The 109,968-nt window shown below is 66.5% G+C and carries 106 protein-coding genes, 2 tRNA genes and 7 pseudogenes (1 of these 115 only partly in view); 62 read left to right on the top strand and 53 right to left on the bottom strand.

The features are described from left to right. The 3 genes in view from WDJ57_RS00580 to WDJ57_RS00570 are tightly spaced (at most 49 nt apart) and all read right to left on the bottom strand, a layout consistent with a single transcriptional unit that may run on beyond the window. A protein-coding gene (locus WDJ57_RS00580; protein ID WP_338902945.1) for a PP2C family protein-serine/threonine phosphatase crosses the window boundary here: on the bottom strand, positions 1–18 show its beginning. Its footprint begins 1,074 nt before the window's first position; the window shows 18 of its 1,092 coding nt (coding positions 1–18); its start codon is at positions 16–18; its stop codon lies off the left edge, out of view. Between the two features lies 1 nt (position 19). Continuing rightward, a complete protein-coding gene (locus WDJ57_RS00575) occupies positions 20–1,249 on the bottom strand; it encodes a serine/threonine protein kinase (RefSeq protein WP_338902944.1) in 1,230 nt (409 codons plus the stop codon). A 49-nt stretch (positions 1,250–1,298) separates the two neighbouring features. Then, entirely contained in the window at positions 1,299–2,507 is a 1,209-nt protein-coding gene (locus WDJ57_RS00570; protein ID WP_338902943.1) for a vWA domain-containing protein, read from the bottom strand. A gap of 240 nt (positions 2,508–2,747) precedes the next feature. Here WDJ57_RS00570 and WDJ57_RS00565 point away from each other — a divergent pair, with 240 nt between their 5' ends. From WDJ57_RS00565 to WDJ57_RS00550, 4 genes are read left to right on the top strand one after another with little or no spacing between them, the layout of a single operon-like run. Continuing rightward, positions 2,748–3,611, top strand: coding sequence for an ABC transporter permease (locus WDJ57_RS00565; RefSeq protein ID WP_338902942.1), 864 nt, complete (start codon positions 2,748–2,750; stop codon positions 3,609–3,611). Further along, positions 3,608–4,495, top strand: a complete 888-nt coding sequence (locus WDJ57_RS00560) for an ABC transporter ATP-binding protein (protein ID WP_338902941.1) — start codon at positions 3,608–3,610, stop codon at positions 4,493–4,495. The genes WDJ57_RS00565 and WDJ57_RS00560 overlap by 4 nt, the downstream gene beginning before the upstream one ends. Continuing rightward, positions 4,488–5,114: a hypothetical protein gene (locus WDJ57_RS00555; protein WP_338902940.1), complete on the top strand. Its 627-nt coding sequence runs from the start codon at positions 4,488–4,490 to the stop codon at positions 5,112–5,114. Before WDJ57_RS00560 ends, WDJ57_RS00555 begins: the two co-directional genes overlap by 8 nt. A gap of 4 nt (positions 5,115–5,118) precedes the next feature. Further along, a complete protein-coding gene (locus WDJ57_RS00550) occupies positions 5,119–5,406 on the top strand; it encodes a winged helix-turn-helix domain-containing protein (RefSeq protein ID WP_338902939.1) in 288 nt (95 codons plus the stop codon). A gap of 2 nt (positions 5,407–5,408) precedes the next feature. Here WDJ57_RS00550 and WDJ57_RS00545 read toward each other — a convergent pair whose 3' ends face one another. Together WDJ57_RS00545 and WDJ57_RS00540 are read right to left on the bottom strand one after the other, a co-directional pair. Then, positions 5,409–5,768 (bottom strand): hypothetical protein, encoded by a 360-nt coding sequence (locus WDJ57_RS00545; protein WP_338902938.1) that lies wholly within the window; start codon positions 5,766–5,768, stop codon positions 5,409–5,411. 327 nt (positions 5,769–6,095) lie between these two features. After that, on the bottom strand, positions 6,096–7,073 hold the full coding sequence (locus WDJ57_RS00540) for a phosphoadenosine phosphosulfate reductase family protein (protein ID WP_338902937.1): 978 nt from the start codon (positions 7,071–7,073) through the stop codon (positions 6,096–6,098). 198 nt (positions 7,074–7,271) lie between these two features. On the opposite strand from WDJ57_RS00540, the gene WDJ57_RS00535 reads away from it, so the two are divergent. Further along, on the top strand, positions 7,272–7,838 hold the full coding sequence (locus WDJ57_RS00535) for a hypothetical protein (RefSeq protein ID WP_338902935.1): 567 nt from the start codon (positions 7,272–7,274) through the stop codon (positions 7,836–7,838). Between the two features lie 155 nt (positions 7,839–7,993). Here WDJ57_RS00535 and WDJ57_RS00530 read toward each other — a convergent pair whose 3' ends face one another. After that, positions 7,994–8,599 carry a DUF7110 family protein gene (locus WDJ57_RS00530; protein WP_338902934.1) on the bottom strand — a complete coding sequence of 202 codons (606 nt, stop codon included), beginning with the start codon at positions 8,597–8,599 and terminating at the stop codon, positions 7,994–7,996. Positions 8,600–8,831: 232 nt separating this feature from the next. Between WDJ57_RS00530 and WDJ57_RS00525 the strand changes: the two genes are divergently transcribed. Further along, entirely contained in the window at positions 8,832–9,872 is a 1,041-nt protein-coding gene (locus WDJ57_RS00525; protein WP_338902932.1) for an NAD(P)/FAD-dependent oxidoreductase, read from the top strand. Here the strand turns inward: WDJ57_RS00525 and WDJ57_RS00520 are convergent, their stop codons facing one another. Further along, a complete protein-coding gene (locus tag WDJ57_RS00520; RefSeq protein WP_338902931.1) occupies positions 9,873–10,214 on the bottom strand; it encodes a 2Fe-2S iron-sulfur cluster-binding protein in 342 nt (113 codons plus the stop codon). 100 nt (positions 10,215–10,314) lie between these two features. On the opposite strand from WDJ57_RS00520, the gene WDJ57_RS00515 reads away from it, so the two are divergent. After that, positions 10,315–11,685, top strand: a complete 1,371-nt coding sequence (locus WDJ57_RS00515; protein ID WP_338902929.1) for a geranylgeranyl reductase family protein — start codon at positions 10,315–10,317, stop codon at positions 11,683–11,685. A gap of 229 nt (positions 11,686–11,914) precedes the next feature. Beyond that, complete coding sequence (locus WDJ57_RS00510; RefSeq protein ID WP_338902928.1) at positions 11,915–12,430, top strand: type IV pilin; 516 nt, start codon at positions 11,915–11,917, stop codon at positions 12,428–12,430. Here WDJ57_RS00510 and WDJ57_RS00505 read toward each other — a convergent pair whose 3' ends face one another. Both WDJ57_RS00505 and WDJ57_RS00500 read right to left on the bottom strand, forming a co-directional pair. Further along, entirely contained in the window at positions 12,431–13,708 is a 1,278-nt protein-coding gene (locus tag WDJ57_RS00505; RefSeq protein ID WP_338902927.1) for an amidohydrolase, read from the bottom strand. 31 nt (positions 13,709–13,739) lie between these two features. After that, positions 13,740–14,066 (bottom strand): uS10/mL48 family ribosomal protein, encoded by a 327-nt coding sequence (locus WDJ57_RS00500; protein WP_338902926.1) that lies wholly within the window; start codon positions 14,064–14,066, stop codon positions 13,740–13,742. Between the two features lie 103 nt (positions 14,067–14,169). Between WDJ57_RS00500 and WDJ57_RS00495 the strand changes: the two genes are divergently transcribed. The 3 genes from WDJ57_RS00495 (at position 14,170) to WDJ57_RS00485 (ending at position 15,744) form a co-directional block, all read left to right on the top strand. Beyond that, the gene (locus WDJ57_RS00495) at positions 14,170–14,604 is read left to right on the top strand and encodes a bis(5'-nucleosyl)-tetraphosphatase (RefSeq protein WP_338902925.1); all 435 of its coding nucleotides are present in this window, start codon (positions 14,170–14,172) and stop codon (positions 14,602–14,604) included. 128 nt (positions 14,605–14,732) lie between these two features. Then, on the top strand, positions 14,733–15,167 hold the full coding sequence (locus WDJ57_RS00490) for a DUF4870 domain-containing protein (RefSeq protein ID WP_338902924.1): 435 nt from the start codon (positions 14,733–14,735) through the stop codon (positions 15,165–15,167). Between the two features lie 85 nt (positions 15,168–15,252). Continuing rightward, entirely contained in the window at positions 15,253–15,744 is a 492-nt protein-coding gene (locus WDJ57_RS00485; protein ID WP_338902922.1) for a DUF7321 family protein, read from the top strand. Between the two features lies 1 nt (position 15,745). On the opposite strand, the gene nth is transcribed toward WDJ57_RS00485, so the two are convergent. The 4 genes from nth to WDJ57_RS00465 form a co-directional block, all read right to left on the bottom strand. After that, the gene (gene nth, locus WDJ57_RS00480; protein ID WP_338902920.1) at positions 15,746–16,429 is read right to left on the bottom strand and encodes an endonuclease III; all 684 of its coding nucleotides are present in this window, start codon (positions 16,427–16,429) and stop codon (positions 15,746–15,748) included. Positions 16,430–16,498: 69 nt separating this feature from the next. Continuing rightward, positions 16,499–17,266, bottom strand: a complete 768-nt coding sequence (locus tag WDJ57_RS00475; protein WP_338902919.1) for a TrmB family transcriptional regulator — start codon at positions 17,264–17,266, stop codon at positions 16,499–16,501. Then, positions 17,266–20,859 carry an MMPL family transporter gene (locus tag WDJ57_RS00470; protein ID WP_338902917.1) on the bottom strand — a complete coding sequence of 1,198 codons (3,594 nt, stop codon included), beginning with the start codon at positions 20,857–20,859 and terminating at the stop codon, positions 17,266–17,268. The genes WDJ57_RS00475 and WDJ57_RS00470 overlap by 1 nt, the downstream gene beginning before the upstream one ends. A 140-nt stretch (positions 20,860–20,999) precedes the next feature. After that, on the bottom strand, positions 21,000–22,142 hold the full coding sequence (locus WDJ57_RS00465) for an acyl-CoA dehydrogenase family protein (protein ID WP_338902916.1): 1,143 nt from the start codon (positions 22,140–22,142) through the stop codon (positions 21,000–21,002). Positions 22,143–22,227: 85 nt separating this feature from the next. Between WDJ57_RS00465 and WDJ57_RS00460 the strand changes: the two genes are divergently transcribed. Then, positions 22,228–23,025 (top strand): RIO1 family regulatory kinase/ATPase, encoded by a 798-nt coding sequence (locus WDJ57_RS00460; protein WP_338902915.1) that lies wholly within the window; start codon positions 22,228–22,230, stop codon positions 23,023–23,025. A gap of 9 nt (positions 23,026–23,034) precedes the next feature. Here the strand turns inward: WDJ57_RS00460 and WDJ57_RS00455 are convergent, their stop codons facing one another. The 4 genes from WDJ57_RS00455 to WDJ57_RS00440 all read right to left on the bottom strand — a co-directional run bounded on the left by WDJ57_RS00455 (position 23,035) and on the right by WDJ57_RS00440 (position 26,304). Continuing rightward, positions 23,035–23,514 (bottom strand): cupredoxin domain-containing protein, encoded by a 480-nt coding sequence (locus tag WDJ57_RS00455; protein WP_338902914.1) that lies wholly within the window; start codon positions 23,512–23,514, stop codon positions 23,035–23,037. A 55-nt stretch (positions 23,515–23,569) separates the two neighbouring features. Then, entirely contained in the window at positions 23,570–24,049 is a 480-nt protein-coding gene (locus tag WDJ57_RS00450) for an SRPBCC family protein (RefSeq protein ID WP_338902913.1), read from the bottom strand. A gap of 72 nt (positions 24,050–24,121) precedes the next feature. Next, complete coding sequence (locus tag WDJ57_RS00445; protein WP_338902912.1) at positions 24,122–25,378, bottom strand: Glu/Leu/Phe/Val family dehydrogenase; 1,257 nt, start codon at positions 25,376–25,378, stop codon at positions 24,122–24,124. Between the two features lie 83 nt (positions 25,379–25,461). Beyond that, a complete protein-coding gene (locus WDJ57_RS00440; RefSeq protein WP_338902910.1) occupies positions 25,462–26,304 on the bottom strand; it encodes an HpcH/HpaI aldolase/citrate lyase family protein in 843 nt (280 codons plus the stop codon). Between the two features lie 74 nt (positions 26,305–26,378). Between WDJ57_RS00440 and WDJ57_RS00435 the strand changes: the two genes are divergently transcribed. Both WDJ57_RS00435 and WDJ57_RS00430 read left to right on the top strand, forming a co-directional pair. Continuing rightward, complete coding sequence (locus tag WDJ57_RS00435) at positions 26,379–26,837, top strand: MaoC family dehydratase (protein WP_338902909.1); 459 nt, start codon at positions 26,379–26,381, stop codon at positions 26,835–26,837. A 74-nt stretch (positions 26,838–26,911) separates the two neighbouring features. Further along, a complete protein-coding gene (locus WDJ57_RS00430; protein ID WP_338902908.1) occupies positions 26,912–27,331 on the top strand; it encodes a DoxX family membrane protein in 420 nt (139 codons plus the stop codon). A 1-nt stretch (position 27,332) separates the two neighbouring features. Here WDJ57_RS00430 and WDJ57_RS00425 read toward each other — a convergent pair whose 3' ends face one another. Continuing rightward, a complete protein-coding gene (locus WDJ57_RS00425; RefSeq protein WP_338902907.1) occupies positions 27,333–27,719 on the bottom strand; it encodes a hypothetical protein in 387 nt (128 codons plus the stop codon). 258 nt (positions 27,720–27,977) lie between these two features. Further along, positions 27,978–29,714: an acyl-CoA carboxylase subunit beta gene (locus WDJ57_RS00420; RefSeq protein ID WP_338902906.1), complete on the bottom strand. Its 1,737-nt coding sequence runs from the start codon at positions 29,712–29,714 to the stop codon at positions 27,978–27,980. A gap of 96 nt (positions 29,715–29,810) precedes the next feature. Between WDJ57_RS00420 and WDJ57_RS00415 the strand changes: the two genes are divergently transcribed. Next, on the top strand, positions 29,811–32,210 hold the full coding sequence (locus tag WDJ57_RS00415) for a PKD domain-containing protein (protein ID WP_338902905.1): 2,400 nt from the start codon (positions 29,811–29,813) through the stop codon (positions 32,208–32,210). Positions 32,211–32,222: 12 nt separating this feature from the next. Here the strand turns inward: WDJ57_RS00415 and WDJ57_RS00410 are convergent, their stop codons facing one another. Both WDJ57_RS00410 and WDJ57_RS00405 read right to left on the bottom strand, forming a co-directional pair. Beyond that, a complete protein-coding gene (locus WDJ57_RS00410; RefSeq protein WP_338902904.1) occupies positions 32,223–33,071 on the bottom strand; it encodes a class 1 fructose-bisphosphatase in 849 nt (282 codons plus the stop codon). Between the two features lie 15 nt (positions 33,072–33,086). Then, complete coding sequence (locus WDJ57_RS00405; RefSeq protein ID WP_338902903.1) at positions 33,087–33,884, bottom strand: class I fructose-bisphosphate aldolase; 798 nt, start codon at positions 33,882–33,884, stop codon at positions 33,087–33,089. 129 nt (positions 33,885–34,013) lie between these two features. On the opposite strand from WDJ57_RS00405, the gene WDJ57_RS00400 reads away from it, so the two are divergent. Then, positions 34,014–34,874: a 3-hydroxyacyl-CoA dehydrogenase family protein gene (locus WDJ57_RS00400; protein WP_338902901.1), complete on the top strand. Its 861-nt coding sequence runs from the start codon at positions 34,014–34,016 to the stop codon at positions 34,872–34,874. A 19-nt stretch (positions 34,875–34,893) separates the two neighbouring features. Here the strand turns inward: WDJ57_RS00400 and WDJ57_RS00395 are convergent, their stop codons facing one another. After that, positions 34,894–35,343 (bottom strand): universal stress protein, encoded by a 450-nt coding sequence (locus WDJ57_RS00395; RefSeq protein WP_338902900.1) that lies wholly within the window; start codon positions 35,341–35,343, stop codon positions 34,894–34,896. Between the two features lie 220 nt (positions 35,344–35,563). On the opposite strand from WDJ57_RS00395, the gene WDJ57_RS00390 reads away from it, so the two are divergent. Beyond that, complete coding sequence (locus tag WDJ57_RS00390; protein ID WP_338902899.1) at positions 35,564–36,706, top strand: acyl-CoA dehydrogenase family protein; 1,143 nt, start codon at positions 35,564–35,566, stop codon at positions 36,704–36,706. On the opposite strand, the gene WDJ57_RS00385 is transcribed toward WDJ57_RS00390, so the two are convergent. Then, positions 36,695–36,988, bottom strand: a complete 294-nt coding sequence (locus WDJ57_RS00385) for a PadR family transcriptional regulator (protein ID WP_338902898.1) — start codon at positions 36,986–36,988, stop codon at positions 36,695–36,697. The two genes, WDJ57_RS00390 and WDJ57_RS00385, sit on opposite strands and share 12 nt — an antisense overlap. An 89-nt stretch (positions 36,989–37,077) precedes the next feature. Between WDJ57_RS00385 and WDJ57_RS00380 the strand changes: the two genes are divergently transcribed. Then, on the top strand, positions 37,078–37,371 hold the full coding sequence (locus WDJ57_RS00380; RefSeq protein WP_338902897.1) for a DUF7111 family protein: 294 nt from the start codon (positions 37,078–37,080) through the stop codon (positions 37,369–37,371). A 9-nt stretch (positions 37,372–37,380) separates the two neighbouring features. Here the strand turns inward: WDJ57_RS00380 and WDJ57_RS00375 are convergent, their stop codons facing one another. Beyond that, the gene (locus tag WDJ57_RS00375; RefSeq protein ID WP_338902896.1) at positions 37,381–37,512 is read right to left on the bottom strand and encodes a hypothetical protein; all 132 of its coding nucleotides are present in this window, start codon (positions 37,510–37,512) and stop codon (positions 37,381–37,383) included. Between the two features lie 67 nt (positions 37,513–37,579). Between WDJ57_RS00375 and WDJ57_RS00370 the strand changes: the two genes are divergently transcribed. Further along, positions 37,580–37,750 (top strand): DUF4177 domain-containing protein, encoded by a 171-nt coding sequence (locus WDJ57_RS00370; protein WP_338902895.1) that lies wholly within the window; start codon positions 37,580–37,582, stop codon positions 37,748–37,750. 93 nt (positions 37,751–37,843) lie between these two features. Here the strand turns inward: WDJ57_RS00370 and pan1 are convergent, their stop codons facing one another. Both pan1 and WDJ57_RS00360 read right to left on the bottom strand, forming a co-directional pair. Continuing rightward, positions 37,844–39,055: a proteasome-activating nucleotidase Pan1 gene (gene pan1, locus WDJ57_RS00365; protein ID WP_338902894.1), complete on the bottom strand. Its 1,212-nt coding sequence runs from the start codon at positions 39,053–39,055 to the stop codon at positions 37,844–37,846. 78 nt (positions 39,056–39,133) lie between these two features. Further along, positions 39,134–40,420 carry an aryl-sulfate sulfotransferase gene (locus tag WDJ57_RS00360; protein WP_338902892.1) on the bottom strand — a complete coding sequence of 429 codons (1,287 nt, stop codon included), beginning with the start codon at positions 40,418–40,420 and terminating at the stop codon, positions 39,134–39,136. A 163-nt stretch (positions 40,421–40,583) separates the two neighbouring features. Here WDJ57_RS00360 and WDJ57_RS00355 point away from each other — a divergent pair, with 163 nt between their 5' ends. The 3 genes from WDJ57_RS00355 (at position 40,584) to rad50 (ending at position 44,865) form a co-directional block, all read left to right on the top strand. Beyond that, positions 40,584–40,850 (top strand): MarR family transcriptional regulator, encoded by a 267-nt coding sequence (locus tag WDJ57_RS00355; RefSeq protein ID WP_338902891.1) that lies wholly within the window; start codon positions 40,584–40,586, stop codon positions 40,848–40,850. Positions 40,851–40,936: 86 nt separating this feature from the next. Further along, positions 40,937–42,187 carry a DNA double-strand break repair protein Mre11 gene (gene mre11 / locus WDJ57_RS00350; RefSeq protein ID WP_338902890.1) on the top strand — a complete coding sequence of 417 codons (1,251 nt, stop codon included), beginning with the start codon at positions 40,937–40,939 and terminating at the stop codon, positions 42,185–42,187. Continuing rightward, on the top strand, positions 42,184–44,865 hold the full coding sequence (gene rad50, locus WDJ57_RS00345; protein ID WP_338902889.1) for a DNA double-strand break repair ATPase Rad50: 2,682 nt from the start codon (positions 42,184–42,186) through the stop codon (positions 44,863–44,865). Before mre11 ends, rad50 begins: the two co-directional genes overlap by 4 nt. Here the strand turns inward: rad50 and WDJ57_RS00340 are convergent, their stop codons facing one another. Genes WDJ57_RS00340 through WDJ57_RS00330 form a run of 3 tightly spaced genes read right to left on the bottom strand, consistent with a single transcriptional unit; the run spans position 44,866 to position 45,911 of the window. Beyond that, positions 44,866–45,291, bottom strand: a complete 426-nt coding sequence (locus tag WDJ57_RS00340; RefSeq protein ID WP_338902870.1) for a DUF7346 family protein — start codon at positions 45,289–45,291, stop codon at positions 44,866–44,868. A 25-nt stretch (positions 45,292–45,316) separates the two neighbouring features. Further along, a complete protein-coding gene (locus WDJ57_RS00335) occupies positions 45,317–45,679 on the bottom strand; it encodes a DUF7322 domain-containing protein (protein ID WP_338902888.1) in 363 nt (120 codons plus the stop codon). 43 nt (positions 45,680–45,722) lie between these two features. Next, entirely contained in the window at positions 45,723–45,911 is a 189-nt protein-coding gene (locus WDJ57_RS00330; RefSeq protein ID WP_338902868.1) for a DUF7331 family protein, read from the bottom strand. 103 nt (positions 45,912–46,014) lie between these two features. Here WDJ57_RS00330 and WDJ57_RS00325 point away from each other — a divergent pair, with 103 nt between their 5' ends. The 5 genes and pseudogenes from WDJ57_RS00325 to sufD all read left to right on the top strand — a co-directional run bounded on the left by WDJ57_RS00325 (position 46,015) and on the right by sufD (position 55,072). Further along, the gene (locus WDJ57_RS00325; protein ID WP_338902885.1) at positions 46,015–50,250 is read left to right on the top strand and encodes a 3'-5' exonuclease; all 4,236 of its coding nucleotides are present in this window, start codon (positions 46,015–46,017) and stop codon (positions 50,248–50,250) included. A 116-nt stretch (positions 50,251–50,366) separates the two neighbouring features. Further along, positions 50,367–51,323: pseudogene (locus tag WDJ57_RS00320) on the top strand (DNA polymerase domain-containing protein); the annotation flags it as partial. A 134-nt stretch (positions 51,324–51,457) separates the two neighbouring features. Then, positions 51,458–52,372, top strand: a complete 915-nt coding sequence (locus tag WDJ57_RS00315; protein WP_338902866.1) for an ABC transporter ATP-binding protein — start codon at positions 51,458–51,460, stop codon at positions 52,370–52,372. A 24-nt stretch (positions 52,373–52,396) separates the two neighbouring features. Continuing rightward, positions 52,397–53,827, top strand: coding sequence for a Fe-S cluster assembly protein SufB (gene sufB / locus WDJ57_RS00310; protein WP_338902865.1), 1,431 nt, complete (start codon positions 52,397–52,399; stop codon positions 53,825–53,827). A 27-nt stretch (positions 53,828–53,854) separates the two neighbouring features. After that, a complete protein-coding gene (gene sufD, locus WDJ57_RS00305; RefSeq protein WP_338902884.1) occupies positions 53,855–55,072 on the top strand; it encodes a Fe-S cluster assembly protein SufD in 1,218 nt (405 codons plus the stop codon). An 18-nt stretch (positions 55,073–55,090) separates the two neighbouring features. Here the strand turns inward: sufD and WDJ57_RS00300 are convergent, their stop codons facing one another. Continuing rightward, complete coding sequence (locus WDJ57_RS00300; RefSeq protein WP_338902862.1) at positions 55,091–55,510, bottom strand: universal stress protein; 420 nt, start codon at positions 55,508–55,510, stop codon at positions 55,091–55,093. Positions 55,511–55,621: 111 nt separating this feature from the next. Here WDJ57_RS00300 and WDJ57_RS00295 point away from each other — a divergent pair, with 111 nt between their 5' ends. The 4 genes from WDJ57_RS00295 to WDJ57_RS00280 are packed head-to-tail and all read left to right on the top strand — an operon-like array spanning position 55,622 to position 57,314. After that, positions 55,622–56,098: a ferritin-like domain-containing protein gene (locus WDJ57_RS00295; protein WP_338902861.1), complete on the top strand. Its 477-nt coding sequence runs from the start codon at positions 55,622–55,624 to the stop codon at positions 56,096–56,098. 31 nt (positions 56,099–56,129) lie between these two features. Next, a complete protein-coding gene (locus tag WDJ57_RS00290; protein WP_338902860.1) occupies positions 56,130–56,561 on the top strand; it encodes a metal-dependent transcriptional regulator in 432 nt (143 codons plus the stop codon). Further along, positions 56,561–56,698: a hypothetical protein gene (locus tag WDJ57_RS00285; RefSeq protein WP_338902859.1), complete on the top strand. Its 138-nt coding sequence runs from the start codon at positions 56,561–56,563 to the stop codon at positions 56,696–56,698. Before WDJ57_RS00290 ends, WDJ57_RS00285 begins: the two co-directional genes overlap by 1 nt. Positions 56,699–56,747: 49 nt before the next feature. Next, the gene (locus WDJ57_RS00280) at positions 56,748–57,314 is read left to right on the top strand and encodes a peroxidase-related enzyme (protein ID WP_338902858.1); all 567 of its coding nucleotides are present in this window, start codon (positions 56,748–56,750) and stop codon (positions 57,312–57,314) included. Between the two features lie 74 nt (positions 57,315–57,388). Here WDJ57_RS00280 and cmk (WDJ57_RS00275) read toward each other — a convergent pair whose 3' ends face one another. Beyond that, complete coding sequence (gene cmk, locus WDJ57_RS00275; protein WP_380630230.1) at positions 57,389–58,006, bottom strand: (d)CMP kinase; 618 nt, start codon at positions 58,004–58,006, stop codon at positions 57,389–57,391. 133 nt (positions 58,007–58,139) lie between these two features. Between cmk (WDJ57_RS00275) and WDJ57_RS00270 the strand changes: the two genes are divergently transcribed. The 3 genes and pseudogenes from WDJ57_RS00270 to WDJ57_RS00260 all read left to right on the top strand — a co-directional run bounded on the left by WDJ57_RS00270 (position 58,140) and on the right by WDJ57_RS00260 (position 62,137). Then, positions 58,140–58,829 (top strand): metal-dependent transcriptional regulator, encoded by a 690-nt coding sequence (locus WDJ57_RS00270; protein WP_338902857.1) that lies wholly within the window; start codon positions 58,140–58,142, stop codon positions 58,827–58,829. Between the two features lie 45 nt (positions 58,830–58,874). Continuing rightward, positions 58,875–59,465 carry an AsnC family transcriptional regulator gene (locus tag WDJ57_RS00265; RefSeq protein WP_338902855.1) on the top strand — a complete coding sequence of 197 codons (591 nt, stop codon included), beginning with the start codon at positions 58,875–58,877 and terminating at the stop codon, positions 59,463–59,465. A gap of 96 nt (positions 59,466–59,561) precedes the next feature. Then, positions 59,562–62,137 (top strand): annotated as a pseudogene (locus tag WDJ57_RS00260) (heavy metal translocating P-type ATPase). Between the two features lie 3 nt (positions 62,138–62,140). Here WDJ57_RS00260 and WDJ57_RS00255 read toward each other — a convergent pair. Beyond that, positions 62,141–62,743: a hypothetical protein gene (locus WDJ57_RS00255; protein ID WP_338902852.1), complete on the bottom strand. Its 603-nt coding sequence runs from the start codon at positions 62,741–62,743 to the stop codon at positions 62,141–62,143. A 243-nt stretch (positions 62,744–62,986) separates the two neighbouring features. On the opposite strand from WDJ57_RS00255, the gene WDJ57_RS00250 reads away from it, so the two are divergent. Both WDJ57_RS00250 and WDJ57_RS00245 read left to right on the top strand, forming a co-directional pair. Further along, positions 62,987–64,162 (top strand): tubulin/FtsZ family protein, encoded by a 1,176-nt coding sequence (locus WDJ57_RS00250; protein ID WP_338902850.1) that lies wholly within the window; start codon positions 62,987–62,989, stop codon positions 64,160–64,162. Positions 64,163–64,338: 176 nt separating this feature from the next. Then, the gene (locus tag WDJ57_RS00245; RefSeq protein ID WP_338902849.1) at positions 64,339–64,761 is read left to right on the top strand and encodes a CBS domain-containing protein; all 423 of its coding nucleotides are present in this window, start codon (positions 64,339–64,341) and stop codon (positions 64,759–64,761) included. A gap of 223 nt (positions 64,762–64,984) precedes the next feature. Here WDJ57_RS00245 and WDJ57_RS00240 read toward each other — a convergent pair whose 3' ends face one another. Together WDJ57_RS00240 and WDJ57_RS00235 are read right to left on the bottom strand one after the other, a co-directional pair. Further along, entirely contained in the window at positions 64,985–65,725 is a 741-nt protein-coding gene (locus tag WDJ57_RS00240; protein WP_338902848.1) for a hypothetical protein, read from the bottom strand. Positions 65,726–66,021: 296 nt separating this feature from the next. Beyond that, positions 66,022–66,094, bottom strand: a tRNA-Arg gene (locus WDJ57_RS00235). 88 nt (positions 66,095–66,182) lie between these two features. Between WDJ57_RS00235 and hisC the strand changes: the two genes are divergently transcribed. Genes hisC through WDJ57_RS00215 form a run of 4 tightly spaced genes read left to right on the top strand, consistent with a single transcriptional unit; the run spans position 66,183 to position 68,941 of the window. Continuing rightward, complete coding sequence (hisC, locus tag WDJ57_RS00230; protein WP_338902847.1) at positions 66,183–67,253, top strand: histidinol-phosphate transaminase; 1,071 nt, start codon at positions 66,183–66,185, stop codon at positions 67,251–67,253. Beyond that, positions 67,253–67,759 (top strand): adenylate kinase family protein, encoded by a 507-nt coding sequence (locus WDJ57_RS00225; RefSeq protein ID WP_338902846.1) that lies wholly within the window; start codon positions 67,253–67,255, stop codon positions 67,757–67,759. The genes hisC and WDJ57_RS00225 overlap by 1 nt, the downstream gene beginning before the upstream one ends. Then, the gene (locus WDJ57_RS00220) at positions 67,756–68,364 is read left to right on the top strand and encodes a CDP-alcohol phosphatidyltransferase family protein (RefSeq protein WP_338902845.1); all 609 of its coding nucleotides are present in this window, start codon (positions 67,756–67,758) and stop codon (positions 68,362–68,364) included. Before WDJ57_RS00225 ends, WDJ57_RS00220 begins: the two co-directional genes overlap by 4 nt. Positions 68,365–68,410: 46 nt before the next feature. Further along, on the top strand, positions 68,411–68,941 hold the full coding sequence (locus WDJ57_RS00215) for a multiprotein bridging factor aMBF1 (RefSeq protein ID WP_338902844.1): 531 nt from the start codon (positions 68,411–68,413) through the stop codon (positions 68,939–68,941). Here the strand turns inward: WDJ57_RS00215 and WDJ57_RS00210 are convergent. Next, positions 68,938–69,489: a response regulator gene (locus tag WDJ57_RS00210; protein WP_338902843.1), complete on the bottom strand. Its 552-nt coding sequence runs from the start codon at positions 69,487–69,489 to the stop codon at positions 68,938–68,940. The two genes, WDJ57_RS00215 and WDJ57_RS00210, sit on opposite strands and share 4 nt — an antisense overlap. Positions 69,490–69,628: 139 nt before the next feature. Between WDJ57_RS00210 and tpiA the strand changes: the two genes are divergently transcribed. Continuing rightward, a complete protein-coding gene (tpiA, locus tag WDJ57_RS00205; RefSeq protein ID WP_338902842.1) occupies positions 69,629–70,273 on the top strand; it encodes a triose-phosphate isomerase in 645 nt (214 codons plus the stop codon). A gap of 21 nt (positions 70,274–70,294) precedes the next feature. Here the strand turns inward: tpiA and WDJ57_RS00200 are convergent, their stop codons facing one another. The 5 genes and pseudogenes from WDJ57_RS00200 to WDJ57_RS00180 all read right to left on the bottom strand — a co-directional run bounded on the left by WDJ57_RS00200 (position 70,295) and on the right by WDJ57_RS00180 (position 77,319). Further along, a complete protein-coding gene (locus tag WDJ57_RS00200; RefSeq protein ID WP_338902840.1) occupies positions 70,295–71,173 on the bottom strand; it encodes a mechanosensitive ion channel family protein in 879 nt (292 codons plus the stop codon). A gap of 77 nt (positions 71,174–71,250) precedes the next feature. Further along, positions 71,251–72,417, bottom strand: coding sequence for a glycosyltransferase family 87 protein (locus WDJ57_RS00195; RefSeq protein WP_338902882.1), 1,167 nt, complete (start codon positions 72,415–72,417; stop codon positions 71,251–71,253). 103 nt (positions 72,418–72,520) lie between these two features. Continuing rightward, positions 72,521–74,501 (bottom strand): annotated as a pseudogene (locus WDJ57_RS00190) (helicase HerA domain-containing protein). Between the two features lie 76 nt (positions 74,502–74,577). Then, entirely contained in the window at positions 74,578–76,842 is a 2,265-nt protein-coding gene (locus WDJ57_RS00185; protein ID WP_380630229.1) for an amino acid permease, read from the bottom strand. Beyond that, positions 76,839–77,319: pseudogene (locus tag WDJ57_RS00180) on the bottom strand (universal stress protein). Before WDJ57_RS00180 ends, WDJ57_RS00185 begins: the two are co-directional and overlap by 4 nt. 210 nt (positions 77,320–77,529) lie before the next feature. On the opposite strand from WDJ57_RS00180, the gene trkA reads away from it, so the two are divergent. The 4 genes and pseudogenes from trkA to hemG all read left to right on the top strand — a co-directional run bounded on the left by trkA (position 77,530) and on the right by hemG (position 82,865). Beyond that, positions 77,530–78,861: a Trk system potassium transporter TrkA gene (gene trkA, locus WDJ57_RS00175; protein ID WP_338902836.1), complete on the top strand. Its 1,332-nt coding sequence runs from the start codon at positions 77,530–77,532 to the stop codon at positions 78,859–78,861. A gap of 9 nt (positions 78,862–78,870) precedes the next feature. Next, positions 78,871–80,418, top strand: a complete 1,548-nt coding sequence (locus tag WDJ57_RS00170) for a TrkH family potassium uptake protein (protein WP_338902835.1) — start codon at positions 78,871–78,873, stop codon at positions 80,416–80,418. A 47-nt stretch (positions 80,419–80,465) separates the two neighbouring features. Continuing rightward, positions 80,466–81,556: pseudogene (hemH, locus tag WDJ57_RS21560) on the top strand (ferrochelatase). A gap of 1 nt (position 81,557) precedes the next feature. Then, positions 81,558–82,865: a protoporphyrinogen oxidase gene (gene hemG / locus WDJ57_RS00155; protein WP_338902832.1), complete on the top strand. Its 1,308-nt coding sequence runs from the start codon at positions 81,558–81,560 to the stop codon at positions 82,863–82,865. A gap of 76 nt (positions 82,866–82,941) precedes the next feature. On the opposite strand, the gene WDJ57_RS00150 is transcribed toward hemG, so the two are convergent. Then, positions 82,942–83,355, bottom strand: a complete 414-nt coding sequence (locus WDJ57_RS00150; RefSeq protein WP_338902831.1) for a hypothetical protein — start codon at positions 83,353–83,355, stop codon at positions 82,942–82,944. Next, positions 83,355–83,942, bottom strand: a complete 588-nt coding sequence (locus WDJ57_RS00145; RefSeq protein ID WP_338902829.1) for a DUF7344 domain-containing protein — start codon at positions 83,940–83,942, stop codon at positions 83,355–83,357. Before WDJ57_RS00145 ends, WDJ57_RS00150 begins: the two co-directional genes overlap by 1 nt. Positions 83,943–84,438: 496 nt before the next feature. Here WDJ57_RS00145 and WDJ57_RS00140 point away from each other — a divergent pair, with 496 nt between their 5' ends. The 3 genes from WDJ57_RS00140 to WDJ57_RS00130 all read left to right on the top strand — a co-directional run bounded on the left by WDJ57_RS00140 (position 84,439) and on the right by WDJ57_RS00130 (position 87,738). Continuing rightward, positions 84,439–85,092, top strand: coding sequence for a hypothetical protein (locus tag WDJ57_RS00140; RefSeq protein ID WP_338902828.1), 654 nt, complete (start codon positions 84,439–84,441; stop codon positions 85,090–85,092). A 107-nt stretch (positions 85,093–85,199) separates the two neighbouring features. Next, positions 85,200–86,357, top strand: a complete 1,158-nt coding sequence (locus WDJ57_RS00135; RefSeq protein ID WP_338902827.1) for a signal peptidase I — start codon at positions 85,200–85,202, stop codon at positions 86,355–86,357. Positions 86,358–86,505: 148 nt separating this feature from the next. Next, positions 86,506–87,738: a DUF5305 domain-containing protein gene (locus WDJ57_RS00130; protein ID WP_338902878.1), complete on the top strand. Its 1,233-nt coding sequence runs from the start codon at positions 86,506–86,508 to the stop codon at positions 87,736–87,738. Position 87,739: 1 nt separating this feature from the next. Here the strand turns inward: WDJ57_RS00130 and hemE are convergent, their stop codons facing one another. Together hemE and WDJ57_RS00120 are read right to left on the bottom strand one after the other, a co-directional pair. Beyond that, a complete protein-coding gene (hemE, locus tag WDJ57_RS00125; RefSeq protein WP_338902825.1) occupies positions 87,740–88,753 on the bottom strand; it encodes a uroporphyrinogen decarboxylase in 1,014 nt (337 codons plus the stop codon). 49 nt (positions 88,754–88,802) lie between these two features. Next, positions 88,803–89,048, bottom strand: a complete 246-nt coding sequence (locus WDJ57_RS00120; protein WP_338902824.1) for a hypothetical protein — start codon at positions 89,046–89,048, stop codon at positions 88,803–88,805. A 129-nt stretch (positions 89,049–89,177) separates the two neighbouring features. Between WDJ57_RS00120 and WDJ57_RS00115 the strand changes: the two genes are divergently transcribed. The 9 genes from WDJ57_RS00115 (at position 89,178) to WDJ57_RS00075 (ending at position 95,890) form a co-directional block, all read left to right on the top strand. Further along, positions 89,178–89,405: a hypothetical protein gene (locus WDJ57_RS00115; RefSeq protein ID WP_338902823.1), complete on the top strand. Its 228-nt coding sequence runs from the start codon at positions 89,178–89,180 to the stop codon at positions 89,403–89,405. Positions 89,406–89,473: 68 nt separating this feature from the next. Further along, complete coding sequence (locus tag WDJ57_RS00110; protein ID WP_338902822.1) at positions 89,474–90,121, top strand: adenylate kinase; 648 nt, start codon at positions 89,474–89,476, stop codon at positions 90,119–90,121. A gap of 36 nt (positions 90,122–90,157) precedes the next feature. Beyond that, positions 90,158–91,048, top strand: a complete 891-nt coding sequence (locus WDJ57_RS00105) for a DUF106 domain-containing protein (protein WP_338902821.1) — start codon at positions 90,158–90,160, stop codon at positions 91,046–91,048. Between the two features lie 47 nt (positions 91,049–91,095). Further along, positions 91,096–91,677 (top strand): (d)CMP kinase, encoded by a 582-nt coding sequence (cmk, locus tag WDJ57_RS00100; protein ID WP_338902877.1) that lies wholly within the window; start codon positions 91,096–91,098, stop codon positions 91,675–91,677. Next, positions 91,677–92,600, top strand: a complete 924-nt coding sequence (locus tag WDJ57_RS00095; RefSeq protein ID WP_338902876.1) for an RNA-guided pseudouridylation complex pseudouridine synthase subunit Cbf5 — start codon at positions 91,677–91,679, stop codon at positions 92,598–92,600. Before cmk (WDJ57_RS00100) ends, WDJ57_RS00095 begins: the two co-directional genes overlap by 1 nt. 60 nt (positions 92,601–92,660) lie before the next feature. After that, positions 92,661–93,980: a PQQ-binding-like beta-propeller repeat protein gene (locus WDJ57_RS00090; RefSeq protein WP_338902820.1), complete on the top strand. Its 1,320-nt coding sequence runs from the start codon at positions 92,661–92,663 to the stop codon at positions 93,978–93,980. A gap of 64 nt (positions 93,981–94,044) precedes the next feature. Next, a tRNA-Pro gene (locus tag WDJ57_RS00085) sits at positions 94,045–94,115 on the top strand. A gap of 926 nt (positions 94,116–95,041) precedes the next feature. Next, complete coding sequence (locus WDJ57_RS00080; RefSeq protein ID WP_338902819.1) at positions 95,042–95,218, top strand: hypothetical protein; 177 nt, start codon at positions 95,042–95,044, stop codon at positions 95,216–95,218. Between the two features lie 57 nt (positions 95,219–95,275). Beyond that, positions 95,276–95,890: a thermonuclease family protein gene (locus tag WDJ57_RS00075; protein WP_338902817.1), complete on the top strand. Its 615-nt coding sequence runs from the start codon at positions 95,276–95,278 to the stop codon at positions 95,888–95,890. A gap of 2 nt (positions 95,891–95,892) precedes the next feature. Here the strand turns inward: WDJ57_RS00075 and WDJ57_RS00070 are convergent, their stop codons facing one another. The 3 genes from WDJ57_RS00070 to WDJ57_RS00060 form a co-directional block, all read right to left on the bottom strand. After that, complete coding sequence (locus WDJ57_RS00070) at positions 95,893–96,462, bottom strand: DUF7524 family protein (RefSeq protein WP_338902815.1); 570 nt, start codon at positions 96,460–96,462, stop codon at positions 95,893–95,895. 32 nt (positions 96,463–96,494) lie between these two features. Continuing rightward, positions 96,495–96,689 carry a methytransferase partner Trm112 gene (locus WDJ57_RS00065; RefSeq protein WP_338902814.1) on the bottom strand — a complete coding sequence of 65 codons (195 nt, stop codon included), beginning with the start codon at positions 96,687–96,689 and terminating at the stop codon, positions 96,495–96,497. Positions 96,690–96,753: 64 nt separating this feature from the next. Beyond that, positions 96,754–98,130 carry an adenylosuccinate synthase gene (locus WDJ57_RS00060; RefSeq protein ID WP_338902875.1) on the bottom strand — a complete coding sequence of 459 codons (1,377 nt, stop codon included), beginning with the start codon at positions 98,128–98,130 and terminating at the stop codon, positions 96,754–96,756. Positions 98,131–98,406: 276 nt separating this feature from the next. Between WDJ57_RS00060 and WDJ57_RS00055 the strand changes: the two are divergent. After that, positions 98,407–98,709 (top strand): annotated as a pseudogene (locus tag WDJ57_RS00055) (hypothetical protein); the annotation flags it as partial. Here the strand turns inward: WDJ57_RS00055 and WDJ57_RS00050 are convergent. Then, complete coding sequence (locus WDJ57_RS00050; RefSeq protein WP_338902874.1) at positions 98,635–100,929, bottom strand: DUF7527 domain-containing protein; 2,295 nt, start codon at positions 100,927–100,929, stop codon at positions 98,635–98,637. The pseudogene WDJ57_RS00055 and the gene WDJ57_RS00050 sit on opposite strands and share 75 nt — an antisense overlap. 334 nt (positions 100,930–101,263) lie before the next feature. Between WDJ57_RS00050 and WDJ57_RS00045 the strand changes: the two genes are divergently transcribed. The 4 genes from WDJ57_RS00045 (at position 101,264) to WDJ57_RS00030 (ending at position 104,386) form a co-directional block, all read left to right on the top strand. After that, entirely contained in the window at positions 101,264–101,692 is a 429-nt protein-coding gene (locus WDJ57_RS00045) for a DUF7541 family protein (protein ID WP_338902811.1), read from the top strand. Positions 101,693–101,732: 40 nt separating this feature from the next. After that, complete coding sequence (locus WDJ57_RS00040; RefSeq protein WP_338902809.1) at positions 101,733–101,981, top strand: DUF6684 family protein; 249 nt, start codon at positions 101,733–101,735, stop codon at positions 101,979–101,981. A gap of 153 nt (positions 101,982–102,134) precedes the next feature. Further along, positions 102,135–103,955 (top strand): cytochrome c oxidase subunit I, encoded by a 1,821-nt coding sequence (locus tag WDJ57_RS00035; RefSeq protein WP_338902807.1) that lies wholly within the window; start codon positions 102,135–102,137, stop codon positions 103,953–103,955. A gap of 167 nt (positions 103,956–104,122) precedes the next feature. Beyond that, a complete protein-coding gene (locus WDJ57_RS00030) occupies positions 104,123–104,386 on the top strand; it encodes a DUF7520 family protein (protein WP_338902805.1) in 264 nt (87 codons plus the stop codon). A 33-nt stretch (positions 104,387–104,419) separates the two neighbouring features. Here WDJ57_RS00030 and WDJ57_RS00025 read toward each other — a convergent pair whose 3' ends face one another. The 5 genes and pseudogenes from WDJ57_RS00025 to WDJ57_RS00005 form a co-directional block, all read right to left on the bottom strand. After that, the gene (locus WDJ57_RS00025) at positions 104,420–106,030 is read right to left on the bottom strand and encodes a long-chain-fatty-acid--CoA ligase (protein WP_338902804.1); all 1,611 of its coding nucleotides are present in this window, start codon (positions 106,028–106,030) and stop codon (positions 104,420–104,422) included. 172 nt (positions 106,031–106,202) lie between these two features. After that, complete coding sequence (locus WDJ57_RS00020) at positions 106,203–106,997, bottom strand: CBS domain-containing protein (protein WP_338902802.1); 795 nt, start codon at positions 106,995–106,997, stop codon at positions 106,203–106,205. A gap of 40 nt (positions 106,998–107,037) precedes the next feature. Continuing rightward, complete coding sequence (locus WDJ57_RS00015; protein WP_338902801.1) at positions 107,038–108,549, bottom strand: DHH family phosphoesterase; 1,512 nt, start codon at positions 108,547–108,549, stop codon at positions 107,038–107,040. Positions 108,550–108,615: 66 nt separating this feature from the next. Further along, on the bottom strand, positions 108,616–109,044 hold the full coding sequence (gene lrpA1, locus WDJ57_RS00010) for an HTH-type transcriptional regulator LrpA1 (protein WP_338902800.1): 429 nt from the start codon (positions 109,042–109,044) through the stop codon (positions 108,616–108,618). 121 nt (positions 109,045–109,165) lie between these two features. Further along, a pseudogene (locus WDJ57_RS00005) lies at positions 109,166–109,967 on the bottom strand (thiamine pyrophosphate-dependent enzyme); the annotation flags it as partial. Position 109,968: the final 1 nt, after the last annotated feature.

Below are 109,968 nucleotides of genomic sequence, written 5' to 3'. Positions count from 1 at the left end.
GTTTGTGGCGTAACGCATCTCACTCCTCCTCGAACTGGAAGGTCTGCTTGTAACTCGGGTGGACCAGGGCGACGAGACTGCCGTCGGTCAGCGGGTACGTCTCCGGCGGCACGTTGCCGTGGCGGTCGGCCGGGTTCTCGCCCTGTTCGCGCAGTCGCTCCCGGCCGTCCGCGCTCAGCACCCACTCCCAGCCGTCGCCGCTCTGGACGTAGGTCCCGTTGGTGCTCCGGTCGCGCAGCATCCACTGGTCGCCCTCGATGTCGAACTGCACCTGCACGGTCGAGATGTACTCCCCCTCGTCCTCGATGGCGATGGAGGGGGTCGGTCCCTTCGCGTACCGCCGGCCGATGGTGTCGCCGGGGTAGACCGTGTACTCGGCGTTCCCCTGGAGATGGGTCAGTCTGGCCTTCGGCGGGGGGCTGGGGTCCCGCGCGGCCAGGACGTCCTTCATCACGGTGGCGTTGGGGTAGCGCTCCTCGTAGTTGGAACGGGTGGCCTTCTCGACGATGTCCGCGAGGTACGGTTCCGTGTCGATGCCGAAGTCGCGGGGGTTGATGCCGTCTTTCTTCGGAACCGTCCCGCGCAGCAGAAAGAGCAGTATCTTCCCGATGGAGTAGACGTCCGACCAGGGCCCCTGCCGAATGTCGCTGCTCCCCGCTTCCGCGACTTCGGGGGGTTTGTACGGGCCGAGAATCGTCGTGCCGGAGTCCTCGGCGTGGCCGTCGGCGTCGAAGCCGGTGGCGGTGTTGAAGTCGATGAGCACGGGCGTCGGGCGGCCGTCCCGCTCGGTCAGCATCACGTTGTCCGGCTTCAGGTCCCGGTAGACGATTTCCGCCTCGTGGAGAAAGCCCATCGCGTCGGAGAGGTCGATGCCGACCTGGCGGACCTCCTCGGTGTCCTCGCGTGGCCCCAGTTCCTCGATGGCCTCGTCCAGTTCGTACCCGTCGATGTACTCCACGACGAGGAAGTCGACGCCGTCGTGGGTCCCGCGGTCGACGAGGGTCATCACGTTCGGGTGCCCGCCGGCCGCCTCGATTCGCGACAGTGTCTCCCCCTCCTTGTGGAAGTACTCGTCGATGACGTCGGGGTCGTTGCTCGACCCCTCGTAGTTGGGAATCTTGACGGCGACGGTCTCCCCGGTCAGCGTGTCGCGCGCGACGAACGCCTTCGCGAACCCGCCCTCGCCGGCCTCCGCTTCGAGGTCGTACCGGCCAGCCAGGCGCGTGCCGACTGTCGGTATCTCGGTCATGCGTCCCCCTCTGGACACTGCTCACGGGGTCGCCGGGTCGCCTCGTCGGTCACTTCTGGATGCCTTCGTCGTCGTCGCTGACTATCTTCGTCGCGCGGTTGCGCTCGGCGCGGCCGCCCTCCTTGACGATTTCAGTCTGGCGCTGGACGTTCTGGACGATCTGGGTCTCCTCGCCGTGGATGCGGGTCATCTGCTCGACCTGCGTCTCCGCCGTCTCGACGTTGCCCTTCCCGAGTTCCGTCTGGATGACCGTCTGCTGGTGGTCCAGTTGCACGTCCTCGTTGTTCTCCGCGAGTTTCTCGTTGTCCTCGGTGTAGGTGACGCTGATGGTGTCTCGTGCGGTTCCGCCGCGGGCGGTCAGGGCCACGTCCACCAGGTCCACGTCCTGCTCCTCGTCGCGCTGGCCCGGGACGTGGACCTTCATCACGACGCGCTGGTGTTCGCGCTCGGTGAGGTCGGGGAGTTTGACGATGGCGGTGTTGTCCTCCCAGTCCAGGTCGACGTCCTGGGCCTGCGGGAGCGCCCGGTAGACGTCGGTGACCTCCACGCCGTCGGCGACGTCCAGTTCCAGTTGGGCGTCCGTGGCGACGACGGAGTTGGCCTGCTCGACGGCTTCGCCGAAGAAGTCCTCGATGTCGCCGGGGCCTTCCAGGTGAGTCCACTCGCCGCGGGCGGTCGTTCCGAGCGTCCGGATGGTGTCCTCGTTGTAGTCGTGGCCGATGCCCGCGGACTCGATGCGGATGCCGGCCTCGTCGATTTCGAGGGCGAGGTCGCGGAAGTCCGGCGGGTCGTTGTGCTTGTCCTTGCCGTCCGAGAGCAGGAGGATGCGGCGGACAGCGGTGCCCTCGTTGGCACCGTCGGTGAACTCCAGGGATTCGAGGGAGTTCTGGGCAGTCCGCAGGCCGTCGAACATGTTGGTGCCGCCGCCGGCGGTCAGTTCGTCGAGCGTCGCCATCGCGTCGTCCCGGTCGATGTCACCCCACCGCGTCGGGCGAATCACCAGTTCGGCCTCCGAGTCGAAGGCCACGATACTCACGTAGTCGTCGTCTTCGAGGAGGCCGAAGACCCAGGACGCGCCGTCGCGGGCGCGCTGTATCTTCTCGCCGCTCATCGAACCGCTGGTGTCGATACAGAGGGCAATGTGGCGCTGGACCTGTTCCTGCTTCTCCCCCGGCTCGACGTCTACCTCCGCCGTGATGGTGGTGCCGTCGACGGGCACGTTCGGCCGGTTGACGTCGGTCCGAATCTCCGCTGTCATACCATCCACCTGAACCCCCTCCCCCATGAATTTTGCCCGGTACTCACCGTTGTCCAGTAGTTTGTCACCACATGGCTGCAGTATAGAAACCAGTTTCCCCTGTGCCGAACTCGCCTTCTTTCTCCCGGCCACCCGATTGTGAAATACGAAACAGCCGCTTCAGATGCTGAGGCAATAGCTTTGCAACACAAAGTAGATAATATAGCAAATTTTATTGCAAGACAGACTGATCTGCGAACGATGACGTCCCCGCACGCAGCAGTCGGCGCGAGAGCGCGCGGTACCGCAGGGTGGCTGCGGCAGGCGCGTGCCTTCGCCGAACGCTACGGCAGAGAGCTGTTCAGGAACAAGGCAGTGCTGTTCTGGTCGGTCGCCTTCCCGGTCGCCTTCTACCTGCTCACCATCACCGTCTTCGTCGACACCTCCACGATACCGGAGTCGGTGCTTCCCTACGTCAAGGCGGGCACGGCGGTCAGCTACGGGATGTTCGGCGCGGTCATCGCGTCGCTGAACTCCTTCGGCCAGCAACTCGCGGCCGACTTCGAGGCCGAGCGGTACATGCAGTATCGCGCGCTCCCGCTGGCCCCCAGCGCCGACCTCGCCGGGCGGATGGTCGCCGGGACTGTGCTCTCCGTTGTCGCCTTCGCTGTCGTCGTCGCCGTCGCCGTCCTGACCGGCGGCGAGTTCGGCCTGCGCGGCCCCGTCTCCGTCCCGCTCGTCCTCGTCGCGGTGGTCTCCTTCGCGCTGGTCTGGATGACACTGGCCGTGCTCGTCGCGACGCTGGTCAGGGACACCCGCTACGCCTCCATCGTCACTATCAGCATCGCGCTCGGGTCGTACTTCCTGACGGGGTACAACGGGACCGACCCCTCGGCCTTCCAGGGGCCCGACGCACTCCTGACGTGGCTGCCCAACACCGCCGCGACCCGGCTGGTCAGCCACCACGTCGTCGTCCCGCCGGCGGACCTCGCCAGCCAGGCGGGCACCCTTTCGGTTCCCGACGCGCTGTTCGGATTCGGACAGCTCACTCTCTACGGTGTGCTGGCCGCCGGCCTCGGCGTGGTCCTGATGCGCCGCGTCGTCTACCGGGGGGTGAGCGCATGACAGAAGCCGCCCTGCGGAGCCGCGGCGTCGAGAAGGAGTTCGGCGCGGACGACGTCGTCAGGGGCGCGGACCTGACCGTCCGCGAGGGCGAGATTCTGCTCCTGATGGGACCGAACGGCGTCGGCAAGACGGTCCTGCTGTCCTGTCTCGCCGGCAGCCAGCACCCCACGGAGGGCTCCGTCGAGGTGTTCGGCGAACCGGTCACGGAGGACGGCGGCGACAGCCTGAACTTCCTCCTGCAGGACTCGATGGCCGTCGACACGCTCACCGGCCGCGAGAACGTCGCCTTCTACTCGCGGCTGCACCACCGCTTCACCGACCGCTGGGAGGCGTACGTCGACCGCCTGGGGCTGGCCGACGACCTCGACAAGCTCGTCAAGCACTACTCCGAGGGGATGAAACGCAAGATCGAACTCTCGCTGACGATGAGCGTCGACGTGCCGGTGTACCTGCTGGACGAGCCGACGGCCGGCGTCGACCTCACGAACATCCAGCGCTTTCACGACATCATCCTCGACCAGTACGACGACGGGAAGACCTTCCTCGTCTCCAGCCACCGGCCGATGGACGCCAACATCGCCGACCGCATCGCGTTCATGCCCGACGGCACCGTCTCGGCGGTGGGCACGCCGGAGGAACTGATGGACGCAGTGCCGCCCGTCGTCCGCGTCACCGGCAGCGACGCGATGCGCGACGCCGAAGCCTACGTCGTCGACGGCCAGTTGTTCCCGCTCGGCGGCGAGGCGCGGGGCTTCCTCGACGAGTCCCACGACTTCGAGGCGGTGGCGGACGAACTCCCGGACGGGAGCGTCGAGCGCATCGACCCGACCTACACCGACCTGTTCAACTACTACGTCCACGTCCAGGGGGCCGACGATGAGTGAGGAACTGGACGTCGAGGAACTGCGGTCGGAACTGGAGACTATCAAGGACGCGATGGGCATCCGGGAGCGCTATCCCAGCCAGTTCCGGCTCTGGCTCGTCTACGGCGTCCTCGTCGGACTCGCCGCGCTCGGCTCCCAGGCCGTCGTCCTCTACGACCTGCCGGGGTGGGGCCACTGGGTCGCCTGGGGCGGCCTCATGGGACTCGGCGGCGTCTACCAGTGGGTCGGAATCGACCGCGAGATGGGTGCTGGCGGGAGTTCCGACGCGAAGCCGAACGTCGGCGTCCACTACCTGGCGGCGTTCGGATACGCGTTCGCGGTGCTCGCTGCGGTGAGCCCGCTCTTCGACGGTGCCGAGGCGGCGGTCCTCAGTAGCACCGTCTTCGCGGTGGTCGTCGGCGCTGTCGGGTTGGCGTACGTCCTCGTCGGGAACGCGCTGAAGGCGTACTACATCCGCCGGCGCGACCGACTGGCCTTTTACCTCGGCGGCGCGTGGATGCTGGGACTGGCCGCCGTCATCCCGAACGTGCCCGCGCTCCGGCGGTGGGGCTACGCGGTCTTCGGAATCGCCTTCGCACTGCACGCCGTGGGGTCGTACATCGCGCTCGCACGCGCCTGACAACATGGACTTCGACAAACTCGTCCACCAGCCGACGCGGCTGCAAATCTTCGCCTACCTCTACCGGCACGGCGAGACCCGCTTCCCCGACCTGACCGAGGCACTGGACGTCACGGAGGGCAACCTCTCCAGCCACCTCCAGAAGATGGAAGATGCCGGTGCCGTCCGCGTCGAGAAACAGTTCGTGGACCGGAAGCCGCAGACGACTTACGAACTCACCGACGAGGGCCGCGAGAAGTTCGAGGACCACATCGGCACGCTGGAGGCGCTCATCGACCAGATAGAGGAGTAGCGCTACCCGAACAGCCCGCGCAGCCGCGAGAGGAGGCCGTCGGACCCCGACTCACGCTCCGCTTCGAGTTCCGCCAACAGTTCCCGTTCGACGGAGGATGGATTCCGGTCGAAGGACAGGTCCGCTGTTCCGTCTGTGAGTGCCCTTCGGCCCTTCTCGGTCAGTGACGGCCCGGTGCCGTCCTGTTCGATGAGACCGAGCGTGTCGAGGCTGTCGAGGGTCCGCTGGACCTGTTCGACCCCGCGGTGACTCTGGTTAGCCATCCACACCGCCCCGCGGTTGGATTTCGACCCGGGCGAGGCGTACTTCTCGCTCTGGGCGACGTGCATGAGGGTCTGCTTCTGGGTCTCCGAGAGCGCCATACTCGTCCCGAGGCGGGATAGGGTGAAAAATCCGGGTGCCGCGGTAGAACGCGGCTGTGGCCGGGAGCGCGTCCCGAGCGACAGCGAGGGCGCGCGAATCCAGGGAAGGGCAGGTATGCCGCGAGCATCCGCGCGAGCAACGCGAGCGCGGTTCCCCGCGAACGCTCTACCGAGCGTGAGCGGCCTTTTTCCCCAAGTTTTTGCGAGGAGCGGTGCGCCCGCGGCGAAGTCGTTCGAAAGGCGCAAGCGCCTTTCGTGATGACGAGAGAGCTTCGCTCTCTCGAACCACCGCGGTGCGACACCCGACGAAGCAAAAAGTGGGGTCCCCTACATATACCCGAGGTCGCGCAGGCGCTCCATCAGGTCCTCTTTGTCCTGGGCGCGGCCGGCGCGCTCGGTCGTGTTGGCCATGTCCTGGAGCCAGGCGGGCTCCTCGGCGGACTTGTCGGTCGAAATCTCACTACCCAGCGAGCGGAACCCGGCGAAGTACTTCGGGCTGACCGGGATGTCGTCCTGGGTGAGGTCGTTGGGCAGGTCGTCGGCACCGGTCGGGACGTAGCCGTCGTCGGGGTAGCCCTCGACCGTCTCGGGCACGACGAAGCCCCAGAAGGTCTCCCAGACATCGGGTTCGGCGAACTGGAGGATGGGCTGGATGCGGTCGTGCGGGGGGTAGATGTCGGGGTCGTGGCGCGGCGAGAAGAAGGTCTCGTCGGCGCGGGCCTCCTGTTCGTCCCAGCGGACGCCGGAGATGACGCCGTCGACGTCGTACTCCTCCAGCGTGGCGTTGAGCGCGACGGTCTTCAGCAGGTGGTTGCCCACGTAGGTATCGAGCAGGAACGGGAAGGTGTCCTCCTCGTATTCGAGGATGTTGCGGACGTGGTGCTGGTTGTGCTCCGAGAGGTCCTCGATGGGGATGTCGTCGCCGGGTTCGAGGCCGTGTTCCTCGACGTAGTCGCCGACGTCGTCGTTCTGTGCGTAGATGACCTCCAGGTCCCACTCGTCGGCCCAGTGGTCGACGAAGCCGTGAATCTCGTCGAAGTGCTGGAAGTGGTCGATGAAGACGGCCGGCGGCACTTCGAGGTCGAACTGCTCGGCGACCTCCTTGATGAAGTACAGCGTGAGCGTCGAGTCCTTCCCGCCGGTCCACATCACGACAGGGTTCTCGTACTGTTCGAGGCCCTGTCGGGTGACCTCGATAGCCTTCTCGATTTTCTCCTCGATACTGGGGTAGTCGGCCGGCTCCTCGCCGTCCCCCTCATCGTAGTTGACGTCCAGGTACTCTGGGAACTCGGCGTTGGTCGACATGATGTAATGAGATATAATTATACTGCGTCGTAAGTGCTTTTCGGGATTCGCCGAGCGGGCGGTGGGACCTACCTCTCGGAGACCGTCGTACGCTTCCAGAATCGTCCTAATTCGGCTTTACTGGGCTTAATCGGGGTCAAATCGCAGTGACCGTCTCGGGCGTATTAGTTCGACTGGTCCCTGGACCCGGTCGCAATCATGACCAGTACGACAATCTCGGATTCGCTCGACCGCGAGACGGTGCGGTCGGCGAGCAAGGTCCTGCTCGCCGGCGTCTCGCTCGTGTTCGTCCTGTACCTGGTGACGCTGGTACCGGGCATCGACAGACTCGTGCCGCAGACGCCCGTCACGTTCGCCGCGCTCGCGAGCGCCGTCGTGACGGTGGTGCTCGTGACGCTGCTGCTGTCTGCGGCACCGAAACTCGCCTCGCTCGCGCGGATGGGACTCGACGGCCCCAGAGTGCTCGTCGAGAACGTCGCGTCGGTCGTCTACTGGCTGGTGGTCCTCGCGGCCGTGCTGGTCGCCCACAGCGGACTGGCCGGTCTCGTGACGCCCGTCCTCGACGAGGCGGTCTGGCTGTACGACGTGGCCTTCCTGCTGGCGGCCCTGCCTGCCGTTGCCGTCGTCGCTGCCCGTCTGTACTCCACGCTCGACCCGGGTGCGGAACTGGTCGCCGAGCGGGTCGCGGGTGGGTCGGGCGCGGACGAGCAACCGACAGGGGAGGGTAGCGCATCGTCGCGGACCGCCGACTCGTCGGACCGCTGAGAGACGACCGGCCCGGCCGTCGCTCGCGTTCGGTCCGTGGCAAGGGTACGGAAACAGCGTCTCGGCTAGCTTCGGCGCGTCAGAGCGTGTCGGAACGAGCGGTTCGAGCACTGTCGGGTGGCTGTAGAGACGATAGCTGAAGCAGCCGCGAAGAATCAGTCGCTGATGAACTTGTTGTCGCGCCAGTTGACCCCGTCGACGCCCTCGTCGTCGGTGGGGTCCTCGGTGACGGTGATGGACGCGGCCTGTCGCTCGCCGTCGACGATGCGGAAGGCTTCGAGTTCCTCGTCGACGGCCGCGATTGCGGTGAGCGCGCCCTTCTCCGCGTTCAGGGCGACCTCACAGAGAACCTGGAACATCGGGAACTGGAGCGCAGTGTTCTGGAGCACGGTCTCGCGGTCGCCCTTGAAGCAGGCGTACTCGACGAGTTCGGACTCGATTTCCTCTTCCTCTTCTTCGAACGCCCCCCACTGCGGTGTGCCGCCGTTGGGTCGGCCGGTCGGTGGTCCCGCCCCCTCCTGTTCCTCCGGGTCTTCCTCGTAGACCCGGTTCTCGGTGACGCTGGCCTTGAGCTGTGCGGTCGGCGTGTACTTGCTGATGCTGTCGTCGGCCGGAACTGCGCTGATAATGAGCGTATTGTTTCGACGTGTGATATCGACGTCTTCGATTTCCGGCGGCAGCTCCGGGGAATCGAAGTACTCGTACACGTCGTCGAGCGGCAGTTCCAGTGTCGAGTGGAGTCTGTATACGCGGCTGGTCATAGTTTGAGTGGTGCGCCGTCCGCTGACGCCGGTGTCGTGATTCTCTACGTGACCCAAGCATATATGGGCTATCCTTCTGATGTCTGTCCACTTGATTATCAGTTTGTTACCAGACAGCTACGGGCTGGTCGACCAGGACGGCCGCAGCGTCGTCGCGGAAGGGCCAGCAGGTCCCGCCTTCGGTCCGGGTACCAGAGGTTGAAATACGACCAGGTGTATAGATGGAAGTGACATGAGTGAGCCGCAGGAGTACCAGGTAACGGTCGTGGGCGGCGGCCCGGCCGGCCTGACGACAGCACTGTACACGACCCGACTGGGACACGACACCGCGCTCGTCGACCGCGGCGGCGGCCGCGCGGCGATGATGGCAGACACGCACAACGTCATCGGGGTCACCGAGGAGACCCACGGCAAGGAGTTCCTGCAGACCGGCCTGGAACAGGTCAAGAGCTACGGTGCGGACCACTACCGGGACTTCGTGACCGACGCCGAGCGGACCGACGACGGCCGCTTCCGCCTGGAGGGCAACGACGTGACCATTCTCACCGACCGCGTCGTGCTGGCGACAGGATTCAGCGACGGACACCCCAACCCGCCCGCCCCGCGGACCGCTCGCGGGCTGCACTACTGCCTGCACTGTGACGCCTACATGTTCGTCGATGCCCCCGTCTACGTGATGGGGACGGGCAACAGCGCCGCCTACGTCGCCATGATTATGCTGAACTTCACCGACGAGGTGGACGTCCTGCTCAACGGCGACGAGCCGACCTGGGACGAGGACGTGGGGCGACAGCTCCGTGCCCACCCGGTCGACGTCGTCGACGAGGAGGTCACCGGCATCGAGAACGACGAGGACGGCTGGCTCGAAGCGATGACCTTCGAGGACGGCACCCGGCGGGAGTACCGCGGCGGCTTCGCGATGTACGGCTCGAACTACAACACCGGCCTCGCCGAGCAACTGGACTGTGACATCAACGACGACGGCACCGTCGCCGTCGACGACCACGGGAACACCAGCGTCGAGGGCGTCTACGCCGTCGGCGACGTGACGCCCGGCCACAACCAGGTCCCGACCGCCATGGGCGAGGGCGCGCGCGCGGGTATCGACATCCACTACGGCCTCCGGAAGTTCCCGATGTCGCTGGAGGAACTCGAAGCGGCGGGAGAACTCTCACGCGCGGACGCCCCCGGTATCTCCGAGCGGATGCGCGAACGCGCCAGAGCACACGAGTCGAACGTCGGGACCGGGTCCGTCGAGGCGGCCGACGACTGACTAGTCGTCCGCCGCCGCGGTGCTGTTCTGGCTGCCCTGCTCGCTCGCCACCTCGGGCTCGATGCTCGGCGGGTACTTCCCGCGGTCGAGTTCGAGGTCAGACTGCGGCCGCGCCATGCAGGTGAGCGCGTACTCCTCGCGCTCCGCGTCGGTCAGACCGCGGGCGGCCGGCTGTGTCACCTCGCCGGAGACTATCTTCGCCGAGCAGGCCAGACACATCCCGACGCGGCAGGAGTACTCCTGGGCGATGCCCTCCTCAATGCAGCGGCTCAGAATCGTCTCCGTCTCGGCGACGGTAATCTCCTCGCCCGTCCCGACGAACGACACGGTGTGCTCCGTCATGGCCAGCGGTACGACGGTTCCCGACTAAACTCTTTATCTCGGCGGAGCGGGCACACCCCGTAAATAAAGAGTTTTGCCGCTCGCGCCTGGACAGAGTGACATGACTACCCACGAGGTGGACGTCGCAGTCGTCGGTGCGGGCACGTCCGGCTGTTACGCCGCAGCGACGCTCGCGAACGCCGGGTACGACGTCGTCGTCGCCGAGCGCAAGGACGAGGAGGAGGCCGGCCACATCGCCTGTGGCGACGCCCTCAAGGGGGCCAGCGACTTCCCCGACGCCATCCCCAAATCCCAGATAGAGCCCGCCTTCACCAACACCGACGTCGACCACGGCCGCTTCGAGATCCCCCAGCTCGACACCGCCGTCGACATCCCGGTCCCCGGCGAACTCGCCGTCATCGACCGCTGGGAGTACGGCCGCCTCCTCATCGAGGGCGCCGTCGACGCTGGCGCGGAGATTCACTTCGACACCGTCGTCAAGGAGGTCACCCAGGCCGACGACGGCCGCGTCGAGGGGCTGACGGCGATTCGCGAGGGCGACGCCGTCGAGTACGACGCGGACCTCGTCGTCGACGCCGCTGGGTCGCTGTCCCTGCTCCAGGACAAGACCGACTTCTCGGAGGCCACCTTCGACACGAACGTCCAGTACTCGCAGTTTTGCTCGGCCTACCGCGAGGTCGTCACCGTCGACGAACCCGTCGAGTGGTCCGACGCGCTCGTGTTCAAACCGACCGAGCGCGCGGCGGGGTACCTCTGGTACTTCCCGCGGACCGAGACGGAGATAAACGTCGGCCTGGGCTTCCAGATGACCGAGGAGCCGATGCACCTCGTGGACGACCTGCGCGACGACCTCCGAGAGCGCGAGGAGTTCGAGGGCGCGACAGTGGACGACAAACTCGGCGCGGCACTGCCGACGCGCCGGCCCTACGACTCGGCCGTGGCACCGGGGTACATGGCCGTCGGCGACGCTGCGGGCCACGTCAACCCCACCACCGGCGGCGGCATCGCGGGGGCCGCCTACGCCGGCAAGTACGCCGGCGAGGCCGCAATCGAGGCACTGGAGCACGGCGACCCGAGCGAGGCGCGTCTCTGGGAGTACAACGAGCGCGTGATGGACCACTTCGGGGCGCGCTACGCGGCGCTGGACGTCTACAACATCTTCACGACGGCGACGGACGTGGACGACCTGATGGGTCTGCTCGCCGCGCTCCCGGTGCGGAACCTCTCGGAGGCGCTGTACGAGGGGTCGACCAGCGTCGGCCTCTGGCTGAAACTCAAGACCGCAATCAAGTCCTTCGGCCACTGGGAGACCATCTACGACCTCTACCAGACGAAGAATCTCGCGGACGAACTGCTGGACCACTACGAGACCTACCCGAGCGACCCCAGCGGCTTCGACCGCTGGCGGTCCGAGCGCGACGACCTGATGGACCGCGTCTACGAGGTCACCGGCGCGGACGCCAAGTACTGACCGCGGGAACGAACTGCCTGGACTCAGCCCGCTTCTGGCCACGTTCTCACGTCTGAACCCCACCCGATTCTGGGCACGTCCTGCCGTCTGGACCCTACTCCATCGACGTAAACCGACCGGAAATTGCACAGCTACGGCAGACTTAAGTTCGATTACGTGTTAGTTTACGACCAGGAAAATCGTTTCGGCTGACCGGCGACTGGCACGCCGCCGGTCCGGATGGGGTACCATGATGGGGTTGCACGCACGCCAGCACGAGGACCGCGCTCTCACGCCCGTCGTGGGCATCCTGCTGTTGCTCGCGATAACGGTGTTGCTGGGGGCGACAACGGCCTCGTTCATGATTGGACTCGGCGCGGACAGAGTCGAGAACGGGGCCCCGACCGCGAAGTTCAGCGTCGAGTACCACGGGGGCAGCGGCAACGACTCGGTCACGCTCAAACACGAGAGCGGGCAGAACGTGGTGACCGAGCACGCGTACCTCGACGTCACGAACGCGAAGTGCAGGGCCGGCGGCACCACCTACACGCAGACGGAACGGCTCAATCTCGACGCGGACTTCGACCTCCCGACATCAGAGATGAAGGCGGGAATGACGGTCCAGATTCGCCCGGACACCGACTTCGACGGCACCGCGGAACTGTGTGCGTCCGGCGGAACGCTCGACCTCTCCGACTCGTCGGTCGACATCGTCTGGGACGCCGGCAGCGGGTCCCGCTTTCTCTACCGCTGGGGCGGCCCCTGACTACTCATCGAGGGCCGACAGCACGGCGCGTCCGAGGACCTCCACACCGATGTCCAGCGACCGCTCGTCGACGTCGAAGGTCGCCGTGTGGTGGCCGCCGGGGTGGTCGGTCCCGATGCCGACGTAGCCAGCGTCGCCACCGTGTTCCTGGACCCGTCGCATCAGGTAGGTCGCGTCCTCGCTACCGCCGAGGTCGTCGCGTCGCAGAATCGAGTCCACGCCGTCGGTCTGCTCGGCCGCGGCCAGCACGCGCTCGACGACGGCCTCGTCGCTCTCGGCGCTGGGGGCCTCGCCGCCGGTCTCCGTCTCGACGGTACAGCCGTGCATCTCGGCGGCGCTCTCGACGACCTGGTGGGCCTTCTCGCGGACGTACTCCATCAGTTCCGTCGTCTCGCCGCGGACCTCGGCGTCGATGAAGGCGTCCTCAGGGATGATGTTCGACGCCGTCCCGCCGCCGACGCGGCCCGCGTTGATCCGCGTCGCGCCGTCCTCGTGGCGGGGAATCGCGTAGAGGTTCTGGACGGCCGTCGCCATCGCCTGGACGGCGTTGCGCCCGCGGTTGGGGTGACCGCCGGCGTGGGCCGGTTCGCCGGCGAAGCGAGCCTCGAAGTGGGCGACTGCCAGGAACCCGTCCACGCCCGCGACGACCTCGCCGGTGGGGTGGTCCAGTCCGATGTGGACGGCGATGAGCGTGTCGACGTCGTCCAGGTGGCCGCTCTCTGCGATTGCCTTGCCGCCGCCGATGCGCTCCTCAGCGGGCTGGCAGACGAGCTTGAACGTCCCGCGGAAGTCGCTGTCTTTCACCGCCTGCAGGACGCCCAGTCCCATCGCGGCGTGGGCGTCGTGGCCGCAGGCGTGCATCGCGCCCTCGTTCTTCGAGCGAAAGCCCTCCGCGGCGGGTTCGTGGTCCGGCGCGTCGCTCTCCGCCCGGGGGAGTCCGTCGATGTCGATGCGCAGCGCGACGGTCGGGCCCTCGCCGCGTTCGAGGACGGCGATTGCGCCGGTGTAGCCGCCTTCCAGCTGTTCGAGAACGTCCTCGTCCGCGCCAGCGTCGAGCGCGCGGTCGTACCACTCGGCGAGTTCGTCGTCGGAGGGGACGCCGAGGCGGGCGTCCGTGTCGATGGCGTCCGGGCCGACGTACAACTGGTCGACGCCGATGCGTTCTATCTCCTCGACGATGCGGGCGGTGGTGTAGAACTCGCACCAGGCGGGCTCCGGGCGCTGGTGGAGGTCTCTGCGCAGTGTTCTGAGCCAGTCGGGGTCAGTCGTGACGGCCATGCGGGGACCGTGGCGGCCGACGGTCTTATAGTCAGTTGTCGCCGGTCTGTCTGAGCTGTTCGACTTCCGCGGTGACGTGGACGCTGTCGGGGTAGGACCACTCCGCGACGGCGCGCGCGAACTCGTCGTGGCCGACGATCTCGATGGTGCGCGTGTAGACGGTGTACTCCCAGGGGTCGAAGGTCTCGTCGGTGTGGACGCCCGCGTGCTGAGGGACGCTGAGGCGGTTCGGCGGTTTCGGGTGTGGCCCCTTCAGCTCCGCCCCCTTGCGCGCGGCGGTCTCCTTGATGTCGCTCACCACGCCGTCCAGCGCCGCTCTATCCCCACTTTGCAGCCGAAGCTTCGTCACGAACGGCATGCTCTTGGGTGGACGCCGACGGCTCAAAACCCATTCGCTTCGGCGGCCAGCCCTGGGACGTGCTCCGACATCCACTTAACGCATGACCGAGTAGTGACTCGCAATGATAGAGGCCACGAGCGCGGGAGCCATCCTCTTTCGCGACACTCGTGGTCGGCGGGAGTACCTCCTCCTGAAGAGCCGCCCCGGCGACTGGGAATTCCCCAAGGGTGGCGTCGAGGGCGACGAGGAACTCCAGCAGACCGCAATCCGCGAGGTGAAAGAGGAGGCCGGAATCTACGACTTCCGGCTGCTAGATGGCTTCCGCAAAGACTACGACTACGTGTTCGAAGCCAACGGCAACACGATTCACAAGACCGTCCACCTGTTCATCGCCAAGTCCTACGAGGCGTCGGCGGAACTGTCCGCCGAACACCGGGACATGCAGTGGCGTGACTACGAGCAGGCCGTCAACACTGTCACGCAAGACGGTCCCCGGGAGATACTGGAGGACGCCCACGACTTCCTCGACGAGCAACTCGAGGAAGACGAGGTATAGCACGGGCAGACCCCCGTGCGAGGGCATCCAGTACGTACCGGTGAGCAACTGCTCTCCGAACGGAACATATACTTAAGCTTTCGTCCAGCGTAGCGGGTCTTCGGTGAGAACACTTGTCAACTAAACCAATGGATAGCGATACGACCGTCCCCGACGCTGGTACGTCTGTCGAGACCACAGACACCAGCAGCGGGCTCGACGAAAATGTCGCCGGTGCATTGAGCTATCTGCTCGGAATCGTAACAGGACTCGTCTTCTTCGTCGTGGAGAAGGACAACCAGTTCGTCCGGTTCCACGCGGCCCAGAGCATCGCAGTCTTCGGGCTGGTGTTCGTTGCGAGTGTCGTCCTCGGTTTCGTCGGCACCGCGGTGAGCGCGCTCGTCGTGTCCGGGAGCACCGGCGCGTTCCTCGTCGGCAGCCTCGTCTCTCTGGTGCTCCTGCTGGCGTGGTCTGTGGTCGGTCTCGCGACGTTCGCGCTCTGGCTGTACCTCATGTTTCGAGCCTACCAGGGCAAGACACCGCGAATCCCGATCGCCGCGAGTATCGCCGACAGGCTCGTCTGAGCTCCCCACGACTGTGTTTGTTGGCCTGGGCCGGCCGTGTCCGGTGTTCGGCACGTTTTAGCGCGCTCGCTCCCAAGCGTCGCTGATGCTGGGGTCGACGGAGTCGCTGATAGCGACAGTCGTAGCAATCGCCGTCACACTGAGCTTCCCGTTTTTCCTGTACGGCGCGTACTACATCATCGAGACGGACCCGGTGACGTGGGACGTGCTGATGCACCACCTGAAGTTCATCGGGACGGGGCTCGCGCTCACGACGATTCCGATGGTCGTCTGGATGATTCCCCGCCTCCTCGACCAGTTCGACGGGGCCGCGCTGGTCCACGCGTTCCTCGGGCTCCAGGCCTACGCCATGCTGGCCTTCGCAGGGACGGGCATCGTCCGCATCCTCCGGGCGAAACGCGAACACGACCTCTACCACGACTACGACGAGGACGTGCTGCTGGACGAAATCGGGGCCGAGAACTTCGACCACTGGCGGAGCAGGCTACGCATCGGCGTCTTCGGCTACGTGTTCTTCTGGCTGCTCGCCTACGCCGTCGGCATCCTGCGGTACCTGACCCAGTACGTGCTGTCGTGAGTCACCACTCCTCGCCGCTGGCGAGGTCGACGTCCCCGTCGCCCTTCTCGGAGGGGCAGATGTCGGCGAGCGCGCACTCCCCGCAGTCCGGGTTGCGCGCGGTGCAGACCGCCCGCCCGTGACTGATGAGCAGGTGGGTGAAGTCCTGCCACTCCGACTCCGGTACGACCGGCATGAGGTCCTCCTCGATGGCCTCCGGACGCTCCTGCTCTGTGAGTCCGAGGCGGCGCGACAGCCGCTGGACGTGGGTGTCGACCACGATGCCCTCCACCACGTCGTGGCCGTGCTGGAGGACCACGTTGGCCGTCTTTCGCCCGACGCCGGGGAGGTCCGTGAGGTCGGCCATCGTGTCCGGCACCTCGCCGTCGTGTTCCGCGACTATCTTCCGGCAGGCGTCGCGGATGTAGCCGGCCTTGTTGTTGTAGTACGTGATGGAACTGATGTCCTCGGCCAGTTCGTCCTGGTCGGCCTCGGCGTAATCTTCCGGCCCCTGGTACTTCTCGAAGAGCTCCGCGGTGACCGAGTTGACGCGCTCGTCGGTGCACTGTGCGGAGAGGATGACGGCGATAAGTAGTTCCAGCCGCGTCGAGAAGTCGAGCGAGATGGTGGTGTCGGGGTACTCCTCGTGCAGTCGCTCGATGACCTCCTCGGTCTGTTCCTCGCGGACGGCCAGCGGTGTTCCCATACCGGGGCGTGGGGTGCGGGCCGCTTCAGCGGTTCGACTCGTGACGCCCGCCGCCGTGGTGACGGGGGCCTACGTCCGCTCCGGGGAGGGAACCTGGAACCACTCGGCGAGAAAGCCCCCGAGCACGGCCGCGAAGGCCGTCTCGGAACTCCAGAAGGCGACCTCTTCGGTCCCGTCGGTGACGTCCGCGCTGGAGTACACCGAGAGCAGCATCGTCTCGTCGTCGGCGATGAGGACCCTCGCGTCGCCCACGTCCGGGTCGCGCTCGGCCGGCACCGCCACCGTCTCGAAGTCGTCGCCGACGGCCTCGCGCACGTCGGGATTGGCACTCGCGACGACCACGGCCACCCCCCGGTCCGCGGCCGCAGCCAGGGCCGCCCGCACCGGTTCTTCCAGCATCGACGTCTCCGAGCAGGCGTACAGCAGGTACACCTCGGCCGCCTCGACGAGTTCGCTGGTGCGCGAGGCGACCGCCTCGGAGCCGTGGACGAGCCAGATGGCCTCGCTGCGCTCGTCGTCGGACTCCGTCTCCTGGACCGTGTCCAGGTACTCGAAGGTTTCCGCGCCGGTCTCCGCGAGCTGGTCGAGCAGGCGGGTCCGCGCGCGTTCCAGCGGCACGGGGCGATACAGCGTCGGCCGGGACTGCTGGGTCTCGACCAGGCCCCTGGCCTCCAGGTTCTCCGCCGCGCCGTACACCTGGGACCGGGGGACGTCCGTGACGTCGCTGATGTCGCTCGCCGTCCCGCTACCGAGTTTCTGGAGGCCGATGAACACGCGGGCCTCGTAGCCCGTCAGGCCCAGGCGCTTCAGCCCCTGGATGGCCTCGTCGTCGTCCATCAGTCCTCACCCGTGGTCCGTGCGGCCTCCAGCACCTCCGTCTCGCCGAGCCAGGTCCGGTAGATGCGCTCGAACTGCGCCTCGCTCAACTCGCCGGCGGCCAGGCGCTCCTCCGCCGCCGCGAGGTCGTCGGCCGTGACCGTCCCGCGGGCCACGACGCGCTCGAAGAGGTCGGCCACGACGCGGACCACCTCGTCGCCGGTCACCTCGCGGTCGGCGGCGGCCGTCAGCACGGTCCCCTCGAACGTGTATGCCTCGCCGTCGGTCGCCATCTGTGGCACCGTCGCAGTGTACGTGACGCGCACCGGTTCGTCGTCGAGGTCCCAGACCGCGTACAGCGTGCCGCCGTGTGTCGCCACGCTCTCGGGTTCGGGGTCGACGGAGACCACCGACACCTCGTTGCCGTCGAAGTGTTCCCGGAGGCCGACCCTGCCGTCGGCCGACGTCAGCGCGACTTCGACGGTGAGGTCCTGCCCCGGCCGGACGTGCTCGTGGTCGACCGTGCGGGTGGCGACGCTTCCCGCGCCCTGACCGTTCGTCACGGCCGGCGCGTCACCGTTCGTCACCGTGACGCCGTCGGGGCCGTCCGCGTCGCCGTCGCTGCGAATCTGGTCGCGGGCCCAGTCCGGGCCGAAGTACCGCGTCCAGACCACCAGCAGACTCGGCAGGACGAACACGCTGCCGAGGAAGGCGTAGATGATGGTCAGCCCGGTGATGAGGCCGAACTGCTGGAGCGGCGGGAGGATGGCGAAGACGAGCACGCCGAAGCCACCGACCGTCGTCGCGGCGCTGCCCAGCAACGCCCCGCCGGTGCCGGTGACCGCGGTGTGCATCGCCTCCCAGACCGTCTCGCTGCGCTCAAGTTCCTGTGTGTACCGCTCGCTCAAGTGGATGCTGTAGGCCACCCCCAGCCCGATGGTCAGGCTGGTAATCATCCCCGTGACGACGTTGAAGGGGACGTCGAGCAGGTACATCGTGCCGACAATCCACGCGACGGCGAAGGCGACCGGGAGGAGCGTCACCGCACCCAGCGACGCGCTCCCGTCGCTGACCCTGTAGGTCGCCATCAGGAACAGGAAGACGGCGAGCAGCGAGATGATGAGACTCTGGATGACCGTCTCCAGGAGCTGGTCCTGGACGATTTTGTTCAGCACCGCGGTGCCGGTGGCGGTCGTCTCCAGCCCGTCGCCGGTGAGGTCGCCGGCCACGTCGCGCATCTGGTCGGTCACGTCGCCGCCGCTGGCTCCGCCGACGATGGAGACTGTCATCCGCAGCGACTCGTACCCGCCGTCGGTCCGGTAGATGTACTGGCCGGCCCGGTCCGGCGCGACGTCGAACAGACCGTCGTAGACAGCGGTGACGTTCTGGTCGGGGACGCCGTCGCCGTCGGTGTCAGCGGCGGTGAACGTGGCGTTGAACGTCTCGTTGGTCGCCGCCACGTCCCGCATGACCGACACGGGGGTCGTCAGCGCGGGCTCGCCGTTCGGCAGCGTCTGGGTGACGTTCTTCTCACCGGCGAGTTGCCGGGCCGCTGCTATCCGTTCTAACGTATTGGATTGTGTTACGTCTCCCTCTATCAGTAACTCCGCGTTGGAGTCCTCGCGGATGAACCGGTCGTTGACGAAGGACAGCGTCGACTTCGCGGTGTACTCGCTGGGCTTGAACGGCTCCGGCAGGTCCTTCATCCAGTCCGGCGGGTCGTCGGCGAGGAAGTCCTCCTGCTGGAACTCGGTGCTGACCTGGGTGCCGCCGTAGGCACCGACGACGCTGACGAGCACGACCAGCAGGATGACGATGTGGGGCGCACGACGGGCGACCGTCGCACCGACCGACAGCACGGAACTGAAGCGGCCGCCGCCGGTCCCGAACGCACGCTTCGTGCGGTCGAAGCCGTAGGATTCGAGCAGTTCGTCGAGTTCGACCTTCAGCGCCGGAATGAGGACGCCGAAGATGAACAGCGCGGCCAGGATACCGACCGAGGAGACGATGCCGAAGTCCCGAATCGGCGGGACCGGGCTCGTCAGGTTGGAGAGGAAGCCGATGACCGTCGTCGCCGTCACCCACAGCAGCGCGATGCCGACGCCCCCCAGCGCGATGCGCATGGAGTTGCGGGGGCCGCTGTCGACCTCATCGCCGCCGTCGGCGGCCATTTCAGATAGTTCCTGGCGCTCCTCGCGGTGGCGCATGAAGACGTGGATGGCGTAGTCGATGGAGAGCCCGATGAGCAGGACGGGCACGGCGACGAAAATCTGGTTGAAGGCGATGTCCGCCCAGCCCATGAACCCGAAGGTCCAGGTCAGGACGCCGGCGATGCCCAGCAGGCCGAGCACGATGTCCAGCGGGTCGCGGTAGGCGACGACGAGCGCGACCAGGACGAAAAGCAGCGCGAGCGGCCCGACGATGGTCAGGCTGTCCGACATGGAGGCGTCTATCTCCTCAGTGATGACGCCCGCGCCGAAGACCGTGTACCGGAGGTCGTCGGCCGCGTCGCCGAGGTCCTGCATCGCGAGCTGGGCGTCGATGTTCTCGTCGGTCGCCGTGCCGGGCGCGGCGGTGGCGACGTCGCTCGTCTGCGTGACGAACACCATCGTCGAGCCGGCGGTCGTCGCACCCGGCTCGTAGGTGTTGGGCATCAACCCGAGCGGACCGTTCGAGTCACCGTTCTCGCTCAGCAGTGCCGAGACCGCCTCCTCGACTTCGCTCTCGTTCATCGACTCCAGTTGCGCTATCTGCTCGCCGAGCGTCGGCGGTTCGGCGTCCTCCAGCGCCTCCCGGTCGGCCTGGAGCTGGTCGGCGCGCTCCCCGAGGCGTTCGCCGCGGTCGGCGAGTTCGTCGCCGCGCTCGGAGAGGGACTGGTACCGGTCGGCCAGGACGACCTGCGTCCCGAGTTCGTAGGCGGACTGGATGGCCGTCTGGTTGCCGCTCTGTGTGGCCGCGCGGAGTTGCTGGGCGGCGCGCTCGAAGACCTGGTAGTCGTCGTCGGTCAGCGTGACCGTCGCGTTCGCCGACGTCTCGTTGGCCTGGACCTGCTCGAAGGCGGTCCGCGGGTCGAGTTGCGGGTCCTGCTGGAGCGCAGCGAGCCCACCCCGTAGCTGGGCGGCCGTCTCGTTGAGCGCCTGCGAGCGCGCTTCGAGGGCGGCCCGCTCGGCTTCGAGTTCGGCGCGTGCCTCGCTCAGGTTGGCTGCCCGCTCCTGGAGGGCAGCGACCTCCTCCTGTGCGATGGCCGTCCGCGCGACGGCGTTGGCGACGCCGGATATCGCTCCGTCGTCGACCAGCGTCGCGTTTATCGTCTCGTTGTCGTACAGCCGCTGTTCGAACTCAAGCGTCGAGATGAGCGCGTCACGGGAGAGGACGTTGTCGCCCCTGACGATAATCTGGGCCGTCGTCGTGTTGTCCTCGCCGGTCGAGAAGTTCGCGTCGATGTAGTCGAGTTTCTTGGACTCGTCGGACTCCGTCTGGAACTGGTCCAGCGACGAGGAACTCTCGACCATCGGTGCGCCGGCACCGACCACGACGGTGAGCAGTAACATCACGACGATGGCGATACGCGAGTGTCTCGTCACCGCACTGGCGATGCGGTCGGCGAGACTCATGGGACCCTCCTGACAGCGAGGTTTGTTTGTAGGGGCATACTAACAATCTTGGCCACACTTACGGCGAGGCCCACTTAAACAACTCGGAACTGCGCCCTTCCGCTCGCTCGTGTCGGTAGCGACCCTCTACGGGGCTCGACCTACAACCCGAGTTCCCGCCCGAGGACGAGCCGCTGAATCTCGCTGGTCCCCTCCCCGATTTCCATCAGTTTGGCGTCGCGGTAGAACCGCTGGGGAGCGAAGTCGGTCGTGTAGCCGTAGCCGCCGAGGACCTGCACGGCGTCTTCCGCGACTTCCCGGGCTATCTCCGAGGCGTCAAGTTTCGCCAGCGAGGACAGTCGGCGCACGTCCTCGCCGTCGTCGTACATCGTCGCGGCCTTGTGGGTCAGCAGGCGGGCGCGCTCGATCTTCCGGTCCATCCCGACCACCATGTCACGGACGGCGTCGAACTTGCCGATGGGCTGGCCGAACTGCTCGCGCTCGGTGGCGTACTCGCGGGCCGCCTCGAACGCGCCCTGTGCCAGCCCGACCGACAGCGCCGCGATGGAGATGCGCCCGCCGTCCAGCGTCTTCTTCGTCTGCTCCCAGCCGTCGCCTTCCTCCCCCAGGAGTCGGTCGGCGGGCAGCCGGCAGTCGTCGAACTGGAGTTCGCAGGTGGGCGAGGCGTTCAGCCCCATCTTGTCCCAGACGTTCGTGACCGTCATGCCGTCGTCGGCCTCGGGGTCGACGATGAACGTCGAGATGCCGTCGTAGCCCGCACCGGGGTCGGTGACGGCCTTGACCAGCACCGACCCGGCGACGTTGGCGTTGGTGATGAACTGCTTGGTGCCGTTCAGGACCCACTCGTCGCCGTCGCGCTCGGCGGTCGTGTCCATGTCGCTGGCGTCGCTGCCGCTCCCCGGTTCGGTCAGCGCCCACGCGCCCAGGTACTCCCCCTCCGCGAGCGGGCGGAGCCACCGCTCTCTCTGCTCGTCTGTCCCAAACAACTCGATGGGTTTGGAAGCAAGCGAGACGTGTGCGGCGTAGGAGAGGCCGATGCTGCCGGAGACGCGGCCCAGTTCCTCCGTGACGAGCGCGTAGAGCAACTGGTCCCCGCCCAGGCCGCCCCACTCCTCGGCGATGGGGACGCCCATCACGTCGAGGTCGGCCAGTGCGTCGAAGACCTCCGCGGGGAAGCGGTGGTCGTCCTCGATGTCCTGCGCGATGGGGGCGATTTCGGCCTCGCAGAAGTCACGGACCGACTCCCGCATCATCCGGTGCTCCTCGGGGAGGGTGAAATCCATGCCCGTCTGTATGGAGTGCGCCCTCAAATACCACGGGGTGGGTTCTGGCCGAAAGGATATACTCCCCGGGGCCGACCCTAGCAGTGTGCCCATCCGTCGCTTCCTCCGCGGCGAGGTCCCCCGTGGACGTCTGGAAGACATTGCCGAGGACGTCAGCCGCAGGTACGGTCAGGAGATGCGGTCCGTCGAGTTGCTGGACGCCGACAACTGGCTGTCGACCCCCTGTGTCGTCAACGACCAGTGGTTCGTGAAGATAATCACCGCCCAGAACTCCTTCGTCCACGCGCTGCTGACGACGGGCCGGAACCTCGGGGTCTTCTCCAGCGGGTCTGAGGGCTTCTTCGAGCACTTCGGGACCCCACTGGGGATGGCCGAACACGAACTCGAAGCGACCCGACGGATGCGCGAGTTCGGCGTGAACGCGCCCGAACCGCTGGAGGCGTTCGACCACGACGGCTACGGCGTGCTCGTCTTCGAGTACCTCCCCGAGTTCCAGTCCCTCGACGACCTCGCTCCCGAGGAGGTCGAGGCGGTGCTTCCCGCCCTCTTCGACTCCCTCTCGCGCATGCACGACCACGGCCTCGTCCACGGTGACCTCCGCGGGGAGAACGTCCTCGTCGTCGACGGGGAACTCTACTTCATCGACGCGACGAAGGTCCGCGAGGGCGCAATCGACGACGCCCGCGCCTACGACATCGCCTGTGCGCTCGGGGCGCTGGAACCGCTCGTCGGTGCCCGCGCGGCCGTCGCGCCCGCGACGGACTTCTACGACGCGGACGTCCTGCTGGCCGCCGACAGCTACCTCGACTTCGTGAACATCCGCCCGGACCACGACTTCGACGCGGCGGCGCTCAAAGGCGAGATATCGAAAGTCGCCGAGTGACCGTCCCAGTCAGTACGAGATACCGCCGCCACCATCCGCTGTCCCGTCCTCGCACGGCAGCGACGCGTCGAGCGATGCGTCCCCGACCAGGACGACGCCGCACATCGACGCCTCGCCGTGAATCGTACAGAAGTACTCGTACGCGCCCGCGCTCTCGAACGTGTGTGTGACGGACTCGCCGGCCGGCACCGACATCGCGAACGACCACTCCGCCGCCCCGTCGTGGAACTGCGTCGCCGTCACGTCGTGGCCGAAACTGTCCTCGTTCGTCCACGTGACCGTCGTCCCCGGGGCGACCGAGGCCCGAACCGGCTGGAACGCCGTGTTCTGGAGGGCAATCTCGCTCGTGGTTTCGCCCTCACTGCCATCGCCACTGCCGCCATCCCCGTCTGTCCCGTCTCCCCCGCCGGAACACCCCGCGAGGCCGCCGGCGACCGCCAGCACCCCGGCCCGCATCAGCGCCCGCCTGTCGATAGTTGTGTCACTCATTACCACACGCTTGCGTATCCAGACCTATCGGTGTTACCCGCGTGTGTGCCCGCGTCTACTCCAGCAACTCCTTCGTCTTCCGGTGCCGGAACCGGAACATGGGTTCGAAGCCGACGAACCCGAGCGGCCCCAGCGCGCGGCCGACACCCCCCAGCGGGAGTTCGTACTCCACCTTGTCGCGGACGATGGTCGAACCGCCGTCGGCGTAGAACATGTGCGTGTGCGTCCACGACGGGAACGGACCCTCGGCCATGTCGTCGCGGAAGTACCCGGCACCATCCGAGCGGCCGCGGGCCACGATGTCGGACACCCAGGTCTGGCGGGGGCCGACGCCGAACGGGCGGACCGACGACTCGACGACCGACCCCGGCTCCAGCACCTCCGGGTCCGGTTCCCCGTCGGGGCCGCGGACCGACTCGATGCGGAGGTTCATGAACTCGGGGGTCAGCGCGACCAGTCCGTCCTCTGTCGAGTGAAAGTCCCAGACCCTATCGAAGGGAGCCTCGACGCGTACCGACCGCTCGTAGGTTTGCATGTCGGGTCGTTGGGGCGTCACGAGGAAAACTCCACCGGGGTCGGTCGGCACGGCGACTGCCGCGCCCGTCGCTCAGGGCCAGATGCCGGCTTCCTCGGCGGACTGCAGTACCCGACGGATGGCGACGACGTACATCGCCGTCCGGTAGTTCGGCACGTCGTTGTTCTCGAAGGCCTTGACCAGTTCGTCGAAGGCTTCGGTGATGACCCGTTCGAGTTCGTCGTTGACGCGCTGTTCGGTCCAGGAGAACCGCTGGCGGTTCTGGACCCACTCAAAGTACGAGACGGTGACCCCGCCCGCGTTCGCGAGGATGTCGGGGAAGACGGCCACGTCGCGCTCGACCAGCACGTCGTCCGCGTCGGGGGTCAACGGTCCGTTCGCGGCCTCGACGATGACGTCGGCGCTCACGTCGGCTGCCAGGTCGCCGTCGATGGCGTTCTCCAGGGCCGCCGGAATCAGCAGGTCGACGTCCATCGTCAGGAGGTCCTCGTTGGTCAACTCCTCGGTCGCGCCCTCGAAGCCCGAGACGGTCCCGGTGTCTATCTTGAAGTCCTTCGCTTCCCGGGCGTCCAGCCCGTCGGGGTTGTAGATGGCACCCGAGGAATCAGAGACGGCGACGATGTTCGCGCCGAGGTCCTCGGTGAGTTTGGCGGCGACGGAACCGGCGTTCCCGTACCCCTGCACCGCGACGGTGGCGTCCTCGATGTCCTTGCCGAGATGGTCGAAGGCCTCGCGGGCGACGAGCATCACCGAGCGGCCCGTCGCCTCGACCCGGCCCGCGCTCCCGCCGCTCTCGATGGCCTTGCCGGTGATGACGCCGGGTTCGGTCGTGTTCTCCAGCGTCTCGTAGGTGTCCTTTATCCAGTTCATCTCGCGCTGCCCGGTGTTGACGTCGGGCGCGGGGATGTCCCGGTCGGCGCCGATGATGGGACGGAGTTCCTTCGCGAACGAGCGCGTCACACGTTCGAGTTCGGCGGCGGAGTACTCGCGGGGATTGATGCGGATGCCGCCCTTGCCCCCGCCGTAGGGGATGCCGACGGCGGCGCACTTGTAGACCATCCAGCCGGAGAGTGCCTTCACTTCGGCCCTGTCGACGGCGGGATGGTAGCGGATGCCGCCCTTGTACGGTCCCCGGTCGCCGTTGAACTGCGACCGGTACGCCTTGAACACCTCGATGGACCCGTCGTCCATCTCAACGGTGAGGTTCGTCTCCAGCACCCGCTCGGGATGTTTGAGTCGTTCGAGCACGCCCGACTCGGCGTCGAGGAACGCCGCTGCGTCGTCGATCTGCTCCTGGAGGCTCTCGAACGGATTCACCTCGTCTGTCATAAGCTAGTGCAGAATCACCGTACGCAAAAGGATACCGACACCAGATTCCGACGACGGCAGTTTCTCCGCCCCGTCCCACAGGTTCAGCGGCGTCCTGCGGCGCTCGCGCGCTCGACAATCCGCTCTGCCTGGGCGAGCAGCGGCGCGTCTATCATCTCTCCTTCGACGGCAAAAACGCCCTTGCCGTCCGCCGCGGCCTCCTCTCTGGCGGCCAGGACGCGCTCCGCCCACTCGATGCGCTCCGGCGGGGGTGTGAACGCGTCGTTGACCACCCCGACCTGACGGGGGTGTATCGTCATCTTCCCGTCGTAGCCCATCTCGATGCCTCGCTCCGTGTCCCTGCGCAGTCCCTCCTCGTCCTCGAAGTCCGTCCAAAGCGTGTCGATTGCGTCGACGCCCGCGGCGCTGGCCGCGGTGACGACCCGCTGGCGGGCGTAGAGCACTTCCGTCCCCTCGTCGGTCCGGGTCGCCCCGAGGTCGGCCGCCAGGTCCTCAGCACCGAACAGCAGCGCGTCCGTCGGGTCCGCGTCGGCTATCCGGGCGGCGTTCAAAACCCCGCGGGCAGACTCGACCAGCGCGAGCACCGGCACGTCGAACCCGTGGTCGGCCAGGCGCTCGGCCAGCGCCTCCACGTCATCCGCGTCGGCCGCCTTCGGGAGCATCACGCTGTCGAAGTGCTCGACGGCATCCTCCAGCGCGGCGAGGTCGGCTTCCGCCCCGTCGCCGGCGTTGACCCGGACGCACACCTCGCAGTCGGGGTCGATTTCCGGCAGCGTCGCGGCGACGGTCTCGCGCGCCCCTGCCTTCGCGGTCGGTGCGACGGCGTCCTCCAGGTCGATTGCGACGACGTCTGCACCTGCCTCGGGTGCCTTCCGAATCAGGTCCGGCTGGTCGCCCGGCGAGAAGAGTACGCTTCTGCGTGCCATACCTCCACTCCCGGAGCCGTGCGTAAATAGGCCCCGCCGGCACGCTTTTTCCGGTGCCGCGCGACGGCTCTCCCATGTCAGGGCTGTACTTCGAGGAGTTCGAGGTCGGCGAGACCATCGAACACGAGAAGCGACGGACGGTCTCGGAGGCGGACAACCAGCGCTTTTGCGACATGACGATGAACCAGCAGCCGTTGCACCTGGACGAGAGCTTCGCTGCCACCTCCCAGTTCGGCGAGCGCATCGTCAACGGCCTCCTCACGATGTCGCTCGCGGTGGGGCTGTCGATTCCCGACACCACCGACGGCACCATCGTCGCGAACCTCTCCTACGACGGCGTCGAGCATCCAGAGCCCGTGTTCCACGGCGACACCATCCGCGCGCAGTCGACGGTGACGGACAAACGGGAGACGTCCGACGGCGAGCGCGGCGTCGTCACGATGCACGTCGAGGCGTTCAGGGTCGACCCGGACGGCGGAGAGACGCTGGTCTGCGAGTTCGAGCGGACGGTCCTCTCCCTGAAGGCCGAGTAGTCACCACACCGGGGCTGGGCCGAGTAGTCGCCACGCCGGGGCTGTTTTCTGCCGCGCGTCCCTACCCGGGGGCGATGGACTCCACTCGTCGCGTGACAGACCTGGCCGAACGGGCCGCGGCGCGGTCGCCGTCGCCTGCCGTCCTCGCCCGCCTCGGCCTCGGTTCGATGGTACTGCTGGCCGGCGTTCACAAACTGGCCGCACCGGGCGCGTGGACGGTCTACGTGACCGACTGGCTCGCGCCGTGGCTGGTCGTCTCGCCGGTCGCGTTCATGCTGATAAACGGCGTGCTGGAGGTGGGGTTCGGGCTGGCGATTCTCGCCGACCGCTGGACGGCGTTCGGGGCGGGCGTCGCCGCGGTCTCGCTGACCGCGACGGTGGGGTATCTCGGCGTGGTCGCGTTGCTGGAGGGCGGGCTGTTCCTGGACGTGCTGGTCCGTGACGTGGGTCTCGCAGCGCTGGCGTGGGCGGTCGTCGTGGACGCGCTCCGGTGAGCTACGCGAGGGTGTAGGCGATGAGGAGGCAGTTGATGCAGACTGCCACCAGTGTGGGGACTGCGAGGCCGAGCGGGACGAGCGCACCGTAGCGGTCGTCCAGCTGGAGCCGACAGCAGCCCCCGAGGCCGAGTGCCACCCCCTTGAGACCGTACAGGCCGAGCACACCGAAGCCACCGAGGGCGTGGCGGGCGATGGGGTTGACCTCCACGAGGCCCAGTTGCCGGCCGTGTACGGTCAGCGTGACGTCGACAAGCATCGCGGCGGCGACGAGTATCCAGAGGTCACGCTCGACGCCTGCGGCCGATTCGAGGAGTCGGCCGAGGCGGGATTCTGGTGTGTCGGTCGGGTGTGAGTCCGACCAGCGGATGGCATCTCTGAGTGGCATGGACTGGGAGCAGCGGGCAGCGGTTCCGGCGCGCTAGTGTCGGGGCTGGAACGCGCCGGCATCCGGTCTATCTCGAGGAACTCATATTGTTACGAGCTAGCTACGGGCCGCTACGGGCCGTAATCTCGAACTACCTGGCTGTATGTCAATAACTAATAGCCCGTTACGGTGCGCCCACCCCAGCCGTTCAGGCCAGTAGTCACCACAAAACAGTACCCTCTGACTACCCGACGGCCCGGAGCAGTCGGGACCGCTGGCCTACAGGACCGTGCCGTGTTTCTTGCTGGGACGGTCCTTCTCGACGTCCTCGTAGAAGGCAAAGCGCGCCGCAAGTTCCTCCCGGAGGTCGCTAGGTGGGACGATTTCGTCGATGACGACCTCGCTGGCCATCCGCCGGACGTCGATGTCCTCGCGGTACTCCTCGCGCAGTTCCTGCTCGCGCTGTCTGCGTTCCTCCTCGTCCTCTATCTCGTCGAGTTTCCGCGCGTAGACGGCGTTGATGGCCGCTTCGGGCCCCATGATTGCTATCTCGCCGCTCGGGAGTCCGATGGTCGATTCGGGGTCGTACGCGGGCCCGGACATGGCGTAGATGCCCGCGCCGTAGGCCTTCCGGACGACGACGCACTGTTTGGGCACGGTCGCCTCGGAGGTCGCGTATATCATCTTCTTGCCCTGTTCGAGGATGCCCTCCTTCTCGACGCTGGAGCCGGCCATGAAGCCCGGCGTGTCCGCCAGATACAGCAGTGGGATGTTGTACGCGTCACACTTCCAGACGAACTGGGCTGCCTTCTCGGCGGAGTCGGGGAAGATGGCGCCTGCGCGCTGGCTGGGTTGATTGGCGACGACGCCAACGGGCCGGCCGTCGATGCGAGCGAAGCCGGTCAGTATCTCCCTGCCGTACTCCGGCTGGAGTTCGAACCAGGAGTCGGCGTCGACGACGCGCTCGATGACGTCGGTCATGTCGTAGCCCCGGTTCGGTTCCTGCGGGACGACGGCGTCGATGCCCTCGGGCGAGCGCGCCGGCGGTCGGCCCTCCGTCTGTGGCGGTCGCTCGTCGCTGTTGTCGGGCAGGTAGGTGATGAGCTGTGCGACGAGGGCGCGGGCGTGTTCCTCGTCGTCCGCGACGAGGTCCGCGCTGCCGGAGTACTGGGCGTGGACGTCCGGCCCGCCGAGGTCGTCCATTGAGATCTCCTCGCCGGTGACCATCTCGACCATGCGTGGGCTGGCGATTGCCATCGCGCTCATCCCGCGGACCATGACGGTGAAGTCGGCGAAGACGGGGGTGTAGGCCGCGCCGGCGATACAGGGCCCGTAGAGGACGCAAATCTGCGGGACCCGGCCGGACAGCAGCGAGTGGTTGTAGTAGTACTTGCCGATGCCCTCCCGGTTGGCGAAGAAACCGGTCTGTTGGTCGATGCGCCCGCCCGAGGAGTCCATCAGGTAGAGGACGGGCTTTCCGGTCTTCATCGCACGCTGTTGCATCCGGAGGAACTTCTCGACGCCGGCGGAAGCCATGCTGCCGCGCTTGACCGTGTAGTCGTTGGCCATGAAGTGGACGTTCCGCCCCTCGAACTCCGCCCCGCCGGTGATGAGTCCGTCGGCGGGCAGTCGGTCGTCGGCGTCGAACTCGGCGAACTTGCCGTCCTCGAAGAGGAAGCCGTCCTCGCCGAACCAGCGGTCGATGCGGTCCCGGACGAACAGTTTCCCCTGCTCGGGCAACTGCTCTCTGTACTTCTCCTTGCCGCCCGTCTCGATGTCGGCGATTTGCTCCCTGAGTCGCCTCTCGCGGTCGGTCGGTCCCAGTTCCTCGTCTGCGGATGCTGTCCCGCCTCCGGACTGCTCCGGTGTCTCGGTGGTGGGCGGGGACTGCGTGACCAGGGGGCTCGTCGCGTCGCCGACGTACACCTCGACGGTGTCCTCGACGTGTTCGGCGACGGCGGCGGCGATTGCGCTCGCTTCCTCCCGGCTCGCCCCCGCCGCGATGCGGAGTTTCATGGCTCCCACATCGCACACGGGGAACTAAACCGTTGACCCCGATAGCCCGACGTTTCGGTCCCGCATTTATAACTGGGGGCTTCGTAGGCGGAACTGATGAGACGCGGGCAGGGGACAGGAGCAGCGTCGCCGCGAGCTGGCAACCGGTCGATGACGTCCGCCGAGCGGAGCGCCCTCGTCGCGCTTCTCGTCGGATTCGGACTGCTTCTCGCGTGCGTCGGTGTCGCGGGACCTGCTGGCGCAGTCGCCGCGGACGGACAGTTCGCCCACGGCGACTCGTCGGACGACCAGCCACCGACGATAGCCAGCGCCGAGCGCGTGAACGACACCGCAATCCTGCTGACGATTGCCGACAACCACGACGTGGCCGAGTCGACCATCTCGGTCGGCCAGTTCGCCACGGAGACGGGAACCATCACGAACGTCACGGCGACGGAGAACGGCACGAACGCGACAGTCGTGCTCACGCTGGCGGAACCAGTCGACGAGGACAACCTGACGCTCGGCGCTATCGGCAACACCGCCATCAGCGACACCGCAGGGAACGCTCTCGGCGCTGGCGACGGCCGACGGACCGTCGTCGTCAGGGGGATGGACGGCGTGAAGCCGCGCGTCCTCTCGTTTTCGGTCACCGACGCGACGGGCAGTCCCGCGCGCCTGTCTATCGAGGCCAGCGAACCGCTGGCAACGTTCAACGTCTCCGTCCGCGGCGCGGTCACGGACGCCCTCGACGAGAGCGACTTCTCGCGTGACGAGTCCGGGTTGACCTACACGACGACGTACACGCCGGCAACCGACGGCACCGTCAGGTTCGCGCTCTACCGGTACACGGACAGGGCGGGCAACACGCGGACCCTGAGCATCAAGCGACGCATCGCTGTCGACCTGACGCCGCCCGAGGCGCGTGCCGGACTCGACCTGAGCGCGTCCGGGAACCTGTCGCTGGTCTTCGAGGGCGGGCAGTCGACCGACGCCAGCGGTGTCGCCAACTACACGTGGGACTTCGGCGACGGCGCGACGGCGACCGGCGAGCGCGTCACCCACGTCTTCGACCCCGGCGAGTACACGGTGACGATGGAGGCCGTCGACCCCTACGGCAACGCCGCGACGGACACCATCCCGCTGAACCTCTCGACCGGGGCCGGCAACGCAACCGACGTCGACGAGGCGGTGCGCGACCGACGCCGGGACACGGCAGTAACCGTCCAGCGCGCGACCGACGCTGCCGGTACCGACGCCGTCGTCACGGTCGACCGGGCGCGGGCGGGCGTCCCGGTCGAAATCGCGGGCGGGAACGAGTCGGCACTGGCGAGCGTCGGGAACGTCACCCTCGACGGCCTGAACGTGACGCTGGCGACCAATCGCTCGCTGGACCTCGGCGTGTCGCTGGCCGGCCCGGCCGCCGTCTCCGACGCGGCCGCCGCGACCAGCGTGGACCCGCTCGCCGGCATCACCGTGGTCCACGCCGTCCCGGACAGGGAGGTCACCGCCGCGACGTTCTCGTTCGGCGTGAACCGGTCACACCTCGACGCGCTCGGAGTTACCCCGGCGAACGTCTCACTCTATCGGCTCCACGACGGGACCTGGAACGAGGTACCCACGAGGGTAGAAAACGCCACCGACGGGCCGAACGCATCGAACGGAACAGTGCTGCTCGCCGCCGAATCACCCGGGTTCTCCCGGTTCGCGCTGGGTGCGACCGAGGGAGAGGGCGAGTCCGGGACGGGCGGGTCACCGTCGCTGCGCGTCGTCGACGCAGAACTTGACCGGTCGTCGGTCAGGGTCGGGGACGGGGTGACCGTGACGGTAACACTCGGGAACGACGGCACCGCGGCGGGCGACTACACCGCCGGGCTTGCGCTGAACGGGACAGTCGTGGCGACGGCGACTTCGCCCTCGATTGCGCCGAACGAAACCGGGACGGTCCGGCTACAGCACACTGTCGAGACGGCAGGCGGCCTGGCCGTGGCGGTCAACGGGACGGCAGCCGGCACGCTGACAGTCGAACCGACGACGGACGACGGGGGGAGCGCTGCCGCCGGAGACCGGGCGGGCGAGGTCGACGGCCCGCAGTTCGTCGTCACGAACGTCTCACTCAACCGGACGGAGACCGCGCCGGGTGGGGCCGTACTCGTGAACGCGACGGTCCGCAACCGGGATCCGAACCCGGGGGTCTACACGGCCGGCCTGGCGGTCAACGGCGGTCTCGTCGCGACCGAACAATCCTCGCCGATTCCGGGCAACGCGTCGCGGACCGTCAGCGTCCCCTACCGCTTCAACGACACCGGCGAGTTCTCGCTGTCGGTCAACGCGACGACGGGCGGGACTGTCACCGTCAGTTCCGACGGCGGTGGCCTCCTCGCTCCGGTCTTCGGCGTGCTCGCCGCGTTACCGATTCCGACGGGGATACTCCAGCCGCTGGTGACGTTCGTCCTCGCGCCGCTTTTCGTCATCTGGGCGATTCTGAAGGCGCTGGCAATCTACCTCGGCTACTAGCAGTCCAGCGGGTCAGGAGAGCGCCGCTTCCAGCCGCTCGACGAGCGCTTCGGTGCCGACGAACAGCGGGGTCCGCTGGTGGAGTTCGTCCGGGTCGCAGTCGAGCAGTGACTGCTCCCCGTTCGAGGACGCGCCGCCGGCCGTCTCGATGATGTGAGCGATCGGGTGGCCCTCGAACTGGAGTCGGAGCTTGCCCTCCGGCGTGTCCGCGAGCATCGGGTAGCCGAAGATGCCGCCGTAGGTGACGACCTGGTTCACGTCGGCGACCATCGCGCCGCCGTAGCGGAGCTTGAGCCGGTCCGCCTCGACGTTGTCGACGTAGGCCCGGAAGTCGTCGGTCCAGTCGGGAATCCGGCCGCCGAAGCCGTACACGACGGGGTCCTCGGGCAACGTGACGTCCTCGTTCAGCACCTCACGGTCACCGTCGCGGAGGAGGTACTCCGTGACCGTCCCGTTGCTTGCTTCGAGCATCGTCGTGATGGGGCCGTAGAGGACGTAGCCCGACGCGACCAGCGCGTCCCCTGGCGCGGGCAGGTCGGCGTCGAAGATGCCGACGATGGTTCCCATCCCGTTGTTCGATTTCAGGTTCGAGGACCCGTCCAGCGGGTCGCAGGCGACGTGGTAGGTGCCGCCGTCGTCGGCTTCGATGACCGCCTCGCGTTCCTCGCTCGCGTAGGACCCGACCTCGTCGATTGCCAGCAGGCGCTCCTCCAGCAGTCCGTCGGCGTAGACTTCCGCCGCGAGCTGGCGGTCGCCGCTCGGATTCTCTTCCTCCTCGTACGCGCGACGTTCGGCGAGGGCACCGCGGACGTCGCCGGCAGTCTCTGCGACCGTCTCGAAGATAGTATCGACAGTAGACATCAGTGGTCTGCCCGGTTACTCCTCGGCGGCGGCGAGGGCAGTGTCGACCGAACTCTCCTCGTAGATTACTTTCTCCAGCGCGTCCAGAATACGGCGGGGGTTCTCCCGCTGGAAGACGTTGCGACCCACGGCCAGTCCGGCACCGCCCGCGTCGATGACGGCCTTCACGCTCTCCAGGAACTCGCGGTCACTGGTCTTCGAACCGCCGGACATGACGACCTTCGTCGGGCCAGCCATCTGGACGGCCGTCTCCATGGCCTCCTGGCTGCCGGGGTACTTGACCTTCGCCACGTCCGCACCGAGTTCGAGCGCCTGGCGGGCCGCGTAGGCGATGGTGCCCGGCTTCGTGTCGTTCTTGAGCCCCTGTCCGCGGGGGTACGACCACATGACGACCGGGAGGTCGTGCTCGCGGGCCTTCTCGTGGGCGTCGCGGAACTCCTCGGCCATCTCGATTTCGTTGTTCGAACCGCCGTAGAGGGTGAAGCCGACGGCGTCGGCACCGACCTCGGCGGCGTAGTCGACCGACCAGTTCACCGCGGAGTCGGGTTCGCCCATCCAGAGGTTCGAGGTCCCGTTGAGCTTCGCCAGCAGGTTCACCTCGTCCTCGTAGGAGGGGTAGTACGCCTCGGCGATTCCCTTCTGGACGGCCAGCGTCGTCACTGCGGGGTGGCGGGCGACGTCGAACACCCGCTCCGGGTCCGCGCTCTCGGGCACCGCCTCGAAGTCCACGGGGCCGTGTTCCAGCCCGTGGTCGTAGGCGAGGATGAGCACCTTGCCGTCCCGCGCCAGTGGCGTGTCGTCGAATGGTCGCATCTGTGGTTGGACGTGCGGCAGGTGCCAGTAAAGTTCTTTTGAACCCCGTCACCAGCCTCTCTACTCGCCGATTCCTGTGGTGTGTGAACGAACAGCACCCTTACGTGCAAACGGAGCGAACTATCCAGTATGCGGACTCTCTCTGACATCAGAACCGTGGGTATCGTCGGTGCGGGACAGATGGGGAGTGGCATCGCGCAGGTTGCGGCGACGCGCGAGTACGACGTCGTCGTGCGAGACGTCGACCAGCAACACATCGACAGTGCCATGGACACCATCGAGCGGAACCTCCAGCGGGCCGTCTCGCGAGACCGCATCACCGAGTCCGAAGCCGACACCGCACTCGGCCGCGTCTCGGCCACCGTCGACATGGCCGACCTCGCCAGTGCGGACGTCGTCGTCGAGACCGTCGTCGAGGACATGGCCGTCAAACAGGAGGTCTTCGCCGAACTCGACGACCTCACCGACGAGGACGTGGTCCTCGCCACGAACACGAGTACTCTCTCGATTACGAGTATCGGCGCGGCGACGGAGCGCCCCGACCGGGTCGTCGGCATCCACTTCATGAACCCCGTCCCGCTGATGGACGGCGTCGAGGTCGTCGCCGGTGAGCGCACGAGCGAAGATACTGTTGCCTTCGCCCACGAGTTCGCCGAATCACTCGACAAGACGACCTGGGAGTCCGACGACAAGCCGGGCTTCGTCGTCAACCGGGTGCTCATACCGTGGATAAACGAGGCGATTCGGGCGTTCGACGAGGGTGTCGCCTCCCGAAACGACATCGACAACGGGCTGAAACTGGGGACGAACGTCCCGATGGGACCGCTGGAACTGGCCGACTTCGTCGGGCTCGACGTGGTACTGGATGCCAGCGAGACGCTGCACGCAGAACTCGGCGACCGCTACAAGCCGGCCTACCTGCTCAAACGCAAGGTGGAGGCGGGCGACCTCGGCCGCAAGACCGGGGCCGGCTTCTACGAGTACGACTGACTCGTCTCCGGCAGTTCTGTCACCCCCACCCGGTGTCCCGGCCGATGTGGACGACGAAGACGGGGACGTCGGCGTTCTCGACCACCCGCTGGGTGACCGACCCGACGGTCGCGATGCGCTCGTGGTCGCTGCGTCCGTGTGTCCCCATGACGATGACGTCGATGGCGTTCTCGGCGGCGTACTCGACGATGCGCTGTGAGGGGACGCCCTGGCGGACGGCCCGCTCGACGGCGATACCCGCCTCCTCGGCGCGCTCGGCGACTCGCGCCACGGCGCGCTCGCAGGTCTCCTCCAGTGTCATCTGCGTCTCGTACTTGCTGTCGCCCTTCAGCGACTCGAACTGCCGCTCGTCGACCACTGCGAGCGCGTGGATGTCGGCCCCGTACCTGCTGGCCATCTCCACGGCGTGGTCCAGTGTCTTGGCTGTCCCGTCGCTGCCGTCGGTCGGCACCAGAATCGTGTCGTACATTGCCACTCACTGCGACAGCGATTCACTTCAAACGGTGGGTCACGGCTCCGGTTCCGGCAGAACCCTCCCCTTTCAGCTGGAGATTCCACGGACGGCCGCCCGCTCGCCCGTCCAGCACCCGAGAGTCGAAGCGACCCTACGTTCGTCTACGTACCGCTCCCCGTCACTCGGGAAACAATCGAAGCCAACACTAATGCAGGGTGGGCCGGTACCGGGTGGCATGGACTTCAGTCCGACACCCGAACAGCGGCAGATTCAGGAGATGGTCGAGGAGTTCGTCGACGAGGAGGTGGTCCCCCGGGCGAGCGACATCGACGCGACCGACGAGTTCCCGTGGGACCTCGTCGAGGAGATGGCCGACCTCGGCCTGATGGGGATGCCGATTTCCGAGGAGTACGGCGGTGCCGGTCTCGACTACCACTCGTACGCGATGGCGCTCGAAGAGATTTCCCGCGGCAGCGGCGGCCTCGGAACCATCGTCGCCGCACACATCTCGCTCGCCTGCAACATGATCTACGAGTTCGGCAACGAGACCCAGAAAGAGGAGTACCTGACGCCGCTGGCCGAAGGGACCGAGGTCGGTGCGTTCGCGCTCTCCGAAGCCGGAGCCGGCAGCGACGTCCCGGCGATGGATACGGTCGCCGAACGCGACGGCGACGGCTACGTCGTCAACGGCGGCAAACTCTGGATTTCCAACGGGAGCGTCGCCGACACGGTCACGCTGTTCGCAAAGACTGACCCCGAGGCCGGCAACAAGGGCATCTCATCCTTCATCGTCCGGCCCGAGGAGGACGACGGCTTCATCGTGGAGGGGACTGAGCACAAACTCGGCGACAAGGGCTGTCCCACCGCGGAACTGCGCTTCGACGACATGTACCTCCCGGAGGACCGCCGCATCGGCGAGGAGGGTCGCGGCTTCGTCCACGCCCTGAAGACGCTCAACGGTGGCCGCATCACCATCGCCGCGCGCTCGGTCGGCATCGCCCAGGCCGCGCTCGACGAGGCGGTGTCCTACGCCAACGACCGCGAGCAGTTCGGCCAGCGCATCGGCGACTTCCAGGCCATCCAGCACAAACTGGCAGACATGGACACCAAGACGGCCGCCGCGCGGATGCTGATGCACCGCGCCGCGGACAAGAAGATCCGCGGCGAGCGCTTCATCAAGGAGGCCGCACAGGCGAAACTCTACGCGTCGGAGGTCTCCCGCGAGGTCGCCAACGAAGGCATCCAGATTCACGGCGGCTACGGCTACACCAAGGACTTCCCGGCAGAGCGCTTCTACCGCGACGCGAAACTCAACGAGATATACGAGGGCACCAGCGAGGTGCTGCGCAACACCATCGCCGCCGAACTACTCGACTGACGCGCTCTCCGTTTCTAGCTGATCGCGCAACCACTCGTAGTGTTCGCGCAGGCGGCGTTCGCCCGCGTCCGTGAGCGCGTAGACGTCGTGGATGCCCTCCGTTCTGGTCTCGACGAATCCAGCGTCTTCCATCGCCTCCAGCGCCCCGTAGAACGACTTCGGGTCGATTCGCTCGTCGTAGTGCGATTCCAGCCGGGATTTCAGCGCCTGGGCCTGCATCGGGTCGCCGGAAAGCAGCGCGCAGACGTCCCGGCGTCGGCCGCTCTGGAGGAACTTCGTCATTGTCGACAACGAGAGCGAGCAACGCTTTTTCGTTGCGGTTCGCGTCCGGCACCGGAGGGTTCAACAGGTCGCGGTCCAACCAGCACACGATGACTGACGGCGAGACGGCCACGGAGACCGAGACGACCGAAAACGGCATCACCGCGACCTACACCGAGACGGAGACCGAGCGCCTGCTCGCCTTCGAGGCCGACGGCCGGACGGCCGCCATCGCGCAGAACGTCGAGGGCTACGCCATGCTGAAGGTCCGCCCCTCGCCCGACGGCGACGAACTGGAACGGTACTACGGCTTCGACATGGCGCTCGACCACGCCGCGGAACTGCTGGGCGTGTCGAAACACGACCTGCCGATTCCCGCGGCCGCCGAAGATCTAGGTATGTGAGCGACCGCGCTACGGGAAGAGGAGGAACGGAATCACGAACAGGAGGACGAACAGCACCGCCAGGATGATGCCGTAGCCAAGCGCCGTCGCGATTGCCGTCACCCACGCAGGGTGGTCGAACCGTTCGATGGGGATGTTCATGCACACCGTTCGGAGCCGACCGTCAAGTAGGTACGGGCCTTTTCCCTCTGGCGACCCTTGCTCGACTGTGAGCGAACAGAAATTCGTCTACACGACGCACAAGACGGAAGCACACGGTCGGAAGCTCGACTCCATCGAGTCGGTCATCAACGACCACGCCAGGGAGGGCTGGCGGTTCGTGGAGACGCTGGAACGCGACGGCACGACCATCGGGCTGGTTTTCGAGCAGGAACGCTAACGTCGGTCGAGTGCCCGCGGACTGGAGTCTTCCGTTCCGGGAGACGCTTCTACAGGCCGTGACGCGACCGAAAAACACGCGGTAAAGAGGGGTCTACGCGAAGGTCCGCGAGACGTCGTCGTCCTCGTCTTCCTGCTGTATCTTCTCGTAGGCGTTGACGAAGTCCTCCATGCGGACCTCGGTGCGGTCCTCGCGGATGGCGAACATGCCGGCCTCCGTGCAGACGGCCTTCACGTCGGCACCGGAAGCATGCTCGGCCATGTCGGCCAGTTTCGCGAAGTCCACGTCGTCGGCGACGTTCATCGAGCGCGTGTGGATCTTGAATATCTGCTCGCGACCCGTCTCGTCGGGCTTGGGCACCTCGATGAGGCGGTCGAAACGACCGGGCCGGAGGATGGCGCGGTCGAGCATGTCGAAGCGGTTGGTGGCCGCGATGATGCGGATCTCGCCGCGGTCCTCGAAGCCGTCCATCTCCGAGAGCAGTTGCATCATCGTCCGCTGGACCTCGGCGTCGCCCGAGGTCTTCGACTCCGTCCGCTTGGCCGCGATGGCGTCGATTTCGTCGATGAAGATGACGGCGGGCTCGTGCTGGCGGGCGAGTTCGAACAGGTCACGGACGAGTTTCGCGCCCTCGCCGATGAACTTGTGGACGAGTTCGGAGCCGGCCATCTTGATGAAGGTGGCGTCGGTCTGGTTGGCGACCGCTTTCGCCAGCATCGTCTTCCCGGTGCCGGGCGGGCCGTGCAGCAGGACGCCGGCCGGCGGGTCGATGCCCACGTCCTCGAACATGCCGGGGTTCTTCAGCGGCATCTCGACGGTCTCGCGGACCTCCTCAATCTGGTCCTGGATGCCGCCGATGTCGCCATAGGTGACCTCCGGACTCTGGTCGACCTGCATGACGCGAGCGCGGACGTCCGTCTCGTCGTCCAGCGACTTCACGATGGACAGCGAGTTGTTCACCGCGACCCGGGAGTCGGGTTCGAGGTCCTCGCGCATCTCGTCTGTGACCTCGGTCAGGGCCTCCTGGTTGTTGCCGTGCTGTTTGATGATGACGCCCTCGTCGGTCAGTTCCTGGACCGTCGCCACGAACAGCGGGGACTGCTTGAGCTTCTTGTTCTCGTGGGTCAGCCGCTCCAGTTTCTGCTGGTACTTGTTGTTCTCGGCGTTTGCGTCGAGGAGCTTGTCCCGCATCTCCTCGTTCTGTGCTTCGAGGACCTCCAGCCGCTCCTGGAGCGCCTCTATCTTCTCCTGCTGGGACGCGCCTTCGTCGTAAGGCAGCTCGACGTCGTCCACAGTGTCACTCATTACACCTCCGCTAGCGCCTGCGGTAGTAAGAGGTTTCGGGTCATTTCCACGAACTGGCATGGGCCGTGTCACCCAACGTCACCGCCGCAGCAGAGCCAGACGCACCGCTTCGGCGAGAATAAGGACCAGCACGCTCGCTGCCGAGGCCACGATGAGGAACCCGTCGAACGGCGTCACCCAGAGGGGAAGCGCGTACAGCAGGCCGTGCAGGACCAGGGGTGGCACGAGGTCCACGAGCGCGGCCGCCGGCGCCGCCCAGCCGACCGCGAGGCCGCCCGACTCCAGCCCCAGCGCCGTCGCGCTCTGGCCGCCGGTGCTCTCGTCGCCCGTTTCGAGAATTTCCACGTCGTACCCGCCCGGCGGGAAGTCCCGCGACCAGGTGACCGAGCCGTTCCGCCCGACCGTGAGGATTCTCGACCCGTGGGAGTCGGCGACGAGCGTCCGCCCGTCCGGAAGCCGGTCGGCGTCGCGGGGCCAGGCGACCCTGGAGTCGGCCCACTCCCAGGTCTGGGACCACGAACCGTTCTCGCGCTGGTACTCGACGATGCGGCTGTTCTCGCTGTCGGCCACCACGACCGCGGGACCGCCCCGCGACGCGGGGATGTAGTCCGGGTTGTGCTGCTCGCGGAGCCGGCTGTAGTTCCCGTCGCTCCCGAGCGTCCAGTTCTCCTGCAGTCCCTCGCCGGGGTCGACGAAGACGACCTGGTCCTGATTGCGGACGTCGACCATCACCCGGCCGTCCGGGAGGTACTCGACGTCGTTGAGGTGGGTCCAGTCGCCGGGGTAACTGCCGCCGCTCTCCGGCGCGAAGTCCTCCGCGACCCGCCACTCCCAGATTACCTCGTCGGTCGTCGTGTTGACCATGTAGACCCGGTCGGGGTAGTTGATGTCTGCCACGAGGAGGACCGACTCGTTGACTCGGTCGACGTCGTGGTCGTCGGAGGACCCGTTCTCCGCGTCGACGACGGTGTGCAGCCGCGTCACCTCGCCCGTGCTCAGGTTCGCGCGCTCGACGACGTCGACGGAGCACCAGTTGGCCTCGCAGGCAGAGGTGGAGTGGTAGGTCGCGACGTACTCCACCGTCAGTTCGCCCGTGGGCGCGGGGTCGACGTCGTGGTACAGGTCGAGGCTGTCGTTCTGGTAGAGGACGGAGCCGTTCGGCCGGTAGGCGATTATCTGGCCCGGCCCCGTCCCGTCGATGGTCGCGACGAGCGTACCGCCCGGACCGTCCGTCGACGCCTCGGCGGCGGTAATGTCGTAGCTCACCAGTGAGATGCCCAGTGAGGCGACGGTGACGAGAACGAGCAGGCCGACGAACGCGCGGAGGTACGTGATGGACTTGCCGGGGAGTCGCCCGCCGTGCATTGCCGTGACACGCGGCCGCACTGCCAAGAAACGTTCCGGTTCCGGCGCGTGTCCGGTGACGCGGCTTCCCGCTCGCGGTTTCGGTACCGGCAATGTGATTTCTCGCAGTAATAACTTGGATTAAGAAATATTATTAGGCTGTATCCCATGACGTGTAGGTACGATGAGCGCATCCGAGACGGCGACGGCCGATGCCAGCGGGGAGGGCGGCTGGGAGGCCGTTCGCGACCTTCCGCCGAGCGCCAAGCTGGTCGCAAAGGTCCTTGAGTACAACGACACGCTGACCCAGAGTCAACTCGCCGACGAGACGATGCTGCCGGCCCGGACGGTCCGGTACGCACTCAGCCGCCTGGAGGAGGTCGGCGTCGTCGACTCCCGCTTCTCCTTCGCTGACGCGCGCAAGCGCATCTACACACTGACCATCGAGTAACCTCTCGACTCGCAGACAATCGAGCGCCCTCTACTTTCGCCGCGGTCTGGCAATCCATTTACGGACCGCTGTGCTACCGGTCGTACATGACACGGGTGATACACACCGGGGACACCCATCTCGGGTACCAGCAGTACCACCGGCCCGAGCGACGCGAGGACTTCCTCCGCGCCTTCCAGCGCGTCGCCGCGGACGCCGTCGCCGAGGGGGTCGACGCCGTCGTCCACGCCGGCGACCTCTTTCACGACCGCCGGCCCACGCTGCCCGACATCATGGGTGCCCTCTCCGTCCTCCGGGACCTCGACGACGCCGACGTCCCATTTCTCGCCATCGTCGGCAACCACGAGTCCAAACGCGACGCCCAGTGGCTCGACCTCTTCGAGTCGCTGGGGCTGGCGACCCGACTCGGTCCCGACCCGGTGCAAATCGGCGACACCGCGTTCTACGGCCTCGATTTCGTCCCGCGCTCGAAACGTGACGACCTCGACTACGACTTTACGGACCACGACGCGGAGACGGCCGCGCTGGTCTCTCATGGGCTCTTCGAGCCGTTCCCCCACGGCGACTGGGACGCCCGCAAGATACTCCGGGAATCTGACGTCCGTTTCGACGCCCTCCTGTTCGGCGACGACCACAAACCCCAGACGAAGCAGGTCGAGGAGCCACACGAGGCGTGGCTGACCTACTGCGGGTCGACCGAACGGGCCAGCGCCAGCGAGCGCGAGGACCGCGGGTACAACCTCGTCACCTTCGACAGCGGCGTGGACATCCGCCGGCGCGGCCTCGACACCCGCGAGTTCGTCTTCGTGGACGTCGACCTGGGCGCTGGCGAGGGCGTCGAGCGGGTCCGCGAACGCGTCGGCCAGTACGATATGGAGGATGCCGTCGTCGTGGTGTCCATCGACGGCGAGGGTGACCCGGTCGCGCCCGCGACGATAGAGGAGTACGCCGACGAGCGGGGCGCACTCGTCGCTCGCGTGACCGACCACCGGGAACTCACGGACGAGACGGAGACGGAGGTGAGTTTCGCGGACCCCGACGAGGCCGTCCGCGAGCGCATCCGTGACCTCGGGCTGAGTTCCGCCGCCCGCGACCTGGACGAGACCATCCGCGCGAGCAAGGTCGCCGACGCCAACGTCGCCGACACCGTCGAGGACCGCGTGGCCGACCTCGTGGACGAGGACGACGGCGACGCGTTCGGCACCGGCGGGGAATCGGATACCGGGTCCGGGGGCGCGGATGCCGCGGCCGCCGACGCAGAACCGGACGATAGTAGCGAGAACGGGGCTGCCGGGGAGAACACCGACAGCCAGGTCACGATGGGGGACTACACGTGAGATTCGAGCGCGTCCGCCTGGAGAACTTCAAGTGCTACGGTGACGCGGACCTCCACCTCGACCGCGGCGTGACCGTCATCCACGGCCTCAACGGCAGCGGCAAGTCGTCGCTGCTGGAGGCCTGCTTCTTCGCGCTCTACGGCTCGAAGGCGCTGAACAAGACGCTGGACGAGGTGGTGACCATCGGTGCCGACGGCGCTGTCGTGGAACTCTGGTTCACCCACGCCGGGGAGTCCTACCACATCGAGCGCCGCCTGAGCGTCCGCGACGAGCGCACGCACACGACGAAGGCGGTGCTGGAAGGCCCGGAGGGGACCTACGAGGGCGCGACCGACGTGCGCCGCCGCGTCGCGGAACTGCTGCGGATGGACAACGAGGCGTTCGTCAACTGCGCCTACGTCCGCCAGGGCGAGGTGAACAAACTCATCAACGCGTCGCCGTCCCAGCGCCAGGACATGCTCGACGACCTGCTCCAGCTCGGCAAGCTGGAGGACTACCGCGAGCGCGCCAGCCAGGCCCGCGTCGGCGTCGGGCGCGTGCGCGACGACAAACAGGGAGCCCTCTCGCAGGTCGACGAGCAGATAGCCGAGAAGGAGGCCCAGGACCTCCACGGCCGTCTGAACGCCCTGCAGTCCGAACTCGCGGAGGTGGAGTCAGACATCGAGCGCTTCGACGAGAACCGCGAGCAGGCCGAGGGGACGCTGGCCGACGCCGAGTCGGTGCTGGAGGAGTACGAGCAGCGCCGCGAGGAACTCGACGACCTCGAATCGGACATCGAGGACCTGCGCGAGAAGATACAGGCCACCGAAAGCGAGCGCGAGCGCCTGGCAGACGAACTGACCGAGGTCCGCGACCGGCGAGCGGAGGCGACCGAGCGCCGGGACGCCCTCCTCGCAGAGGCAGACGTCGACGAGGCGACGACTGAAGCCGTCGAGACCCGCATCGAGGACCTGGACGCGGATATCGAGGCCCTCCGGGAGCGCATCACGGACCAGAGCGTCGAGAAGCAGGAACACGACGGCGAGGCCGAGGCCGCCGAGGAGCGCGCCGACGACCTGGAGGCGGAGGCCGAACAGAACCGCGAGGAGGCAGCCGAGGTGGAATCGGCCGTCGCCGACGCGCGGGACCTGCTGGCGGAGAAGCGCGAGCAACTGGACGACCTCGCAGAGCGCATCGAGTCCCACCGTGAGGCGTTCGCCGACGCGCCCGTTGCCGAGGGCGAAGCGGCGGACCACCGCGACCAGGTGACCAATGAACTGGCCGACGTCCGCGAGACGCGCGCGGAAACCGAGGCGGAACTGTCGAACGCCGAGGAGCGGCTGGCGGAGGCGGAGTCCCTGCTGGAGGCCGGCAAGTGTCCCGAGTGCGGCCAGCCAGTCGAGGGTTCCCCGCACGTCGAATCTATCGAGGAACGCCGCGAGGCGGTCGAGGACCTGGAATTCAGGCTCGAAGAACTGCGAGAGCGCGAGGAGACGGTCGAAGCCAAGCGCGAGGAGGCCGAGGCCCTGGCCGAGCGAGAATCGACCATCGAGCGCCTGGAGAACGACCGCGAGAACGTCGCACAGCTCGTCGAGGAGAAGGAGAAGTCGCTGTCGGAGAAGGAGACCCAGGTCGACCGGCTCCGCGAGGAGGCCGACGAGCTGGAGGCCGAGGCGGAAGCAAAACGCGAGGAGGCCGCCGAGGCTCGCGAGAAGGCGACCGCCTGTCAGGAGGCTATCGCGGAGTGCAACCAGGAGAAGGCGGCGCTGTCCGAGCGGGTCGACCGGCTGGAGTCGCTGGCCGAGACCATCGAGACCATCGCCGACCACGAGGAGAGAATCGCGGACCTCCGCGAGACGCGCGCGGAGAAGGCGGAGGTCAACGACGAGCGCCGCGAGCACCTGGCGGACAAACGCGACCGGCGGGCCGAACTGCAGGAGGAGTTCGACGAGGACCGCGTCGAGGAAGCCCGCGGCGAGAAGGGGCGTGCGGAATCGTACCTGGAGAAAGTCGAGGCCAAGCTGGCGGACCTGCGCGAGGAGCGCGACAGACTGCAGAACGACATCGGCGGCGTGACGGCCGAAATCGAGGAACTGGAGGCGCTGCGCGAGCGCCGCGAGGACCTTTCGGAGACCGTCGAACAGCTGGACTCCCTGTACGACGAGGCCGAGCAGTTACAGGAGATGTACGGGACGCTGCGGGCCGAACTGCGCCAGCGCAACGTCGAGACGCTGGAGCGGATGCTAAACGAGACGTTCGATCTGGTCTACGAGAACGACTCCTACTCGCGCATCGAACTCGACGGGGAGTACCAGCTGACGGTCTACCAGAAGGACGGCGAGACGCTGGACCCCGACCAGCTCTCGGGCGGCGAGCGCGCGCTGTTCAACCTCAGCCTCCGGTGTGCCATCTACCGGCTGCTCGCGGAGGGCATCGAGGGCGCGGCCCCGATGCCGCCGCTCATCCTCGACGAGCCGACGGTCTTTCTGGACTCCGGACACGTCTCGCAACTGGTCGCGCTTGTCGACGAGATGCGCTCGCTGGGCGTCGAGCAGATTCTGCTCGTCAGCCACGACGAGGAACTGGTCGGCGCAGCCGACGACCTGGTCAGGGTCAGGAAGAACGCCACGACCAACCGCTCGACCGTCGAACGGGCCGAGACGGCAGACGCCGAGATACTGGCCGAAGCCGACGACTGACTACGCCTCGCGGAGTCGTTCTAACGCCTTGCTGGCCAGTTCTGTCGTGTCGTAGCCGCGTCGCGCGTCGACCGTCGCTTCCTCGACGAGGCCGGCCGCGCGGAACTCCGCGAGCAGTCCGTGGAGGTCACTCTCGCAGAAATCGTAGGCGTCGAGCAGGAGACGCACGCCCACTGGCCCGCGGCGGTCGATTTCCAGCAGGAGACCGAGCGCTCGCTCGTTCGGCACGGCCGTGAGGACGCGGCGGACGCTCGCCGGGACGGCCCCGACGGCGGTTTCCAGCGGTGATTCGCCCTCGACGCGCTCGATGTCGTCGTTGGGGAGGTGGCGCTGTTCGCCGGTGGCAGGGTCGCGGACGAGGCTGGCGTCGCTGGACTCTTTCAGGAGCAAGTAGTGGTTGCCGTCGCCGTCCCGGACGGTTCGCATAGCTCCGGGTAGGCTATCGTCACTGTTAGCCGTTCTGGTCGTCGTCCAGTTTCTCCTTCGTGGTCCGGTAGCGGTAGAGTCCGTACGCGCCCACGATGACGCCGGCGAGGAACAGCTGGCCGCCGAGCTCGACATTCTCTTCGAAGACGACGAACATTGCCCCGACGGACAGGGCCAGGAGAGCGATGTTGAACACGACGACGAGCGACCAGAACCGCATCTGCAACTGCGGGTCGGCGTCCTCCGGAGAGGGAGCCTCCGGGATGTCCGGGGTGATATCGAACTGGTCCTCCTCGGGCTCGCTGTACTTGTCGTCGAGAACGTCGCTCTCGTCCCACTTTCTCGTCGCCACGTCCGGTTCCGTGTCTTCCTCGCTCCCCTCGGGCACAGGCGCCGTTCGACGCCGAGCCAGATAGGGCGTTCGGTCCGTCTCAGGCCATCTCTTCGAGGTGGACTGCGGTCGCGGACTGCATCCACGCAAGCGGGTTCTCCGTGTCGTAGAAGACGATACCGTCCCCCGTCTCGTACGTCCCCACGGCGTCTATCGGTTCTGCTCCGCCCTCCCGGACGGTCACTTCCACGTCGCTACGCCCATCCGCTCCGTCCGTGCCTTCGGTCATCTACAGGCCTTTGGTATGGCACCACATGGCATATACTTTCCGGCGGGGACGGCACTGCCGACCGGGATATTTTAGGCGGCGGCCGCGAAGAATCCCTACTATCATGGGCCAGTTCGAACTCGGGGACTTCGAGGACGGCGAGCCGGAACGACGGCCGGCAGACGAGGCAGCGGCCGTCGCCGGCAACGGCGGGTCCGACGCCGTCCACGTCGACCCGTCCGACCAGTTGTTCCCTGAGACGGAGGAGACGGTCGAGATGGCCGTCACGCAAATCGACTACACCGTCGAGGGCTACGGCGACGACGAGTACCCCATCATCCACGTCTTCGGCCGCACGGCCGACCAGTCGCTCGTCCACGCCCGCGTCCACGACTTCAAGCCCTACTTCTACGCACCTGCCGAGAACGTCACCGAGGGTCGCCTCCGCGAGTACGACCGGCTCACCGGCTGGGAGGAGACCGGCGACGACGGCGAGCCCTACGAGTCCATCCGCGGCGAGCAACTGGTCAAGATCTTCGGACAGACACCGCGCGACGTGGGCCAGATTCGCGACGAGTTCGACCACTACGAGGCGGACATCCTCTTTCCCAACCGCTTTCTCATCGACAAGGACATCACCAGCGGCGTCCGCGTCCCGGCCCGCCACGTCGACGACGACGCCGACCGCACGACACTCCGGGTCCACCACGACGAGGTGGAGCCGACGCCCGTCGACGCCAGCCCGCGGGTCAACACCTTCGACATCGAGGTGGACGACCGCTCGGGCTTCCCCGAGGACGGCGAGGAACCCATCATCTGTCTCACCTCCCACGACTCCACCCGCGAGGAGTACGTCGTCTGGCTCTACGAGGCCCCGGCGGGCGTCGACGGCCCCGAGGCGCTGGAAGGGTACGACCCGATCGGTCCCGACTTCGAGGCGGACGTGCGCCGGTTCGACACCGAGGAGGCGATGCTCGACGCCTTCATCGGGTACGTCGAGGACACCGACCCCGACGTGCTGACGGGCTGGAACTTCACGGACTTCGACGCGCCCTACCTGCTCGACCGGCTGGAAGAACTCGACGGCGACACCGACCACGACCTCGACATCGACCGCCTCTCCCGCGTGAACGAGGTCTGGCGCAGCGACTGGCAGGGTCCCGATATCAAGGGCCGGGTCGTCTTCGACCTCCTGTACGCCTACCAGCGCACGCAGTTCACCGAACTCGACTCCTACCGGCTGGACGCCGTCGGCGAACAGGAACTCGGCGTCGGCAAGGAACGGTACACCGGCGACATCGGCGACCTCTGGGAACAGGACCCCGAGCGCCTGCTGGAGTACAACCTCCGCGACGTTGAACTGTGCGTCCAGCTCGACCGCGAGCAGGACATTGTCGACTTCTGGGACGAGGTCCGCCAGTTCGTCGGCTGCAAACTCGAAGACGCCACCACGCCCGGCGACGCCGTCGACATGTACGTCCTGCACAAGCTCCACGGCAACTACGCGCTCCCCTCGAAGGGCCAGCAGGAGAGCGAGGACTACGAGGGCGGCGCTGTCTTCGACCCCATCACGGGCGTGCGCGAGAACGTCAGCGTGCTGGACCTGAAGTGTTTCAGCAGGGACACCGACGTTCTGACACCGGATGGTCCAGAGAATATAACTGACTTGGAAGTCGGTGACCCAGTCTATACGCTAAATCCGGACACGTTCGAATGTGAAGTGAAACCGGTAGCCCAGACGCACGAGTACGAGAACAAATTCGGTGAGCTACACCACCTTAGCGGGAACACCCACGATTTCAAAGTTACCGAGAACCACCGTTTTCTCGTTTCGAAAGAGCGAGGCTGGGACGAACAGACGCCGGCTGATTTCGATTTCGTGGAGTATCGAGATTTGAGAGAGAGTGAACGCTATGCATTCCCCCAACACAAGTCGGTGCGCGGTCGAACACCGGAGACGTTCGAACTCGTCGACGAGGTGGACAGTGGACACGCAGTCGTTTACTGTGAGAAGGATCTGAGATGGTTCCGGAATCGGATGCCGGATGCGGTTCAGGACTCACTCGACCTCGTTCACGGCTCGTCTGCGGCGATGGGCATTCAGAAGACTGTTGGGAAGTATCTCGTCCCTATCGAGCTGTACCGCGAACACCGAGCGGTCGTTCGAGAGCACGCTGACGGGGTATTCCTGAAGTACGGTCCTCAGCACAGGGAAACCCCACTCTCGTTCGATATGGCAAATTGGCTCGAATTCCTCGGTTGGTTCGTCACGGAGGGAAGTATCGACTGGGCCAACGGGCGGGTCACCCTCCACCAGAGTGACGAAGCAGGTCGGGAAGCAATCTCTGACCTCCTTGACCGGATGGGGCTCAATTACAACACCGACGAGCGTGGCTGCAATATCTCCAATCAGTATCTCGTCGAATGGTTGGAGGACAACTGCGGTACTGGCTACGCAGAGAAACACCTGCCAGAGGGGGTGTTCAAACTCGACGGTGAACTACTGACCGTCCTGTTGAATACGATGATTCGGGGCGATGGGAGCCGTACTGCATCTGGTCTCGGAAAATTCTGGACGAAGAGCGACCGTCTCAAGGACGACATCCTGAACATTGCAGTCAGGTGCGGTCACAAGCCCACTGTCTCCAAGCAATCGGATGGAACGTGGTACGTCTCGGTCGGGAAGCGAGGGTCCTTCAACAAGTCGACGAACGCGACTGTCGAAGACCACGATGAGACAGTTCACTGTATCACTGCCGAAGACAACCACGTGGTGTTGGCCGGCCGCAACGGTCACTACCAGTGGGTCGGGCAGTCGCTATACCCGATGTGCATGGTCACGACCAACGCGTCGCCGGAGACGAAGGTCGACCCCGAGTCCTACGATGGCGAGACCTACCGCGCGCCCAACGGGACGCACTTCCGGAAGAAACCGGACGGCGTCATCCGGGAGATGGTTGACGAGCTTCTGACAGAAAGAGAGGAGAAGAAATCCCTACGGAACGATTACGACCCCAAAGAGCCGGAATACGAGCAGTACGACCGGCAGCAAGCAGCTGTCAAGGTGATTATGAATAGCCTTTACGGAGTGTTGGGATGGGACCGCTTCCGCCTCTACGACAAGGAGATGGGTGCGGCCGTGACTGCCACCGGACGCGAGGTCATCGAGTACACCGACGAAGTCGTCGAACGGGAGGGGTACGAAGTGGTTTACGGAGATAGTGTAACCGGTGACAGACCGGTTGTCGTCCGAGACGAAGACGGGACGGTCCGAATCGTGCCTATCGAAGACCTGTTCGCGCGAGCAGGCCCCGAACAGGAGGCCCAACTCGCTGTCGATGGTGGCACTGCGACGTCAACATCTCCCAAAGACCGTCGCCCACTTAGCGGCTGGGAAGCGCTTTCGGTGAACGAAGACGGGAGTCCGGAGTGGCGGCCGATAACGCAGGTAATCCGGCACAAAACGGACAAGCCAGTCGTCAACCTCCAGCACAAGTTCGGCGAGTCGACGACGACCAGAGACCACTCGTACGTCGTTGACGACGGGGACGGGCTGACCGAAAAGCCGCCAGCGGACGTGGACGAACCACTGCGCGTTCCAGAATTGCCGGAGGTCGAGACGAAGCAGTCGATAGACGTATACGAACAACTGCGGGGGTACACGCGTTCGTACGAGGACGGTCGTAGTGTCGGCACAGAAAACGCCGAGACCAAAGTCAAGCGCGTCCACACAGACGGTGAGTGGGTCTGGTTCGGTCACGAACACCACGACGCCCTCGACAAGACGGTCAAAGTCAAACGCCACATCGACCTCACCAGCGACGAAGGAGAGTCGTTCGTCCGACTGCTCGCGGCGTACGTGTCGGAGGGGAGCGCGTCGACGGAAGAAACGACCGAGAGCAGATATGGAGCGAGTATCGCCGAATTGCGGCGTCGCTGGCTCGAACAACTACAGGACGATTACCACCGGCTGTTCGAGGACACTACTGCCAGCATCGTCGCCAGTGACGCTGGCGGTGAACGTGAAATTGCGTATGATACTGCTGACGGACACTCGTCAGTGACGTACGACGACAGTACGTTCAAATTGCAGATGATGAACGAACTCGCGGCCGTTTTCTTCCGTGAGTTTGCAGGCCAGACCTCACGCAGAAAGCGAATCCCATCGTTCGTCTATCACCTTTCGGATGAACAGCAGTCGCTGTTTATCGATGTGCTTGTCGAGGGCGACGGTTCCAGGGAGTTCCCCGCTACAGTGAGGACTACGCGGAGCGAAACTTCGACTTCGAAACCACGAGCCGTGACCTGGCCGCTGGGCTCTCGACACTGCTCACCCAGCGCGATGAGAAACACTCGCTGAAATACCGTGACTCGAAGGATTCCTACACTATCCGGACGTGTGATTTCTATCGGTCAGGTCGCGAACCCGTCCTGACCGAAGTCGACCACGACGGATACGTCTACGACCTGAGCGTCGAAGAGAACGAGAACTTCGTGGATGGGGTTGGCGGTATCGTTCTCCACAACACCGACTCGGTTATGTTAGAAGTCGGAGATATCGGCCCCGACGACGTCGAGGCTGACGTCGAGGTCACCGACGAGATGCGCGAGAAGCACCCGGAGATGGGCGACGACGAACTGTTGACTATCGCCGCGACGATTCAGAAGGGATTCGAACTGGAGGAGGTCATCAACGCCTCGTACGACGAATTCGCGCTCGAACAGTTGAACGCGGAGTTCCACCGCTTCGAGATCGAGTTCGAGAAACTCTACCGGCGCTTTTTCCAGGCGGGCAAGAAGAAGCGCTACGCAGGCCACATCGTCTGGAAGGAGGGCAAGGACGTCGACGACATCGACATCACGGGCTTCGAGTACCAGCGCTCGGACATCGCACCCATCACCAAGGAGGTCCAGAAGGAGGTCATCGACAAAATCGTGATGGGCGAAGACACCGAGGACGTGAAGTCGTACCTCCACGACGTCATCGAGGACTTCCGCGCGGGCAACGTCTCGCTGTCCGAGGTGGGCATCCCGGGCGGCATCGGGAAGAAACTGGACAACTACGATACCGACACCGCGCAGGTGCGCGGCGCGAAGTACGCCAACCTCCTGCTGGGGACGAACTTCCAGCGCGGGTCCAAACCCAAGCGTCTGTACCTGGAGAAGGTCCATCCGGACTTCTTCGAGCAGGTGGAGAGAGAGCAGGGGCTGGACCCCTCGGAGGACCCGCTGTACGGCGAGTTCAAGCGCAACCCGGACGTCATCTGCTTCGAGTACGACGACCAGGTTCCTGACGGGTTCGAGATAGACTGGGACAAGATGCTGGACAAGACGCTGAAGGGTCCCATCGAGCGCATCATCGAGGCGCTGGGCATCTCCTGGGAGGAGGTCAAATCCGGACAGGAGCAGACCGGCCTCGGGCAGTACATGTGAGCCGCCAGGGCCCCCGTACGGGGTCCATCTTTTTCGACTCAGAAAATATATTTCGCAGACCGGAAACCTTGGACATGAGAATGCGAAAGCATTATGGGTGAGTCGACCCTGTTTTCGGTTGACCTAAGACTACCATGGCTACACTCGAAATCGACAATCTGCACGCGGAAGTCGCAGAGGACGGCGGCGAAACAATCCTCCGTGGCGTCGACCTGGAGGTACGGAGCGACGAGATCCACGCGCTGATGGGACCGAACGGCAGCGGGAAGTCGACGCTCGCGAAGATAATCGCCGGCCATCCCGCCTACGAGGTGACCGGCGGCGACGTCTGGCTGCACCTCGACGGCGACGAGTTCGACGAGGAGATTCCCGAGGACATGCAGACCTGGGACCTGCTCGACCTCGAACCGAACGAGCGCGCCGCGCTCGGCATCTTCCTCGGGTTCCAGTACCCCGCGGAGATCGAGGGTGTGACGATGGTGAACTTCCTCCGGACGGCGCTCAACGCCAAGCTCGAAGAGCGCGAGGAGCTGTTCGAGGACGAGGACGAAGCCGAGGCCGAGGACGACGAAGAGGAGGACGCGGGTTACGAGACCTCCCCGATGGAGGGCCCCGCCGACGAGGGCGAAATCGGCGTCGCCGAGTTCCAGCAGATTCTCCAGGAGAAGATGGAGCAACTGGACATGGACGAGAAGTTCGCCAACCGCTATCTCAACGCCGGCTTCTCCGGCGGCGAGAAGAAACAGAACGAGGTCCTCCAGGCCGCGATTCTGGAGCCCTCGATTGCCGTGCTGGACGAAATCGACTCCGGGCTGGACATCGACCGCCTGCAGGACGTCTCGAACGGCATCAACGCGCTGCGCGACGAGCAGGGCGCTGGCATCCTCCAGATCACCCACTACCAGCGCATCCTCGACTACGTCGAGCCGGACCACGTCCACGTGATGCTGGACGGGCAGATCGCCCAGAGCGGCGGTCCGGAACTCGCCGAGAAGCTCGAGGACGAGGGCTACGACTGGGTCCGCGAGGAAGCCTACGAGGCAGCGTAACCCGACAAAACAGGAGACACAACAATGAGTTCAGACCAAGACCACCTCAAAGAGACCGACACCGAAGCGCGCTTCGAATTCAAGAAGGAGGAGAAGTCCGCCTTCGAGACGGGCAAGGGCCTGACGGAGGAGACCATCCGGGTCATCTCCGAGGACAAGGACGAGCCCGAATGGATGCTCGAACGCCGCCTTCGCGCACTGAAGCAGTTCCAGCAGATGCCCATGCCGGACGGCTGGCCGGGCGCACCCGACCTCTCCGAGGTCGACATCGACCAGATCGTCCCGTACATCCGCCCCGACATCGAGACCCGCGGCGGCGCTGACAGCTGGGAGGACCTCCCCGAGGAGATTCAGGACACCTTCGACAAACTGGGCATCCCGGAAGCCGAGAAGAACGCCCTCTCCGGGGTCGGCGCGCAGTACGAGTCCGAAATCGTCTACCAGAACATGCAGGAGCAGTGGGAGGAGAAGGGCGTCATCTTCTGTGACATGGACAAGGCCGTCCAGGAGCACGAGGAGATCGTCAAGGAGCACTTCATGACGAAGTGCGTCCCCCCGAGCGACAACAAGTTCGCGGCGCTCCACGGCGCGGTCTGGTCCGGCGGCTCGTTCGTCTACGTGCCCGAGGACACCACCGTCGAGATGCCCGTCCAGGCGTACTTCCGGATGAACTCCGAGGGGATGGGGCAGTTCGAGCACACGCTCATCATCGCCGAGGAGAACTCCGAAGTCCACTACATCGAGGGCTGTTCCGCGCCGAAGTACTCCGCGTTCAACCTCCACAGCGGCGGCGTCGAAGTCTTCGTCGGCGAAGGTGCTCACGTCCAGTACTCCACGGTGCAGAACTGGTCGAAGAACACCTACAACCTCAACACCAAGCGCGCCATCGCCGAGGCAGACGGGACGATGGAGTGGGTCTCCGGCAGCATGGGCTCGAAGGCCACGATGCTGTACCCCGCGACCATCCTCAAGGGCCCCGGCGCGACGGACAACCACATCACCATCGCGTTCGCGGGCGAGGGCCAGAACATCGACACCGGCGCGAAGGTCTACCACAACGCGCCCGACACGAAATCGACCATCGAGTCCAAGTCCATCAGCAAGGACGGCGGCCGCACGAACTACCGCGGCCTCGTCCACATCGCCGACGGTGCGGAGAACTCCTCCACGTCCGTCGAGTGTGACGCCCTGATGTTCGACAACGACTCCACGTCGGACACGATGCCGTACATGGAGATTCAGGAGCAGAAGGTCGACGTCGCCCACGAGGCGACCGTCGGCAAGATCGGCGACGAGGACGTCTTCTACCTCCAGAGCCGCGGCCTGGACGACGACGACGCCAAGCAGATGATCGTCGCCGGCTTCATCGAACCGATCACGGAGGAACTGCCAATCGAGTACGCGGTGGAACTGAACCGCCTCATCGAACTGGAGATGGAGGGTAGTCTCGGATAACTCCGCGTGGAGTATTCGAATTCAACAATGAGTACGCAGGTACACGCGAACCTCACAGCGGAACAGGTAGCGCAGATCAGCGAGGAACTCGGCGAACCGGAGTGGCTGCTGGAGACCCGGCAGGACGCGCTCGCGGCGCTCGAAGACCTCGACATGCCCGACGTCATCAAGACGCCGGGTCGCGAGTGGACGAACCTCGACGCCCTCGACTACGAGACGCTTGTCGACCCGCTCGACCACGCCCAGGAGAAGGACCGCGTCGACGCCGAGGGTGTCGACGTCCTCTCCTGGAGCGAGGCACTGGACACGCACGGCGACCTGATTGAGGAGCACTTCGGCAGCGTCGTCGACCCGCAGCGGAACTATCTGACCGCGCTGTCGACGGCGCTGTTCAGCGCCGGCACCGTCGTCTACGTCCCCGAGGGCGTCGACGCAGAGGACGTGAAGATTCGGACGACGATGAACTCCCGGTCGCTGTTCAACTACACGCTGGTCGTCGCCGAGGAGTCCTCGTCGGTGACCATCCTCGAACGGCAGGCCACCGGCGATGACGCCAAACCAGTCGACGAGGGCCGCTACTACAGCGGCGTCGTCGAGGCCGTCGCCGGCGAGAACGCACACGTCCAGTACGGCGCGCTCCAGAACCTGAGCGAGGAGACGTACAACTTCTCGGTCAAGCGCGGCCACGCCGGTCGCTACGGCACCGTCAACTGGATCGAAGGGAACATCGGCTCGCGGCTGACGAAGACGTCAGTCGAGACGCGCCTGGTCGGCGACTCGGAGTCCCAGATCGTCGGCGCGTTCTTCGGCCACAACGACCAGCACTTCGATCTGGGCAGCCGCGTCTGGCACGAGGCCGAGAACACGACGGCGGACCTCGTCACCCGCGGGGTCCTCCGGGACAGCGCCCGCTCGGTCTACGAGGGCGTCCAGGACGTCGGCCGCGACGCCTGGAACACCAGTTCCTACCAGCGCGAGAACACGCTGATGCTCTCCGACGAGAGCGAAGCCGACGCATCGCCGAAGCTCATCATCAACAACCACGACACCGAGGCCAGCCACTCCGCGACGGTCGGACAGGTCGACGAGGAGGACCTGTTCTACATGACCTCGCGCGGCATCGACCCCGAGGTGGCGAAGAACCTCCTCGTGGAGGGCTTCTTCGTGCCCGTCCTCGAAGAGGTCGCGGTCGACGAACTCCGCGAGGACCTGCAGGACCTCATCGCAGCAAGACTGCGGGAATAACCGTCCCGCACCCTCGAGTTACCGGACGACGGTGACCGGGACGGGCGATTGTCGGAAGATTTTCTCCGTGATGTTGCCGACGAAGAGCCGGTCGGCCAGCGACCCGCTATGGCTGCCCAGCACCACGACGTCGTACTCGTCGGCGTTGTTGAGAATTACGCGGGCGGGATGGCCGACGTGGACCTCCGTCTCGATGTCGGTGTCGTATTCGGCCGCGACCGCACGTGCCCTGTCGAGGGTGGCGGCGGCGAGTTCGTCGGCGGCCTCCTCCACGTCGTCTTCCAGCGCGAGCGTCGTCGCGCCGCCGAGCATCGAGGACGGTTCGCCGACGACGGTGAGGGCGGTGACGTCGGCGCTGGGGTGGTGTTCGAGGGCGAACCGCAAGGCCCGTTCGGCCATCTCCGAGTTGTCCATCGCGACGAGAGCGTGCGTGGTCATACTGTACGTTCGGCTGACAGTGGGATAAAGACTCCCGCCGCCGGACAGCGGCTTTAAGGTTCCGCCCGCCCGAGAGGCGAACATGACAGCGGTACAGCGACGGTGGTGGCCGTGAGCGTCCAGCAGCCGGTCGCGTCGGACCACCAGCTCGCCCGCCTTCTCCAGATTGGCGTGGTCCTCGAAGAGGTCGTTGAGGCTCGCGCGGCGAAACACGCCAACGTGGCGGACCTGGACGACGGCGTCCGGGCGTTCCTCCGGGAGGCCGCCGCGGAGTCGGCGACACACCGCGAGCGGCTGGACGAGCTGGTCGGGACGCTGGAGGCCGAAACCATCCCCTTCGACGACGTCAAGACGCTGGTAGAACAGCAGTACGAGGCCGACCAGGACTTCGACGGCGTCCTCTACGACCAGCTGTGCAACGAGGAGACGGCGTACAAGTTCTACGACGACCTCATCGGGGCCGTCGAGCAGTCGGAGGCCGAGTTCGGCGTCGACCGCGACCGCCTTCTGACGGTCCTGCGGGAGATTCGCGCCGACGAGGAGGCCGGCGTCGAGGCAGTCACTGAACTGATGGAGGAACGGGAATGACGGGGAACGACCAGGTCACGGGTGAATCGTCATGAACACTGCCGACCAGTACGTCAAGGCCATCTACCTCATCCAGCAGCAGGAGGACGGCCCGGCGTCGACGGGGGCCATCGCCGACACGCTCGACGTGAGCCCCGCCAGCGCCAACGAGATGATAGGCAAGCTCGAAGCCAAGGGGCTGGCGAGCCACGAGAAGTACAAGGGTGTCGACCTGACCGACGACGGCATCGCCCGTGCCCGCGACGCCCTCCAGAACTACTGCATCATCGAGCGCTTCCTCGTCGAGGTGCTGGAGGTCGAGAACTTCCGCGCGGAGGCCCGCCAGCTCGAACCGGTCATCGACGAGACGGTCGCCGACCGGCTGGACACCATCATCGACCGCGCGCCCCAGTGTCCCGACTGCTTCGACGCCGAGGACGACGTCTGCGGACTCCTCGAACTGGAACTCGACGCCGCCGATTGATGGTCGTCGACGCGCTCGTCGAGACGTTCGGCCCCTTTCTGGTCCCGGCACTGCTGTTCGCCGTCGGCCTCGTCGGGTACGCGGTTCTCATCCTCCTGACCAGGTGGGGCATCCTGCCGGGACGCCGCGAGGGGTAAGCACCAGCGGCGGCGAACGACTAAGGTGCTGGCAGCCGCCGGTCCCTGCATGGCAGAGGAACCGATGACGCGCTTTCCCGTGCCCGACCTGGAGGACATGCCGGCGGATGTCCGGGAGCGCATCGAAGCGGAGACGGAGCGGTCGGGGTTCACGCCCAACGTGTTCACGGCCTTCGCGTACCGCCCCGGCCAGTTCCGGGCCTTCTTCGACTACTACGACGCGCTCGTCGAGGAGTCGCCGCTGGCCCGCGAGGAACTGGAGATGGTCGTCGTGGCCGTCAGTGGCGCGAACGACTGCCTCTACTGCGTCGTCGCTCACGGGGCACTGCTGCGCATCTACGCCGACGACCCCCACCTGGCCGAGCAACTGGCGACCAACCACCGGACGGCGAATATCAGCGACGCCCACCGGGCGATGTGCGACGTCGCGGTGAAACTGACGGAGGACCCTGCCGCAGTCGGTGAGTCGGACATCGAGCGGTTGCGCGACCACGGCTTCTCGATGGAGGAGATATGGGACATCGGCTCGACCGCGGCGCTGTTCAATCTCTCGAACCGGATGGCCCACTTCGCGGACATGCGGCCGAACGAGGAGTTCTACGAGTTGGGACGGTAAGTGCCGACGCCGGCTCCCCGCTCGCGGACAGCAACCCGGGTCCCCAGGACGAGACGGCACTGCGGGCGAGACTCTCAGGCGTCTATCTCGACTGGGGCGGTCTCGAAGGCACCCTCGTCGACTTCCGGGTCGTACTGTTCGATTGCCGCCCGCACAATCTGGAAGACTCCCTCCTGGCTCCAGCGGGCGGTGTTCAGTTGCAGGTCGTAGAACTCCCGTTCGTCGATGTCGATTTCGTAGTAGGACTCGTAGCGGCCGGCCTCGTTGACCTCGCGGACGCGCATCTCCGCCGCGGTCTCCTCGCGGTCGCTGATGCGCTCCGCCCGTACGTCTTCGGGCGCGTCCAGCCAGATTCGCAGGTCCGCCCGCTCGCCGGCGAGCCAGCCCGCCAGGCGCGATTCGAGGATGAACGGCCGGTTCACGGCCCCCCACTTCTCGGCAATCTGGCGCAGGCGTTGGTCCAGGGCCCGGTCTATCTCGTCGGACTCCTGGGCGGCCGCGCCGAGTTGCGTGAGGCTCATGTCCCGCTCCTCGGCGAGGTCCCGGAAGATGTCCCCGCCGGCGACGTACGGACAGTTGATAGCTTCCGAAAGCCGGGTGCAAAGCGACGTCGCCCCGCATCCCGGCGGTCCGGAGACTGTAATCAGCAGTCGGGTGTCAATCATCGGAACCTGGCTGTCTCTCACTGCCATGGCGGTACGTCATGCCCATCCCTGAAAAGAGGGTGGGCTTCGTGATTGCCGCCCGTCACAACCCGACCGGTGCCGCGTCGGCGGGCGTCCGGGTGACGACACACTTTTGATTTAGACGTATCTAAAGAGGAGTATGCTGAGCGCGAAGATGGAGGACTACCTCAAGGCGGTCTACGAACTCCAGCGCCAGGGGGAGGCCCCGGTGTCCACCTCCAGCATCGCGGAGACGCTGGACGTGACGGCACCGACGGCGACGAGCATGATGGAGACGCTGGAGGAGCGCGGACTGGTCGAGCGCGAGAAGTACAAGGGCGTCACGCTGACGCGGGAGGGCGAGACTGTCGCCCTGGAGGTCGTCCGCCATCATCGCCTGCTGGAGACCTACCTCGCCGAGCAACTGGGCTACGACTGGACGGAGGTCCACGACGAGGCGGACTGTCTGGAGCACCACATCAGCGAGGAGTTCGAGCGCCGCGTCGCCGAGGTGCTGGGTGACCCAGAGGTCGACCCCCACGGCGACCCGATTCCGACGGAGGCGCTGGACCCCGTCGCGGAACTCGCGGGGGCGAGGCTGTCGGAACAGGCCGAAGGGGACCGCGTCGTCGTCCAGCGGGTCCGCGACCGGGACCCCGAGGAACTCGCCTACCTGGAGGAGGCCGGCATCACGCCCGGGACGACCCTCACCGTCGAGGAGGTGGCACCCATCGAGATGGTCACCGTCGCCCTGGAGGACGGCGAGACCGTCTCGCTGCCGGCCCACGTCGCGTCGGCCATCCGCGTCAGCGACGCCACCGCAACCGAGGACGCGAGCAGCGCGGTCTGAGCCGGCCCGAAAACGGTTTGAGGCTGTCCCCTCTCTATCCCCGACATGCGCGGGCTCGACGACACCGACCGCGAGATTCTCCAGTTACTCCTCGAAGACGCCCGCCGGCCCTACAGCGAGATAGCCGACAGCGTGGGCCTGTCCGCGCCGGCCGTCTCCGACCGCGTGGACCGTCTCCGCGACATCGGGCTCATCCGTCGGTTCACACTGGACATCGACCGGTCGCTGCTCGACGAGGGCGTCCCCGTGCTGGTAACGCTGGAAACGGTTCCGGGGGCCGGCAAGCGCGTCCGAGACGGGCTCGCAGACGTCGAGTCGGTCGAGTACGTCTTCCGGACGGTCGACGACCGCGTGGTAGTCACCGCGACGGCCCCGGACGGTGCGGTGGGGGAACTGGTCGCCGACGCAGTCGACGTGACCGACGTCCGCGACTACGAGGTGTCGCTGCTCACCGAGGCCGACTGGTCGCCACAGGTCTCCGGTGCGCGACTCGCCCCGGCCTGCGCCGAGTGCGGCAACACGGTCACGGCCGAGGGCGAGACCGTGACGCTCGACGGCGACACGTATCACTTCTGCTGTGAGAACTGCCGCGAGCAGTTCGTCGACGCGTACGAACAGCTCAGTGAGGGTGCCTGACCGGCCAGGGAACTTTCGGACCGAAGGTTTCCGCTGGCATTTGCTTTCGATTCGAAGTGGTAACTGCAATCAAGTAGGGGTGCATAAGTACACCCAATGACGACACGCACTGCGCGACTCGACCTCCAGGGGATGAGCTGCGCGAACTGCGCAGGGACCATCGAGGAGCGGGTCGGCGAACTCGACGGCGTCGCGTCGGTGGACGCCAACTACGCCACCGACGAGGGCTCCGTCGAGTACGACCCGGACGTGGTATCGCTCGCCGACATCTACGACGCCATCGGCGACTCCGGCTACACGGCCGTCGCGGAGACGGTGAGCATCGGTATCACCGACATGTCGTGTGCCAACTGCGCGGACGCCAACGAGACGCGCCTGCTGGACACGCCGGGCGTCATCGAGGCCGAGGTCAACTACGCCACCGACGAGGCGCAGGTCCGGTACAATCCCGCCGACGCCTCACTGGAGGACCTCTACGACGCAATCGAGGCGGCGGGCTACACGCCAGTCCGCGAGGACGAGGAGTCAGAGGGCGAGAGCGACCAGGACCGGCGCGACCTGGCGCGGTCGGCCGAGCAGCGCCGACAGCTCCGGCTGGTGCTGTTCGGCGCGGTCATGTCCCTGCCGCTGCTCGCGATGATGGTCGGCCACCTCTTCGCACCCGAGCAGGTCCCAGAGGCCGTCTTCGGCGTCGACATCGGCTGGATTGCCTTCCTCTTTGCGACGCCCGTCCAGGTGTTGCTCGGCCGCGAGTTCTACGAGAACTCCTACACCGCGCTCGTGAAGAACCGGACGGCCAACATGGACGTGCTCATCGCGCTGGGGTCGTCGACGGCCTATCTCTACTCCGTCGTCGCGCTGCTCGGCCTCATCGCCAGCACCGGGCTGTACTTCGACACGGCCGCGTTCATCCTGGTGTTCATCACGCTGGGCAACTACCTCGAAGCCCGCTCGAAGGGCCAGGCCTCCGACGCCATCCGCGAACTGCTGGAGATGGAGGCCGACACCGCAACGGTCGTCCGCGACGACGGCACCGAGGAGGAAATTCCCCTCGAAGACGTCGCGGTCGGCGACCGCCTGCGGGTCCGCCCCGGCGAGCAGATTCCCACCGACGGCGTCGTCGTCGACGGCGAGTCGGCGGTCGACGAGTCGATGGTCACCGGCGAGTCGGTCCCCGTCGAGAAGAGCGAGGGCGACGAGGTCATCGGGTCGACAATCAACGAGAACGGCGTGCTGGAGGTCGAGGCGACGAAGGTCGGCGAGGAGACGGCCATCCAGCAGATAGTCGAGCGCGTCCGCGCGGCACAGAGCCGCCAGCCCGACATCCAGAACGTCGCCGACCGCATCTCCGCCTATTTCGTCCCCGCGGTCATCGCGAACGCACTGCTGTGGGCGACGGTCTGGGTGCTGTTCCCCGACGCTCTCGCCGGGTTCGTGAACGCGCTCCCGCTGTGGGGCTGGCCGCCGGCGGTCCGACCGCCATCGGAATCACCGAGTTCGCCGTCGTCGTCTTCGCCAGCGCGGTGCTCATCGCCTGCCCCTGCGCGCTCGGCCTGGCGACGCCCGCGGCGACGATGGTCGGCACGGCCATCGGCGCGCGCAACGGCGTCCTGTTCAAGGGCGGCGACATCCTCGAACGCGTCCGCGACGTCGACACGGTAGTCTTCGACAAGACCGGGACGCTGACCGAGGGCGAGATGGAACTGACCGACGTGGTGCCAGTCGAGGCCGCACCCGACGGCGGCGCAGCGCCAGACGGTGGCGTCGCGCTCCCCGAGGTGACCGAGGAGTTCGTCCTCGAACTCGCCGCCAGTGCCGAGTACAACAGCGAGCACCCGCTGGCCCAGGCCATCGTCGAGGGCGCGCGCGAGCGCGGCGTCGACCTCGAAGAACCGGAGTCCTTCGAGAACGTTCCCGGCCACGGCGTCCGGGCGACGACGAGTCGCGGCGAGGTGCTGGTCGGCAACCGGAAACTGCTGACCGACGAGGGCGTCGAGACGGCTCCCGCGGAGGAGACGCTGGACCGCCTCGAACGCGAGGGCAAGACCGCGATGCTGGTCGCGCTGGACGGCCGCCTGGTCGGCGTCGTCGCCGACGCCGACACGGTGAAGGAGTCGGCCGCCGCCGCCGTCGCGGACCTCCACGAGCGCGGGCTGGACGTCCACATGATTACCGGCGACAACGAGCGGACGGCCCGCGCCGTCGCCGAAGAACTGGGCATCGACCCCGACAACGTGATGGCCGGCGTCCTGCCTGAGGACAAGGCAGACGCCGTCGAGACCATCCAGGACGACGGCCGCCGGGCGATGATGGTCGGCGACGGCGTCAACGACGCGCCCGCGCTGGCCGCCGCGTACGTCGGGACGGCACTCGGCAGCGGGACGGACGTGGCTATCGAGGCCGCGGACGTGACGCTGATGCGCGACGACCCGGCCGACGTGTTGAAGTCCATCCGCATCTCGGAGGGGACGCTCGCGAAAATCAAGCAGAACCTCTTCTGGGCGCTCGGCTACAACACGGCGATGATTCCGCTGGCGTCGCTCGGCCTGCTCCAGCCCGTGCTCGCGGCGGCGGCGATGGCCGCCTCCAGCGTCTCGGTGCTGACCAACAGTCTCGCGTTCAGGCGGTACACGCCCGACCACGACTACCGGCTGTTCGGACGCGGAAAGTAGCAGCTACAGTCCGACGACCCGTTTTCCGGCCAGCGAGTCCGGCACCTCGACCGACACCGTCGTCGTCTCCCCGTCTGCCGTCGCCAGAATGATGTCCGCCGACTCACCCGCCGCGAGCGCGCTCCCGAACGCGGGGACGTCGGCGACGTCGTCAGCCCCGACGTCGAACGTCAGGGTCGCCCGGTCGCCTGTCTCGGCGAGGACGAGCCCGTCGGCGTCGCTGACGTGGGTGACGCTGACCCCGAACGCGCCGTCGCTTCGCTCTTCCTGCTGGCCCGCCGTCAGGTAGTACGTGCCCTGATCGGCCCAGGTTGCGGTGAGGGCCGCAGCGTCGACGGGGGCGGAGGACCCGACCTTCGTGAGTGTGATCCGGACCGCCTCGACGGACCGGTTCTCGGGGCCGGTCGTGCCGCTGACGTTCAGCACCTGCAGCGACGCGGGTTCGGGCGTCGGCGTCGGCTGCTCGGCGGCCACACCGTCGTCCTGTCGGACGTCGATACCGGCGACGCCCAGCACCGTCGGCAGTACGGCTACCAGGACGACGGCAACGACGACAAAGGCGAGCAGGCGGTCGAGTCCCGACTGCCCGCGGGTGCTGTCTGGCATCGGTCGTGGTCCCCCGGGTCGCTGTTGGCCGACTGTTATCACGCGGGGGTATAAGTCTGCGGGCCCGGGGTCGGTGCCGTCCGGTCGCCGCCCCGAAAGCGCACGACGTGACGGGGTTGTAAGGGCTTACTCTCCGGTGACGAGCGGGTGGCTGCGACGGGCGACGCTGTAAGCGGCGCTTAGTCAGAACGGCGCGTATAACCCGCAGTATAACTATACGGCGGTTTCGTGTACGTCCCCGCGATGAAAATCGCTCTCATCGGGTTCGGGAACGCCGGAAGCAAGGTAGCAGACGAGATCTTCCGGTACGAGCAGGAGACGGGCCGGAGCCTCTCCAGATACGTGGTCGCGATAAACTCGGCCAGGTCGGACCTGGCGAAACTCGACGAGATACCCACAGACAAGCAGATTCTCATCGGTCAGACGGACGAGCGGGTCAAGGGGCACGGGGTCGGGAGCGACCCGGAACTCGGGGCGGAGGTGACACGGCGGGACCTCCAGGAACTGGAGCGCGCACTCGACGGCGTTCCCGTCTACGACATCGACGCCTTCCTCCTCGTGGCGGGGCTGGGCGGCGGGACCGGTAGCGGCGGCGCACCCGTACTCGCCGACCGCATCAGCGAGATGTTCGACGAGCCAGTGTACGGACTGGGCGTACTCCCGAGCAAGGACGAGGGCGGCAGGGCCTCCTTCAACGCCGCCCGCTCGCTGCAGTCGTTCGTCGACGCGACGAACAACCTCCTCCTGTTCGACAACGACGCCTGGCGGGGCCACCAGGACACCGTCGAGGCGGGCTACGAGCGGATGAACAAGGAGATTGCGGCCCGCATCGGAACGCTGCTCGCAGCCGGCAACATCGACGAGTCCGAAGTCTCGGAGAACGTCATGGACGCCAGCGACGTGCGACGGACGCTCGACACGGGCGGCATCAGCACCGTCGCGTACGCCGAGACGGACCTCGAATCGGAGACGCGCCAGTCCCAGGGCCTCCTCGGCCGGTTCCGCGGCAACGGGACGGGCCAGGAGACCGACACCGCGAAGAAGATTAGTGGCCTCGTCCGCCAGGCCGTCCAGTCCCGGCTGACCTGCCCGGCGACAGTCTCCTCGGCCGAGCGCTCGCTCATCGTCATCTCCGGTCCCCCCGGCGAGTTCTCCAGGAAGGGCCTGGAGAGTGCCCGCCGCTGGGTCGAACAGCAGACGGCCAGCATCGAGGTGCTGGCCGGGGACGACCCCAGGGCCTCGGCGAACCACGTCTCGGCCGTCGTGGTTCTCTCGAACGTCACCGACGTGTCCCGCGTGGACCAGCTACAGGAGCAGGCAGTCGACGCGGCGGACAACATCGAGGACCAGGCCTCGACGCGCGAGGAGGACATCGAGCGCCTCATCAGGGACGACGAGGGACGTCTGGACCCGCTGTAACTGCCGACCGCATAGAGCAGACCCGTGACCCGTTCTTTGCTGTCCGGTTCCCTCTTTCTGGGTACGCTCGCCCATATCGCGCCGCGCAGTGGGTAGGGCCGGTGTTGTCGATTCGGCCAGCGGCTAAGTGGCTCATACCATTGTGACTCGCCGCTCCATCGCCGGGTGGTGTACCCATGCCAGTCTCAGACGTCGCTCGAACTGGAGTAATGACCGCGCACCGCGACCAGTCCGCCGGGAACCTGGCGACCGTGATGCGTGAGGAGAACGTCGGGAGCGTCGTCATCGTCGACGACGACCGCCCGGTCGGTATCGTCACAGACAGGGACCTGGTGCTGGAGGTGCTCGAACCGCGGGCGGAACCCGAGGACGTGAGCGCCGGCGACATCATGACCTCGGCGATGGCAACGGTCTACGAGGACGACGGCATCTTCGCGGCCATCGAAACGATGCTCGAACACTCCGTGCGACGGATGCCGGTCGTCGATACCGACGGCGCGATGAGCGGCATCGTGACACTGGACGACTTCGTGGTCATGCTGGCCGACGAACTCGACAACCTGGCCGACGTCGTCGAGGCCGAATCACCGCCGTACTGACGGACTTGTCCAGGGACGCCACCTTTCACAACCTGGCTGGTTTACGACCAGCTTACCGGCCGACGGGCGCGCCGTCGGCGCCTCCGGAGTGGTAGTGCACCACCTGCGCTGCCGCCAGCCGTGCACTGTCGGGCTGTATGAGAGCGTGCACTGTCAGGCTATGTGAGAGGCGTCAACCGGTCGCTGTTCTCCGATTGTAAGACGTTCGAGCCGCAGTCTCCCTCTATTCTGTGCCGTTCGCAACCGCGTCGGCCACGGTGTCGAGGTGGCTCAGCCCCAGCACACCCAGTACCGTCCCGTCGCGTCGCAGTCTCGCGATGCCATCGGCCATCGTATCCTCCCGTGTCGCGTCCAGCAGACGGTCGGCGCGCGGTCGTTCGATGGCACCGAGCAGCGACCTGCTCCGCGCGACCTGCGTGCGCTCGTCCGCGGCCTGCTCTGCCGGTGTCCTCGCTGCCATCCCCTCGGTGACTGCCTCGGCAGCCGAGTCGTCGGTCTCGGCTGCATCGAGCCGGCACCTGACGGCGTGGCGCGCGATGCGTCCGACCCCGCCCGCGGCACGGCGGAGGGTCCTGACCGACGCACCGGTGTCCACGGCGTTGCGCAGGAAGTGGCGGCCGAACCGGGGGCCCAGGGAATCCACCCCGACGACGGCACTTTCGGGCGCGGCGGCGATGGCAGCGCTCATCTCGTCGCAGTCGAACTGCGCGCTCTCAGCAGTCGCCGCGCGCTCGAACGCTGGCACCGCAAGCGGCGGGAGTTCCAGCGCCAGTGCGTCCGGCTCCAGCGCCCGGGCGACTCTCCGCACGCGGTGGCTACTCGCGGGGTGGTCGTGGACCACTCCCACGAGAATCGCGTCGTGTTCGTCCCCCGTTCCGGGGACCGCTCGGTAGAAATCGGTGTCGAGCCGGGGGTCTTCGTCCGCGTCGAGGTCCGCTGTCACGTCCGGGAACCTGGTAGGCATTTCTTTCGCGTGACGGCGGGTAGTCGACACCGCGATTTAAGCATTTCTTGCGGGTTTGTTACGCCGGCTCTACTGCTATGGGGCGGTCCGGCGCGCCATAACACAGTCACCTGTCGGTCCGGTTCCGGTTCGCTCGGCACTTCGTTCCTCGCTGCTCGCGGGTCGTTACACTCCCCGCTCGCGTGTCGAGCCGCTTCCGTCGGTCGCGGCTCGCACTGCACGGGCGTGTCGGGAGTGAGCAAACACGAAGCGTTTGCGAACTACGGGACGCCCGCGAGCGACTGAAAGGAGCGAAGCGGGCGTGCCGGGATTCGAACCCGGGATCGAGGGGTTAGGAACCCCTCGCCCTGTCCGCTAGGCCACACGCCCTACCGCTGCATGGTACACGCCGCGAAAAAACGGTTACCATCCCCACGCTTTGAGCACGCTTAAGACGCGCCGCCTGTTTTGCCCGGGCATGGACCCACGGGACCTCTCAGCCCACACGCCCTACCGCGCGGGCCGCGGCGTCGAAGAAGTCGCCCGCGAGCGGGGGCTGGACCCCGACACTCTCGTCAAGCTCTCGTCGAACGAGAACCCATTCGGCCCGAGCCCCGCCGCCGTCGAGGCCATCCGGGCCGCCGCGCCGACCGTCCACACCTACCCGAAAGCCGAGCATACCGACCTCTCGGCCCGTCTCGCAGACGACTGGAACGTCGCCCTCGAACAGGTCTGGCTCTCCCCCGGCGGCGACGGCGTCCTCGACTACCTCGCCCGCGCGTTCCTCGACCCCGGCGACAGCGTCCTCGTTCCCGAACCCGGCTTCGCCTACTACCCGATGAGCGCCCGCTACCGGGACGCGACCGTCGACAGCTACCCCCTCCACAAGTCCGAGGACTTCGCGCAGACGCCCGCGAACGTCCTCGACAGCTACGACGGCCACCGCATCGTCTACGTGACCACGCCGCACAACCCGACGGGCTCCGAGATGGCGCTTTCCGACATCGAGACGGTCGCGGCGGAGACCGCGGATGAGACGCTCGTCCTCGTCGACGAGGCCTACGCCGAGTTCACCGACGCGCCGAACGCGCACGGACTCGTCGACGACCGCGAGGACGTCGCCATCCTCCGGACGTTCTCGAAAGCGTACGGACTGGCCGGACTCCGGCTCGGATACGCGCTCGTCCCGGAGGCGTGGGCCGACGCCTACGAGCGCGTGAACACGCCCTTCGCCGTGAACTCGCTGGCCTGCCGGGCCGGCCTGGCCGCGCTGGACGACGAGGAACACGTCGAACGAACGGTCGAGACGGCCCGCTGGGCGCGGGAGTACATGCACGACCACCTCGACGCGCCGACCTGGGAGAGCGGCGGCAATTTCGTCCTCGCGGAGGTCGGCGACGGCGAGGCGGTCACCGACGCCGCGATGGACGAGGGCGTCATCGTCCGGGACTGTTCGTCCTTCGGCCTGCCGGAGTGCGTCCGCATCACCTGCGGCACCCGAGAGGGCACCGAGCGCGCCGTGGGTGTCCTCAACGAGGTGGTCGACTGATGCGCGTCGCGGTCACCGGGACGCCGGGCACCGGCAAGACCACGGCCACCGATCGGCTCTCGACGTCGCTCGACGTCGTCCATCTCAACGAGGTCATCAAGCGGGAGGAACTGACGACCGGCCGCGACGAGGAGCGGGACACGCTCGTGACCGACGTCGAGGCGGTCGCGGAGTGGCTCGACGGCCGCGAGGACGTCCTCTTCGAGTCGCACCTCGCGCACCACTTCGACGCCGACCGGGTCGTGGTTCTGCGGGCACATCCCGAGACAATCGAGGACCGACTGGCCGAACGCGGGGAGTCACAGCGTTCGGTCGCCGAGAACGCCGAGAGCGAGGCGCTGGACGTCATCCTGGCCGAGGCCGTCGACCGCCACGGCGAGGAGCGAGTCTACGAGATAGAGACGACGGACCTGACGCCTGACGAGACGGCAGCGGCAATCCAGTCGGTCATCGACGGGGAGCGGGACCCCAGCGCCGGGGAGGTATCGTACGTCGACTACCTATGACGCTGGACAGGCTCCGGCCGCTGGCCGACCGGTTGCTCGCGCCCTTCGTCGCCGGTGCCGCTCGGGTGGGACTGACACCGAACGGCGTGAGCGTCCTCGCGTTCGCCCTGGCCGTCGCGGCCGGTGGGTGTTTCTACGTCGCCGGCGGCGACCCGGTGTGGTACCTCCCGGGCGCGTTCCTCGTCTTCTTGAACGGCTGGCTGGACCTGCTCGACGGCGCGCTTGCCCGGCGACTCTCGGTCGAATCCCGCGCGGGCGACCTGCTCGACCACGTCCTCGACCGGTACGCTGACATCGTCATCATCCTCGGACTGGCGGGCGGCATCGGCGACTGGCTGCTCGGTGCTGCCGCCGTGACCGGCGTGTTGATGACCTCCTACCTCGGGACGCAGGCACAGGCGGTCGACCTCGACAGGGTCTACGGCGGGGCGCTCGGGCGGGCCGACCGCCTCGCGCTGGTCGGTGGCGTCGGCGTCGTCGCCCCCTTCGTCACCGGGTCGCTCGGGCCGTGGACCCTGGTCGGGTGGCTGCTGGTCGTCTTCGCCGCCGTGGGACACCTGACCGCGCTCCAGCGGTTCTACCACGCCATGGCGGCGCTGTCCTGACCGGCCGGGCGTATCATTTATCCATCGGGCCGGCCAATCCGGTGGTATGGTTCAGTGTGAGATGTGCGGGAAAGAGGTCTCCGACCCGAACCGCGTGAAGATCGAGGGCGCGGAACTCGACGTGTGTAGCGACTGTACCGACTTCGGGACGGAGGTGAAGACCCAGGACACCTCCAGCACGTCCACGAAGTACTCGACGAGCAGTTCCAGCGGGACGAGTTCGTCCAGTTCGAGTTCGTCGTCTTCGGGGTCGAGTTCGTCCGGTGGGGGCCGGCGCAGCGACATGTTCGACGACATGGAGGAACTCGCGCAGGACTACGACGACCGGATTCGGAACGCACGGGAGTCGGCGAACCTGAGTCAGGAGGACCTCGCGAAGGACCTCAACCTCAAGGCGAGTCTCATCCGCAAGCTGGAACACGGCGACACGCTCCCGAGCGACGACGTCCAGCGGAAACTGGAGAAGAAACTCGGTATCGACCTCTCGGCCGGCGGCAGCGCCGACGAGACGGAGTGGGAAGGCGGCTCCTCGACGGGCGAGTACACGCTCGGCGACGTCGTCGAACGGAAGGATTAGAGGGAGCGGTCGAGGTCCTCGGCGTCGAGGTCCGCCGCGATGTGCTCGACCTCGCGTTCGAGGACCTCGATTTCGTCGGTGAGTCGGGCGAACTCCTCGCTGTTTTGAAGGTTACCTGCCGGCTGTTCGACCTCTAGGACGTTGCGCTTGAGCTTCTTCGCGGTGAGTTCCTGCACCCGCTCGTTGTACTCCTGGATTGTGAGCAGTCGGTCGACCGTGTCGCGGACCTCCTGGCGCGTCACCGGTTTGACGAGGTAGTCGTCGATGCCCAGGTCGATGATGTCGAAGTCGGGGTTGACCGCCGTCACCATCGCCACCCGGCAGTCGATGTCGCGCTCCTCGATGGCCGCCAGGACCTCGTTTCCGGAGACGACGGGCATCCGGCGGTCGAGCAGGACCACGTCGTAGGCGTCCGTGACCATCTCGATGGCCTCCTCGCCGCTGTAGGCCACGTCGACGTCGTAGCTGTCGCGCAGATAGTCGGCGTAGAGGTCCGCCAACTCGCGCTCGTCCTCGACTATCAGAACCGTCGCTCCCCTCGGTGTCACTGGTCTCTTTATTACCTTTTTCGAGCCCGTATATTAACGATTCGGCACAGCAGCGAGGGTCGGTCCGGTGCAGCCGTGCCGCTGGGAGGCCACGACACCGACACGCAATCTATTTGCCGCGGCCGCCCGGGGGTCCAGTATGTTCGTACTCGTCAATCTGAAGGCGTACCCCTGTGACCCGGTCGCAGTGGCAGAGGCCGCCGCTGCCGTCGCCGAGACGTCGGACGCGTCGGTCGCAATCGCACCGCAGGCGGCGCACATCGACCGCGTCGCCGACACCGGCGTCGAGACGTGGGCACAGCACGTCAGCCCGAACGCCCACGGCAGCCACACCGGCAGCACGCTCGCGGAGGCCGCCAGCGACGCCGGCGCGACCGGCACGCTCCTGAACCACTCCGAGAACCGCCTGAAACTCGCGGACATCGACGCCAGCCTCGACGCCGCGGACCGCGTCGACTTCGACACGGTGGTCTGTGCAAACAACCCCGACCAGATTGCGGCGGCGGCAGCACTGGGCCCCGACGCAGTCGCCGTGGAACCGCCGGAACTCATCGGCACCGGGACGCCCGTCAGCAAGGCCGACCCCGACATCGTCCGAGACGCCGTCGAGGCCGCGGAGTCTGTCGACCCCAGCGTCGACGTCTACTGTGGCGCGGGCATCTCGACGGGCGAGGACGTGGTGGCGGCGGCCGACCTCGGAGCCGACGGCGTCCTCCTCGCCAGCGGCGTCGCGAAGGCGGACGACCCCCAGGCCGCGCTCGCTGACCTGGTCGAACCGCTGTAGGACCTGTCCGTTCCACCCTGTTTAGTCCCGGTGGCCGTCGTCCCTGACGGTCACCGACCCAGAGAGTTCCCGACCCGCGGGCGGCCCGAGCGTCAGGCCCTCCTCGTCGAAGCGGCGTTTGACGCGCCGGCGGAAGTCCGAGCGGATGTCGGCGACGTTCTCGCGGGCGGGCTCCCCGACCCAGAACTCGGCCTGCACCGTGACGTTGTCGGGGCCGAGTTCCACGATGCGCGAGGCCGGCGGCGGCTCTTCGAGGACGCTCTCGTCGTTCGCGGCGAGTTGCTGGAGTTCGAGCAGCGCCCGTTCGGTGTCCTCCCCGTAGGCGACGAAAGCCCGTTCCGTGATGCGGTAGTTCTCCCGGCCGAACGGCCGCCGAAGCGTGTTGTTCGTCAGTTCCGTGTTCGGGACGGTTATCGTCTCGTTGTTCACCGTCCGGATGCGCGTCACACGGAAGTCGACGGCCTCGACGGTACCCTCGCCGCCGGGCCAGGAGACCCAGTCGCCGACGTTGAAGTCCGGGTCCGCGACCAGGAAGAACCCGCTGATGAGCGAGCCGAAGACCTCCTGTCCGGCGACGCCGAAGGCGAAGGTCAGCGCAGCCAGCAGGATTGCCGAGTCCGTGTTCACCAGCACCGTCCCGTAGCCGGCACCGACGAGGCCGGAGAGGACGGCGATGCCGACGAGCAACACCTGGAGGTACGTCTCCGTGGCGGTCAACAGCGTGGGGTTGTTCTCGTTGCGCGAGCGGACGACGCGCAGGACGACCGGAACGACCAGCGCCCGCCCGACCAGGTACACGGCCACGGTCACGCCGAGAAACCGGACTATCTCGGATACCACTGCGCTGTACCGGCCGAGCGCGTCCGAGAGCAGGTCGCCGAACTGGAGCACCACAGCCATACTACCGGTTTCACGCCACCCGACCAAAAAGCCGGTCGAGCATCGAGTCCGCCACGCTGCGCCGGTCTTCGGCACAGTCACTCGGTCGCGGTCCACCAGACGCAGGCTGCGACCATCGCCGCGGTCCCCCACAGCACCGGGGTCCCGACGGTGTAGACAGCCTCGGCACCCGCGAGCAGGACGCCAGCCGTCTCCTCCGGGAGCGGCAGCGACCGCACTAGGACGGCGACGTCGGGGAGTTTGAGCGTCAGCGTCGTGACGAGCGCGCCGGCCGCGAACAGGTCCCCCGCCGGCGAGTCGAGGACGTACAGCAGCGGAACGAGCGGGTACAGCAGCACCGCCCAGTACAGCGAGTAGGAGGGCAAGACGACGAGCAGACAGGCCAGGGTCACGAAGACAGCGACGAGTCGGCCGGTTTCCCCGGACGCGCCACTGTACACGTACAGGACTACCGGTGCTACGACGGCCAGGGCAGCGACGGCCAATGCCGTCTCGCCCGCTCCCGGGACGAGCACGGAGAGCGGCCGCCGGAGGGACACCAGTTCGCTCGTCGCGGGCAGGCCCCCGGCGAAGGCCCCGCTCCCGGCCCGGGGAAGCAACTCTGTCGTGAAATACCGCCAGGTCCGTGCCGGACCGAACAGGACCGCACCGGCCGCGAGCGCGCCGAGGCCCGTCGCGAGGGCCGCCGCGGTAGCCAACCACTCCCGCCGCCAGAGGAGCCACGCGCCCACGCCGGCCGGAAACACCTTCGGGAGCGCGGCGAGAGCAAGCGTCGCACCCGCGAGCGCCTTTCGGGAGGACGAGAGCAGGACGAGCCCGCCAGCCACGGCCAGTCCGACGTGGTGGTTGACGTTCCCGTAGAGCAGCGAGGGCGCGACGTAGGACCCGACGGTGGCGAAGCCGACGACGAGGGCCCGGTCGGCCGTCGCCAGCGTGGCCCCCAGCCGTTCCGTCTCGCCGACGAGCAGGTACCCGAGCGCCGCTCCGGCGGCGAGCGTACCGAGGACGTGGACGAGATAGCCGGCGACCGGTGGCACCAGCAGGTACGCGGAGAACCACACGAGCAGTACCGGCGGGTAGCGGTAGGTGAAGTCGGAGTTACCTATCGGCGAGTGACCGTAGACGCGCTCGCCCGCCCACAGGTCCGCGGCGGCCGCCCGGTAGACGTCGAAGTTGATGCCGATGGCGGGGGTTCGCGACCAGCGTGTAGCCGAGGTAGCCGAGTCCGAACAGCGTCCCGGCACCGAGAACGACCCGCGCGAGCGTCCGACGCTCCAGGGAACGGCCGTGCCACCGGCTCATCGGTCTGTGGGTGCGTCCGGGTGTCGTAAGGGCCTTGTCCCGCGCTCACTCGGCGTCCGCGTCCTCGACGTCGGCCCCGTCGAGTGCCCGGGACTCGATGTTGTCCGCAAAGTCCGCTATCTTCCCCTCGTCGACGTGGCCGTCGAACTCGTCGGCGAGCAGGTCACGCAGGCAGTAGTCGTAGCGGCCGCGCCCGACGTGTTCGATGAGTCCGCGCGTCCGAAGCGTGCGGTTGCGGGCGTAGGCCTGCGTCCGGTCGCCGTCGCCGCCCGCGGCGAAGTGGGCGTTCAGCGGCGTCCCCGGGCCGAACTCGCGGTAGAACGCCAGCATCTTGCGCGTCTTCGTCTCCATGCCGGCGATGTCGGCTTTCAGTTCGCGCACCGCGAGCGGTTCGTCGTCGCCGAACGGGTCCTCGTCCTCGCCGTCGATGATGTCGTACTCGCTGGCGCCGCCGTCGCCGGTGATGCCGTTGCGGAACTCCGGCGGTGCGCTGTTGTCACCGTCGATGATGCCGTCCTCGTCGTCGTCCTCGACGGGACCGCCGAGTTCGTCGCGTGCCTCGACGAGTTCGTCCGCGCCGTGGCCGCTGGACTCCGGTTCCGTCGCCGCGCCGCCGTCGGTCGTGGCGCGCGTCCCCGGGCTCGGCCCGTTCTCGACGGCGCTCAGTCGCTCCAGCACCTCGCTCGCGCTGAAGCCGCCCGAACTGCCACCGGCGTCCGCTTCAGTCCCGTCGTCCTCGTCTTCGCCGTCGGTCTCCGTCACTGCGGCGTCCATCGCTGCTGCGAACGCCTCGCCGGCGTCGTCCCCGAACGGCCCGTCGGTCGCCTCACCGGCCGCCGGGTCGTCGCTCTCGTCCGCGTCGGCGGTATCCGTTGCTTGCGCGCCGTCTCCATCGGTGCTCGACACTTCCTCCCCGGCGTCGGCGACCCGCTGGCGGCGCTCGCGCATGCGCTCCTGTTCGGTCTTGCCGGGATTCGGGCCGTCGACGTGGCGGACCAGCGCGTCCACGAACTGGTCGGCCATCCGGCTCATGTCGCGGGCGTCCTGCAGTTCCGCCTCCAGTTCCGCGATGCGGGAGTTCTTGTTGTCCAGTTCGTCCCGGAGTTCGGCGATGCGGTCGTCGCGGGCCTGCTGTTCCTCGCTTATCTCCTGGAGTTCCGAGACGAGGTTGTCGCTGACCGACTTCAGTTCAGGCCGCTCGAAGTCGTCCAGTCCGGGGTCGCGCCCGCGTCGAAGGTCTGCTTGCGCTGGAACTGCACGCGCCGGACGTCCTCGCCCCAGTCGGTCATCAAGAAGCCCTCGCCGTCGTCCAGGTCTTCGACTGCCGTCGCGTACTCGCCGTCGAGAATCCGCCGGACGACCTTCGTGTCGTTGTTCCAGGTCAGGCGGTGCCAGACCAGCCAGTCACACTGCGTGATGAAGTCCTTCTTCACGTCGGCCGGCCGCTGGCTGATGCCGACGATGCCCAACCCGTGCTTGCGCCCGCGCTTGCCGATCTTGATGAGCATCTTCCCGCACTCGCCGACGGCCCCGCCCTCGGGGATGTACTCGTGGACCTCCTCGACGAGCATCAGGAACGGCTGTTTCTGCTTCTTCGCCTTGGCGAAGAGGTGCCGCGAGACCTCGGTCAGGACTTCCTCGGCCTCTGCTTCGTCGAGGAAGGAGGAGACATCGAGGATGATGGGGACGTTCTGCTCCAGGGCGAGCGAGGCCATCTTCTCGGCGTGGTCGGCCGTAATCTGGATGTCGCACTCCTCGTCGGCCCCGGCGTGGAGGATTTCGTACTCCTCCTTGAGCCCGTAGTACTCGCCGTCGATGTCGACGATGAGGATGCCGAAGCCGTTGTCCAGCAGTTTCTCGGCGATGACGCTCGCCGAGTTGGACTTGCCGGACCCGCTCTTGCCGGTCACGAAGCCGCGCCCGGTCAGCAGTTCGACGACCGGGAGCTGGACCGCCTCCCCTGGCGTTCCGTTCCCGCCGCGCCCTCGCTGACCTCGGCGACCGTGATGTGTTCTGTCTCGGCCATACGCTCTTGGTCGAAGCGTCACCGCCCGCGACCATAATTCACCGTCAGACAGGCGGCAGACGCGGGGACGTCCCCGTCACTCCGAACCGAACAGCCGCTGCCACAGCGACCGCTTGCGGTGCTTCTCTGCCAGCAGCACCGAACACTCCACCTCGTCGACCACGTCCAGCACCAGCGACCCGCGGACGAGCCGCGAGAGCAGGCCCTGCTCGGTCGCACCGATGATGACCATCGACGCGTCCTCGGCGGCCCGCTCGATGGCGTTCTCGACGTCCCCGGTCTCGATGCGGATGTCCGCGTCTTCGAGACCGTGTTCCTCGGCCCACTCATCCATGAACGCCCGGGCCTGGTCCTCGCCGTCGGTGGCGACGTTCAACAGCGTCACGTGGCTGTCGTACTCCGCCTGGAGGAACCGCGCGACGGTGGCGCTGAGGTCCGAGTCCGGACCGCCGGCGGTCGGGACGAGCACCTCCGCGGGGTCGAACCCGCGGTCTTTCAGCACCAGGAAGTCACAGGGGATGTTGCCGGCCACTTCGTCGAACGCCGACTCCGCGCGGCCGGGCGAGCCGTGGGAGTCCGGCCCCCAGCCCATCACCACGAGGTCGGCGTCGTGGGTCGTCGCCGCGTCGAATATCTCCTCGAACCCGCGGTGGGAGAGGATGGTGTGGGTCTCGATGGGCACGTCGAACTCCTCCGCGTCGGCGCGCGCGGATGCGATGAGGTCCGCAGAGGTCCGGTCGATTTGGTCGGCCCGCTCTGCGGCCCCCTCCAGCGCCATCTGGTCCGGGACCGTGATGATGTGGGTCGCGACGACCGTTCCGTTGCGCTGTTTGGCGATTGCGCTGGCGAGTTCGATGAGGTCCCGCTCGCTTCTCGGATTCGCCAGCGGCACCATCACGCGGTAGTCGCCGCCGTCCGGCTGGACGCTCGTGGCGGCCGACACAGCTGCATCCGGCATCTCGTCGGAGCGAGAGAGGATGTACTCCCCGAGGATGCCCTGCTTCTCCGTCCGACTGCGGGCGTAGGCGACGTACCAGAGGATGGCGGCGGCAGCGATGCCGAAGGAGAGCAGCCGGGCGTCGGGTTCGACGTAGGCCAGGAGCGCGAAGGAGAACACCGTCCCGAGAATCGGCAACAGCGGGTACAGCGGCACGGTGAAGTCCGGCTGGTACTCCTCGGGATTGACGTAGCGCATCGCGATGAGCGCGATGTTGAGCAGGCCGTAGATGATGAGGTGCAGGCCCGACGCTGCGCCAGAGAGCAGGTTGATGTCCCCGAGCAGGATGAAGACGAGGATGAGCCCGCCGGTGATGCCGATGGCGCGGTACGGCGTCCCGAAGCGGGGGTGAATCTCGTTCAGCGACGGGGTGATGATACGGTCACGACCCATCGCGAAGTTGATGCGCGAGGAGGCGAGAATCGAGGCGTTCGCGCTGGAGGCCGTCGCGAGGAGCCCACCGAACAGCAACGCACCGCCCATCAGCGCGCCCTGGAGGCGTTCGCCGACCTCGACGACGGCAATCGGCTGCGTCTCGCCGGGGGCGACGTTCTCGACGAGTCCGGCGATGAAGCCCTGGGGGACGGCGGCGCTCATCACGATGAGCACCAGCGCGTAGATGACGGTCACGAGGACGACGCTGCCGATGACGGCCCGCGGGAGGTTCTTGCCGGGGTCCTTTATCTCCTCGGCGACGCTCGTAATCTGGACGAAACCCAGGTAGGAGACGAAGATGAAGCCGGTCGTCCCCAGCGTCTCGCTGACCGTGCTCGCCCGCGGGAGGTTCGCGGGGTCGGCCCGCAGCGTCCCGAGCAGCGTGAAGACGAACAGAATCCCCACCAGCACGATGACGATGATGTTCTGCAGGCGGCCCGTCTCCTTCGCCCCGACGTAGTTGATGAGCACGAAGAACGCGCCGCCGACGAGTGCCGCCAGCGTGACGACAGAGATGGAGAGGGGACCGATTCCGACGCCGCCGCTGACGCCGAAGATGCGCGAGATGTAGCGGCCGAAGCCGACCATGTAGAACGCGCTGGCGAAGGCCAGCCCCAGCCAGTTCGCCCACCCCGCAACGGAGCCGAACATCGGTCCGAGCGCGTGGTTTACGTAGTAGTACGCGCCGCCGGAGCGAGGCATCGCCGTCCCGAGTTCGCTGGCCGACAGCGCGGTGAAAATCGCGATGACGCCGCCGAGGACGAACGCGACCGACGCCAGCGAGCCGGCCCGGAGGATGGCCTCGCCCGGGAGGACGAAGATACCCGCACCGATCATCGTCCCGACGCCGATGGTCAGCGCCGCCAGCGGGCCGAGGTCCTTCGCCAGTTCGGTGTCGTCACCGCTCACGCCGCGTCACCTCCGTCCTCAGCCGTCTCCTCGGTCGCCGCATCGCCGTCCGTCTCCGGTTCTTCGGGGACGTCCGGCAGGACGACGACCGGTCTATCCGTCTCGGTCACGAGGTCCAGCGCGACGTCGCCGGTCAACAGCCGGACCCATCGGCCCGCCCCGCGGCGTGATGATGATGGCGGTCGCGTCGTGGTCGCTCGCCGCCGCGAAGATGGTCTCCGAGACGTCTGTACCGTACCGCAGGTCCGTCTCGACGTCCCGGTCGTCGTCGAGCGCGTCGTGGACGGCCGCGAATATCTCCTCGGCGCGCTCCTCGCGTTGCTCGACGCTGGCCTTGTCGGGCGCGCCGCCGGCCTTCTCGATGACGTGGACGGCGACGACGCTGCCGGTCAGGTACTGGCGGGCCGCCCGGCAGGTGGCGACGGCGTCCTCGACGGTGGCGACGGGCAGGAGCACCCGTTCGAAGATGTCAGCCATGGTCGTGGTGGTACTGCAGTGTTCGTTCTGCGTTCTCCCGTCCGTGGAGAGCCTGGGCGATTGCTGCGTGCATGCGAGTCCGGATGTTCGGACGAACCTTAATTGTCACGTCGTGGGAACGCGTGACGTGGCGCCGGTATTCGCCGAATAGAAACCGACTTAGGGCGGGGGCCAGAATGCTCCCGCCATGGAACATCCGGGGGGCCGACGATGCGAATCGTAATCGTCGGCGCTGGCGAAGTCGGCTCCTCCATCGCGAAGAGCCTCTGTGACACACACGAGGTCGTCGTCGTGGACAACGACCCCGAGCGGGTCGAGTCCGTGACCTACAACATCGACGTCCTCGCTATCGAGGGCGACGGGGTCACGCTGTCCACGCTGGCGGAGACGGACGTGGCGGAGGCGGACATCCTCATCGCCAGCACCGACGACGACGAGACGAACATCATCACCTGCGGGACCGCGAAGACGCTCGGTGACCCGTTCACCATCGCCCGCGTCAGGGACACGAAGTTTCTGGACACCTGGCAGCAGGCCGAGGGCGCACTCGGCGTGGACTTCATGGTCGGCACGACGCTGCTGGCCGCCCGGTCCGTCGTCCGCGTCATCGGCCTGCCGTCGGCCCGCGACGTCGACACCTTCGCCGGCGGGCGCGTGCAGATGGCCGAGTTCGAGATTCCGCCGGACAGCCCGGTCGCCGGCCAGACCGTCCAGGAGGCGGACCGCTTCGAGTCGCTGACCTTCGCGGCCATCCTCCGCCCGGACGACGTCGTGATTCCGAGCGGCCAGACGCGAATCGAGGCCGGCGACGAGGTGGTCGTCATCGGCTCCGAATCGAGCGTCCAGGCCCTGGCGGCCGAAGTGTCACCCCACGCCGGCACGGTGGACGACATCCTCATCGTCGGCGGGACGGACATCGGCTACCAGATCGCAAAACTGCTCGGCGAGCAGGGGCTGACCCCGCGCCTCGTCGAGCGCGACCACGACCGGGCGCGCGAACTCGCCGAGTTGCTGCCGAACACGACGGTCCTGGAGAGCGACGGGACCGACCGGGACTTCCTGGAGCGCGAGCACATCTCCGAGGTCGACACCGTCGTCTCGGCGCTGAACCGCAACGAGCGCAACCTGCTCGCCTCGCTGCTGGCCAAGCGCCTGGGTGCCGAACGCGCCGTCGCCATCGTCGGCGAGATGGAGTACGTCGACCTCTTCGAGGCCGTCGGCGTCGACGTGGCAATCAACCCGCGGGAGGCGACCGCAGAGGAGATTACCCGGTTCACCCGCGAGCGCCGCGCAGAGAACGTCGCGCTCATCGAGAACGACCGCGCGGAGGTCATCGAGATAGAGGTCGACGAGGACAGCGTGCTGGCCGGCAAGCCCATCCAGGAGTCGGTCGTCGACCTCCCCGACGGCGTCGTCATCGGCGCGATAACGCGCAACGGCGACTTCGTCATCCCGCGCGGTGGCACAGTCGTCGAACCCGGCGATACCGCCGTTCTCTTCGTCGACGCGGATGTCGTCGAGGAGGCGACGGCGGTGCTCTGAGAGCCCCCGATGAACCTCCGCGTCGACTGGCGAGCCAGCGTGAGTCTCGTCGGGTCCGTACTCAAGTACCTCTCCCTGCCGCTCGCTCTCCCGGCAGCGGTGGCCATCGTCTACGACAACGGCGTCCTCGCCTTCCTGCCGGTCATGGCGCTGACGCTGGTCGCCGGGGTGGGGCTGGAACGCCTCGACCCCGACCCGGACATCGGGGCCCGCGAGGGCTTTCTGATGGTGGCGCTGACGTGGCTCGCGGTGGCTCTCGTCGGGATGCTCCCCTACGTCATCGCGGGCATGGGGACCGAATCGACGCTCGCGGACCCGGTCAACGCTCTCTTCGAGAGCATGAGCGGGTTCACGACGACTGGCGCGACGGTCATGGGCTCCATCGGGTTCGACCACCACTCCCACGCGCTCATGCTCTGGCGGCAGTTGACCCAGTGGCTCGGCGGCATGGGTATCGTCGTCCTCGCCGTCGCCATCCTGCCGGAGCTGTCGGTCGGGGGCGCGCAGTTGATGGACGCGGAGGCTCCGGGGCCCGGCATCGAGAAGCTCACGCCCCGCATCGCGGAGACGGCGCGGGTCCTGTGGCTCATCTACCTCGGGTTCACTGTCCTCCAATTTCTGCTGCTGTACGGCCTGCACCACGCCGGACTGGCCCCGAACATGGGACTTTACAACGCCATCGCACACCCGCTGACGACGATGCCGACCGGCGGGTTCTCGCCGGAGGCCCGCAGCATCGAGGCGTTCTCGTCCGTCGTCCAGTGGGTCATCATCCCCTTCATGGTCGCCGCGGGGACCAACTTCGCGCTGTTCTGGAAAGCGCTCAACGGGGACGTGCGCTCGGTTTTCCGGGACAGCGAGTTCCGCTTCTACGCCGGGACGCTCGCCGTCTTCGCGGCGCTGGGTGCCGGATTGCTCTACGGGGGTGTCGGCGTCGGCCTCGCCGAACTCCCCGTCGAGGTGCCCCCGATTGCCGGTGAGTTCGAGGATGCGCTGCGCCACAGCACCTTTCAGGTCGTCTCCATCGTCACGACCACCGGCTACGCGAGCATGGACTTCAACACCTGGAGCCCGGTCGCGCAGTTCCTGCTGGTGTTCGGGATGTTCATCGGCGGGTCGGCGGGGTCGACCGGCGGTGCCATCAAGATGGTCCGGACGCTGGTCATCCTGAAGTCGCTCAAGCGGGAACTGTTCACGACGGTCCACCCGGACGCCGTCTCGCCGGTGCGCCTGGCCGGGAAGCCACTCGACGAGCGTGCGCTCCGGGGCATCTACGCGTTCACGCTGCTGTACGTCGTGCTCTTTTTCGTCGCCTCGGGGCTGGTCCTGCTGGACGCGACGCGGATTCCCGAGTCGGTGACGGCCTTCGAGGGGATGTCCGCCGTCGCGGCGACGCTCGGCAACGTCGGACCGGGCGTCGGCATCGTCGGGCCGATGAACAACTACCTCGCGTTCCCCGACACGTCGAAACTGTTCATGGTGTTCCTGATGTGGGTCGGCCGGTTGGAGGTCATCCCGGTCTTCGTGTTGCTGACCGGGGCCTACTGGCGGTCCTGAGCCGCGGGAAACGACAGGTTTTCTTCCGTTCCGTCCAAGGTTCAGTCATGACCACAGGGGTCGTTCTACTGAACTTCGGCGAGCCGTCCGTACCCGAGCGAGAGCCAGTCGTCGACTACCTCGAACGCATCTTCATGGCCAACGCCGACCTCGAAGAGTACGACTCCAGGGAGGCCGCCCGGAAGCGCTCGCGGAAACTCGCCGAGCGCCGCGCCCCCGGACTGCTGGAGGAGTACGAGAACATCGGCGGGTCGCCGCTCAACGAGCAGGCCAAGGCCCAGGCCGACGCCCTGGAGACCACGCTCCAGAACCGCGACTTCGACGTCCTGACCTACCTCGGGATGCAGTACATCGAGCCGTTCATCGGGGACGCCGCCGCGGACGCGATGGCGGACGACGTGGACCGCGTCATCGGCCTGCCGATCTTCCCGCTGTGTGGCCCTCGACGAACGTCATCTCGCTGGACGAACTCGAAGACGAGATGGAGGAGATGGGCTTCGACGTCCCCTTCCAGGCCATCACCGGGTGGCACAAACACCCCAAGTACAACCGCGTCCGCGCGGAGAACATCGCCGACTTCGCCGACGACGAGGGCGTCGACCTCCACGACGAGGACACCGCGCTGGTCTTCTCCGCCCACGGCACCCCCAAGCACTACCTGGAGGAGGGGAGCCGCTACGACATCTACGTCGAGGAGTACTGCTCGGTCGTCGCCTCGCTGCTCGGCGTCGACGACTACCACATCGGCTTCCAGAACCACGAGAACCGCGACATCCCCTGGACCGAACCCGACGTGGAGGACCTCATCGAGGACATCGACGCCGAACGCGTGGTCGTCGAACCCGTCAGTTTCCTCCACGAGCAAAGCGAGACGCTGTCGGAACTCGACGTCGAACTCCGCGAGGAGGCCGAGGAGGTGGGACTGGACTTCTACCGCGTGCCCATCCCCCACGACGACGAGCGCATCCCCGAAGTGTTCGCGGACCTCGTCGAGCCGTTCCTGGCCGATTTCGACCCCGAGTACTACCAGTTCCGGCAGTGCCAGTGCCGCGACGAGCCGGGGACGATGTGCCTGAACGCGCCACAGACCACGTCCCACGTAGAGGGCGAGGAAGCGCCAGCCGAGACGGACGACTGACATGCGCGTCGCCGTCGTCGGCGCGGGCATCACGGGGCTCGCGCTCACGCACCACCTCGCCGAGCGGGGTATCGACTCGGTCACGTACGAGGCCGACAACCAGCCCGGCGGCGTCATCCGCTCGGAGACAATCGACGGCCGCACGGTCGAGGTCGGGCCGCAGCGGCTCCGACTGACGCCCGGCGTCGAGGACCTCGTGGAAGCTGTTGGTCTCTCCGACGCCGTCGTCGAAGCCGGGGAGGAGCACCTGTTCGTCTACGCGGACGGCCGACTCCGGGAGGCCCCGCTAGACCGCGAGGCGTTCCTCCGGACCGACCTGCTCTCCTGGCGCGGGAAACTGCGCCTGCTCGCGGAACCGCTGACCCGCGACGGGATGCGCGAGGAGTCCGCCGCGGAACTGTTCACCCGGAAGTTCGGCCGCCAGGCCTACGAGCGGTTCATCGGGCCGCTGTACGGCGGCATCTACGGCTCGGACCCGGCCGAGATGCCGGCGACCTTCGCGCTGGACGGGCTGCTGAAACGCGAACAGGAGACGGGCAGTTTCCTCCGGGCGTTCCTCAAGCGCGTCGGCCAGGGCCAGCAGTCCCCGCCTATCTCCTTCGAGGCCGGCAACCAGCAGTTACCCAATGGGCTCGCGGAGGCGTACGCCGACCGCATCGAACTCGGGACAGCGGTCACGGACGTTCGACCGGCTGCAGGCGACGCGGGGACGGACCGGCAACCGGCCGCAGCGACGGACGGCGGCGGTCAGTACGTCGTCGAGACCGACAGCGGTGCGGAGACGTTCGACCACGTCGTCGTGACGACGCCGGCGGGAGTCACCGCCGACATCCTCGACGGCGTCGCAACGGGGACCGAGGGCCTCGCCAACCTCACCTACAATCCGCTGGCGATGGTCCACCTCGACGCCGACTGCGAGCAGGAGGGCTTCGGCTACCAGGTCGCCTACGGCGAGGACATCCACACGCTCGGCGCGTCGTGGAACGACAGCATGTTCGACCGCGAGAACCTCTACACCGTCTTCCTCGGCGGGATGCACGAACCCGACATCGTCGACCGGCCGGACGAGGAAATCGGTGCTATCGCCGCCGAGGAGTTCGAACAGGTCATGGGTTCGCCCGCGGAGGTCCTGAACGTCGCCACCCGCGAGAAGTGGTTCCCGGCGTACGACCGGTCGTGGTACGCGCTGGAGGCCTTCGAGGCGCCGCCGGGCGTCCACCTCGCGACGAACTACACCGCGCGGATGGGGATTCCCAGCCGCGTCCGGGAAGCGCGCGAACTGGCCGAGGAGCTGGCGGCCGGGGCCTGAGCGGGTCGCAAGTCACAGACCCACTTCTCCGTCTCTCAGCCGGCAAATACCGAGGAACCGAGAGGGGCTACCCGCCTCAATCGGGACAATCGACGGTGCGAGTGAGCGTCGTTGCCAGTCCGTCAGTCGACGCCACCACGGTAATCGTGGAACCACACTCGACGGATTCGAACCTGGCGGTCCCCGTCTCCTCCGCGTCGAACGTCTCGTCTGCCGTCATGTCGGTCGTCTGGCCGTCGACGGTGACCTCCAGGCCCGTCAGTGTCGTGCCGGAAGGGAACTGGTTGGTCAGCGCCACCGTGAGGTTCGTCGTCCCGTTTGCCGTCCCCGAGGCGGACTGTTCGAAGGTGAGATACGCAGAGAGGTCGCCGGTGGTGGCCAGTTCCAGGTCCCTGTCCGCCGTCATCGACGTCACGCCGCTGGTTCCGCTGACGAGCGTTACCGTCAGGACGAGGATAGCGATCAGAACGACCTGTCTGCTGGTCACCATCACTCGCCCACCTCCGGCGGCCTGTCACGCGCCCCGAGGCGCATTCGATAGTAGTTGTCGTAGAAGTGTGCGACCGAGGAGACGGTCAGCGTCGTGCTGAGGAAGACGCCGTACATCGTCGGTGGGACGACCGAGAGCGGGTACACACCCGCCCAGAGGCCGACGAGACAGACAACACTCAGCGCCGAGAGCCCGAGATAGTACACGCCCCAGGGGATGCTGGCTCCAGTCAGCGAGTCGACGTAGAAGTTGGCGTTCGATGCCGCGTCGGTGAGTCGCACCGTACCCCGCTGAGCGTCGTACTCGATGAAGCCGCACTCGTCCATCTTCGGCAGGTGGAACTGCCGCAGGGCGTTTCGGACGCGCTTTCGCTCCTTGTGAGAGAGCGCGTCGACTGGCTTGCCGTTCTCCCAGCTCGCGACGGTATCCGTGAGTTCGGACACCGTGACACGACCGCTCCCGTTCTGCTTGAGCATGTGCACGACGAAGCGGCGTCGCTGATTGCTGAGCACCTCCAGCGTGGTGTCCCTGGAAAAGTCGTTTCCGGTCGTCCGTGACGACTGTGTGCCCGCGCTCGCGCTACTCATGCCGTACCCCCTCCCGTTTTCGCATCCGTTCCTCTGCGAACCCCATTCTACCAGAGTTGTTGTCAGAATACCATTTTAGTATACAGTCCCCTCGGGGGGAGCAATCGGTCATTGATTGTCTCCGAGAGGGAACATCTCCACGCGCCGCCCGATTCGGAGGAACCGCTCTCGTCCGTGGTTATACTGTTTCTAAACACGCCGCTGTGGTACTGTAACCAAACAATCACATCCCGGTGAACGACCGTTCTCTCGGCCGCCGAAGTGTTAGGGAGACTACGGTTGCACAAACGGTGACTGTGCGCGCCACAGGGGGTGCATGCGGATTCACCAGAGGTCGTATGTGGCCGTTGCAAAGCCTCTATCCGATATTTTCTGGCAGTTCATTCCAAAGTGGGTACATCCCCATTGCTGGAATGCGTGCCTGGACGAGGGGGAGCGGTCACCGCCGAGACGGACTGTCGCCCACACGGGTGCGCACCAACGGAGACAACAAACAATGAAACGACGCAAATTCGTTGTCGGACTCGGATCGCTCGCAGCCGGTGCCGGTACTGCCATGGGGACCGGCGCGTTCTCGGGACAGAGCTCGAAGCGCAAGTTCTACATAGCGTCTAAAGGTGACGCGGATGCCTTCACGAAGTTGAAGAAGGTGACGAGCTGGCCCCACAGTGCCGAGTACACCTACTACGACGGCGGTCACCTTGTGGTTGACATCCCGCGGCTGAACTCGGACAGCAAGTGGTACTTCAAGAAGCTGTTCAAGCTTGGAGCGAACCTGACGAAAAACGACGGTAAGCACAAGTACTGGATCAAGAACAAGTACAGCCAGTACTGCAAGGACAACGGAGGCACGCACTACGACGGAAAACAGCGTGTCCGCTGGTTCTGTACGTCGATTTACAATGGGAACGACAATAAGAAGAGGGACTGTGATGACGACTACATTCACATCCCCAAACCGTCCGGCGGAAAAAAGAAGATCGGTGTGGAGTGGCTCAGCGGTGGTGATTACCTGAAGCTCTCGCCCGGAGACTACTGCGCTGTGGGCGTCTGCATCAACACCCGCGGTCTGAACGTCGACGACTGGAAGGACAAGGAGCCCATCCTCAAGAAGGCGTACGTCCAGGCGAAGGCAGCGGACCACGAATAAACCAGGCGACCTCGCAGTAGGTCAGCCAAGCCCGTTTTTTGACCAGCTTTTCGATAATGAAGTGACTTACAATACGAGAACGACTGGAGTTTTCGCCAAGACACGCTATGGGAATCAGACGACTCCTCGCGACGCTGGTCACGGCTACGCTCGTGCTCGCAGCCCTCGCCCTGGTGCTCGGGAGCCTGCTGGGCCAGCCGATTCTCCTGAGCTACGTCGAGACGGAAAGCATGCAGCCGACGCTGGACCCCGGCGACGGGTTCGTCGCCGTCCCCAGCGCCGTCGCTGGTCCGGTCGAACAGGGTGACGTCGTCGTCTTCCAAGCACAGGAACTCCACGGCGGCGGGCTGACGACGCATCGCGTGGTGGGACGGACCAACCAGGGATACGTGACCGGCGGCGACAATAACCCGTTCACCGACCAGGCCGGTACGGAGCCACCCGTAGCGGACGAACAGATCGTAGCCGAAGCGTTGAAAGTCAACGGCGAGGTTCTCGTGATTCCCCACCTCGGGGACGTCGTGACCGGCCTCTCCGGGGGGCTCGAAGACGTCCGGTACTGGCTGGCCGCGTTCACGGGGCTCGGGATTTTCGCCGGGCCGCAGGGCCTGCCAGCCCTGCTGATACTCGGGCTGGTGCTGTACTACGCCGTCGACGTCCTGCGAGAACGCGGACAGCGACAGTACGACCGGACGACCGAGCGCGAGACGGGGCTGAACACCAGACTCGTGGTCGGCGCGCTCGCGGTCTTTCTCGTTTTCTCCGCGACGATGGGTATGGTCGGACCGTCCGGGACCAACGAGTACGGCATCGTCAGCGCGGCCTACGAGGACGAGCGTCAGGACGTCGTCCCGGCGGGCGAGTCGAAGAACAACACGCTCGGCGTTACCAACGGCGGGTTCCTCCCGGTGGTCGTCTTCTACGAACCTGGCGATATGGCGGACGTCCACCCCAGGGAGGTGTACGTCCCGGCGCGGGGCGAGGCGAACGTGACGGCGACGTTCACCGCGCCGCCAGAGACCGGGGGATACAGCAGGTACATCGTCGAGCGCCGCTACTTCGCGGTGCTTCCGGTCTCGGTAATCCGCTCGCTCTACCAGGTCCACCCGTGGCTCCCCATCGTCGCCATCGACCTCCTGCTCGGGGTCCCGTTCTACGTCGCCGGGCGCAAACTGCTCGGCTCCGGCCGGATACGTGAGCGGACTCGCGACCGGGGACTCTCGCGGCTCGCGTCGCTCAAGCGAGCGCTCAGGGGCCGCGAGTGAGTCCGTGGGTCGGGCCGCGAACACGGGTCCGTTCTCCCTGTGGAGACCAGCCGTCGATAGACCACCTCGCAGGTATTCGTCGGTAGGCGGTTATTATCCCTGTTCAGACGGTGCATAACAAACGCTCATACGTGTCTTGTCGGCTACAATGGCTGACTGGAAGTTACGCACTCGGCACGTCATCGATAATTCCATCTCGATTATCGTGGGTGCTCTCGTTCTCCTCGCTCTCCTCGGTGGCTGGCTCACCTACACTACCTACGCTGCGCCAGCGACCACGACCGAACAGCGGCCGGGGCCGTCGTCGGAGACGAGAGCGTGGTTCAATCACTCGGCGACGGTTACCGAGAACAACTCGGTCTACCCCGTCGGGACGACACTCGCCGACCGGCAGGTCTACTTCTCCAGTATCACGCCCTCGCTGAACGGGTCATACTCGTTCACCTACCAGGCGAGCGAGAGCGGTCAGCTGAACGCGACGGTCGCGCTCGACCTCGTGTATCGCGGTGTCGAGGACGGCGAGGTGGGCGACAGAGTCGTCTGGGAGACGACGCGAACGCTCCGGGGAACCGTAAGCAAGTCGCTCGGGCCAGGCGACACGCTCACCGTTCCGTTCTCGGTGGACGTGAACCGGACCGGACAGCGGCTGGCAGCTATCGAGGAGCAACTCGGGGACCCACCCGGGCAATCCCAGGTGCGGGTCCGCGCACGGACTACCCTCCAAGGGACGGTCAACGCCGAGCCGGTCGACAGAACGACGCCGCACACCCTGCCGATAGACCTCGGGGGTAGCACCTACCGCATCGGTCAGCCTGGACCGATGACGGACAGCGAGGAGACCACCAGAACGGTCACCGTCGAGAAGGAGTACGGACCGGCACGGAGCGTCGGCGCACCGGGTCTGCTCCTGGTCTCGCTCTCCGGCCTCGTCGGGCTTGGCTTCGTGAGATACACTGACCGGCTGGGACTCTCCCGGGCAGAAAGGCGCCGTCTGACGTACGAGGAAGACAAACGCGAGTACGACGACTGGATATCGAGGGTCCAGTTGCCGGAGGAGGCGCTGGCCCTGCCGCGGGCGACGACAACCTCCCTGGCGGCCCTCGTGGACTTCGCCATCGACACCGACAATCGCGTCATCGAGGACCCGCAGGAACAGACGTACTACGTCGTTCACGACGGCTACCTCTACGAGTATCGCCCGCCCACCCGCGGGCCGGCGGGTGAATTTACGCTCCCGCCCAGTGCTGGCTCCGGCACGCGTCCACCGAGAGACGGCGACTCGCCGTCAGTGACGGCAGAATCGGAGAATGGGGACGAGCCGGTCAACTCGCCCAGCGAGACTCACCCCGAGGACTGCGGCGCGTCGAGCGGCCGGGCCTGACTCAGACCTCGCGCTCTATCGACTTCGCCGTCTCTACGAACGCCCGCACCGACTCCACCGGCGTGTCCTTGTTCACACCGTGTCCGAGATTCAGGATGTGCCCTTCGGGCCCCGCAGCCTCGATGACCTCACGCGTCTTCTCCCGAACGAACTCCGGCTCGCCGAACAGATACGACGGGTCCAGATTCCCCTGCACCGGCATCTCTCCCAACTGCTCCCGCGCCTCGGCCATGTCCACGGTCCAGTCCAGCGCCACGGCGTCCGCGCCGCTGTCGGCCAGCAGGTCCAGCCGGCCGTTCATCCGCCGGACGAAGACGATGGTCGGCGCGTTCAGGTCAGACAGAATCTCCCGGTGCAGCGGCAGCACGAACTCGCGGTAGTCCTCGGGCGTCAGCGTCCCGGCGTAGGTGTCGAACAGTTGCACCACGTCCGCGCCGTTGCCAATCTGGAACGCCAGGTAGTCCTTCACGACGTCGGCGAACGCAGACAGCAGCGTCCGGAAGGCGTCGGGATGCTGCGCGCGGAGTTTCCGCAGCGGCATGTTCGTCCGCGAGGGACCGCCGGCGACGGCGTAGGAGGCGAGCGTGAACGGGCCGCCAGCGAAGCCGATGATGGCCGTCTCGTCGCCGACGCGGTTGTTCAGGCGAACGAGCAGTTCGCCGACGTAGTCCAGTTCGCGGGCCACGTCGCCGTGGGAACGGTCAACGTCGTCGGGGCCGGAGACGGGGTTCTCGACGACGGGCCCGACGCCGCTCTCGATGTGGTAGGAGAAGCCGAGCGGTTCGAGGACGGTCAGGATGTCCGAGAACATGACGAGGCCGTCGGGCTCGTAGTACTCCCAGGGCAGCAGAGTTATTTCCTCGGCGACCTCGGGCGTCTTGATGGCCTCCAGGAAGGAGTAGTCCTCGCGAATCTCGCGGTACTCGGGGATGTGCCGCCCGGCCTGACGCATCAGCCACACCGGCGGGCGCTCCGTCCGCTCTCCGCGGGCAGCACGCACGAGCAGGTGGTCCATTGCCCGACCGTTGGCGGGTCGGAGGCTAAGGGTTTCGGATGTCTGTCCGTCAGGCGCCGGCGAGTCTGTCCCGCAGTCCGGGAAGCACGCGCCGGTAGCCCAGCAGGTACAGGCCGCCATACAGGGCGAGGGCACCGACGTAGACGTACCAGAGTCCCAGCGTTTCGCCGCTGGTCACGCTCGCCACGCCGGTCTGCTCACTGAGGATACCGACGGTGGTCAGGATGCCAGCCAGGACGATTTCGAGAGCGAAGACGACGGTTTCGGAGACGAACTCCACCAGTACTTCTCGCATGGGGGAGTCCAGCCCACACGGCGGAATATGCGTTACGGTCGGTCCGTCTGTCCCCGATTGGTCGGCGGTGCCGGTTGCTGCCACGCCCGGTCAGAAACGTTTACGTGTCACCTTGGCGGAGGCGTCGATATGGCGCACACGAGTTCGATGGACTACGGCAAGCGCGCGAAGCAGGGTTTTCTCCTCGGGGTCGGGCTCTTCGCGTTCGGCGCGCTCGGGGAGATTCTCGTCCACTCGGTCTTCGGAGGGGTTCCGGGCTGGGAGCGAGCACTGTTGTTCGACGCCGAGGTGCTCGGGATTCTCATCGGGTTGCTCTCCCCGTTCGTCTTCGGCATCGCCCTGCCGCTTATGGAGTGAGTGAGTCCCACTCCGTGGGGCGCTCGGGTTTGGACAATGATTTAACCCCGGCCGGGGAAACGCGGACTATGAGCGCACCGCGAGTACTCATCCTCGGACCGCCCGGCGCAGGTAAGGGCACACAGAGCGGCCGCATCGCCGACACCTACGGCGTCGAACACATCACGACCGGCGACGCGCTCCGTGCCAACAAGGACATGGACATCTCCGACATGGACACGGAGTACGACACGCCGCGTGAGTACATGGAGGCCGGCGACCTCGTCCCGGACGCCGTCGTCAACGCCATCGTCGAGGAGGCACTCTCACAGGCGGACGGCTTCGTACTCGACGGCTACCCGCGGAACCTCGACCAGGCCGAGGAACTGGAGGACATGACTGACCTCGATATCGTCCTCTCGCTGGACGTGAGCCGCGAGGAACTCATCGACCGCCTCACCGGTCGGCGGGTCTGCTCGGAGTGTGGCACGAACTTCCACGTCGAGTTCGACCAGCCGGAGGAGGAGGGCGTCTGCGACGAGTGCGGCGGCGAACTCATCCAGCGCGACGACGACAACCGGGAGTCCGTCGAGAACCGCCTGGACGTCTTCGAGGAGAACACCCAGCCAGTCATCGACCACTACAGCGACCACGACGGATTCGTGTCGATCGACGGGGAGCAAGCCCCCGATGACGTCTGGGCGGACATCGAGGACGCCATCGACGCACAGGAGTAAAAGATTGATTAACGCGCGTCGCCCTATAGGATACTAATGCCGCGGACAGCACAGAAAGTAGACGAACTCGCCGAGGAGGGGGAGGCGATGACCGACGCCCTCACCACCGTCCTCAACGTGGCCGACGAGAAGGGCACGGTCACGTGGAGCGACGTGAGCGACGACCTCACCAGCGGCCAGTGGGGCCGCCTCATCGAGAAGGGGCTGCTCATCGACGCCGGCGGCGAGGGGTTCGTCGTCGACGACCCCGACGGTGTGCGGGACGCCCTCGGCGAGGCGGACCCGGCCAAGAGCAGCGACGACGACGATGACCTGAGCTGGTCGACGTACGACAAAGTTGCCGCGCTGGGCGTGGTCGCCCTGTTCCTGGGCTACTCCATCTCCTCGGTTCGCGCCCAGATTGCCTCCGTCATCGACATCTTCATGGGGCCGCTGGAGGCGAATCTCCCCTTCTACCTGGTCGTGATGATTCTCGCCATGCTGACCGGCGCGTACACGACCATCCTCCAGGACAAGCTGATGGATTCGAGCGTGATGGAGGGCTATCAGGAGAAGAACAAGGCACTCCAGGAGAAGCGCAAGCGCGCCAAGGAGCGCGGCGACGACGAGGCCCTGGAGGAGATTCGCGAGGAGCAGATGGAGATGCTCTCGGAGAACACGGGCATGTTCAAGGCGCAGTTCCGCCCGATGGTCTGGATCATGCTGCTGACCATCCCCGTGTTCCTCTGGCTGTACTGGATGGTGCTCGACGTGGGCATCTCGGCCAGCGAACCGGTGATGGTACTCCCAATCTTCGGTGAGGTCGCCACCTGGCAGACGGCAGTGCTGGGGCCCATCCAGATATGGCTGCTCTGGTACTTCGTCTGCTCGATGGGGTTCAACCAGATCATCCGGAAGGCGCTGAACGTCCAGACCGGAATGAACTGACGGCGACGACTCGCAACCTCTTTTAGCCCGACCGACGCACGTAGGGTATGTTGATTACCGTCTCCGGACCGGGAGGCAGCGGCAAGAGTACGCTCGCCGCGAACCTCGCCGCCCACCTGGGGTACGACCACGTCTCGGGCGGGGACATCTTCCGAGAGATTGCAGACGAACGGGGCCTGACACCGCTGGAACTCAACAGGCACGCCGAGGAGGACGACCAGATAGACCGCGACCTGGACCGGCGACTGCGCTCGACCGCCCGCGACCGCGAGGACCTCGTGCTCGAATCCAGACTCGCCGGGTGGATGGCCGGCGACTACGCCGACCTCCGCGTCTGGCTGGACGCGCCGCTTTCGGTCCGAGCCGCTCGCATCGCCGACCGCGAGGAGAAGTCCGCCGAGATGGCCCGCGAGGAGACCACGGCCCGCGCCGAGAGCGAAGCGCTCCGCTACCGTGAGTACTATGGCATCGACATCGACGACCTGGGCATCTACGACCTCGTCGTGAACACGGCCCGCTGGGGCCCGGAGGGCGTGCTCGCGCTGGTGACGCTTGCTGCCGAGCAGTACGCCCCCGAAACCGACGAGGGGAAGACGCCGGTCACCGGGGTCGACTACGACTTCGACTGATGGCACTGCGTGGCCCACCCGCCGACCGCTCGCCGGCGGCCCTGTTGCAATTTGGCGTCGTCAACCTCGACAAGCCGCCGGGCCCGTCGGCCCACCAGGTCGCCGGGTGGGTCCGCGATATGGTCGGGGACAGACTGGCAGAGGCGGGCCACGAGCCAATCGACCGGGTAGCACACGGCGGGACGCTGGACCCGAAGGTCACCGGCTGCCTGCCGATTCTGCTGGGCGACGCTGCCCGCTGTGCCCGGGTCTTCGACGACAGCGTGAAGGAGTACGTCGCGGTCCTGGAACTTCACGGCCCGGCGCCCGCAGACCTCGAATCCGTCCTCACCGAGTTCGAAGCGCCGCTGTACCAGAAGCCGCCACGGAAGAGCGCGGTCCGCCGGCAGCGACGCGTCCGGGAGATACACGACCTGGAACTGCTGGAACTGGACGGCCAGCGTGGCCTGCTGCGGGTGCGCTGTGAATCCGGCACGTACGTCCGGAAACTCTGTCACGACCTCGGACTGGCGCTGGGGACGGGCGCGCACATGGGCGACCTCCGGCGGACCGCGACCGGAACCTTCGACGACCGCTCGCTGGTCACGATGGAGGACCTGGCCGACGCGCTGGCCTTTTGGGCGGCAGACGACGACACCGACCCGCTCCGGGACGTCGTCGCCCCCGCCGAGCGCGCCCTGGAGACGCTGCCCCGCGTCACAATCGCGCCGAGTGCGGCGCGTGAAGTCGCGGAGGGGGCGCCGGTGTACGCGCCGGGAGTCCTGGGAACGGCCGCCGCTCCAGTAGACGGCGCGACACCCGAGGACGGCGAGCTGGTCTGCTGTGTCACCCCCGACGAGGCGGCGGTCTGTCTCGGGACGCTCGTCGGCGACCCCGAAGCCGAGCGCGGGACGGTCGTGGAACTCGAACGCGTGCTGGTCTGAGACGCGGCGTGCTCGGCGGATGACGCAACTGTTATCGGGCCATTGGCGCAATCACGGGCAATGACAGCCGACGACGACCGGACGGCGACGTCCCACTCCGGTGGAGAGCCCGGCGACGACGGCGGTCACTCGTCCCGTCGGGAGTTTCTCAAACTCGGGACGGCGGTGACCGTCGGTGCCACCGCTGGCTGTGCGCGATTCGCCCCGACGGCCCCGCCGAGGGAACTCGACGAACCGACCGCCGAGAGCCGCGCCCTCCCGACGCGGCCGGACACCATCTTCATGGGAGACGTCGAGCGCACGGGCCACTGGCCCGACCAGTCTGTGCCCGACGCGGTGGAACTGGCCTGGTCGGAGCCCGGCATCAACACCGGCAGCCACACGGCGGCGAAGTCCTCGCCGCTGTACTACGAGGGGAACGTCATCGTGCCCGGTGACACCGGGACTGTCCACTCCTTCACACCCGAAGGCGAGCAGAACTGGGAAGCGTCGCTGGTCCCGTCCACCCGTGGAACCCACTCGACGCCGGCCGTCGTCGACGACTACGTCTTCACCGCCGGCTACGACGGTGCCGTCTACGCCTTCGACGCCGTGACCGGGGACCGAATCTGGCGGACGCAGGTCGCCGACGCCATCGGCTCCAGTCCGGTCTACTACGACGGCGTCGTTTACTGCGCAACCGAGTTCTACACGCCAAGCGGCGGCATGGTGGCCCTCGACCCGGCGACGGGCGGGCTCATCTGGGAGGACAACCGGATGACCAACCACGCCCACTCCATCACCGGCATCGACGTGTCCTCCGGCGTGTTCGCCGCGGGCTGCAACGACGGGTCGCTGTACGTCTGGGACCTCGACACCCGCGACTTCCGGGGGACCTTCGAGACTGCCGCGCCGATAAAGGGGCCCGTCTGCATGTACGGCGGGACGGCCATCTTCGGGTCCTGGGACGGAAACGTCTACGCCGTCGACACGACCTCTCTCGCCGAGGTCTGGCGCTACGAGACCGGGTACAAAATCATGTCGGGTGCGGCCGTCCATCCCGACTCCGGGACGCTGGTCATCGGCAACCACGGCGGCGAACTCCTGGGTCTGGGCACTGCCACGGGCGAGCGGGAGTGGTCCTTCGACTGCGAGGGCTGGGTCATCGGGAGCGTCACGCTCGCCGGCGACACCGCGCTCGTGGGCAGTTACGACGCGACGCTGTTCGCGGTCGACGCCCGCGGCGGCGACGAGCGCTGGCGGTTCGAACGACCCCACGGCCGCGTCACCTCCGCCCCGGCCGTCCACGACGGCGACATCTACGTCACGGAGCGGGCGGTCCTCGACGGCGAGGAGACCCTCGAGGAGTCCGGGTATCTCTACAAGCTGACCGCGGCGTAGCCCACCCGAGACGTGGCCGGCGAATCGAAGGGCTTAATCCCGGCACGGGTGTCCACCAATATGCGGGACCGTGGGGTAGCGGTATCCTCGGCGCATGGGGTGCGTCGGACCTGAGTTCGAATCTCGGCGGTCCCATACACCACTTTTTGCTACGTCGGGTGTCACATACGAGCCTTCGGCTCGTGGTGCACCACTCCTCGCAAAAACGTGGGAAAAAGCCGCTCGCGGTCGGGAGACCGCTCACGGCGAACCGGCTCACCACGTTCGCCGGATGCGTTCCCTTCTACAGATTCAGGCCGTCAAAGACGACTCGCGTACCTCGGCTGTCCCACTTTTCACGAAGCGACCACAGGACCACGAGAGTGAGCTATGCGAGCGCTTGGCAGTCCATTCCGCTTTTCACGTGGCTCTACACAGTCAGGAGCAACAGCTTGGTGCGGGACTCCACGATAGAGAGTCGGAAATAGCCGTCTCTCATACTGCAGGGACGGTCAGAGTGAGTGGGCCCTCGGAGAAATCCCAGACGACACACTCGTCTGCAGCTATCGTGCTCAACACCACGGTCGCTGTGCAGCGCCGGAAAATGTCCCGAAAGAAATCCCGGTGATGACTTTCGGAACGCTGTCAGAGGCTGTGGGAACTTCTGCACCCACGATACCCATTATATTTCGAATCCATTTAAACATATTTGCTTGCCAATGAAGAATTTTTCAATAGAGGCGCGGCGGGAAACCCCCTCGCGAAACTGGTCCCGACTGGCGGAGCGAAACGTCCGGGCGGTTGTCGACACGCCGAGTGACCGGCCCGTCGAGCCCGATGCGCACGCGTTCCAGCGTCTTCTCACAGTCGTGGGGCGACAGCCGCCCGGTGGACATCCCGACACAGGCAACTCCGAGATGGGGAAAATCCCCGCTGACGGGACGGCAACCGTCGATTCGACCGGCTTCGGCGAAGGATGAACGGCAGGCTCTCGGACCTGTCGCTCACCTGTCGCTGCTGACGCACGCTCGCCGGGCCAGTCTGCCATCACCGTTTTGTGAGCGCGGCCCCAACCCGATGCAATGGGATTCTTCAACGACCTCGGCAGGAAGGCCGAGAAACTGAAACAGGAGGCGACCGCCGCCACGGAAGCGGAGGCGACCCACGGCTGCCCCGACTGCGAGACGCTGCTGTACACCGACCACGAGGAATGTCCCGAGTGCGGAGGCGGGAACGTCGGCGAACTGGGCGGCGAGTAAGGAAGGCCGACACAGCGCCGCTTCGAAACGACACCAGGTTCGACCCCGGCTACTCACATGACGCAGACGACCCGACGCTTCTTTCTCGTGATGCTGGTCGTCCTCGCCGGCTGTAGCGTGAACGTGACCGAGACCGGCCCGACAGCGACGGGGACGGCGTCGTCCGGGGTCGGCGCTGGGGACGCAACGACGTCGCCGGCCTTCGAGCCGGCGGAACGGATTCCGGTCCGCGTGACGGACGTGGTCGACGGCGATACAGTCGACGTCGTGCTGCCGGACGGGAGCGAGGAGACGGTCCGGTTGCTCGGGGTCGATACACCGGAGGTCCACACAGAGACGACCCCGCCGGAGTTCGAGGGCGTCCCCGACAGCGAGGCGGGACGGGCCTGTCTCCGCGAGGCCGGCCAGAACGCGAGCGAGTACCTGCGAGGGCACCTCTCCGGCGAGGACGCGACGCTGCTCGTCGACCCCGTCTCGGACCGCCGCGGCGGGTACGGCCGTCTGCTGGCGTACGTCTCCCACGACGGCCGGAACCTGAACTACGCGCTCGTGGGCTCCGGCCACGCCCGCGTCTACGACTCGCAGTTCGCGCTCCGCACGGCGTTCTACGACGCGGAGGTCGACGCCAGGGAGGCTGGACGCGGCGTCTGGCGGTGTCGGAGTCCCGTCTGAAGCTACCCGCTGACGAGGACGTAGAGCGCGACGAGGACGCCCCCGAAGACGGCCGCCGCCCCGACGGTCACCAGCGTATCCTGGACGAGGACGGCAGCGAGTAGGGCAACGGCGAGCGCGAGACCGCCCAGCGCGAGCACCGGGAGTTCCGGGCCCTCGAAGGTCGGCGTTCTCGACTCCGTCCGGTCAGAATCCGGTGGCTTCGACAGCGACTCGTCGACTTCGACCGGCGTCCCGGCGGGCGTCGGTGACGAGAGCTGGACGTCGACCCAGCGGGTCTCGGAACCGTACGCGGAGACGACTTTCAGCTTCCCGAAGACCCCGTCGTCGGGCAGGCTGTCGGTGTCTACGGTGATGCGGACGGCCCGGCTCGCGTCGCCCTCGACGTAGTGGTTGTTTGCGTCGAGGCGAGCCACGTCCGAGAGCGAATCGTCGAGGTGGAGGTGGACGTGCAGCGAGGGGCCGTGGTTGACGAGCACCACGTCGAAGGAGCCGTCGGTCTCGAACGCGTCCGGAATCTCGATGGCGTGGAGGTCGTGACGGCTGACGTGGACGGCGAGCTCGTCGGGCACGGGTGCGACTCCGTGGGCACCGAAGAAAAACTTCAGGCTGGGGCTTCGTCGCGCATGTCCGGCGGCAGGAGGTTCGGGATGCCGTCCTCGATGGGGTAGGACTCGCCACACTCCGTGCAGACGAGTTCGCCCGTCAGAATCTCCTCGCCGTCGCGTTCGCCCACGTCGAGTTCGAGGTCGTGTTTGTCCACCGGACAGCAGAGAATCTCCATCAGTTCCTCTTTCATACGCCCTCGGCCCGGACGCCCTAAAAACGTGCTGTCTGGCGCGGGACGGGCCGGCCGGGTCGCGTTAGAAGGGGCGCTGGCGGACGATGGCCTCGTCGCGGTTCGGGCCGACGCCGATGGCGTAGGCGGGCGTGTCGAGTTCGTCCTCGATGTACTCGACGTATGCCTGTGCGTTCTCGGGGAGTGCCTCGTAGCCCTCCTCGGCGATGGCGGCCCAGTCGCCGTCGTCCCAGCCGTCGAAGGTGCGGAAGGTGGCCTCGCAGGCCTGCCACTGCTCCGTCGTCGATGGAATCGTGTGCATCTCCTCGCCGTCGAGCGTGTATGTGTGGCCGACCTTCACCTCGTCGAGGCCGGCGAGGACGTCGAGGTGGTTGATGGCGAGGCCGGTAAAGCCGGAGACGCGCGTGGCGTGGCGCAGCATCGGCATGTCGAGCCAGCCGACGCGGCGCGGGCGACCGGTGACGGTGCCGTACTCGCCGCCCTCCTCGCGGATGTAGGTGGCCAGTTCCTCGTCGTCGCCCTCGCCCTGCTCCTCGTAGCCCGGCGTGTCGCCGACGACGCCGCCGAGTTCGGTCGGCAGCGGGCCGCTCCCGACGCGGGTCAGGTACCCCTTCACGATACCGATTATCTCGCCGCCGCCGACGAGGCCGGGGCTGAGTCCGGTGCCGACCGCCGCGCCGCCGGCCGTCGGGTTCGAGGAGGTGACGTAGGGGTAGTTCCCATGGTCGATGTCGATGAGCGTCCCCTGTGCGCCTTCGAGCATGACGTTCTGGCCCTCCTCACTGGCGGCCGTGAGGAACTCGCCGGCGACGACGGTCATGTCGTCGTCCTCGAAGCGGCGGCCAAACTCGCGGAACTCCTCGAAGAGCGCGTCCACGTCGAACGCATCGGGGTCGTCTAGGTCGGCCACGTCGAGGCCGTAGACGTCCTCGACGAGCGCACGCTTCTGGGGGACAACGTATTCGAGGCGGTCGCGGAGCACGTCCGAGTCGAGCAGGTCGCCGACGCGGACGCCGCGGCGGCCGGCCTTGTCCTCGTAGGTCGGGCCGATGCCGCGGCCCGTCGTGCCGACCTCGTCGTCGGTCTCGCTTTTGACCTCTTCCTCGATGCCGTCGAGGACGCGGTGGTACGGGAGGATGACGTGCGCACGCTCGGCGACCCGCACGTCGGGGTCGAGGCCGCGGTCGCGCAGCGTGTCGAGTTCGTCGAACAGCGTTCGCGGGTTGACGACGCACCCGTTGCCGAGTACGCCGACCTTGCCGCGGATGGCGCCGCTCGGGACGAGCGAGAGCTTGTACTCCTCGCCCTGGTGGACGACGGTGTGGCCGGCGTTGTCGCCGCCCTGGTAGCGCGCGACGACGTCCGCCGCGTCGCCGAACAGGTCGACGATGCCGCCCTTCCCTTCGTCTCCGAGCTGTGCGCCCACGATTGTAACGGTCATCACGGCGACGTTCCGCCCGTCCCGGTAAACAGATTACGGTCCAGCCCCGCCGCTGTATGTGAACAGTTGTATTTAAGTATCCGCTCTGAGAAGCCCCAATCTGTTAGCAGTCACCATGGTAGGAACTCTGCGACGGATGTGGCGTCATTCCTCGGCAACTGGGACCAAACCCCACCATTCATTACCGTCGAGACCCAACCCTGGGACTGTGTCGCACACGAAACGGCTGCCACGAAAGCAACTTTTAAATCCGGCCAATACAAGTTAACAATTGCCATGATAGACAGACTTGAGAAGGAAGTCGACATGCTGGAACGCCATCTGCAGGTGCTGCGGATGGTCATCGAGAACGAACCGATCGGCATCGTGAAGATGTCTAACGAGACGGGATACCCGCATCACAAGGTGCGCTACTCGCTCCGCGTCCTCGAAGAGGAGTCCCTCATCGAGCCGTCCAGTCAGGGTGCAATCACGACGGAGGAGACAGAGGAGTTCGTCGAGGACCTAGACGGAAAAATCGACCACATCATCGAGAAGCTCGAGGGCATGAAAATCGAGGGTGTGGCGGAAATCGAAGGCAGAGTTCCGGCACTTCAGGTGGAAGTTCTCGTTTCTCGCCTCGACGAGACAGAGGTGGTACCCGCGCTTGCGGGAGAGGTTCACGAAACTCTTGCGCTTGTCACGACTGAGCAGCCCCCCGCGCGTCGCGTCGGCCACCGTCTCCAGGGCCTCCGGTTCGAAGAAGCTCTGGGTGACGAGGAACGCGGCGGCGAAGGCGTCGCTGGTCCGGCCGACCCGCTCGGCGGCCGTGATGAGTGATTCCATCATCGCCTCGCTCGCCCCCTGTCTGGAGTCGTTGATGTTCGCCACCAGCAGTGGGTCGCCCATCCGCGCGCGGAAGACCAGGTCGAACGTCTCCTGGCGCTCGTTCTCCTCCGCGTCCGTCGTGGTGACGACCCCGTTGAGTTCGATGCGGTTTATCTCCGGGAGCGCGTCGTAGAGGTCCTGCAGCGTCTCCGTGTGGCCCGTGCTCTGTATCTCGAACAGCAGGTCCTCCACGACCCACTTCACGAAACTGTACTCGACGGTCTCTTCGAGGAACTGGTCGTAGGCCTGGCCCCCGACCGACGCCGCCGCGGCGTCGAACTGGGTGTGTTTCTCCAGGCGGAGGTTGTCGGTGACGTCCTCCCGGCGCTGTCCCGAATCGTGGGCCTTCTGGAGCGTGCTCTCGCCCTTCGAGCGGTAGCGCACGAACAGGTCCGTCCCCTGCAGTGCCTCCTGGGGCGTGATGCGGCGCTCGGCGTCGGTCTTCGCTCCGAGTTCCTCCTCCAGCCGCCGGAGTTCGCTCTCCAGACGCTCGACCTCCCGCTCCAGTTCGTCGCGCTCCTCCTGGACCGTCGCCAGGTTCGCGCGCGCCTCGTCTCGCGCGTCCGTCGCCGCCTGCAGGTCGCTCTCCAGGCGCTCGATTTCCGCGCGGCGCTCGGCCAGCTCCGACCGGAGGGTCTCCACCTCCTCGCTGTCCTCCTGCGTCGGCTCCGCGCTCGACTCCGCTGTGGACTGCTCGGCCGTCTCCCCGTCGGACCCGGGCGAGTCCGTCGACGGGGCGTCCCCGGGCGTCGACTGGTGCTGGCGCGACTGACGCTGCGGCTGCTGTGGCTCCTCACGCGTGGCGGTATCATCGGCCCGCCCGCTGTCACGCGACTGTTCGGGCGCGCGGTCGCGCGACTCCTCGCGGCCGCGCCCGGGCGCGTCGCCGCGCTGGCCGGCTTCGCTCCCGGCCTGGGACCCGCGGACCGTCTCGCTTCGCTCCGGGTCCAGCGACGGAATCGCCTTCATCTCCAGGTCGTCCGGCGACCCCGGAGCGGGACGTGCGTCTGTCGGTGCCCCAACCTGGTCCGCTGCCTGCCCGGACTCCCTCCCGGGGGACCGTCCAGCCGTCGACGGCTGGGGACTCGGCTCCCCGCCCGGCGTCGGCTGCTGACCCGTCGACGCTTGCCGATTCGAGGTGTCGGGGTCGGTCCCGACCGGTCCCGTTTCCGAACTGCTCCGGGGCTCCGGAGTCGTCCCCTGTCTCGACGGCTCGCCCGGTGGCTCCGTCGCTACGTCTGTGTCCCTGCTCTCCGGCGGCGACGATGGCTCCCCGGTCGCCGGTTCCGGCTTCCGGTCGTCCCTGTCCACTCCCTCGCCGGACGCCGGCACCTCGTCGCCGTTCGGGTCACTCTGCGCATTCGCGGGGTCCGCGGGCTCGGACGGCTCCGGACTCCGGTCACTCACGGGCCCCTCGGACGACTCCGACGTGGGGGGCGCGTCCGCATCGGCCGCTGGCGCGTCATCTGGACTGTCGGTCGCAGCCGGTTCGTCCCCGTCGTCAGTCTCGGGCGGTTCGTCGGCGGCGACCGGTTCCGTCTCGACGGTGGTCTCCGCGTCGGCGGCACTCTCCTCGCCGTCATCTGGTTCAGCCTCGGCAATCGCGCCCCCGGACGGGTCCGCTGCCGGTTCCTCGACCTCCGGAATCTCGATGGCGTCGATGCTGACCGGCTTCACCTCGTAGATGCCGACCTCGTCGTCGGCCTGTTCGAAGGCCTCGTCACCCTCGATGAGCCGCTTCGAGTTGCCCACGAAGGCGACGCTCATCGAGCGTCCGCGGTGGTAGACCAGGTAGTAGTCGCCGCTGAGAACGTTCTCCGAAAGTTCGACGAAGCCGGTGAAACCGCCGTCTTCGAGCGTCCGGTCGACTTCGGACACCGGCGTCTCCTCGGTGTAGTACTGTGCCCTGACCTCCTCGCTTCGCTCCTGCATGATGGCCAGCAGGGGAGTGCCGGCGTCGGGGCAGTGTAGACCGACCCCGAGGCGTCTTCGAAGGACTCGATGGTGCCCCGGCGGATACCGATGACGACCCCTTTCGTCACGAAAAGCTCCGCACCGCCGGCGCGGACCACGCCGGAGAACTCCCGATCTGCGAGGTCGTGCAACCCACTGTAACCGCCACTGAACGACTGCTCGTCCCAGTCGTCGACTCGCTCGACCACGCGTGTGCTCATTAACTTGGAACATGCCGATGCGTGACTAATACTTTGTGGGGCTCCGCGGCCGGAGCGATGGACACTTGCTTCTCGATTCCCTATGTGCGTCCATGAGTGACGAGGTGGGCGACGACGTCGGCGAGGTGAGTCCCGGCCTCAGCGAGCAGTACCGGAAGGCGAGCCCGTGGCCGATGCTGGTCGCGTTCGGCTTCGTCATCTCGGAGATCGGCGTCGTCCTCGGCATCTTCCCGATAACTGTCGGCGGGCTCCTGCTGTTCGGGGGCACGGTCGCCGGCATCCTGAAGGAGTCGGCGTACGTCTCCCGGACCTGGCTCTCCCTCGGTGTCATCGCCGCGATACTCGCCGTCCTGGGGGGACTCGCCGTCGGGCTGAACATCGAACCCTCCGCACTCTCGGTGGAAGCGTTGCTTGACCCCGCCCGGCCGTTCGTCTACCGGGGCACGTCGATTCTCGCCGCCTCGGTAGTCATGCTGGGCGTCGCCGCGACGCTGTGGCTGCTGGGCGAGGACCTGGCCTGAAACCAACACGCTATTTACGCGGTCGGCCGAAAGGGCATCCATGTCAGAGAAAGTGTTCGACCGTGAAACACTGCTCGACCTCACGGTCAACGTCATCCCGTTCATCATCCTGGCGTTCTTTTTCGTGGCGTTCATCGTGTTCACACCCTTTGGATTCGACAGCGTCATCTCCAGCATCCAGCTCGCCATCATCGCCCTCTCCGGCATCGGCCTGATGGTCCTGACCTACTACTCGGGCCGGGCCGTCTCGAAGGCAGAGAAGGCCGAGGAAGCGGCCGCCGAAGAGTAGTCGACGGTCACCGCCGACGGTTTCACGGAAGGTTCTCGACACATCCCTTCTCAGGGGCTGACACCCCGGCGAGCGGCGGTCTCGAAGCCGCCGCGGCCTTCCGGTACGGGCGGAACCTAAGCTTTGATAACCCTGTAGTCCTGAAGGGAATCCATGGCAGGAGAACAGCTTCTACTGACGGCGCTTATGGGGATTCTGCTGATAGGCGTCGTCGTCCTACTGACACGCATCGAGGACTGGCGGTCGTACACGCCACTCGCCGGCGGTGGCGTCTACGGCGGCGAGACCGGAGTCGCACACGAGGAGAAGCCGTCGGGACTGATTCGGTGGTTCACGACTGTCGACCACAAGGACATCGGCATGCTCTACGGGCTGTACGCCATCATCGCCTTCGTCGTCGGCGGCCTGATGGCGGTCGGCATCCGCCTCCAGCTCATCACGCCCGAAGGGGCCGTCTTCGGCAACAACTTCTACAACGCGATTCTGACGAGTCACGGCATCACGATGCTGTTTCTCTTCGGAACGCCCATCATCGCCGCCTTCGCGAACTACTTCGTCCCGCTGCTCATCGGCGCGGACGACATGGCCTTCCCCCGCATCAACGCCATCGCCTTCTGGCTGCTGCCACCCGGTGCACTACTCATCTGGGGCGGCTTCTTCCTCGAACCGGTGACGGCCGGCGCGATAGAGGCGGCACAGACCTCCTGGACGATGTACACGCCGCTTTCGGTCGAGCAGGTCAACCCCGGCGTCGACCTGATGCTGCTCGGGTTACACCTGACAGGCGTCTCAGCGACGATGGGTGCGATCAACTTCATCGCGACCATCTTCACCGAGCGCGGTGACGACGTCTCCTGGGCCAATCTGGACATCTTCTCGTGGACCATCCTCACCCAGTCCGGCCTCATCCTATTCGCGTTCCCGCTGCTGGGCAGCGCGCTCGTCATGCTGCTGATGGACCGGAACCTCGGCACGCTGTTCTTCGCGGTGGAGGGCGGCGGCCCGATACTGTGGCAACACCTGTTCTGGTTCTTCGGCCACCCCGAGGTGTACATCCTCGTGTTACCCCCGATGGGTATCGTGAGTCTCGTGCTCCCCAAGTTCGCCGGCCGGAAGCTGTTCGGCTTCAAGTTCGTCGTCTACTCGACGCTCGCCATCGGCGTCCTCTCCTTCGGCGTCTGGGCCCACCACATGTTCTCGACCGGGATGGACCCGCGCCTCCAGGCGAGTTTCATGGCGGTCTCGCTGGCAATCGCAGTGCCCAGTGCCGTCAAGACGTTCAACTGGATTACGACGATGTGGAACGGGCGCCTGCGGCTGACGACGCCGATGCTGTTCTGTATCGGCTTCGTCTCGAACTTCATCATCGGCGGCATCACCGGCGTCTTCCTCGCCACCGTCCCCGTCGACCTCATCCTCCACGACACCTACTACGTGGTCGGTCACTTCCACTACATCGTCATGGGGGCTATCGGCTTCGCCGCCTTCGCCGGCCTGTACTACTGGTTCCCCATCTTCACCGGGAAGATGTACCAGAAGAAACTCGGGAAGGCACACTTCTGGCTGTCGATGGTCGGCACCAACGTGACCTTCTTCGCCATGCTGGCGCTGGGCTACCTGGGCATGCCGCGGCGGTACGCGACCTACCAGTTCGACGCCGCCATCGCGTCGCTGGACCTCGTGACGCTGATGCACCAGGCGGCCTCCGTGGGCGCGATCATCCTGCTCATCGGGCAGATCATCTTCGTCTGGAACTTCGTGCAGTCCTGGCTCGAAGGCCCCGAGGTCAACGAGAGCGACCCGTGGGACCTCGCGGAGACCGGCCAGAAGACCAAGGAGTTCGACTGGTACGGCGACAAGATTTCGACGGCCCTCACCGACGGCGGCGAAGAGGACGAAGTCGCCACCGACGGCGGCGAACCGGTCGCGGAGGACGCGGCCGCTGCGGCGGACGAGGACGCACAGGATAACTGACGGACAGTCCGTATTTTACGCGGCGTTCACGACGAGCACGATACCCGTCAGAAACATCATCAGGGCGATGCCGCCCAGCACGAGCATGAGCAGGTCTTTCTCGGCCATACCCAAGCAACGGCCGGGACGTGTAAAGCCTATTCGTCTCCGGGTCTAATTGGAGTCCGATGCACGCCACAGAGAAGTGGGAGGGCCCGCAGTTCGTCGTCGTGCTCTACAGTCTGCTGGTCCTGTTGACCGGCGTCTTCGGCTACGTCATCGGGCTCATCCGCCCGGCCGACATCGACCCGAAGCTGTTCATGCTCGTCGAGATGCCGCCGACGCCGTTCGGGATGGCCCTCTACGGGATGGTGACGGTCGGGACGATTCTCGGTGTCCTGCTGCTGGCGGTCCGGTACGTCGCCAGCGAGTACGACACCGCAGGAGAGTAGCACCGATTCCGGTCGAGTTGTCGAGTCGCTCCGTTATCCCTGGCCGACCATCCGGTCCTCGTCGTCCCACTCCTGCTCGCGGAGTTCGTACTTCTGGACCTTGCCGGTGGCCGTCGTCGGGAGTTCCGCGACGAACTCGAACCGGCGGACGATCTTGTAGCGGGCGAGCCGTTCCGAGGTGAACTCCTGGAGTTCCTCCTCGGTCACACCGGGGTTCTCGGGGTCGCCGGTCTCCGGCACGACGAAGGCCTTCGGTGTCTCGCCCCACTCGTCACTGGGCGAGGGAATGATGGCGACGTCGGAGACGTCGGGGTGGTCGAAGAGCGTGTCCTCCAGTTCGAGGCTGGAGATGTTCTCCCCGCCGGAGATGATGATGTCCTTCTTGCGGTCCTGGATGGCTACCATCCCGTTCTCGTCGACGGTGGCGAGGTCGCCCATGTGGTAGTAGCCCTCGACGCGGTCGTTGAACGCCGCCTCGGTCTCCTCGGGCTTGTTCCAGTAGCGGTCCATCACCTGGTTGCCGCGGACGACGATTTCGCCGATTGTCTGGTCGTCCCGCGGGACGTCGTTGCCGTCCTCGTCGACCACGCGGACGTCGGTGCCGTGGACGCCCATCCCCTGCCGTTTCTTGATGTCGAAGCGGGTCTCCTCGTTGATGCGGCGCTTGGCGTCGGAGATGGTGATGAGCGGGCCGGTTTCGGTCGCGCCGTAGAGGTGCTTGAGGTACCAGCCGAAGTCGTCCTCGACGTCGCGGATGGTGGCCTCGGGCGGGGCGCTGCCCGCCGTCGTCACGCGCACGTCGTTGTCGCCGGTCATCGGCGGTTCGTCGTTCTCGTTGTAGTAGTCGATGAGCTGGTTCAGGACCGTCGGGGCCGCACAGAGGAAGGAGACGTCTTCGCTGGTGATGGTGTCGACGATTTCGCCGGCGTCGATGCCACGCGTACAGATGTGCTTCGCGCCGGCCCCCGTGACGGCGTAGATGTGTCCCCAGCCGTTGACGTGGAACATCGGGAGCGTCCAGAGGTACACGTCGTCGTCGGTAATCTCGTGGTACATCGTCACGAGGTAGGCGTGCAGCGTCTCGGTGCGGTGGGTGCGACAGACGCCCTTCGGGTCGCCCGTCGTGCCGGAGGTGTAGTTGATGGTGATTATCTCGTCCTCGGCCATCTCGGGGCGCTCGTAGTCGGTCCCAGCCTCGGCCAGCAGATCGTCGAAGGACTCCCAGTCGCCATCGACGGCGTCGGCGTCGTTCGTGATGAACGTCTCCGTGGGCACCTCGTCGCGGATTGCCTCCACCTTCTCCGCGAAGTCGTAGTCGGCGACGATGACGTCCACGCCGGCGTCGCTGAGGATGTACTCGTAGTCCTCGGGGATGAGCCGGTAGTTCAGCGGCGTGTGGACGGCACCGATCTGCATCGCGCCGTAGGCGGCTTCGAGGTGGTAGTGCGTGTTGGGGTCCAGCACCGCCACGCGGTCGCCCTTGCCGATGCCCTTCTCCTGCAGGGCGGCAGAGAAGCGGTCCGCGCGCTCGGCCAGTTCGTCGTAGGAGTACCGTTCACCGGTCGTCGCGACCACTGCCTCCTGGTCGCCGTAGTACTTCCGTGCCCGGTCCAGAAACTCTGTTACTACGAGGGGTTTCTGCATAATAGATTCTCATACACGCGGGACAAAAACGCTCGGGTTTTCTCAGTCTCCGGGCCGCGTCCCCACGCCGTGGGACATTCTCATGGGACAGGGCGTTGACACTCGCCGGGAGACGAGCGACCTCATCGCCGGGAGACGAGCGGTGGTCGTGGCGGGGTGGCCCAGTCCCGGGTCACCCTTCCTGCAGTCGCTTCGTCGTCTCGACGAGCGGGTGGTGGGCGTAGTCGACCGCCTCGATGTCGGCTATCGTTTCGAGGTTCTCCTTCTCCGCGGTCTTCGCCATCCCGAGGTCGACCGGTTCGTCGATGACGATGACGTAGGCGTCCATCTCCTCGATATCGAGTTTGCTGGCGGCCTTCACGCGGTGGTGGCCGTCGGCCAGCAGGAAGGCCTCCTCGCTGTCGATGACGACCAGCGGCTCTGCAAGGCCGCGTTCGAGTTCGTACCGCCGGCCCTCCAGTTCGTCGGCGTAGACCTTCCCCTGTGTCGGCGTCAGTTCCGCCAGTTTGACGTCGCGGCGTTCCTCGCGGGCCTCGACGCCGTGGATGTTCTCCAGCGTCCGCATCAGCTTGTCGACCTTGCTGGGGGTCGCGCGCTCTATCTGGCTGCGGATGACATCGGCGTTGGAGATGATGCCGACGAGATTGCCGGCGTCGTCGACAACCGGCAGGCGTCTGATGCCCGACCGGAGGATGACGCGCGCGGCGTCTGTCAGCGCCATCTCCGGGTGCGCGACCAGCAGGTCCGTCGTCATCACCTTGAATATCGGTTCGCTGTCCTCTCTCAGCAGGAGGTCGCGCGCGCTGATGAACCCCTCCACGTGGCGGCCGTCACAGACCGGAAAACCGCTGTGTTCGTCGCTCTCGGCGATGCGCTGACTCACTTCCGCCACTGTGTCGTCCGGCGACACGGTCGCGACGTCGCGGGTCATGTAGTCCTGAACGGTCGGCTTCCCCTCGTCTGCCATCGTCCCTAGCGAACGGGCGACGGCGACAAAAGCCTCCCGGCTACGGTTCGTCGGCCGCTGCGGCCTCGTCCGGCTCGCGACCCGGCAGCTCCTCCTCGGCGACGAGGTACTCGTCGGCGCTCTCGTCCGGCACGTACACCGGCGCGACAGTCTGGCCCGTCTGGGCGTCCAGGGCTTCGAGGAACCGGTCCGCGATGACCGCCTCCACGATCTCCCTGAGCGATTCGTCGCGGTCCTCGACCGACTCCAGGACGCCCATGGTTATCTGGGCCCCCGCCATGTCGGCGTGGCCGCCCGCGCTCCCGATGCGGCCAAAGGCGTCGCGCAGCACCTCGCCCAGGTCCACGTCCATCCCCTGGGCGCGCCCCGAGACGTATATCGTCCCCTCCTGGATGCCGTACACGAGCGTCGCCGAGACGCCCTCCATCATGAGCAGGCGGTCGGCGGCCTGGGCCAGCGAGTCCCGGTCGCGCATACGGCCGACGCAACTCAGCAGTACCGGCCCCTCCTGGCGACGGTTCCGGATTGCGCTCCCGATGGTGTCGAACGTCTCGGCGCTGATGCTCGGCGACTCGATGCGCTCCAGCAGTCCGAGGTCCGCTGCCGGCAACAGCCGCGCCGCCGCCTCGAAGTCGGCTGCGGACACCTCGCGGGTGAACTCCCGCGTGTCGACCCGGATGCCGAACAGCAGCCCCGTCGCCACGTCCTCGGACATCTGTATCCCGAGTCGCTCCAGGTAGTCCACGAGCAGCGTGCTCGTCGCGCCCACCCCGCTCCGGAGGTCGACGAACCGCGCCTCGACGGGCGCACGCGGCGGATGGTGGTCGATGACGACGTCGATGGGCAGGTCTTCCGGCAGCCCGTCGTTGACGCCCGGCCGTGAGTGGTCGACCAGCGCGAACCCGTCGTAGGCCTCCAGAAGCGAGTCCGGCTCCAGGTTCCGGAGGTCGAACTCGAGCAGGTTCACGAACGCCCGGTTCTCCTGGTGGGTGATGTCGCCGTAGTAGCAGAGGTCGACGGTGCAGTCGGTCTGCTCGGCGATACGGCCGAGTGCGACGGCGCTGGCGATGGCGTCCGGGTCGGGGTTGTCGTGGGTGACGATGGCCAGGCGGTCGATGCTGCGGAGGACGCGGGCGAGCTGGCGGACCTTGAGTCCGCTGTCGCTGACCCGCGAGAGCAGGTGGTCGGTGAGCGTCGCCGCGGGGTCGACGATAGTGTCCGCGACTGTTTCGAGCGTCGCTTTCTGCGGCGTCGCGTCGAACCCGGTGTAGGCGAGGAGGTGCGCGTCGGGGAACGCCTCGCGGGCGGCGCGGGCGGCGGCGACGTTCACCGTCGGGTCCTCGTCGGCGACGATGACGACGTCCACGGGGGCCAGGTCCTGCAGGGTCTCCCTGTCGGTCGGGTCACCGACGTGGACGGTGACGTCCTCGTCGTAGACGTCCGCCCGGTTCTCGTCGGGCGTGACGAGCAGGAGTCGGCCGGGCCGGTCCAGCAGCGACCTGACGAGCCGCGAGCCCAGCGACCCGTTCCCCAGGACCAGCCGGTCAGTCATGTTGGTTCCTCCGTGACGTACCGTCTAAAAAGGTCAGGCTTCGCCGGTCCGGGAGGGGTCCCGCTGTCACTTGAGTCGTTCCTGGAGGAAGGACGGGTGCGCGGCGCTGACGCCGTCCAGCGACGCGATGTGTTCGTTGATGACGTCGCCGAGTGCGTCCCCGTCACTGGCGCGGATTTCGGCCATCAGCATGTGGTCGCCGCTGGAGGTGTACAGCGCCTCGATGGATTCGAGGTCCTTCAGCGCCCGCGTCACCTCGACGTAGCGTTCGCTCTCGACGTCGACCCCCACGATGGCGATGGACTGCCCGGACAGTTTCTTCGGGTCCACGTCCGCAGAGTAACCGACGATGACGCCCTCCTCTTCGAGGCGCTGGATGTACTTTCTGACCGTCGGTTTCGACACTCCTGCGCGTTCTGCGATCTCGGCGTACGACGCCTGGGCGTCGTCCTCCAGGACCGACAGAATCCGCTGCTCCGTGGACTCGGCGCTCATAGGGCTATGTTTTGCTCCGGAGAAAAAATATCTTCCGAACCGAAAAACTCCCGCCGTCGCACCGGAACCGGCCGACGACACCCGTGTAGTGTCGGCTTACCGGCGACGGGGGTCGTTCGGCCTACGTGTGCCGGTCGATGAGTTCGTCCGCGGTCCGTTCCCACTGGGCGTCGTCGTCGAAGTACCGCTCCGCGAGCGGGTCCTCGGGCATCTCGCCGACGCTGCGCTTCTCCGCGCCGTAGGACGGCCGGTCGGCGTCGTGGTAGAAGCGGCCGGTCAGCACCTCGCCCTCCCAGAGTCGCGACTCGGCCTCGTACATCATCTCCGCGGCTTCCATCCGGTCGCCGGTGTCGAAGTCGAACTCGTCGTCGTCCTGGATGTCGGTGTAGGGGACGTACTCCTTGGCGTCCTTGTTCCAGGTGGGACACTGGGTGAGGAAGTCGACGTGTGCGAACCCGTCGTGTTCGATCGCTTCCTGCAGAATCTCCTTCGCCTGCCGCGGATTGACCGCGGCGGTCCGCGCGACGTACGACGACCCCGACGCCAGCGAGCGGTCGCACCGGGTCCTTGGCGCTGCCGTGGGGTTGCGTCTTCGACTTGTGGCCCTTCGGGCTGGTGGGTGAGGTCTGGCCCTTCGTCAGCCCGAAGATCTCGTTGTTGAAGACGATGTAGGTGATGTCGTGGTTCTCGCGGGCGGTGTGCATGAAGTGGTTGCCACCGATGCCGTACCCGTCGCCGTCACCGCCGGCGGCGATGACTTCCAGTCCCGGATTAGCCAACTTCGCTGCCCGCGCGATGGGGAGCGAGCGGCCGTGAATCGAGTGGTAGCCGTAACAGTCGAAGTAGCTGTTGAGCTTGCCCGAACAGCCGATACCCGTCACGAGCAGCGTCTCGTCGGGCGTCCGACCCACTTCGGGCATGGCC

The sequence above is a fragment of the Salinibaculum sp. SYNS191 genome (assembly GCF_037338445.1).
Lineage (GTDB): Archaea > Halobacteriota > Halobacteria > Halobacteriales > Haloarculaceae > Salinibaculum > Salinibaculum marinum.
The sequence above is the reverse complement of the archived record's forward strand: the minus strand, read 5'-3'. Positions and strand labels throughout refer to the sequence as shown.

Excerpts from the sequence above, each read along its gene's own strand:
- WDJ57_RS00415 (WP_338902905.1), top strand. The coding sequence starts at position 29,811 with ATGAGACGCGGGCAGGGGACAGGAGCAGCGTCGCCGCGAGCTGGCAAC.
- hisC (WP_338902847.1), top strand. The coding sequence starts at position 66,183 with ATGGACCCACGGGACCTCTCAGCCCACACGCCCTACCGCGCGGGCCGC.
- WDJ57_RS00430 (WP_338902908.1), top strand. The coding sequence starts at position 26,912 with ATGGACTCCACTCGTCGCGTGACAGACCTGGCCGAACGGGCCGCGGCG.
- mre11 (WP_338902890.1), top strand. The coding sequence starts at position 40,937 with ATGACACGGGTGATACACACCGGGGACACCCATCTCGGGTACCAGCAG.
- WDJ57_RS00040 (WP_338902809.1), top strand. The coding sequence starts at position 101,733 with ATGTCAGAGAAAGTGTTCGACCGTGAAACACTGCTCGACCTCACGGTC.
- WDJ57_RS00375 (WP_338902896.1), bottom strand. The coding sequence starts at position 37,512 with ATGAACATCCCCATCGAACGGTTCGACCACCCTGCGTGGGTGACGGCA.
- WDJ57_RS00025 (WP_338902804.1), bottom strand. The coding sequence starts at position 106,030 with ATGCAGAAACCCCTCGTAGTAACAGAGTTTCTGGACCGGGCACGGAAG.
- WDJ57_RS00105 (WP_338902821.1), top strand. The coding sequence starts at position 90,158 with ATGCCGCGGACAGCACAGAAAGTAGACGAACTCGCCGAGGAGGGGGAG.
- WDJ57_RS00560 (WP_338902941.1), top strand. The coding sequence starts at position 3,608 with ATGACAGAAGCCGCCCTGCGGAGCCGCGGCGTCGAGAAGGAGTTCGGC.
- WDJ57_RS00540 (WP_338902937.1), bottom strand. The coding sequence starts at position 7,073 with ATGTCGACCAACGCCGAGTTCCCAGAGTACCTGGACGTCAACTACGAT.
- WDJ57_RS00530 (WP_338902934.1), bottom strand. The coding sequence starts at position 8,599 with ATGACCAGCCGCGTATACAGACTCCACTCGACACTGGAACTGCCGCTC.
- WDJ57_RS00215 (WP_338902844.1), top strand. The coding sequence starts at position 68,411 with ATGGTTCAGTGTGAGATGTGCGGGAAAGAGGTCTCCGACCCGAACCGC.
- WDJ57_RS00465 (WP_338902916.1), bottom strand. The coding sequence starts at position 22,142 with ATGGATTTCACCCTCCCCGAGGAGCACCGGATGATGCGGGAGTCGGTC.
- WDJ57_RS00315 (WP_338902866.1), top strand. The coding sequence starts at position 51,458 with ATGGCTACACTCGAAATCGACAATCTGCACGCGGAAGTCGCAGAGGAC.
- nth (WP_338902920.1), bottom strand. The coding sequence starts at position 16,429 with ATGGGAACACCGCTGGCCGTCCGCGAGGAACAGACCGAGGAGGTCATC.
- WDJ57_RS00440 (WP_338902910.1), bottom strand. The coding sequence starts at position 26,304 with ATGGCACGCAGAAGCGTACTCTTCTCGCCGGGCGACCAGCCGGACCTG.
- WDJ57_RS00545 (WP_338902938.1), bottom strand. The coding sequence starts at position 5,768 with ATGGCGCTCTCGGAGACCCAGAAGCAGACCCTCATGCACGTCGCCCAG.
- WDJ57_RS00250 (WP_338902850.1), top strand. The coding sequence starts at position 62,987 with ATGAAAATCGCTCTCATCGGGTTCGGGAACGCCGGAAGCAAGGTAGCA.
- WDJ57_RS00035 (WP_338902807.1), top strand. The coding sequence starts at position 102,135 with ATGGCAGGAGAACAGCTTCTACTGACGGCGCTTATGGGGATTCTGCTG.
- WDJ57_RS00495 (WP_338902925.1), top strand. The coding sequence starts at position 14,170 with ATGATAGAGGCCACGAGCGCGGGAGCCATCCTCTTTCGCGACACTCGT.
- WDJ57_RS00380 (WP_338902897.1), top strand. The coding sequence starts at position 37,078 with ATGACTGACGGCGAGACGGCCACGGAGACCGAGACGACCGAAAACGGC.
- WDJ57_RS00115 (WP_338902823.1), top strand. The coding sequence starts at position 89,178 with ATGGCGCACACGAGTTCGATGGACTACGGCAAGCGCGCGAAGCAGGGT.
- WDJ57_RS00255 (WP_338902852.1), bottom strand. The coding sequence starts at position 62,743 with ATGCCAGACAGCACCCGCGGGCAGTCGGGACTCGACCGCCTGCTCGCC.
- WDJ57_RS00270 (WP_338902857.1), top strand. The coding sequence starts at position 58,140 with ATGCTGAGCGCGAAGATGGAGGACTACCTCAAGGCGGTCTACGAACTC.
- WDJ57_RS00400 (WP_338902901.1), top strand. The coding sequence starts at position 34,014 with ATGCGGACTCTCTCTGACATCAGAACCGTGGGTATCGTCGGTGCGGGA.
- WDJ57_RS00300 (WP_338902862.1), bottom strand. The coding sequence starts at position 55,510 with ATGACCACGCACGCTCTCGTCGCGATGGACAACTCGGAGATGGCCGAA.
- WDJ57_RS00220 (WP_338902845.1), top strand. The coding sequence starts at position 67,756 with ATGACGCTGGACAGGCTCCGGCCGCTGGCCGACCGGTTGCTCGCGCCC.
- WDJ57_RS00385 (WP_338902898.1), bottom strand. The coding sequence starts at position 36,988 with ATGACGAAGTTCCTCCAGAGCGGCCGACGCCGGGACGTCTGCGCGCTG.
- hemE (WP_338902825.1), bottom strand. The coding sequence starts at position 88,753 with ATGGACCACCTGCTCGTGCGTGCTGCCCGCGGAGAGCGGACGGAGCGC.
- pan1 (WP_338902894.1), bottom strand. The coding sequence starts at position 39,055 with ATGAGTGACACTGTGGACGACGTCGAGCTGCCTTACGACGAAGGCGCG.
- WDJ57_RS00290 (WP_338902860.1), top strand. The coding sequence starts at position 56,130 with ATGAACACTGCCGACCAGTACGTCAAGGCCATCTACCTCATCCAGCAG.
- trkA (WP_338902836.1), top strand. The coding sequence starts at position 77,530 with ATGCGAATCGTAATCGTCGGCGCTGGCGAAGTCGGCTCCTCCATCGCG.
- WDJ57_RS00150 (WP_338902831.1), bottom strand. The coding sequence starts at position 83,355 with ATGGTGACCAGCAGACAGGTCGTTCTGATCGCTATCCTCGTCCTGACG.
- WDJ57_RS00395 (WP_338902900.1), bottom strand. The coding sequence starts at position 35,343 with ATGTACGACACGATTCTGGTGCCGACCGACGGCAGCGACGGGACAGCC.
- WDJ57_RS00280 (WP_338902858.1), top strand. The coding sequence starts at position 56,748 with ATGGCAGAGGAACCGATGACGCGCTTTCCCGTGCCCGACCTGGAGGAC.
- WDJ57_RS00510 (WP_338902928.1), top strand. The coding sequence starts at position 11,915 with ATGATGGGGTTGCACGCACGCCAGCACGAGGACCGCGCTCTCACGCCC.
- WDJ57_RS00565 (WP_338902942.1), top strand. The coding sequence starts at position 2,748 with ATGACGTCCCCGCACGCAGCAGTCGGCGCGAGAGCGCGCGGTACCGCA.
- WDJ57_RS00225 (WP_338902846.1), top strand. The coding sequence starts at position 67,253 with ATGCGCGTCGCGGTCACCGGGACGCCGGGCACCGGCAAGACCACGGCC.
- WDJ57_RS00525 (WP_338902932.1), top strand. The coding sequence starts at position 8,832 with ATGAGTGAGCCGCAGGAGTACCAGGTAACGGTCGTGGGCGGCGGCCCG.
- WDJ57_RS00485 (WP_338902922.1), top strand. The coding sequence starts at position 15,253 with ATGCTGGGGTCGACGGAGTCGCTGATAGCGACAGTCGTAGCAATCGCC.
- tpiA (WP_338902842.1), top strand. The coding sequence starts at position 69,629 with ATGTTCGTACTCGTCAATCTGAAGGCGTACCCCTGTGACCCGGTCGCA.
- WDJ57_RS00405 (WP_338902903.1), bottom strand. The coding sequence starts at position 33,884 with ATGCGACCATTCGACGACACGCCACTGGCGCGGGACGGCAAGGTGCTC.
- WDJ57_RS00450 (WP_338902913.1), bottom strand. The coding sequence starts at position 24,049 with ATGCAAACCTACGAGCGGTCGGTACGCGTCGAGGCTCCCTTCGATAGG.
- WDJ57_RS00020 (WP_338902802.1), bottom strand. The coding sequence starts at position 106,997 with ATGGCAGACGAGGGGAAGCCGACCGTTCAGGACTACATGACCCGCGAC.
- WDJ57_RS00265 (WP_338902855.1), top strand. The coding sequence starts at position 58,875 with ATGCGCGGGCTCGACGACACCGACCGCGAGATTCTCCAGTTACTCCTC.
- WDJ57_RS00325 (WP_338902885.1), top strand. The coding sequence starts at position 46,015 with ATGGGCCAGTTCGAACTCGGGGACTTCGAGGACGGCGAGCCGGAACGA.
- WDJ57_RS00535 (WP_338902935.1), top strand. The coding sequence starts at position 7,272 with ATGACCAGTACGACAATCTCGGATTCGCTCGACCGCGAGACGGTGCGG.
- WDJ57_RS00520 (WP_338902931.1), bottom strand. The coding sequence starts at position 10,214 with ATGACGGAGCACACCGTGTCGTTCGTCGGGACGGGCGAGGAGATTACC.
- WDJ57_RS00110 (WP_338902822.1), top strand. The coding sequence starts at position 89,474 with ATGAGCGCACCGCGAGTACTCATCCTCGGACCGCCCGGCGCAGGTAAG.
- WDJ57_RS00135 (WP_338902827.1), top strand. The coding sequence starts at position 85,200 with ATGGGAATCAGACGACTCCTCGCGACGCTGGTCACGGCTACGCTCGTG.
- WDJ57_RS00140 (WP_338902828.1), top strand. The coding sequence starts at position 84,439 with ATGAAACGACGCAAATTCGTTGTCGGACTCGGATCGCTCGCAGCCGGT.
- WDJ57_RS00245 (WP_338902849.1), top strand. The coding sequence starts at position 64,339 with ATGCCAGTCTCAGACGTCGCTCGAACTGGAGTAATGACCGCGCACCGC.
- WDJ57_RS00355 (WP_338902891.1), top strand. The coding sequence starts at position 40,584 with ATGAGCGCATCCGAGACGGCGACGGCCGATGCCAGCGGGGAGGGCGGC.
- WDJ57_RS00075 (WP_338902817.1), top strand. The coding sequence starts at position 95,276 with ATGACGCAGACGACCCGACGCTTCTTTCTCGTGATGCTGGTCGTCCTC.
- WDJ57_RS00360 (WP_338902892.1), bottom strand. The coding sequence starts at position 40,420 with ATGCACGGCGGGCGACTCCCCGGCAAGTCCATCACGTACCTCCGCGCG.
- WDJ57_RS00240 (WP_338902848.1), bottom strand. The coding sequence starts at position 65,725 with ATGCCTACCAGGTTCCCGGACGTGACAGCGGACCTCGACGCGGACGAA.
- sufD (WP_338902884.1), top strand. The coding sequence starts at position 53,855 with ATGAGTACGCAGGTACACGCGAACCTCACAGCGGAACAGGTAGCGCAG.
- WDJ57_RS00065 (WP_338902814.1), bottom strand. The coding sequence starts at position 96,689 with ATGAAAGAGGAACTGATGGAGATTCTCTGCTGTCCGGTGGACAAACAC.
- WDJ57_RS00420 (WP_338902906.1), bottom strand. The coding sequence starts at position 29,714 with ATGAAACTCCGCATCGCGGCGGGGGCGAGCCGGGAGGAAGCGAGCGCA.
- WDJ57_RS00080 (WP_338902819.1), top strand. The coding sequence starts at position 95,042 with ATGGGATTCTTCAACGACCTCGGCAGGAAGGCCGAGAAACTGAAACAG.
- lrpA1 (WP_338902800.1), bottom strand. The coding sequence starts at position 109,044 with ATGAGCGCCGAGTCCACGGAGCAGCGGATTCTGTCGGTCCTGGAGGAC.
- hemG (WP_338902832.1), top strand. The coding sequence starts at position 81,558 with ATGCGCGTCGCCGTCGTCGGCGCGGGCATCACGGGGCTCGCGCTCACG.
- WDJ57_RS00515 (WP_338902929.1), top strand. The coding sequence starts at position 10,315 with ATGACTACCCACGAGGTGGACGTCGCAGTCGTCGGTGCGGGCACGTCC.
- cmk (WP_338902877.1), top strand. The coding sequence starts at position 91,096 with ATGTTGATTACCGTCTCCGGACCGGGAGGCAGCGGCAAGAGTACGCTC.
- WDJ57_RS00390 (WP_338902899.1), top strand. The coding sequence starts at position 35,564 with ATGGACTTCAGTCCGACACCCGAACAGCGGCAGATTCAGGAGATGGTC.
- sufB (WP_338902865.1), top strand. The coding sequence starts at position 52,397 with ATGAGTTCAGACCAAGACCACCTCAAAGAGACCGACACCGAAGCGCGC.
- WDJ57_RS00500 (WP_338902926.1), bottom strand. The coding sequence starts at position 14,066 with ATGCCGTTCGTGACGAAGCTTCGGCTGCAAAGTGGGGATAGAGCGGCG.
- WDJ57_RS00570 (WP_338902943.1), bottom strand. The coding sequence starts at position 2,507 with ATGACAGCGGAGATTCGGACCGACGTCAACCGGCCGAACGTGCCCGTC.
- WDJ57_RS00490 (WP_338902924.1), top strand. The coding sequence starts at position 14,733 with ATGGATAGCGATACGACCGTCCCCGACGCTGGTACGTCTGTCGAGACC.
- WDJ57_RS00015 (WP_338902801.1), bottom strand. The coding sequence starts at position 108,549 with ATGACTGACCGGCTGGTCCTGGGGAACGGGTCGCTGGGCTCGCGGCTC.
- WDJ57_RS00060 (WP_338902875.1), bottom strand. The coding sequence starts at position 98,130 with ATGACCGTTACAATCGTGGGCGCACAGCTCGGAGACGAAGGGAAGGGC.
- WDJ57_RS00170 (WP_338902835.1), top strand. The coding sequence starts at position 78,871 with ATGAACCTCCGCGTCGACTGGCGAGCCAGCGTGAGTCTCGTCGGGTCC.
- WDJ57_RS00455 (WP_338902914.1), bottom strand. The coding sequence starts at position 23,514 with ATGAGTGACACAACTATCGACAGGCGGGCGCTGATGCGGGCCGGGGTG.
- cmk (WP_380630230.1), bottom strand. The coding sequence starts at position 58,006 with ATGGCAGTGAGAGACAGCCAGGTTCCGATGATTGACACCCGACTGCTG.
- WDJ57_RS00410 (WP_338902904.1), bottom strand. The coding sequence starts at position 33,071 with ATGTCTACTGTCGATACTATCTTCGAGACGGTCGCAGAGACTGCCGGC.
- WDJ57_RS00555 (WP_338902940.1), top strand. The coding sequence starts at position 4,488 with ATGAGTGAGGAACTGGACGTCGAGGAACTGCGGTCGGAACTGGAGACT.
- WDJ57_RS00120 (WP_338902824.1), bottom strand. The coding sequence starts at position 89,048 with ATGCGAGAAGTACTGGTGGAGTTCGTCTCCGAAACCGTCGTCTTCGCT.
- WDJ57_RS00050 (WP_338902874.1), bottom strand. The coding sequence starts at position 100,929 with ATGCAGGAGCGAAGCGAGGAGGTCAGGGCACAGTACTACACCGAGGAG.
- WDJ57_RS00470 (WP_338902917.1), bottom strand. The coding sequence starts at position 20,859 with ATGAGTCTCGCCGACCGCATCGCCAGTGCGGTGACGAGACACTCGCGT.
- WDJ57_RS00425 (WP_338902907.1), bottom strand. The coding sequence starts at position 27,719 with ATGCCACTCAGAGATGCCATCCGCTGGTCGGACTCACACCCGACCGAC.
- WDJ57_RS00095 (WP_338902876.1), top strand. The coding sequence starts at position 91,677 with ATGGCACTGCGTGGCCCACCCGCCGACCGCTCGCCGGCGGCCCTGTTG.
- WDJ57_RS00330 (WP_338902868.1), bottom strand. The coding sequence starts at position 45,911 with ATGACCGAAGGCACGGACGGAGCGGATGGGCGTAGCGACGTGGAAGTG.
- WDJ57_RS00435 (WP_338902909.1), top strand. The coding sequence starts at position 26,379 with ATGTCAGGGCTGTACTTCGAGGAGTTCGAGGTCGGCGAGACCATCGAA.
- WDJ57_RS00445 (WP_338902912.1), bottom strand. The coding sequence starts at position 25,378 with ATGACAGACGAGGTGAATCCGTTCGAGAGCCTCCAGGAGCAGATCGAC.
- WDJ57_RS00475 (WP_338902919.1), bottom strand. The coding sequence starts at position 17,266 with ATGGACGACGACGAGGCCATCCAGGGGCTGAAGCGCCTGGGCCTGACG.
- WDJ57_RS00030 (WP_338902805.1), top strand. The coding sequence starts at position 104,123 with ATGCACGCCACAGAGAAGTGGGAGGGCCCGCAGTTCGTCGTCGTGCTC.
- WDJ57_RS00575 (WP_338902944.1), bottom strand. The coding sequence starts at position 1,249 with ATGACCGAGATACCGACAGTCGGCACGCGCCTGGCTGGCCGGTACGAC.
- WDJ57_RS00045 (WP_338902811.1), top strand. The coding sequence starts at position 101,264 with ATGAGTGACGAGGTGGGCGACGACGTCGGCGAGGTGAGTCCCGGCCTC.
- WDJ57_RS00090 (WP_338902820.1), top strand. The coding sequence starts at position 92,661 with ATGACAGCCGACGACGACCGGACGGCGACGTCCCACTCCGGTGGAGAG.
- WDJ57_RS00340 (WP_338902870.1), bottom strand. The coding sequence starts at position 45,291 with ATGCGAACCGTCCGGGACGGCGACGGCAACCACTACTTGCTCCTGAAA.
- WDJ57_RS00130 (WP_338902878.1), top strand. The coding sequence starts at position 86,506 with ATGGCTGACTGGAAGTTACGCACTCGGCACGTCATCGATAATTCCATC.
- WDJ57_RS00285 (WP_338902859.1), top strand. The coding sequence starts at position 56,561 with ATGGTCGTCGACGCGCTCGTCGAGACGTTCGGCCCCTTTCTGGTCCCG.
- WDJ57_RS00505 (WP_338902927.1), bottom strand. The coding sequence starts at position 13,708 with ATGGCCGTCACGACTGACCCCGACTGGCTCAGAACACTGCGCAGAGAC.
- WDJ57_RS00145 (WP_338902829.1), bottom strand. The coding sequence starts at position 83,942 with ATGAGTAGCGCGAGCGCGGGCACACAGTCGTCACGGACGACCGGAAAC.
- WDJ57_RS00550 (WP_338902939.1), top strand. The coding sequence starts at position 5,119 with ATGGACTTCGACAAACTCGTCCACCAGCCGACGCGGCTGCAAATCTTC.
- WDJ57_RS00200 (WP_338902840.1), bottom strand. The coding sequence starts at position 71,173 with ATGGCTGTGGTGCTCCAGTTCGGCGACCTGCTCTCGGACGCGCTCGGC.